The organism is Caenispirillum salinarum AK4, assembly GCF_000315795.1.
Taxonomy (GTDB): domain Bacteria; phylum Pseudomonadota; class Alphaproteobacteria; order Rhodospirillales; family Rhodospirillaceae; genus Caenispirillum; species Caenispirillum salinarum.
This window is the reverse complement of sequence record NZ_ANHY01000005.1, coordinates 55171-168901: the sequence shown is the minus strand read 5'-3', so window position 1 is coordinate 168901 and position 113731 is coordinate 55171. Positions and strand designations below refer to the sequence as shown.

At 68.9% G+C, this 113731-nt stretch carries 105 protein-coding genes (1 of these 105 cut by a window edge); 48 read left to right on the top strand and 57 right to left on the bottom strand.

The features are described 5' to 3' along the window. The first annotated feature begins 399 nt into the window (after nt 1–399). The 4 genes from C882_RS06005 to C882_RS05995 all read left to right on the top strand — a co-directional run bounded on the left by C882_RS06005 (nt 400) and on the right by C882_RS05995 (nt 2751). A complete protein-coding gene (locus tag C882_RS06005) occupies nt 400–1320 on the top strand; it encodes a bile acid:sodium symporter family protein (protein ID WP_009539677.1) in 921 nt (306 codons plus the stop codon). A gap of 75 nt (nt 1321–1395) precedes the next feature. Further along, nucleotides 1396–1866, top strand: a complete 471-nt coding sequence (locus C882_RS06000) for a c-type cytochrome (protein WP_052000015.1) — start codon at nt 1396–1398, stop codon at nt 1864–1866. A gap of 292 nt (nt 1867–2158) precedes the next feature. Further along, a complete protein-coding gene (locus tag C882_RS24565; protein ID WP_152415224.1) occupies nt 2159–2356 on the top strand; it encodes a hypothetical protein in 198 nt (65 codons plus the stop codon). Between the two features lie 185 nt (nt 2357–2541). Then, nucleotides 2542–2751, top strand: coding sequence for a hypothetical protein (locus C882_RS05995; RefSeq protein WP_009539674.1), 210 nt, complete (start codon nt 2542–2544; stop codon nt 2749–2751). A 102-nt stretch (nt 2752–2853) separates the two neighbouring features. Here the strand turns inward: C882_RS05995 and cydB are convergent, their stop codons facing one another. The 4 genes from cydB to C882_RS05975 form a co-directional block, all read right to left on the bottom strand. Continuing rightward, entirely contained in the window at nt 2854–3915 is a 1062-nt protein-coding gene (cydB, locus tag C882_RS05990; protein ID WP_009539673.1) for a cytochrome d ubiquinol oxidase subunit II, read from the bottom strand. Continuing rightward, nucleotides 3912–5354, bottom strand: a complete 1443-nt coding sequence (locus C882_RS05985; RefSeq protein ID WP_009539672.1) for a cytochrome ubiquinol oxidase subunit I — start codon at nt 5352–5354, stop codon at nt 3912–3914. Before C882_RS05985 ends, cydB begins: the two co-directional genes overlap by 4 nt. 96 nt (nt 5355–5450) lie before the next feature. After that, entirely contained in the window at nt 5451–6167 is a 717-nt protein-coding gene (locus C882_RS05980) for a potassium channel family protein (protein ID WP_009539671.1), read from the bottom strand. A gap of 4 nt (nt 6168–6171) precedes the next feature. Then, the gene (locus tag C882_RS05975) at nt 6172–7641 is read right to left on the bottom strand and encodes a TrkH family potassium uptake protein (RefSeq protein ID WP_009539670.1); all 1470 of its coding nucleotides are present in this window, start codon (nt 7639–7641) and stop codon (nt 6172–6174) included. Between the two features lie 118 nt (nt 7642–7759). On the opposite strand from C882_RS05975, the gene gmhB reads away from it, so the two are divergent. Next, complete coding sequence (gene gmhB / locus C882_RS05970) at nt 7760–8290, top strand: D-glycero-beta-D-manno-heptose 1,7-bisphosphate 7-phosphatase (protein ID WP_009539669.1); 531 nt, start codon at nt 7760–7762, stop codon at nt 8288–8290. A gap of 82 nt (nt 8291–8372) precedes the next feature. Here gmhB and C882_RS05965 read toward each other — a convergent pair whose 3' ends face one another. Next, on the bottom strand, nt 8373–9251 hold the full coding sequence (locus C882_RS05965; RefSeq protein WP_009539668.1) for a LysR substrate-binding domain-containing protein: 879 nt from the start codon (nt 9249–9251) through the stop codon (nt 8373–8375). Between the two features lie 245 nt (nt 9252–9496). Between C882_RS05965 and C882_RS05960 the strand changes: the two genes are divergently transcribed. Next, nucleotides 9497–10177 carry an FMN-dependent NADH-azoreductase gene (locus C882_RS05960; protein ID WP_009539667.1) on the top strand — a complete coding sequence of 227 codons (681 nt, stop codon included), beginning with the start codon at nt 9497–9499 and terminating at the stop codon, nt 10175–10177. Nucleotides 10178–10223: 46 nt separating this feature from the next. Next, complete coding sequence (locus tag C882_RS05955) at nt 10224–10721, top strand: nucleoside deaminase (protein WP_043643855.1); 498 nt, start codon at nt 10224–10226, stop codon at nt 10719–10721. On the opposite strand, the gene C882_RS05950 is transcribed toward C882_RS05955, so the two are convergent. The 3 genes from C882_RS05950 to C882_RS05940 form a co-directional block, all read right to left on the bottom strand. Then, complete coding sequence (locus tag C882_RS05950; protein ID WP_009539664.1) at nt 10705–11067, bottom strand: hypothetical protein; 363 nt, start codon at nt 11065–11067, stop codon at nt 10705–10707. The two genes, C882_RS05955 and C882_RS05950, sit on opposite strands and share 17 nt — an antisense overlap. A 263-nt stretch (nt 11068–11330) precedes the next feature. Continuing rightward, on the bottom strand, nt 11331–12884 hold the full coding sequence (gene guaA, locus C882_RS05945) for a glutamine-hydrolyzing GMP synthase (protein ID WP_009539663.1): 1554 nt from the start codon (nt 12882–12884) through the stop codon (nt 11331–11333). A gap of 116 nt (nt 12885–13000) precedes the next feature. Next, nucleotides 13001–14350, bottom strand: coding sequence for an RsmB/NOP family class I SAM-dependent RNA methyltransferase (locus C882_RS05940; RefSeq protein ID WP_009539662.1), 1350 nt, complete (start codon nt 14348–14350; stop codon nt 13001–13003). A gap of 273 nt (nt 14351–14623) precedes the next feature. On the opposite strand from C882_RS05940, the gene C882_RS05935 reads away from it, so the two are divergent. After that, nucleotides 14624–18277, top strand: a complete 3654-nt coding sequence (locus C882_RS05935) for an autotransporter outer membrane beta-barrel domain-containing protein (RefSeq protein ID WP_043643853.1) — start codon at nt 14624–14626, stop codon at nt 18275–18277. A 434-nt stretch (nt 18278–18711) separates the two neighbouring features. On the opposite strand, the gene C882_RS24955 is transcribed toward C882_RS05935, so the two are convergent. From C882_RS24955 to C882_RS05850, 17 genes are all read right to left on the bottom strand, one after another. Next, on the bottom strand, nt 18712–18921 hold the full coding sequence (locus C882_RS24955; RefSeq protein ID WP_160166770.1) for a hypothetical protein: 210 nt from the start codon (nt 18919–18921) through the stop codon (nt 18712–18714). Nucleotides 18922–19319: 398 nt separating this feature from the next. Further along, the gene (locus C882_RS05925; protein ID WP_043643846.1) at nt 19320–21107 is read right to left on the bottom strand and encodes a thiamine pyrophosphate-requiring protein; all 1788 of its coding nucleotides are present in this window, start codon (nt 21105–21107) and stop codon (nt 19320–19322) included. A 130-nt stretch (nt 21108–21237) separates the two neighbouring features. Then, nucleotides 21238–21525, bottom strand: a complete 288-nt coding sequence (locus tag C882_RS05920; RefSeq protein WP_009539658.1) for a cytochrome C oxidase subunit IV family protein — start codon at nt 21523–21525, stop codon at nt 21238–21240. Between the two features lie 4 nt (nt 21526–21529). Then, entirely contained in the window at nt 21530–22180 is a 651-nt protein-coding gene (locus tag C882_RS05915) for a cytochrome c oxidase subunit 3 (protein WP_009539657.1), read from the bottom strand. Beyond that, the gene (locus C882_RS05910; protein WP_009539656.1) at nt 22177–23838 is read right to left on the bottom strand and encodes a cytochrome c oxidase subunit I; all 1662 of its coding nucleotides are present in this window, start codon (nt 23836–23838) and stop codon (nt 22177–22179) included. The genes C882_RS05915 and C882_RS05910 overlap by 4 nt, the downstream gene beginning before the upstream one ends. Continuing rightward, complete coding sequence (gene coxB, locus C882_RS05905; RefSeq protein WP_009539655.1) at nt 23835–24836, bottom strand: cytochrome c oxidase subunit II; 1002 nt, start codon at nt 24834–24836, stop codon at nt 23835–23837. Before coxB ends, C882_RS05910 begins: the two co-directional genes overlap by 4 nt. Continuing rightward, the gene (locus C882_RS05900; RefSeq protein WP_009539654.1) at nt 24833–25648 is read right to left on the bottom strand and encodes an SCO family protein; all 816 of its coding nucleotides are present in this window, start codon (nt 25646–25648) and stop codon (nt 24833–24835) included. The genes coxB and C882_RS05900 overlap by 4 nt, the downstream gene beginning before the upstream one ends. Beyond that, nucleotides 25645–26094, bottom strand: a complete 450-nt coding sequence (locus tag C882_RS22985) for a hypothetical protein (RefSeq protein WP_009539653.1) — start codon at nt 26092–26094, stop codon at nt 25645–25647. The genes C882_RS05900 and C882_RS22985 overlap by 4 nt, the downstream gene beginning before the upstream one ends. After that, nucleotides 26087–27013, bottom strand: coding sequence for a hypothetical protein (locus tag C882_RS05890; RefSeq protein WP_009539652.1), 927 nt, complete (start codon nt 27011–27013; stop codon nt 26087–26089). Before C882_RS05890 ends, C882_RS22985 begins: the two co-directional genes overlap by 8 nt. Beyond that, complete coding sequence (locus C882_RS05885; protein ID WP_009539651.1) at nt 27010–27534, bottom strand: c-type cytochrome; 525 nt, start codon at nt 27532–27534, stop codon at nt 27010–27012. The genes C882_RS05890 and C882_RS05885 overlap by 4 nt, the downstream gene beginning before the upstream one ends. Next, nucleotides 27531–28058: a DUF3341 domain-containing protein gene (locus C882_RS05880; protein ID WP_009539650.1), complete on the bottom strand. Its 528-nt coding sequence runs from the start codon at nt 28056–28058 to the stop codon at nt 27531–27533. Before C882_RS05880 ends, C882_RS05885 begins: the two co-directional genes overlap by 4 nt. Next, a complete protein-coding gene (nrfD, locus tag C882_RS05875) occupies nt 28055–29470 on the bottom strand; it encodes an NrfD/PsrC family molybdoenzyme membrane anchor subunit (protein WP_009539649.1) in 1416 nt (471 codons plus the stop codon). The genes C882_RS05880 and nrfD overlap by 4 nt, the downstream gene beginning before the upstream one ends. Beyond that, the gene (locus C882_RS05870) at nt 29463–32378 is read right to left on the bottom strand and encodes a TAT-variant-translocated molybdopterin oxidoreductase (protein WP_009539648.1); all 2916 of its coding nucleotides are present in this window, start codon (nt 32376–32378) and stop codon (nt 29463–29465) included. The genes nrfD and C882_RS05870 overlap by 8 nt, the downstream gene beginning before the upstream one ends. Before the next feature lie 2 nt (nt 32379–32380). Then, on the bottom strand, nt 32381–33040 hold the full coding sequence (locus C882_RS05865) for a cytochrome c3 family protein (RefSeq protein WP_009539647.1): 660 nt from the start codon (nt 33038–33040) through the stop codon (nt 32381–32383). Nucleotides 33041–33124: 84 nt separating this feature from the next. Beyond that, the gene (locus C882_RS05860) at nt 33125–36142 is read right to left on the bottom strand and encodes an FAD-binding and (Fe-S)-binding domain-containing protein (RefSeq protein WP_009539646.1); all 3018 of its coding nucleotides are present in this window, start codon (nt 36140–36142) and stop codon (nt 33125–33127) included. A gap of 23 nt (nt 36143–36165) precedes the next feature. Next, nucleotides 36166–37284: an enolase C-terminal domain-like protein gene (locus C882_RS05855; RefSeq protein ID WP_009539645.1), complete on the bottom strand. Its 1119-nt coding sequence runs from the start codon at nt 37282–37284 to the stop codon at nt 36166–36168. Between the two features lie 77 nt (nt 37285–37361). Continuing rightward, entirely contained in the window at nt 37362–38609 is a 1248-nt protein-coding gene (locus C882_RS05850; protein WP_009539644.1) for a cation:proton antiporter domain-containing protein, read from the bottom strand. Between the two features lie 129 nt (nt 38610–38738). Between C882_RS05850 and C882_RS05845 the strand changes: the two genes are divergently transcribed. The 6 genes from C882_RS05845 (at nt 38739) to C882_RS25785 (ending at nt 43306) form a co-directional block, all read left to right on the top strand. Beyond that, a complete protein-coding gene (locus C882_RS05845) occupies nt 38739–40622 on the top strand; it encodes a glycoside hydrolase family 15 protein (protein WP_009539643.1) in 1884 nt (627 codons plus the stop codon). Further along, nucleotides 40619–41119, top strand: a complete 501-nt coding sequence (locus C882_RS05840) for a hypothetical protein (protein WP_009539642.1) — start codon at nt 40619–40621, stop codon at nt 41117–41119. The genes C882_RS05845 and C882_RS05840 overlap by 4 nt, the downstream gene beginning before the upstream one ends. A gap of 109 nt (nt 41120–41228) precedes the next feature. Further along, nucleotides 41229–41477 carry a hypothetical protein gene (locus tag C882_RS05835; RefSeq protein ID WP_009539641.1) on the top strand — a complete coding sequence of 83 codons (249 nt, stop codon included), beginning with the start codon at nt 41229–41231 and terminating at the stop codon, nt 41475–41477. A 150-nt stretch (nt 41478–41627) separates the two neighbouring features. Further along, complete coding sequence (locus tag C882_RS05830) at nt 41628–42317, top strand: DsbA family protein (RefSeq protein WP_009539640.1); 690 nt, start codon at nt 41628–41630, stop codon at nt 42315–42317. Nucleotides 42318–42459: 142 nt separating this feature from the next. Continuing rightward, nucleotides 42460–43032 (top strand): hypothetical protein, encoded by a 573-nt coding sequence (locus tag C882_RS05825; protein WP_009539639.1) that lies wholly within the window; start codon nt 42460–42462, stop codon nt 43030–43032. Beyond that, nucleotides 43019–43306, top strand: a complete 288-nt coding sequence (locus C882_RS25785) for an HGGxSTG domain-containing protein (protein ID WP_083875710.1) — start codon at nt 43019–43021, stop codon at nt 43304–43306. Before C882_RS05825 ends, C882_RS25785 begins: the two co-directional genes overlap by 14 nt. Before the next feature lie 424 nt (nt 43307–43730). On the opposite strand, the gene C882_RS24560 is transcribed toward C882_RS25785, so the two are convergent. Together C882_RS24560 and C882_RS05815 are read right to left on the bottom strand one after the other, a co-directional pair. Continuing rightward, nucleotides 43731–44675: a PEP-CTERM sorting domain-containing protein gene (locus C882_RS24560; RefSeq protein WP_152415222.1), complete on the bottom strand. Its 945-nt coding sequence runs from the start codon at nt 44673–44675 to the stop codon at nt 43731–43733. Between the two features lie 1546 nt (nt 44676–46221). Next, complete coding sequence (locus C882_RS05815) at nt 46222–46872, bottom strand: hypothetical protein (protein ID WP_009539638.1); 651 nt, start codon at nt 46870–46872, stop codon at nt 46222–46224. A gap of 216 nt (nt 46873–47088) precedes the next feature. On the opposite strand from C882_RS05815, the gene C882_RS05810 reads away from it, so the two are divergent. The 5 genes from C882_RS05810 (at nt 47089) to C882_RS05790 (ending at nt 50102) form a co-directional block, all read left to right on the top strand. Continuing rightward, complete coding sequence (locus tag C882_RS05810; protein ID WP_009539637.1) at nt 47089–47469, top strand: ArsR/SmtB family transcription factor; 381 nt, start codon at nt 47089–47091, stop codon at nt 47467–47469. Nucleotides 47470–47576: 107 nt separating this feature from the next. Beyond that, on the top strand, nt 47577–48206 hold the full coding sequence (locus C882_RS05805; protein WP_009539636.1) for a nucleotidyltransferase family protein: 630 nt from the start codon (nt 47577–47579) through the stop codon (nt 48204–48206). A gap of 103 nt (nt 48207–48309) precedes the next feature. Further along, nucleotides 48310–48627 carry a DUF1244 domain-containing protein gene (locus tag C882_RS05800; RefSeq protein ID WP_009539635.1) on the top strand — a complete coding sequence of 106 codons (318 nt, stop codon included), beginning with the start codon at nt 48310–48312 and terminating at the stop codon, nt 48625–48627. A 180-nt stretch (nt 48628–48807) separates the two neighbouring features. After that, entirely contained in the window at nt 48808–49800 is a 993-nt protein-coding gene (moaA, locus tag C882_RS05795; protein ID WP_009539634.1) for a GTP 3',8-cyclase MoaA, read from the top strand. A gap of 95 nt (nt 49801–49895) precedes the next feature. Continuing rightward, on the top strand, nt 49896–50102 hold the full coding sequence (locus C882_RS05790) for a lipoprotein (RefSeq protein WP_009539633.1): 207 nt from the start codon (nt 49896–49898) through the stop codon (nt 50100–50102). Between the two features lie 89 nt (nt 50103–50191). Here C882_RS05790 and C882_RS05785 read toward each other — a convergent pair whose 3' ends face one another. The 7 genes from C882_RS05785 to C882_RS05755 all read right to left on the bottom strand — a co-directional run bounded on the left by C882_RS05785 (nt 50192) and on the right by C882_RS05755 (nt 56332). Beyond that, nucleotides 50192–50635 carry an EF-hand domain-containing protein gene (locus tag C882_RS05785; RefSeq protein WP_009539632.1) on the bottom strand — a complete coding sequence of 148 codons (444 nt, stop codon included), beginning with the start codon at nt 50633–50635 and terminating at the stop codon, nt 50192–50194. Between the two features lie 370 nt (nt 50636–51005). Beyond that, nucleotides 51006–51815, bottom strand: a complete 810-nt coding sequence (locus tag C882_RS05780; protein WP_009539631.1) for a hypothetical protein — start codon at nt 51813–51815, stop codon at nt 51006–51008. 74 nt (nt 51816–51889) lie between these two features. Further along, nucleotides 51890–52297 (bottom strand): sigma factor-like helix-turn-helix DNA-binding protein, encoded by a 408-nt coding sequence (locus C882_RS05775; RefSeq protein ID WP_009539630.1) that lies wholly within the window; start codon nt 52295–52297, stop codon nt 51890–51892. Nucleotides 52298–52463: 166 nt separating this feature from the next. Beyond that, nucleotides 52464–53507: a molybdopterin-binding protein gene (locus C882_RS05770; protein WP_009539629.1), complete on the bottom strand. Its 1044-nt coding sequence runs from the start codon at nt 53505–53507 to the stop codon at nt 52464–52466. Continuing rightward, nucleotides 53504–54214, bottom strand: a complete 711-nt coding sequence (locus tag C882_RS05765) for an XdhC family protein (protein WP_009539628.1) — start codon at nt 54212–54214, stop codon at nt 53504–53506. The genes C882_RS05770 and C882_RS05765 overlap by 4 nt, the downstream gene beginning before the upstream one ends. Continuing rightward, a complete protein-coding gene (locus C882_RS05760; protein ID WP_009539627.1) occupies nt 54211–55389 on the bottom strand; it encodes a vWA domain-containing protein in 1179 nt (392 codons plus the stop codon). The genes C882_RS05765 and C882_RS05760 overlap by 4 nt, the downstream gene beginning before the upstream one ends. Before the next feature lie 7 nt (nt 55390–55396). Then, on the bottom strand, nt 55397–56332 hold the full coding sequence (locus tag C882_RS05755; RefSeq protein ID WP_009539626.1) for an AAA family ATPase: 936 nt from the start codon (nt 56330–56332) through the stop codon (nt 55397–55399). Nucleotides 56333–56362: 30 nt separating this feature from the next. Between C882_RS05755 and C882_RS05750 the strand changes: the two genes are divergently transcribed. Then, nucleotides 56363–56833: a hypothetical protein gene (locus C882_RS05750; protein WP_152415221.1), complete on the top strand. Its 471-nt coding sequence runs from the start codon at nt 56363–56365 to the stop codon at nt 56831–56833. 43 nt (nt 56834–56876) lie between these two features. Here the strand turns inward: C882_RS05750 and C882_RS05745 are convergent, their stop codons facing one another. The 11 genes from C882_RS05745 to C882_RS05695 form a co-directional block, all read right to left on the bottom strand. Next, entirely contained in the window at nt 56877–57674 is a 798-nt protein-coding gene (locus C882_RS05745; RefSeq protein WP_009539625.1) for an FAD binding domain-containing protein, read from the bottom strand. 13 nt (nt 57675–57687) lie between these two features. Then, nucleotides 57688–60081, bottom strand: a complete 2394-nt coding sequence (locus C882_RS05740; protein WP_009539624.1) for a xanthine dehydrogenase family protein molybdopterin-binding subunit — start codon at nt 60079–60081, stop codon at nt 57688–57690. A gap of 28 nt (nt 60082–60109) precedes the next feature. Further along, nucleotides 60110–60604 carry a (2Fe-2S)-binding protein gene (locus tag C882_RS05735; RefSeq protein ID WP_009539623.1) on the bottom strand — a complete coding sequence of 165 codons (495 nt, stop codon included), beginning with the start codon at nt 60602–60604 and terminating at the stop codon, nt 60110–60112. 83 nt (nt 60605–60687) lie between these two features. Next, nucleotides 60688–61470 (bottom strand): CoxG family protein, encoded by a 783-nt coding sequence (locus C882_RS05730; protein ID WP_009539622.1) that lies wholly within the window; start codon nt 61468–61470, stop codon nt 60688–60690. A gap of 38 nt (nt 61471–61508) precedes the next feature. Further along, nucleotides 61509–61847: an XdhC family protein gene (locus tag C882_RS05725; protein WP_009539621.1), complete on the bottom strand. Its 339-nt coding sequence runs from the start codon at nt 61845–61847 to the stop codon at nt 61509–61511. Next, nucleotides 61844–62350, bottom strand: a complete 507-nt coding sequence (sufU, locus tag C882_RS05720) for a Fe-S cluster assembly sulfur transfer protein SufU (protein WP_009539620.1) — start codon at nt 62348–62350, stop codon at nt 61844–61846. Before sufU ends, C882_RS05725 begins: the two co-directional genes overlap by 4 nt. Before the next feature lie 191 nt (nt 62351–62541). Next, nucleotides 62542–64725, bottom strand: coding sequence for a xanthine dehydrogenase family protein molybdopterin-binding subunit (locus C882_RS05715; RefSeq protein WP_009539619.1), 2184 nt, complete (start codon nt 64723–64725; stop codon nt 62542–62544). Nucleotides 64726–64744: 19 nt separating this feature from the next. Then, entirely contained in the window at nt 64745–65200 is a 456-nt protein-coding gene (locus C882_RS05710; RefSeq protein WP_009539618.1) for a (2Fe-2S)-binding protein, read from the bottom strand. A gap of 92 nt (nt 65201–65292) precedes the next feature. Further along, entirely contained in the window at nt 65293–65760 is a 468-nt protein-coding gene (locus C882_RS05705) for an EF-hand domain-containing protein (RefSeq protein ID WP_009539617.1), read from the bottom strand. Between the two features lie 22 nt (nt 65761–65782). Next, nucleotides 65783–66043 carry a hypothetical protein gene (locus tag C882_RS05700; RefSeq protein ID WP_009539616.1) on the bottom strand — a complete coding sequence of 87 codons (261 nt, stop codon included), beginning with the start codon at nt 66041–66043 and terminating at the stop codon, nt 65783–65785. 66 nt (nt 66044–66109) lie between these two features. Next, entirely contained in the window at nt 66110–66586 is a 477-nt protein-coding gene (locus C882_RS05695) for an Lrp/AsnC ligand binding domain-containing protein (protein ID WP_043643834.1), read from the bottom strand. A 223-nt stretch (nt 66587–66809) separates the two neighbouring features. Between C882_RS05695 and C882_RS25655 the strand changes: the two genes are divergently transcribed. The 6 genes from C882_RS25655 to C882_RS05670 all read left to right on the top strand — a co-directional run bounded on the left by C882_RS25655 (nt 66810) and on the right by C882_RS05670 (nt 76439). Then, the gene (locus C882_RS25655) at nt 66810–66935 is read left to right on the top strand and encodes a hypothetical protein (protein ID WP_009539614.1); all 126 of its coding nucleotides are present in this window, start codon (nt 66810–66812) and stop codon (nt 66933–66935) included. Next, nucleotides 66932–68401: a sodium/proline symporter PutP gene (gene putP / locus C882_RS05690; protein ID WP_009539613.1), complete on the top strand. Its 1470-nt coding sequence runs from the start codon at nt 66932–66934 to the stop codon at nt 68399–68401. The genes C882_RS25655 and putP overlap by 4 nt, the downstream gene beginning before the upstream one ends. A 132-nt stretch (nt 68402–68533) precedes the next feature. Continuing rightward, the gene (putA, locus tag C882_RS05685) at nt 68534–72469 is read left to right on the top strand and encodes a bifunctional proline dehydrogenase/L-glutamate gamma-semialdehyde dehydrogenase PutA (RefSeq protein ID WP_009539612.1); all 3936 of its coding nucleotides are present in this window, start codon (nt 68534–68536) and stop codon (nt 72467–72469) included. Nucleotides 72470–72877: 408 nt separating this feature from the next. Then, complete coding sequence (gene dctP / locus C882_RS05680; protein WP_009539610.1) at nt 72878–74041, top strand: TRAP transporter substrate-binding protein DctP; 1164 nt, start codon at nt 72878–72880, stop codon at nt 74039–74041. A 72-nt stretch (nt 74042–74113) separates the two neighbouring features. After that, nucleotides 74114–74875: a TRAP transporter small permease subunit gene (locus tag C882_RS05675; protein WP_043643833.1), complete on the top strand. Its 762-nt coding sequence runs from the start codon at nt 74114–74116 to the stop codon at nt 74873–74875. Beyond that, complete coding sequence (locus tag C882_RS05670) at nt 74868–76439, top strand: TRAP transporter large permease (protein ID WP_009539609.1); 1572 nt, start codon at nt 74868–74870, stop codon at nt 76437–76439. The genes C882_RS05675 and C882_RS05670 overlap by 8 nt, the downstream gene beginning before the upstream one ends. Nucleotides 76440–76481: 42 nt before the next feature. Here the strand turns inward: C882_RS05670 and C882_RS05665 are convergent, their stop codons facing one another. Then, on the bottom strand, nt 76482–77267 hold the full coding sequence (locus tag C882_RS05665) for an autoinducer binding domain-containing protein (RefSeq protein ID WP_009539608.1): 786 nt from the start codon (nt 77265–77267) through the stop codon (nt 76482–76484). 129 nt (nt 77268–77396) lie between these two features. Further along, nucleotides 77397–78149: a LuxR family transcriptional regulator gene (locus tag C882_RS05660; protein WP_009539607.1), complete on the bottom strand. Its 753-nt coding sequence runs from the start codon at nt 78147–78149 to the stop codon at nt 77397–77399. A 376-nt stretch (nt 78150–78525) separates the two neighbouring features. Here C882_RS05660 and C882_RS22980 point away from each other — a divergent pair, with 376 nt between their 5' ends. Together C882_RS22980 and C882_RS05645 are read left to right on the top strand one after the other, a co-directional pair. Continuing rightward, the gene (locus C882_RS22980; protein ID WP_152415220.1) at nt 78526–81375 is read left to right on the top strand and encodes a PAS domain S-box protein; all 2850 of its coding nucleotides are present in this window, start codon (nt 78526–78528) and stop codon (nt 81373–81375) included. Continuing rightward, nucleotides 81372–83477, top strand: coding sequence for a putative bifunctional diguanylate cyclase/phosphodiesterase (locus tag C882_RS05645; protein ID WP_009539604.1), 2106 nt, complete (start codon nt 81372–81374; stop codon nt 83475–83477). The genes C882_RS22980 and C882_RS05645 overlap by 4 nt, the downstream gene beginning before the upstream one ends. A 32-nt stretch (nt 83478–83509) precedes the next feature. Here the strand turns inward: C882_RS05645 and C882_RS05640 are convergent, their stop codons facing one another. Further along, on the bottom strand, nt 83510–83695 hold the full coding sequence (locus C882_RS05640) for a DUF1127 domain-containing protein (RefSeq protein ID WP_009539603.1): 186 nt from the start codon (nt 83693–83695) through the stop codon (nt 83510–83512). Between the two features lie 238 nt (nt 83696–83933). Next, the gene (locus tag C882_RS05635; RefSeq protein ID WP_009539602.1) at nt 83934–84401 is read right to left on the bottom strand and encodes a DUF1127 domain-containing protein; all 468 of its coding nucleotides are present in this window, start codon (nt 84399–84401) and stop codon (nt 83934–83936) included. Nucleotides 84402–84650: 249 nt separating this feature from the next. Here C882_RS05635 and C882_RS05630 point away from each other — a divergent pair, with 249 nt between their 5' ends. Both C882_RS05630 and C882_RS05625 read left to right on the top strand, forming a co-directional pair. Beyond that, nucleotides 84651–86489 carry an aminopeptidase P family protein gene (locus tag C882_RS05630; protein WP_009539601.1) on the top strand — a complete coding sequence of 613 codons (1839 nt, stop codon included), beginning with the start codon at nt 84651–84653 and terminating at the stop codon, nt 86487–86489. Between the two features lie 10 nt (nt 86490–86499). After that, nucleotides 86500–87261 carry a DUF1643 domain-containing protein gene (locus C882_RS05625; RefSeq protein ID WP_152415218.1) on the top strand — a complete coding sequence of 254 codons (762 nt, stop codon included), beginning with the start codon at nt 86500–86502 and terminating at the stop codon, nt 87259–87261. A gap of 13 nt (nt 87262–87274) precedes the next feature. Here the strand turns inward: C882_RS05625 and C882_RS05620 are convergent, their stop codons facing one another. Then, nucleotides 87275–87514: a hypothetical protein gene (locus tag C882_RS05620; RefSeq protein ID WP_043643832.1), complete on the bottom strand. Its 240-nt coding sequence runs from the start codon at nt 87512–87514 to the stop codon at nt 87275–87277. A gap of 161 nt (nt 87515–87675) precedes the next feature. Further along, nucleotides 87676–87807, bottom strand: a complete 132-nt coding sequence (locus C882_RS25650) for a hypothetical protein (protein ID WP_009539598.1) — start codon at nt 87805–87807, stop codon at nt 87676–87678. 98 nt (nt 87808–87905) lie between these two features. Between C882_RS25650 and gcvA the strand changes: the two genes are divergently transcribed. Further along, on the top strand, nt 87906–88865 hold the full coding sequence (gcvA, locus tag C882_RS05615; RefSeq protein ID WP_083875703.1) for a transcriptional regulator GcvA: 960 nt from the start codon (nt 87906–87908) through the stop codon (nt 88863–88865). Here gcvA and C882_RS05610 read toward each other — a convergent pair. Continuing rightward, nucleotides 88840–89412, bottom strand: coding sequence for a superoxide dismutase family protein (locus tag C882_RS05610; protein ID WP_009539596.1), 573 nt, complete (start codon nt 89410–89412; stop codon nt 88840–88842). The genes gcvA and C882_RS05610 overlap by 26 nt on opposite strands. Before the next feature lie 117 nt (nt 89413–89529). Here C882_RS05610 and hrpB point away from each other — a divergent pair, with 117 nt between their 5' ends. From hrpB to C882_RS05595, 3 genes are all read left to right on the top strand, one after another. Beyond that, nucleotides 89530–92034, top strand: coding sequence for an ATP-dependent helicase HrpB (gene hrpB, locus C882_RS05605; protein ID WP_009539595.1), 2505 nt, complete (start codon nt 89530–89532; stop codon nt 92032–92034). Between the two features lie 64 nt (nt 92035–92098). Continuing rightward, the gene (locus C882_RS05600; protein WP_009539594.1) at nt 92099–92941 is read left to right on the top strand and encodes a hypothetical protein; all 843 of its coding nucleotides are present in this window, start codon (nt 92099–92101) and stop codon (nt 92939–92941) included. A 324-nt stretch (nt 92942–93265) separates the two neighbouring features. Then, nucleotides 93266–93598 carry a monooxygenase gene (locus C882_RS05595; RefSeq protein ID WP_009539593.1) on the top strand — a complete coding sequence of 111 codons (333 nt, stop codon included), beginning with the start codon at nt 93266–93268 and terminating at the stop codon, nt 93596–93598. Here the strand turns inward: C882_RS05595 and C882_RS05590 are convergent. The 3 genes from C882_RS05590 to C882_RS05580 all read right to left on the bottom strand — a co-directional run bounded on the left by C882_RS05590 (nt 93576) and on the right by C882_RS05580 (nt 96291). Beyond that, entirely contained in the window at nt 93576–94580 is a 1005-nt protein-coding gene (locus tag C882_RS05590; protein ID WP_009539592.1) for a magnesium transporter CorA family protein, read from the bottom strand. The genes C882_RS05595 and C882_RS05590 overlap by 23 nt on opposite strands. Nucleotides 94581–94608: 28 nt before the next feature. After that, nucleotides 94609–95643 (bottom strand): sodium:calcium antiporter, encoded by a 1035-nt coding sequence (locus tag C882_RS05585; RefSeq protein WP_009539591.1) that lies wholly within the window; start codon nt 95641–95643, stop codon nt 94609–94611. Between the two features lie 87 nt (nt 95644–95730). Continuing rightward, entirely contained in the window at nt 95731–96291 is a 561-nt protein-coding gene (locus C882_RS05580; RefSeq protein WP_009539590.1) for a type 1 glutamine amidotransferase domain-containing protein, read from the bottom strand. 155 nt (nt 96292–96446) lie between these two features. Here C882_RS05580 and C882_RS05575 point away from each other — a divergent pair, with 155 nt between their 5' ends. Next, on the top strand, nt 96447–97292 hold the full coding sequence (locus C882_RS05575) for a creatininase family protein (protein WP_043643830.1): 846 nt from the start codon (nt 96447–96449) through the stop codon (nt 97290–97292). Nucleotides 97293–97365: 73 nt separating this feature from the next. Here C882_RS05575 and C882_RS05570 read toward each other — a convergent pair whose 3' ends face one another. Further along, nucleotides 97366–98457, bottom strand: coding sequence for a PA0069 family radical SAM protein (locus C882_RS05570; RefSeq protein WP_009539588.1), 1092 nt, complete (start codon nt 98455–98457; stop codon nt 97366–97368). A gap of 127 nt (nt 98458–98584) precedes the next feature. On the opposite strand from C882_RS05570, the gene C882_RS24950 reads away from it, so the two are divergent. The 8 genes from C882_RS24950 (at nt 98585) to phoB (ending at nt 107053) form a co-directional block, all read left to right on the top strand. After that, nucleotides 98585–98746, top strand: a complete 162-nt coding sequence (locus C882_RS24950; protein ID WP_009539587.1) for a hypothetical protein — start codon at nt 98585–98587, stop codon at nt 98744–98746. A gap of 52 nt (nt 98747–98798) precedes the next feature. Continuing rightward, nucleotides 98799–100175, top strand: a complete 1377-nt coding sequence (locus C882_RS22975; RefSeq protein ID WP_009539586.1) for a lipid kinase — start codon at nt 98799–98801, stop codon at nt 100173–100175. 368 nt (nt 100176–100543) lie between these two features. Beyond that, nucleotides 100544–101575 carry a PstS family phosphate ABC transporter substrate-binding protein gene (locus tag C882_RS05560; protein WP_009539585.1) on the top strand — a complete coding sequence of 344 codons (1032 nt, stop codon included), beginning with the start codon at nt 100544–100546 and terminating at the stop codon, nt 101573–101575. 211 nt (nt 101576–101786) lie between these two features. Continuing rightward, nucleotides 101787–103184 carry a phosphate ABC transporter permease subunit PstC gene (gene pstC, locus C882_RS05555; protein ID WP_009539584.1) on the top strand — a complete coding sequence of 466 codons (1398 nt, stop codon included), beginning with the start codon at nt 101787–101789 and terminating at the stop codon, nt 103182–103184. A gap of 15 nt (nt 103185–103199) precedes the next feature. Then, entirely contained in the window at nt 103200–104555 is a 1356-nt protein-coding gene (gene pstA, locus C882_RS05550) for a phosphate ABC transporter permease PstA (RefSeq protein WP_009539583.1), read from the top strand. 13 nt (nt 104556–104568) lie between these two features. Beyond that, on the top strand, nt 104569–105432 hold the full coding sequence (gene pstB / locus C882_RS05545; RefSeq protein ID WP_009539582.1) for a phosphate ABC transporter ATP-binding protein PstB: 864 nt from the start codon (nt 104569–104571) through the stop codon (nt 105430–105432). Nucleotides 105433–105593: 161 nt separating this feature from the next. Further along, nucleotides 105594–106343, top strand: a complete 750-nt coding sequence (gene phoU, locus C882_RS05540) for a phosphate signaling complex protein PhoU (RefSeq protein ID WP_009539581.1) — start codon at nt 105594–105596, stop codon at nt 106341–106343. An 8-nt stretch (nt 106344–106351) separates the two neighbouring features. Then, complete coding sequence (gene phoB / locus C882_RS05535; RefSeq protein WP_009539580.1) at nt 106352–107053, top strand: phosphate regulon transcriptional regulator PhoB; 702 nt, start codon at nt 106352–106354, stop codon at nt 107051–107053. A gap of 482 nt (nt 107054–107535) precedes the next feature. Here the strand turns inward: phoB and C882_RS05530 are convergent, their stop codons facing one another. After that, the gene (locus tag C882_RS05530) at nt 107536–108993 is read right to left on the bottom strand and encodes a hypothetical protein (protein WP_043643829.1); all 1458 of its coding nucleotides are present in this window, start codon (nt 108991–108993) and stop codon (nt 107536–107538) included. Between the two features lie 303 nt (nt 108994–109296). On the opposite strand from C882_RS05530, the gene C882_RS05525 reads away from it, so the two are divergent. The 5 genes from C882_RS05525 to C882_RS05505 form a co-directional block, all read left to right on the top strand. After that, nucleotides 109297–110469: an isovaleryl-CoA dehydrogenase gene (locus tag C882_RS05525; RefSeq protein ID WP_009539578.1), complete on the top strand. Its 1173-nt coding sequence runs from the start codon at nt 109297–109299 to the stop codon at nt 110467–110469. Nucleotides 110470–110695: 226 nt separating this feature from the next. Further along, a complete protein-coding gene (locus C882_RS05520) occupies nt 110696–111886 on the top strand; it encodes an acetyl-CoA C-acyltransferase (protein ID WP_009539577.1) in 1191 nt (396 codons plus the stop codon). A gap of 194 nt (nt 111887–112080) precedes the next feature. After that, nucleotides 112081–112761 carry an SDR family oxidoreductase gene (locus C882_RS05515; protein WP_009539576.1) on the top strand — a complete coding sequence of 227 codons (681 nt, stop codon included), beginning with the start codon at nt 112081–112083 and terminating at the stop codon, nt 112759–112761. Beyond that, on the top strand, nt 112758–113372 hold the full coding sequence (locus C882_RS05510) for a carbonic anhydrase (RefSeq protein WP_009539575.1): 615 nt from the start codon (nt 112758–112760) through the stop codon (nt 113370–113372). Before C882_RS05515 ends, C882_RS05510 begins: the two co-directional genes overlap by 4 nt. Nucleotides 113373–113453: 81 nt before the next feature. Beyond that, a protein-coding gene (locus tag C882_RS05505) for an acyl-CoA dehydrogenase family protein (protein ID WP_009539574.1) crosses the window boundary here: on the top strand, nt 113454–113731 show its beginning. 859 nt of this gene lie beyond the right edge of the window; only the first 278 of its 1137 coding nucleotides appear in the window; the start codon lies at nt 113454–113456; the stop codon falls past the right edge of the window.

Here is a 113731-nt window from a genome sequence, read left to right as displayed (position 1 = left end):
CCGTGCACGGGGGGCGGCCGCCCCCCGATCCCCCCGCTCGGGAAACACGGGTTCCCGAACCCTTCAGGTTCCTGTTCGTGTCGCGAATCGTCCGGCAGCGGATGGGGATTCCTGCTTTCGCAGGAATGGCGGTTATGTAGATGCTTGTTTAAAAAATAGAAAATCAACGTCATCCCTGCGAAAGCAGGGGGCCACCTCCGGCGTCCGCCACCGGGCTTCCAGGTCTCGGAAAACTGAAGGGTCCGGGAAGCTGCGCGTCCCGGCCGGGGTTTGGGGCGGGAGCCCCAAGCGCGCAGCGCTCGCTGTGCGGGGGCGGCAGACGGCGTTTGTGCATTCCTGCTTTCGCAGGAATGACGATCGTGGGCGCGAGGGTGGGCGGGCCTCGCGTGCCGTACTCCCATGACCGCCTTCCTCGTCCGCCATTCCCGCTGGTTCCTGTTCCTGAGCGTCTTCGCCGGGCTGATCCTGCCGGACCTGGCCCATGCGCTGCGGCCGTTGCTGCCGCCGGCGGTGGCGGTGCTGCTGATCCTGGCGATGCTGCGCATGGACTGGGCGGCGGTGCTGGGAACGTTCCGCCGGCCGGGCCGGGTGGCGCTGGTGCTGGCGTGGGTGCTGGTGGGGGCGCCGGTGGTCATGGCGGCCGCCGTTTCGGCCCTGGACCTGTCGGCGGGCCTGCGGGCGGCGTTGATCCTGATGGCGGCGTCGGCACCCATCATGTCGTCGCCGGCGCTGGCGATGCTGCTCGGGCTTGAGGGCTCGCTGGCGCTGGTCGTGGTGGTCGCGGCGACGCTGCTCACGCCCCTGTCGGCACCCTATGCGGCCGAGCTTCTGGCGCAGCTGCCGCTGGATATCGCGCCGTGGGAGCTGACGCTCAGGCTGGCCGGTCTGGTGGCGTTCAGCGTCGGCGGCGCCGTCCTGCTGCGCCACCTGCTGGGGCGGGCCCGGTTGGAGCAGCACGGGCAGGCCATCGACGCCGGGTCGGTGGTCTTCCTGGTGCTGTTCGCCATCGCCATCATGGACGGCGTGACGGCGGAGCTTCTGGCGAACCCGGTGCGGACGGTGCTGATCATCCTGGGCAGCTTCGCGGCCAACCTGGGGCTTCAGGCGGCGGGGGCGGCCCTGTTCTGGTGGATGGGCCGGCGCGCGGCGCTGACGGTGGGGTTGGTCAGCGGCAACTGCAACATGGCGCTGCTGCTGGCGGTTCTGCCCGCGGGCGTGCACCCGGACGTGCCGCTGTACTTTGCGCTGGGCCAGTTTCCCATCTACATCCTGCCGGCGGTGCTGACGCCCCTTTACCAGCGGCTGCGGGCCGCGGCTTGACCTTCCAGCCCGGGAAGGCTTCACCCATATGGTCCGTCAGACGCCACGCGCCCCCAGACACCCCGGAGACCTGCCATGCCCCCACGTTCCCCCGCCCGGCTCGTGAAGGCCGCCCTGATCGGAGCCGTTCTCGCGGGCGGTGCCGCCTATGGCGGGTGGATGCTCAGCGGCGGCAGCGGCGGTCCCCAGGCGGACCCGACCGACGCCGCGCTGGTGGCCGAGGGGCGCCAGGTTTATGCCGAGCATTGCGCCGCCTGCCACGGCCTGGCGCTGGAGGGGGAGCCGGACTGGCGCAGCCGCAATCCCGACGGCACCCTGCCGGCCCCGCCCCACGACGAGACCGGCCACACCTGGCACCATCCCGACCAGCAGCTGTTCGACATCACCAAATACGGCGTGGAGCCCTTCGCGCCCGAGGGGTACGTGAGCAACATGCCGGCTTATGAGGATGTTCTGACGGATCGGGAAATCTGGGCGTCGCTGGCCTACATCAAATCGCGCTGGCCGGAAGACGTACTCCAGAAGCAGCAGGCACGAAATCCTTGAGGTCCCGTGTGTATACGAGCGGTCTTCCGCCGATTCCTTTTTCCTGAATTTTTCTTCAACAGTGTTGGAACGATCCCGCCGCTTCCGTGTTTAGATGCCCGTACCGTGGATAGGGTCGCCCCCACGGTGCGCGCGCGGGCGTCACGCCGCCGGTCGGTTCTGGGAGGTGCCGGTGGTCCGCGCGTCACGAACAAACAACCAGGGCGTCATAAAAGGGTCCCGGTTCGTCGCTATTTTGGCGGCAATCGGCAAAGGGAAGGCCCCAAACCAAGTCTCGGGAGGACGCAACGCCGTGAGCGGGCTTTACAGGAAGGCGGGCGTGGAACCGCCGCTGCACGAATTGATGACCGACGAGGTTACCCTTGCGGTCATGCGTCGCGATCGCCTGTCGCCCGACGTGGTGTGGGCGCATGTGGAAAGGGCGCGGGCCGGCCTGCGTGACCGCGAGCTTCTGATCCAGGAGCTTCCGCCCCTGCGCAAATGCGCCTGACGTTCGACCTTGGTCCAAGAAAGGCCGGGCCGGCGCGCGATCGCCGGCCCGGTTTTCTTTTGCCGATGTGCCACGGGGTTGAGGATCAGTCTTGCTGTTGAACGTCAACGCCAAGCGGATGTACCATGCCTGCGTGCCCTGGCCGAAGGGGGTAGGGCCTTATCCGTCCTTGTGAGTGTCGACCGATGACCGAAACCTGGATGTTCATTGCGGGCATTGCGCTGATCCTGGTGCTGCTGCCCGCCGCCCTCATGGGCGCGCGCGAAAACCGCCGCCAGGCCCGCCAGAGCCGCCTGGACCAGGCGTACTCCCGCGCGCAGCGCGTGCGCTATGCCGGCACCGGAGAGCAGGGCCGGCCCTATTCGGTCTATACGGACCGGGTGAACCAGCTCTGATCCGCGCCCGAGGGCGCGGTGCCCGTGCCGCCGGGCCCGCCCCTTTGCCGCACGCTGGGCGCAATTTTCGCTAAAACCGGCGTTCCCCGAGTCGCTCGACGTCTAGTAGTGTGCGTCGCCGGAAACCTTGCCGCGGAACACCCAGTAGGACCACGCGGTATAGCCGATGGTCACCGGCACCAGGACGCCCAGCCCCACCAGCACGAACTTCTGCGCCGAGGGCGCGGCGGCGGCCGTGTAGATGCTGATGTCGGGCGGAATCACGTAGGGCCACAGCGTCAGCGCCAGCCCGGCGTAGGAGCACAGGAACAGCCCCATCGTCGCCAGGAAGGGCACCGACTCCCAGCTTTTCAGGAACAGCGGCCCGGGGCGGACGGGCGAGCGCCGGGCATGGATGCGCCGCTGCGCGTACCACAGGATACCCAGGCACAGAAGGCCCAGCAGGGGCCACGGCGCCACGAACAGGCTGCCGGGCCAGGAGAACCAGCGCGCCGTGATCCACGGGTGCAGGAACGGGGTCCAGACGCTGACCGCCACGGCGATCGTCAGCACGCCAAGCGCCAGCGGGCGCAGCAGGCTCCAGGCCCAGTCGTGGGTGACGCCTTCGGTCTTCATCAGCGTCCAGCCGGCGCCCAGCAGGGCGTAGCCGAGCACCAGCCCGACGCCGCAGAGCAGCGGGAAGGGCGCGGCCCAGGCCATGCCGTCGCCGGCGTACTGGCCGTTTTCCACCGGCACGCCGGCGATGAAGGTGCCCAGAACCACGCCCTGTGCAAACGTCGCGGCCAGCGATCCGCCGAAGAAGCCGGCCGACCACCAGCCCTTCGACGGCCCGCCCTGGGCGCGGAACTCGAAGCACACGCCCCGGAAGATGAGGCCGATCAGCATGACCATCAGCGGCACGTAGAAGGCGGCCAGCAGCACCGCATAGGCGATGGGAAAGGCCGCCAGCAGGGCCGTGCCGCCCAGCACCAGCCAAGTCTCGTTGCCGTCCCACACGGGTGCGACGCTGTCCATCATCAGGTCGCGGGAGTGTTCCGCCGGGGCGAACGGATACAGGATGCCGATGCCCAGGTCGAAGCCGTCCAGAAGCACGTACATGAACACGCCGATGGCGAGGATGCCGGCGGCGATGAGGGTGAGGTCCAGGCTGAGCGCGTCGGTCATTGCGCGGTGCTCCCCGTGGTGCCGGTGGCGTTGCGCGGGCGGGCGGAGGTCACCCCCTGGCCGGCGGCCTGGGGCACGCCCGGGCCGCTGACGAGCTGTCTTGGCGGCGGGCTGATCTCGGTCGGCGGGCCCTTGATGACCAGCTTGCGGATGAACCAGATGCCGACCGGGAAGATGATGGCGTAGGCCAGGATGAACAGCGTGAAGCTGTAGGCCACGTCGCCGCCGGTCAGGCTGGGCGTCACCCCGTCGGCGGTGCGCATCAGGTCCTGGACCACCCAGGGCTGGCGGCCGTGTTCGGTGGTCACCCAGCCGGCCAGGATGGCGATGAAGCCGATGGGCAGGCACCACGTCGCCGCCGTCAGGTAGGCGCGCGAGCGGTAGACCCGCCCGCCGGGCCGCATGACATTGCCGATCACCGCCATGGCGACCATCAGGAAGCCCAGGCCGACCATCAGGCGGAAGCTGTAGAAGACGTAGGGGACCGTCGGCCAGTCCTCGCGCGGGAACTGGTCCAGCCCCGCCACCGTGCCGTCCCAGCTGTGGGTGAGGATCAGGCTGCCGGCGTAGGGGATGTTGACCGCCCAGTCCATCTCGGCGTTCTCCATGTCCGGCCAGCCGAACAGGGTGAGCGGCATGGGCTCGTCCGTGTTCGTATGAAAGTGCCCCTCCATGGCCGCCAGCTTGGCGGGCTGGTGCTCCAGCGTGTTCAGCCCGTGCAGGTCGCCGATGAACACCTGAAGCGGGGCCAGGACCAGCAGCAGCCAGAGCGTCATGGACATCATGGTGCGGCTTTCCGCCACGGCCTCGGAGCGCCGGATCTTCCAGGCGGAGACCGCCAGCACGCAGAAGCCCGTCGTCAGTAGGGCGGCGGTGACCATGTGCGCCAGGCGGTAGGGGAAGCTGGGGTTGAACACCGCATCCCACCAGCTGGTCACCACGAAGGTGCCGTCGTCCAGAAGCTCGTACCCGTCGGGGGTGTGCATCCACGAATTGGCCGAGAGGATCCAGAAGCTGGACGCCAACGTCCCCAGCGCCACCATGACGGCCGCGAGGGTGAAGACCGTCGGCGGCACCTTGTTGCGGCCCAGCAGCAGCACGCCCAGGAACGTCGCCTCCAGGAAGAAGGCCGTCAGCACCTCGTATGTCAGAAGCGGCCCCAGCACGTTGCCGGTGGCGGCGGAAAAGGCGCTCCAGTTCATGCCGAACTGATAGGACATGACGATGCCCGACACGACGCCCATGCCGAACGAGACGCCGAAGATCTTGATCCAGAACCGCGACAGCCGTCCCCAGACGTCGTTCTTCGTCACCTGGTGCAGGATTTCCAGCAGCGCGATGTAGACGGAAAGCCCGATGGTGAAGGCCGGGAACAGGATGTGGAAGGACACCACGAACCCGAACTGGATGCGCGACAGCAAAAGCGGGTCTAGGTCCATGGGCCATGCTCCGGATGACGTGGATGAAGGCTCAGGCGGTGTACGCGGCGGATGTGCGGGCCGTTCCTCATGACCGGGTTGCGCGGCGAGCGGAGGTCAATCCGCGCCGTTGCGCTTGCTCTTGTCCCTGCCCTGACGCCCGTCCTGCTGCTCGCCCTCGCGGACATGGCGGGCGGGCCAGCGGTCGCGCAGTTCCGACAGGTGGTCGACGTGGGTGACCAGCAGCACGCGGTCGCCGGCCTGAACCTCCGAGGCCTCCTCGGCCAGTTCGAAGTCCTCGCCGCGCTGGATGAGGACGGGGCGGGTCTTTTCCGGCAGGTCCAGGTCGGTGCAGGGGCCGGCCTCGTCCTCGGTCACCTCGAAGCTGTAGAACCGCACGCCGCCGCCGATGAAGGCCGACAGGTCCGCGTCCGCCCCCGCCACCACCAGGTCGACGACATGGCGCGCCATGGTCTGGTCGGGGATGATGGTGTTCTCCAGGCCCAGTTCCTCGCAGATGCCCAGGAAGTCGGCGTCCTGGATCTTCGGGATCACCCGCGGAAACCCCAGTTGCCGGCCGACCAGGGCGGCGAGGATGTTGTCCTCGTCGTCGTCGGTGAGGCACAGCAGCGCGTCGGATTCCGCGGGCTTGGCCTCGCGCTGGATCATGGGCTTGGCGCCGTCGCCGTGCAGAAAGCCGACGTCCAGGTCTTCCGTCAGGTCCTCGATGCGGGCGCGGTCCTGCTCGATGATGACGATGTCGTGGCCCTTGTCCACCAGCATGCGCACGATGTTGAGCGTCAGCGGGCCGGCGCCGATGCAGACCAGTCGCATGAAATCATCCTCCCTTCCAGGTGCGGGGCGCGAGCGCGATCAGCAGCGCCAGGAACTCCACGCGCCCCAGCAGCATGCAGACGATGAGCGTCGCCTTGACGGCCCCCGGCGCCTCCAGCCCCGTCACACCCGCCGACAGCCCGACGGTGGAGGTGGCCGAAATCACCTCGAACAGGGCCGCCATGGGGGGCGCGTCCGCCGCCAGGCAGACGCCCCAGCCGACCAGGATCGTCGCGCCGTATAGCAGGGCGAGCAGCATGGCCGTCTGCGCCGCGCCCTCGTGCACCGGGCCGCCGTGGGTGCGCGGCTTGGCGACGGCGTGCCGGGGCAGGGCGGTGGACAGAAGCGCCGTGCGCACGATGGCCACCAGTACCAGAACGCGCGCCACCTTCAGCCCGCCGCCGGTGGAGCCCAGGTCGGCGCCGACCATCATCTGCGCCATCATCACAAGCTGTGCCGCCGGCGCCATCTGCCCGGGGTCGAGCGTGGAATAGCCGGTGGTCGTCTGGGCGCTGGCCGAGAGGAACAGCGCATGGCCGAACAGGCTCCAGTCCACCGCCCAGATGCCGCCCTCGCGCCAGGCGGCCTCCAGCAGGGCGATCAGGGCCGCGCCGCCGACGATGAGCACCACCAGCGCCTGGGCCTCGCGGTCGCGTAGCAGGTGGCGCGGCCCGTCCTCGCGCAGCCGCCACCAGAACAGCAGCGACACCGCCCCGGCCAGGGCGAACACCATGATGACGGCGCGCGCCGGCCAGTCCCACCCCGCCAGGCTGTCGCCGTGGCTGGAGAACCCGGCGGTCGAGACCGCCGTCAGCCCGTGCAGCAGCGCCTCCCACCCCGAGCCCGTCAGCGCCCACAGCGCGGCGATGCAGGCCGCCGTCAGCGCGCCGTAGACCCACAGCACGCGCTTGGCCCGTGCCCGGGTGCCGCCGATGAAGTCGCTTTCCGAGGCCTCCATCCGCCCCAGCCGCCGCGACAGCACGCCCGGCCGCACCGTCAGGCTCAGCGCCAGAACCAGGATCGCCAGGCCGCCGTACCACTGCCCCCAGGCGCGCACGAACAACAGCGCCGGCCCGTGGGCGGACGGGTCGGGGAACATGGTCAGGCCGGTCGAGGTGATGGCCGACACCGCCTCGAAGAACGCCGCGTCCCACGGCACTTCCTGCGGCTTCAGCGGCCACGCCAGGGCGGCGGCGCCGGCGATGAAGCTCAGGCCGGAGACCAGCAGGGCCTCGTTGCGTTGCACGTCGGACACCGTCAGCGCGCTCCACCGCCGCCCGAGCGCCCAGAAGCCCAGAAGCAGCACCACCGGCACGGCGCAGCGCACGGCCGTTTCCCAGTCGCGCAGCAGCAGGGCCACGGGCACCGGCACGCCCGGCGCCAGCGCCAGCGACGGCGCCAGCGCGGCGAAACAGGCCGCCACCATGCGCGGCCGCACGGGCCTTGCCAGAACCGCCGCGCCCTTGCCGGCCATGAGCCGTTCGCCTTTCCGTGGTGGAGCCTCCTGTTCCCGCAACGGAAGGGAGCCTTGCACGGTTGCCGCCCGCGCCGTAAGGAGAGGGGCGCGCACGCCAAGCCAGGAGACCGCCGCCATGTCCAGCCGCACCCTGCGCCCCGCCGCCTTCCTCGACCGCGACGGGGTGCTCAACGTCGACCACGGCTACGTCCATCGCTGGGCCGACTGGCAGTGGATGCCCGGCGCGCGGGAGGCGATAAAGCTGCTGAACGACGCCGGATGGTGGGTGTTCATCGTCACCAACCAGTCGGGCATCGCGCGCGGCATGTACGGCGAGGCCGAGATGCACGCCCTGCACGACGAAATGGCGCGCGATCTGGCAGAGGTGGGTGCGCACGTGGACGCAATCGCCTTCTGCCCCCACCACCCGGCCGGCGCGGTGGCGCCGTTTGCGACGGAGTGTGACTGCCGCAAGCCGAAGCCTGGAATGATCCTGCGGCTGCTGCGCGACTGGCCGGTGGAGGTGGGGCGCAGCTTCCTCATCGGCGACAAGCGCCGCGACCTGGAGGCGGCGGAGGCCGCCGGCATCCCCGGCCACCTCTACACCGCCGGCGACCTGGCGGGATACGTGCGGGGCGTGATGGACCGGATGAAGCGGGGCGGGTGAGGCCTTCCGGCCGAGCCGGGACGGGATGCGAGGGAGGCCCGGCCGGGGACGAAGGCCGCCGACGGCGCGGCGACGATCGTCGTCAGGTCTGCGTGAACGCCGCCTCAAGCCAGCGAATGAAGGTGGCGATCTTTCGCACGCGCGCGCGCTCGGGCAGGCAAAGCACGCCGTAGGAGAGCCCGCGCACCTGGATGTCCGGCCGGACGGGCTTCAGCAATCCGCGCGCCACCAGATCCCCCGCGAGGACATCGCTGAGAAGCGCCAGACCCTGACCGGCGATCGCACATTGCGCGACGTGATGCTCCTGCTTGAATTGGCGCACCTTGGGCCTGTCCTCGGCACTCGCGCCCACGGTCAAGGCTTCGGGCGAGATCGACGGCAGGCCCGGCTGTTCCCAATCGGTGGTCAGGATCGTCGCGCCGTTCAGCCGTCCGCCAAGCGCCACGGCCACATCCGGCGCGCCGTAGAGGCCGATCCGCTCGGGCGGGAGGGCGCGCGCCAGACAGGGACCCTCGTCGCCGCCGTACCGGATGGCCACGTCGATCCGCCGGTCCCGCGCAAGATCCACGGGCGCGGTGCCGGTTTCGAGCCTCAGGCGGATGTCGGGGTGCGCCGCCTGAAAAGCCTCCATCCGCGGCACCAGCCAGAGGGCGGCGAAGGCCGGGGTGGTGGTCACCGTCAGGTCATGTTCCGTGGCATGAACCTCGCTCAGCGCATCGCCGATTTCCGTGAAGGCGGAGGTCAACCGCTCGGACAAGCGGCGCCCGGTATCGGTCAGATGAACCGCGCGCGTCTCCCGCACGAACAGCTGCACGTCAAGGGCCTGTTCAAGCCCGCGGACGTGGTGCGACACGGCGGTCGGAGAAACGGAAAGCTCCTCCGCCGCGTCCTTGAAACTCCCGAGGCGCGCGGCGGCTTCGAAGGCGCGAAGCGATATGAGGGACGGCATGGCGTGCAGCATGCCTTCAGATACATGAGTTTGATGTCTTCGTAAAAGGGGATTTCGAGCGTGCCCGGCCACGCCTCATCCCGTGCCGTTCCCGATGTCGTTCCCTGGCGGCGCAGCGGTGTCGCGCGATCGGCCGGCGAGATGGATGAGTTTTGCTCATTAATTGAAGCGTCCTTTCGTTTTGTGGCCGCCAGGGCGGAGCGATTACAAAGACGGCATCCAAAACGGCGATCCGCCTTGGGAACAGGAGCACGCTCATGCCCAATATCCTGCACATCGACGCCAGCGCCCGGCCCGGCCGCTCGGACGAAACGCGTTTCGGGTCGCACAGCCGTCGCCTGAGCGCCAGGTTCGTAGACGCCTGGCGCGCCGCGCGCCCTCAAGACCCCATCGTCTACCGCGACGTGGGACAAGATCCGCCCGCCCCGGTGACCGGGCGCTGGATCCATGCCGCCTTCACGCCGCCGGATCAGCGCGAGGACTGGATGCCCGAGGCGCTGGCGGAGAGCGATGCCCTTGTCGATGAAGTGTTGTCGGCGGACGTGATTGTCGCCGGGGTCCCGATGTACAACTTCGGGGTGCCCGCTCAGTTCAAGGCCTATATCGACAACATCGTGCGCGTCGGCCGGACCTTCGGCTTCGACCGCAGCCGCGAAGGCAAACCCTATTGGCCGATGGTGCCGCCCGGCAAGCGGCTGGTCGTGACCACCGCGCGCGGCGACTTCGGGTACGGCCCCGGCGAGCGTCTTGAACACAGCAATCACGTCGAGCCCGGCATTCGGACGGCCTTCGCCTATATCGGGATTAGCGAAATGCATTCGGTCGCCGTGGAGTACGACGAGTTCGCCGACGAACGTCTGCAGGACTCGATCGCCAAGGCCGAGCAGTCGATCGACGCGCTCGTCGCGCGCTTCGTCACCGAACGGCATACGGCCTGACGCGCGGGCCGGCGCACGCCGGCCCGCCAACCTCGGAAGCAATGCCATGACGTCATGTGACGACTTTCCCAACCTGGACGCCCTGCTCTCACGGGTCGTCGAACAGGCGACCGACCGTGCGCTCGCGGGGGCCGCGCCCTTTGCCGCCCTCGTCGTCGACGAAACCGGGTCCGTTGTAGGAGAGGGGGTGAATCGCGTTGTCGACCATAGTGATCCGACGGCGCATGCGGAGATAGAGGCGCTTCGTGATGCCGCCGGCGGCCTCGGGCGGACAAGCCTGCGCGGTCACGCGGTGATCGCCTCGGGCGAGCCTTGCGCCATGTGCGCCATGGCGCTTCGCAGCGCGGGCGTGGAGCGTGTGTATTACGCGATGTCCCGCGATCAGGCGGCGCAGGCCGGCTACGACTACCGGTCGAGCTATGACGTAATCCGCGAAGACGCCCTTGGGCGGGACTTGCCGTGCCGCCATGCTCCGGCGCCGGAAGCCGAGGCCATGCTGGCGCGCTGGCCGGAAAGGGCCGCCACGCCTATTCCCCCGGATTGACCGCCATCCGCCGGCCGATCACCGAGAGCGGCGTGGCGTCCTCCTCCACCCGGTCGACAAGCTGGCCGTACCAGGTTTCGTCCCCGTTGGCGGGTTTCAGGGTGTGCTTGAGGAACAGCATGTCGGAAAAGTCGTCCAGCTCCGGCAGCGGGTCGCCGGCGAAGCGGACGGCGTCGATGGATATGCTGAGCGTTCGGTCCTCGGCTTCGGTGTAGGTGCCGAGATAGTAGTAGGTATCATCGCCGCCGGTGACGTAGCCGGCGGTGAGCGTGAGCGTCGCGCCGGTGGCCTCACCCAGTGCGGGGTTCTCCACCCTGACGACCCCGAACCCCTCCACGCCCGCCATGGCCCGCGCTCCCGGAGCGTTGTCCCGGCTTTCAGTGTGCACCGCAACCTTATGCATCTTCAACGCCTCTTTCCCCCTAAGGTGCCAAGGCATCCTAGCGGAAAGGGCAAAGGGTGTCGCGCGAGGCGGGAGCGGCGGAAGGGTTTCGGGCCCAGGGTGTGGCGCGGGGGCCATAGGGGAGGGCGAGAAGGGGCGGCCAACGGCCGGACGCTGACGCTGGTTGACGCGCGTCAGCACCCGGCCCTTGCCGGCGTGCCCGCCCCTCACTCCCACTCAATCGTCCCCGGCGGCTTCGAGGTCACGTCGTAGACCACCCGGTTCACGCCGCGCACCTCGTTGATGATGCGGTTGGCCGTGCGGCCCAGGAAGGCGTGGTCGAAGGGGTAGTAGTCGGCCGTCATGCCGTCCGTCGAGGTCACCGCGCGCAGGGCCAGAACGTGGTCGTAGGTGCGGGAATCACCCATCACGCCCACCGTCTTCACCGGCAGCAGCACGGCAAACGCCTGCCAGATGGCGTCATAGAGGCCGGCGTTGCGGATTTCCTCCAGATAGATCGCATCGGCCTTGCGCAGAACATCGCACTTCTCGCGCGTGATCTCCTGGCCGGGGATGCGGATCGCCAGGCCCGGGCCGGGGAAGGGGTGGCGGCCGACCATTTCGTGCGGCAGGCCAAGCTCCGCCCCCAGGATGCGCACCTCGTCCTTGAACAGCTCGCGCAGGGGCTCCACCAGCTTCATGTTCATGCGCTCGGGCAGGCCGCCCACGTTGTGGTGGCTCTTGATGGTGACCGAGGGGCCGCCGTGGAAGCTGACACTCTCGATCACGTCGGGGTAGAGCGTGCCCTGCGCCAGGAAGTCGGCGCCGCCGACCTTCTTGGCCTCTTCCTCGAACACGTCGATGAAGGTCGCGCCGATGATCTTGCGCTTTTCCTCGGGGTCCGTCTTGCCGGCCAGCTTGCCCAGGAACAGGTCGGAGGCATCACGGTGGACCAGGTTGATGTTGAAGCGGTCGCGGAAGACCTTCACCACCTGGTCGGCCTCGCCGGCGCGCAGCAGGCCGTGGTCGACGAAGACGCACACCAGCTGGTCGCCGATGGCCTCGTGGATCAGCGCCGCGACGACCGACGAATCCACGCCGCCCGACAGGCCGCAGATCACCTTGCCGTCGCCGACCTGGGCGCGGATCTTCTCGATCTCCTGCTCCTTGAAGGCGGCCATGGTCCAGTCGCCGGCGCAGCCGCAGACGCGCTTGGTGAAGGCCTCGATCAGCTGGTGGCCGTGCGGCGTGTGCACCACTTCCGGGTGGAACTGCACGCCGTAGAAGTGGCGGCTTTCGTCGGCGATGAAGGCGAACGGCGCGTTGGGCGAGGTGGCGTAGACCTCGAAGCCCTCGGGCAGGGCGGCGACGCGGTCGCCGTGGCTCATCCACACCTGTTCCTTGGCACCCACCTGCCAGACGCCCTCGAACAGGGCGCTGTCCTTCTGGATGTCGAGGAAGGCGCGGCCGAATTCCTGCATGTCGCTGGTTTCCACCCGGCCGCCCAGCTGCGCGACCATGGTCTGCTGGCCGTAGCAGATGCCCAGGATCGGCAGGCCCATGTCGAACAATTCCTGCGGGGCGCGCGGGCTGACGGCCAACGTCACCGAGGCCGGCCCGCCCGAGAGGATCACGCCCTTGGGGTCGAAGGCGCGGATGGTCTCTTCCGTCACCTTGTTGAAGGGCTGGATCTCGCAGTACACGCCGCTCTCGCGCACGCGGCGCGCGATGAGCTGGGTGACCTGGGAGCCGAAATCGATGATGAGAATGCGATCGGTCATGACGGCGGATGTCCGGCAGGCAAGGGGAGAAAACGCGGGGCGGAGTTGGCGCGGACGATAGCCCAAAGGAACGGCGGGCTCCACCGTTTTCGAGGCGTTGCAGCGGGGGTCGGGGCTCAGCCCTCGCCCCGCTCCAGCACCGCCGTGAAGAAGCCGTCCGTGCCGTGGCGGGCGGGGGTGAGGCGCAGCGCCGTGGCGTAATTGTTCATGGGGCAGTTGGTGCCGACGGCCGCCTCCCACACCTCGCAGACGGGCAGGACACGCCAGCCTTCGGCGTCTTCCCAGCGCTCCAGGAAGGCTTCCACCTGATCGGCGTTTTCCTCGGGCAGCAGAGAGCACGTGGCGTAGACCAGCCGGCCGCCGGGCTTCACCAGCCGGCGGGCGCTGTCGAGGATGCTCGCCTGGCGCCGGGTCAGGTCGTCGAGCTGCTCGGGCGAGAGCCGCCAACGGGCGTCGGGGTTGCGGCGCCAGGTGCCGGTGCCGGTGCACGGCGCGTCCACCAGCACCCGGTCGAAGCCCTTGGCGTGGCGCTTGACCCACTTGTCGGACTCGCTCGACAGCACGCGGCGGGTGACGTTGTGGGCGCCGGCCCGCTTCAGCCGCGCCGCCGAGCGATCAAGGCGGCCTTCCGAGACGTCGCAGGCGATCAGCCGGCCCTTGTTGCCCATGCCGGCCGCCAGCCCAAGCGTCTTGCCGCCGGCGCCGGCGCAGAAGTCCACCACCGCCATGCCGGGGCGGGCGTCGGTCAGGAGCGCGATGAGCTGCGAGCCCTCGTCCTGCACTTCCACCAGCCCGTCCTTGAAGGCCTGCGTGGTGGGCAGGTTCACGCGGCCGGCGGGCAGGCGCAGGCCGAGCGGGGACAGGTCGGTGGCCGAGGCCTCGACCCCGTCGGCGGCCAGCGCCGCCAGGGCGGCATCGCGGTCCTGCGCCTTCAGGGTGTTCACCCGCAGGTCCACCGGCGCCTCCGGCAGCATGGCGGCCAGTTCTGAGTCGGTGTCGGCGCCGAACAGTGCCTCGAAGCGCGGATAGATCCAGTCGGGCACCTCGAACCGCACGGCGGGCGGCATGTCGGGGTGCGTGGCGGAGCGGCCCTGGAGCAGGTCGGCCACGGCGGCCTCTGCCGCGCTCAGGCGGTCGGGCGCGTGGGTCTGGCCCGAGAACAGTCGGTCCAGCGGGTCCACCTTCAGGTGGTCGGTGATGAGCAGGTCGGCGATCACCCGCAGGCGCGGCGTCACGCTCATGCCCTCGCGCCCCGCACCTTGCGCGGCCCAGTGGCACCACCAGGTCAGCCGCGCCCAGCGCCGCAACACGCCCCACACCCGGTCGGCGATGGCGCGGCGGTCCTTGGAGCCGATGAAGCGGCGCGACCGGAAGAAGGCGGAGGCCGTGCCGTCGGCAGGGCGGGACACGGATTCGATCTCGCCCAGGAGGTCGATGGCGGCCTGGAGTCGGGCTGCGTCATGCATGGGAAACGGTGCTCTCGGATGCGGTGCGGCCGCGAGATATAGCGCGATGCCGGCCAACGTGAAAGCCGCCCGTGCGGCGCAGCGTGTCGCCGCGGGTCAGGGTCAACCCAGGCGGGTGTGACGGGTTGAATTCTCTAATATCCTGATAAATCAGGGGGCGCCTGTCTCGAAGATATCATGAACAAAGGTGTGCTCTTATAACGAATGACATATACCTAAGGCTTTTGGGGTTTTGTATTCCAGATTGGATGCATTTTGTCTTGGGGGGAGTCAATGGTGAGTCTGCGTGCCCGGGCCTTGGGTTCCGTGTCGGTCATCGCGCTGACGGTCTGTGTCTCCATACCGGCGCAGCCGGCGGCGGCGGCCTGCGTGGACCAGGCGAATGACGACGTCGTTTGCTCCGGCACGACCGCACCGGGGACGGACAAGCCGCTGCCCGCAGGTTCCGCTCTGTTCAACCAGGCCGGCGCGGCAACCACGTTCACCGGCGCCGGCATCAACAGCGGCGCCGACAACCAGGCCGTGGTCAACCTCGGCGATGGCATTCCCAAGCCCGACATTTATAGCGGCGAGCCCACCTATGCCGACCTGCTGTCCAATGCCCAGGCGGGGGCCACCGGCAACGGCGGCACCATCAACAGTGCCATCAGCCTGGGCGGCGACACCGATCACCTTGTCAACTTCGGCGCCATCACCGGCGCCGTGGACATGGGAAGCGGCAATGACGAGGTCTTCCTCGGCAAGGGCTCGACCCTGAACGGCGGGCTGTCCATGGGCGACGGCAACGATTTCGTCTATGCCGCGGGTACCGTGGACACCGTCGACCTGGGCAACGGCAGCGAGAACTGGCTGGTGGTCGGCGGCGCGGCGAGCGGCCTGACCGACGCGCTGGCGCAGGACATCCCGAACATCGGCCAGATGAACGACGATGCGCCGACCATGGCGCCGGTCCTGCTGGGCCTCACCGCGACGCCGACAGCCACCGGCCACGTCACCGGCGGGGTCACGGGCGGCAACGACCGCGACGAGGTCTACAACCTGGGCACCATCGACGGCGGCGTGAACCTGGGCGCGGGCGACGGCTTCGTCTACAACGCCGGCGCCCTCAACGGCACCGTGGACCTCAGCCAGGCGGGGACTTCCAACGACATCGCGGCGGAGGTGCTGAACTTCGGCACCATCACCGGCGATGTGCGGATGGCCGGCGGCGAATCGATCTTCTTCAATCTGGCCGCCGTGCCGGACCTGCTGGCGGGCATCACGGCCGACAACGTGCCGATGGACCAGGACCCGCTGGTCGACGTCATGCTTCTGAGCGAGCCGGCGGGCACGCTGTCGGGCACGGTCAATGGCTCGATCATCAGTGGCACCGGCCAGTTCGAGGTCTTCAACCTGGGCACCGTGACCGGCGTGGTGGACGGCCGCGTGGGCACCAAGGGAATGCTGGTGGTCAATCGCGGTCTCATCGATGCATCGGGCGCGGGCAACGTCGCGGTCCTGGGCCAGAGCAACGCCGTCGCCACCCAGTGGCACACCCCCGAGGACGAGGTCGTCAACGTCGGCACGATCACCGGCGACGTGCAGTTGGGCGACCAGGACAACATCTTTGTCAATGGCCAGCGCACCGCCACCTTCCGCGACGCCTATGTGGCGGTGGTCGGCAGCGACGGCAGCGGAGGCGACGACACGGCCATCCGGGCCATGTTCAACACGGCCCAGGACCTCAGCAAGGGCGGCGTGCTGACCGGCAGCTACACGGGCGGCACCGGCGAGGACACGGTCGCCAACTTCGGCCGCATCACCGGCACGGTCACCACGGGTGCGGGCAACGACCTGGTCGCCAACGCCGGCGAGATCGGCGGCGCCGTCGACCTGGGCGCCGGCGACGACGAATATGTCCACGGCTACGGCTCGTCGGTGCCGGGCGTCGACGGCAACACCGGCCGCGACACCCTGACCGTGGCCGGCCCCGGCGGCACCGTCGATCTGTCGCTGTTCAGCAACTTCGAGGTCTATAACGTGGGCGCCGGCTGGCAGACCGCCCAGGTGGACTTCTCCGGCACCAACGATGCCCGCACCGTCGACCTGTCCAGCACCGTGACGGGCGCCGTCACCATGGGCGGCGGGGACGACACGGTCGGGCTCAAGGACGGCGCCAGCATCGGCGGCCCCATCGACGGCGGCCACGGCACCAACACGCTGAACCTGCAGGGCGGCGGCGAGATCAACACCGAGATCAAGAACTTCGCCACCCTGAAGCTGGAGGACCCGGCGCCGCAGCCGTCCAAGCGCTGGAAGCTCAACGGCAAGGTCACGGTGGACAAGGCCGAGATCAATGCCGGCGGTCTGGCCGTCAACGGCACCATGACCACCACCGGCGGCGTCACCGTCGGCGGCAACGGCATTCTCGGCGGGTCGGGCACCATCGTCGGCGACATCACCGACCGCGGCCGCCTGGCGCCGGGCAACTCCATCGGCACCATCACGAACACCGGCAACTACACCAAGTCCGGCGTCTACGAGGTGGAGATCGACCCCAACGGCACGTCGGACAAGCTGAGCGTCACGGGCACGCTGACCATCGACCCGGCGGCCACCGTCTTCGTCACCGCCGAGACGCCAACCGGCGCCACGACCAAAAAGACGTGGACGGCCGCCGACTTCCAGGACACCACCACCTACACCATCGCCCAGGCGGGCGCGGTGACCGGCACCTTCGCCTCGGTGACCGACGACTTCCTGTTCCTGAATCCGGCGCTGTCGTACAACGGCACGACCGTCACCCTGACCATGGAGAAGATCGCCGACATCCGCGAGGTGGTGCCGGGCATCGCCTCCGACCGCGCCAATGCGGTCAACGAGCTGCTGCAATCCGGCGTCGCGCCGGGCTTCCTGGAGGCGCGCAGCGGCGATGAAAAGACCTGGAACGGCGAAAGCGCCGCGGTCGCCGTCTCCGCCTCGGGCCAGGCCACCGGCCAGTTCACCGGCGCGATGGGGGCGGCGTCTGCGTCGGGCCGCGCGGCTGGAGCCGGCGCGGGCGTCAATACCGGCGACGTCATGGCCGCCGAGGACGGCGGCATCTTCCGCAGCGGCAGCCTCTGGCTGGCCGGCCTGGGAAGCTGGGGCGAGGTCGACGGCGACGCCTCGGCCGCCGGCTACGGGTCGCGCACCTGGGGGCTGAGCGCCGGCGCCGACACGCCGGTCACCGACGACCTGCTGGTGGGCGTTGCCCTCGGCTACGCCGGGACCAATGTCGACAGCGACCTCGCCGGCACGGAAACGGACGTCGACAGCTACCAGCTGGGCATCTACGGCACCTGGACGCAGGGCCCGTGGTACGCCAACGGCACGGTGTTCTACGGCCGCCACGCCTATGACTCCGAGCGGCTGGTGGTCTCCGGCGGCAATGCCCAGACGGCCTCCGCCGATTACAACGCCAACGAATACGGCGCCGGGGTGGAGGTCGGCCGCACCTTCGCCGCCAGCGGGCTGGAGGTGCAGCCCTATGCCGGGCTCGATGTCTCGCTGCTCGACCGCGAAAGCTTTACCGAAAGCGGCCTGACCGGCGCTCTGGCCGGTGCCGACCTCGCCTTCGACAGCGAAACCTACACCACCGGCCGCGCCAGCGCCGGCCTGCGCGTCGCCTACCCCTATACCAGCCAGGGCGGCTGGCGGGTGGTGCCAACGGCCGAGGTCGGCGTGGCGCATCGTTTCGGCGATACCGACGGCAGCGCCACGGCGCGTTTCACCGGCGGAACCACCGATTTCACGGTGTCGGGCCCGGACGTGAACAACACGGTCGGCGTCCTGGGCCTCGGCCTGTCGACCAACTCCGACAGCATGGGCCTGTTCGTGGATTACGGCGGGGAGTTCAACGCCGAGCAGACCCAGCACACCGTCAACGGCGGCATCGTCTTCCGGTGGTGAGCCGGCGGACGGCGGCGCACGCCCGACGGCGGCGGCTTCTGGCTGCCGCCGTTGCCGTTTGCACCGCATTGACCGTCGCCGCCTGTGCCGGCGGCAGCGCCGCGCCGCCCGATCCGGCCGCGCGGCTGGAAACGGCGCGCGCCGTTGCGGCCACGGCCGGCCTGTCGCAAGAGGTGATTCCGGCGGGCTCCTTCAGCCTGACCGCGTTCCATCGCCTGACGCGGCCGGGGGCGCCTTTGCGGGTCTATGTGGAGGGGGACGGACTGGCGTGGCTGAGCCGCCGGCGCCTGTCCAGCGATCCGTCGCCGGTCGATCCGGTCGCGCTGCGGCTGGCAGCGGCGGACCCGGCGGCCAACGTCGCGTACCTGGCGCGGCCCTGCCAGTTCGGCGGGGTGGCGCGGGACGCGGCCTGCCGGGGCGACCGCCGCTACTGGTCATCCCACCGGCACGGAGCCGAGGTCGTGGCAGCGGTGGATGCGGCCGTCACCGCGCTCGCCCGACGCGCCGGCGCCGCCCGCGTGGAACTGGCCGGGTTTTCGGGAGGCGGCGCCGTCGCCGTTCTGGTCGCGGGCCGCCGCCATGACGTGGCGGCGCTGCGGACCGTGGCCGGGGCCCTGGACAACGCCATGATCGCCCGCCTGCACGACACGACGCCCCTGCGGGGGTCGCTCGACCCGGCGGACCGCGCCGCGGCCGTGGCGGCGGTGCCGCAGCTTCATGTGTCGGGCGGAAAGGATGCCATCGTCCCGCCGGCGGTGGCGGAGGCCTTCGTTGCGCGCCAGGGCGCGGCCTCCTGCGCGGCGCGGCGGGTGGTTCCGGGCGCGGCGCACACTACCGGATGGGCGGCATCCTGGCCCGGCCTGCTGGCGGTTCCGCTGCCCTGCGCCGGCGCGGAGAAAAGCCGGGCGACGCACGAAACTGTGCAGTCGTCGCCCGGCGAGGCCGACCGGCCGCCGCGCCTTGTGGCACGCAAGGCGCGCACGAAGAAGCCCCGCCGGCGGATCGGCCGGCGGGGCCTTCGCGTGTCGCGTCGTCGCCCGGATCAGCGCTTGCCGGGGAAGATGTCCACGACCAGATCCTTGACGGTCTGGCGCAGCATCTTGGCCTGGTCGGGATCGCCGGCCAGCAGGGTCGACATGAACGCCTTGGCGTTCTTCGGGCGGATGTGCGGCGGCAGGGGCGGCACGTTGGGGTCGGTCTTGACGTTCAGCACCACCGGCCGGTCCGCCGACAGCGCCTCGTCCCAGGCCGGGCCGATGCGCTCGGGATCGTCGACGAAGATGCCCTTCAGGCCCAGCAGCTCGCCGAACTTGTCGTAGGGCAGGTCGGGGATCTTCTGCGTGGTGTCGAACTTGGGATCGCCGTCCTGGGCGCGCATCTCCCAGGTGACCTGGTTCAGGTCCTCGTTGTTCAGCACCATGACCACCAGCCGCGGGTCCTTCCAGGTCTTCCAGCAGTTGGCGATGGTGATGAGGCCGTTGATGCCGTTCATCTGCATGGCACCGTCGCCGACGCAGGCGATCACGGCCCGCTCCTGATAGGCGTACTTGGCGGCGATGGCGTAGGGCACGCCCGGACCCATGGTCGCGAGGCCGCCGGACAACGAGCCCATCATGCCGTCGCGGAACACCAGGTCGCGGGCGTACCAGTTGGCGGCCGACCCGGAGTCCGCGGTGACGATGCAGTTGTCGGGCAGGCGGGGCGACAGCTCCCAGAACACGCGCTGCGGGTTGACCGGCTCGGCGCTGTTCATGGCGCGCTCCTCCAGCACCTTGCGCCAGCGCGAGATGCTGTCTTCGATGGTTTCGCGCCATTTGCGATCGGTCTTCTGGTGGATGAGCGGCAGCAGGGCCTGCAGCGTCGCCTTGGCGTCGCCGTGCAGGTTGCATTCCATAGGATAGCGGATCGACAGCATGGAGGCGTCGGCGTCGATCTGCACGCCGCGCGCCTGGCCTTCCTCGGGCAGCCACTCGGAATAGGGGAAGCTGGACCCGATCATCAGCAGCGTGTCGCAGTCCTTCATCAGGTCGTAGCTGGGCCGGGTGCCCAGAAGCCCGATGGAGCCCGTGACGAAGGGCAGGTCGTCGGGAATGGCGGTGCGGCCGAGCAGCGCCTTGGCGACGCCCGCGCCCAGCTTCTCGGCGATCTCGATCACCTCTTCCTTGGCGAACCGCGCGCCCTGGCCGATGAGGATGCCGACCTTCTTGCCCTCGTTCAGCACGTCGGCGGCGGCCTTCAGGTCCCTGTCTTCCGGCACCACCCGCGGGAAGGAATAGCCGACGCCGGAATGCACCGTGCCGTGGGCGTGCGGCGGCACGGGCACGGCGTCCATCTCCTGCACGTCCTTGGGCACGATGATGGTGCAGACCGTGCGCTCGGACTTTGCGATGCGGAAGGCGCGGTCGATGACGTGGCGCACCTGCGCCGGGCTGTTGACCTGGTGGACGTACTTGGACACGTCCTTGAACAGGGTGATGAGGTCCACTTCCTGCTGGTAATGCCCGCCCATGGCGGCGCGCGCCTGCTGGCCGACGATGGCGACCACCGGCGTGTGGTCCAGCCGCGCGTCATACAGGCCGTTGAGCAGGTGGATGGCGCCGGGGCCGCTGGTCGCCAGGCACACGCCGGTCTCGCCGGTGAACTTGGCGTGGCCGCAGGCCATGAAGGCCGACATTTCCTCGTGGCGCGACTTCACGAAGCTGAACTTCTCCTCCTGCTTGTCCAGCGCGCCGACGAGCGCGTTGATGCCGTCGCCCGGATAGCCGAAGATGCGCGTCACGCCCCAGTCGCCGACACGTTTCCAGAAATAGTCGCTGACGGTCTCGGCCATGTCTTCCACCCGTTGGTCTGGTCGTTGCGGATTTCCGGGCGCACTGTTGCGTCCGGTCTCTGCCGGTGAAACGGTTGCCGGGACGGGGTGGGTTGCCGCGCGCGTGCGTCCCTTTCGGCGGAGAACCTGCTCAGTTCCCCCGGAACAGCACGTCGACCATGGTCAGGTAGAACATCAGCGCCAGGAACAGCAGCGCCGCCAGGCCCGAGATGCGCGTCAGCGGCTGGCTTTCGTTCAGGTGCATGAAGATCCAGGCGATCAGGCCGGTCTTCAACGCCGCGAAGCCCAGGTTGGAGACGACGCTCAGGGTCGGGCTCAGCGGCAGCATGGCGGCGCCGTAGGTGGCGGCCAGGAAGGCGCTTAAGCCCGCCCACGTCAACACGCAGGTCTTGATGTGGTGCTTGAGGTCCGGTGCCATCGCGTCACCTCCCGGCTAGGTATATCAGCGGGTAGAGCCACACCCAGATGACGTCCACCAGGTGCCAGTACAGGCCGACCGCCTCCGTCCCCTCGGGCACGCGGTCGGTGGTGCCGCGCGTCCACAGCAGCATCATCCAGATCACCAGGCACAGCGCCACGGTCAGGTGAAAGGCGTGCAGGCCCGTCGCGGCGAAGTACAGGTTCCAGAAGAGCATGGTGCCCTCCTGCTCCAGCGGGAAGGCCTTGCCGGCGCCGGGGATCAGGCCCTCGGCGTATTCCTTGTAGTATTCATAGCCCTTGAGCATGAGGAACACCGCCCCAAGCGCCAGCGTCGCGCCCAGGGCGGCAAGGCCGGTGCGACGGTCGCGCAGGCGGGCGGCGGCGACGGCGATGGCGACCGTCAGCGAACTGGTCAGCAGCACGGCGGTGTTCACGGTTCCGATCAGCAGGTCTGTGTGGCTCGCGGCGGTCTCGAACCCGTGCGGGTGCATGACGCGGTAAGTCAGGAAGCCCAGGAAGATGCCGCCGAACAGCATCAGTTCGGTGCCCAGGAAGATCCACATGCCCATGCGGTTGGCGGCGCGCTGCTGGTCGGTGTCGGCGAAATGGTGTTGCAGCACGACGTCGTCGGACGCGCGGTCGTCGCCGGTCATCGCGGGCCTCCGTGGTGCTCGGGGGATTCCGGGTCGCGCTGGGCCACCTGCGGGGCGTAGGGACGGTAGCTGTAGGCCTCGTCGTCGACGATGGGCGTGCGGTCGAAGTTGTCCTCGGGCGGCGGCGAGGGCACCGACCACTCCAGCCCCGTCGCGCCCCACGGGTTTTCGCCGGCGCGCTCGCCGTACTTCAACGACCACAGCAGGTAGACCAGCGGCAGCGCGTAGCCGATCGCCAGGATCACCGCGCCGCCCGAGGACAGCACGTTGAAGATCTGGAACTCCTCCGGATATTCGTGATAGCGGCGCGGCATGCCCAGGTATCCGGCCCAGAACTGCGGCATGAAGGTCAGCACGAAGCCGATGCCCACCATCAGCGCCGCCACCAGCGCCGGGCCTTCCGGGTACAGGCGCCCGGTCATCTTGGGCCACCAGAAGTGGATGCCGCCCAGATAGGCCGAGACGCTGGCGCCGACCATGATGAAGTGGAAGTGGGCGATGACGAAGTACGTGTCGGTCACATGCACGTCCAGCGCCAGGCTGGCGAGGATCAGCCCGGTGATGCCGCCCAGCACGAACAGCAGAATGAAGCTCAGGGCGTAGAGCAGCGGCGTGCGGATGAGGATCTCGCCCTTGTACAGCGTCGCCGTCCAGGCATAGACCTTGATGGCCGAGGGCACGGCGATCAGGAAGCTCATGAACGAGAACACCACGGCGGCGACGACCGATTGCCCGGCGACGAACATATGGTGCCCCCAGACGCCGAAGCCGATGACGGCGATGGCGATGGCGGAAAAGGCCACGAACTTGTAGCCGAAGATGCGCCGCCGCGCGAAGCACGCGATGATCTCGGTCGTCACGCCCATGCCCGGCAAAATCATGATGTAGACGGCCGGATGGCTGTAGAACCAGAACAGGTGCTGGAACAGAAGCGGGTCGCCGCCCAGGGTCGGGTCGAAGATGCCGATGCCGAACAGCCGCTCCACCGCCACCAGGAACAGGCTGATCGCCAGCACGGGTGTGGCCAGCACCATGACCAGGGCGGTGGCGTAGAGGTTCCAGACCATGATGGGCATGCGGAACCACGTCATTCCCGGCGCGCGCATCTTGTGCACGGTGACGATGAAGTTCACCCCCGTGGCGATGGAGGAGAACCCCACGATGAACACTGCGGCGATGACGCCGGTGACGTGGGTGTTGGAGAACATGCTGGAATACGGCGTGTAGAACGTCCATCCCGTGTCCACGCCGCCCACCAGCATGAAGTACAGCGCCATGATGGCGGCGGCCATGAAGATGTACCAGCTTGCCAGGTTCAGGCGCGGGAAGGCCACGTCCTTGGCGCCGATCATCAGGGGCAGGACGAAGTTGCCCAGGACGGTCGGGATCGACGGCACCAGGAAGAACCACACCATGATGACGCCGTGGATGGTGAACGCCTTGTTGTAGCCGTCCGCCGACATGACGTCGCCGCCGGGCGTGATCAGCTCCACCCGGATCCATGTCGCGGCCAGCCCGCCCACGGCGAACAGCACGGTGATGGAGATCAGGTAGAGCATCCCGATGCGCTTGTGATCGGTGGTGGACAGCCACGACCACAGCGTCAGCGACGCGGTCAGGTAGCTCGGGCGCTTGGCGTCGGCGGCGATGGTGCTCATGGCCGGCTGGTTCCCTCCCCGGTGCCGAGAGCCTGGATGTAGGCGACCAGCTCGGCCAGGTCGCCTTCCGCGATCTGGCCCTCGAAGCTGGGCATGATGGCGGGATAGCCCGCCACGATGTGCTTGCGCGGCAGAAGGATGCTGTCGCGGATGTAATCGGCGTCGGCGGTGACCGTGCCGCCCGCCTTCAGCGGCACCGACTTGCCCCACAGCCCGGTCAGGTCCGGCGCCCGCACAACCTGGCTGCCGCCGTCGGCATGGCAGCCGGCGCAGCCGTAGGCGGTGAACAGCTTTTCGCCCCGCTCGACCAGGGTTTCCGACGGCACGCGGTCGTCCAGCCAGTCCTGATAGGCCTCGGGCTCCATCACCACGAAGGTGCCGCGCATGCGCGAATGCCCGGTGCCGCAGAACTCGGCGCACAGGATGTGATAGCGCCCGGTTTCCTCGGCCTGGAACCACATCTCGGTGTAGCGGTCGGGCAGGACGTCATGCTTGATGCGCAGGGCCGGCAGGAACAGGCTGTGGATGACGTCGGTGCTGATCATGCGCAGTTTCACGGGCTCGCCGCGCGGCACGTGCAGGGTGTCGATCTCGCGCTGGCCGCCGGGGTGCTGGAAGCGCCACATCCACTGCTTGCCCTGCACGTGGATGGTCAGGGCGTCGTCGGGCATGGTGCGCTGCTTCACGAACATGTCCGCCGCCTGCCAGAAGAAGATCAGCGACAGGAACAGCGGCCCCAGCGCCCATGTCAGCTCCAAAAGCCGGTTGCGCCTGGGAGCCTGGCCGCGTGGCACGTCGTTGCCCTGGCGGTACTTGATGACGAAGTACGGCAGCAGGATCGCCACCGGCGCGGTCAGCACCGCGAGCAGACCCAGGAACCCGAAGGTCAGCCAGTCCACCTGCTCGGCATAGGGCGAGATGCTGTCCAGCCAGAAGCGGAAGCCGGCGTCGGGCGCGGGGGCGGGAACAGGCGCGGGCGTGGCGGGCGTCTGACTCATGGCGCCCGCCTGTTGCGGTTGCGGTGCTCCCGCCACAGGGCGAGGCCGATGAAGCCGAACAGCACGGCCAGGGTGATGCCGGCGGCGGCCTTCATGGAAACGTCGATGATGGGGCCGTATTTCCCGGTGGTCGGGTCGTACTGGTAGCAGAGCATGAGCAGGAAGTCCGACACGTCGCCGACCGCGCCGTTTCCCGCCTCGACGATGGCGAGCCGCAGGTCGGTGGGCTCCACCGAAATGGCGTTGATCCAGCGCGAGACGCGGCCGTCGGGGGTCAGCACGGCGAAGGCGTTGGCGTGGCTGTACTGCTGGATCTCCTCGTCCCAGGCATAGCGGTAGCCGAGCGCGCGGGTCACCGCCTCGATGCTTTCGGGCGGGCCGGACAGGAAGCGCGCCTGGTCGAGCCCGGGATAGTCGAAGCGCCGCTCCTTCAGGCCGGCGAGCGCCTCGCGCGCCTTTCCGGGGCCCTCACGCGGGTCGAAGCTGAAGAACACCACGCGGTAGTCGGTCCCCGGCTCCAGCGCCGTCAGCAGGGAGAGGCTCTGCACCAGGCTGGCAGTGGAGACGGTGCAGATGTTGGGGCAGTCGTAATAGACCGGCGCCAGCACCACGGGCACATCTCCGGCGACCACCTCCGCCAGGTCCACGGGCGCGCCGGTGCGGTCGGTGAAGCGGGCGCCGCCCGGCACGCGGGCGTCCTCCGGCGTGTCCACGGCGACGGAGCCGAAGGGGTCGAACGGCACGCCGGCCGACGCCGGCAGGGCAGGCGCGGCGGCGGCGATCAGCACGAGAAGGGCGAGCAGCAGTCTCATTCGTCAGCCTCCCCGGTGTCGTCGGGCGTGTTGCGGCGGGTGGGCAGGGGCATCATGCGGCGCGGCGGGCTTTGCGGCGGCGGGGCCTGCCATCCCCGGTCGGCCAGGATGTCCATGGCGTCGGTCAGGGGAATGCGGGCGATGCCGGCGTCGCGGTCCACCCACGCAAAGCCGGTGAGCTGGTCGCGGGCCGCGCGCGCCCGTTCGTCCAGCCGCTCGGCCGGGTCCACCAGCAGCGGCGGGCCCTGGCGCTCCAGGATGCCCGGCACTCGGGGCACCGCCGGCGGCGGCTGCGTCAGCCAGGCGATGAACGGCCCTGCGGCGAAAGAGACGGCGACGACGGTGACCAGGAAGGCGACGCCGGCGACGATCACCCCGCGCGTTGGGGCGTCGCGGCGCTCCACGTCGCGGGTGCCCCCGGTCTCGCCCAGGCGGTGCTCAGCCATGGCGTGCCTCCCGCCGCTTGAGCCCGCCGACCAGCACCAGGCACAGGGCCACCGCCGCCAGCACGGCAGCGGCGGCCAGGAAGACGTCGGCCGAGACGCTGGGCAGGGTCCACAGCACGGTCTCCACCGCCCGCGCGGCCAGGATGGACAGGCTGGCGATCAGCAGGGCTACCGGTTTCGCCCGCACCCCCGGGTGGGCGAGGCAGAGGACGGGCACCAGGAAATGCAGCAGGCCGACCACCCACAGGAAGGGCCGCCACGGTGCGGTCGTGCGGGAGATCCACCACTCCGCCTGGGCCGGCAGGTTGGCGCCCCACATCACGATGTACTGCATGAACTCCAGGTACACCCACAGGGCCACGCCGACGAGCAGCACCGCGCCCCAGACGGCGCGGCTGGAGCGGTCCCAGGCCAGCGCCCCGGCGGCGGTGACCAGCGCCAGCGCCTGCACCGCCCAGCCCGTCAGCATCAGCAGGCCGAAGGTGGAGGATTTCATGTGCGGGGCCAGGCTGAGCGTCCAGTCCACCGAGGCCATGCTGACCAGCAGCACCACGGCGATCAGCAGCGGCACGCCGCCCGGGCGCTCCAGCCGGTCGGCGGCGAGCAGCGGGCCGGCCAGCGCGATCACGGCCACCGTCACGGCCAGCCGCACGCCCGTCCACAGCGGCGACAGGTAGCCGCCGAGCGCCGGGTCCTCCGCCCACGGATAGGCCGGCCATGCCAGCACGTAGGACCCGGCGAACAGCAGCCCCGTCAGCGGCGCCAGCCGCGCCAGCCACGCCAGGCCCGGCCAGACGGGCCCCATCCACCCGCGCCAGGTGACGGCGCGGATCAGCAGCAGCAGCACCGCCCCGGCCGACAGGCCGAACAGGAACAGGGTCAGCGAGAACAGGCTGAGCATGGCGTCCGCGGCGGTCATGGCAGACGCTCCCTCAACGGCTCGGGAAGCTCGGAAACTTGCGCGTGTTGGCTGAGCTGCAGGGCCCGGATGTAGGCGACGACGGCCCAGCGGTCGGCGGGCCGCACGCGGTCGCCGTAGGGATACATGACGCCGAAGCCGTTCTCGATGACCGACAGGAAGTGCCCCGGCGTGGCATCGCGCAGGCGGTCATTGTGGAAGGACGGCGGGGCGGGAAAGCCGCGCTCGACGATCAGGCCACTGCCGTGCCCGGCGACGCCGTGGCAGGGGGCGCAGTAGATGTTGAACCGCTCCCGCCCGCGCTCCAGCAGGGCCGGCGTCATCTCGGGCCGGTCCTTCAGCACGTCCCAGGCCGACCGCTCGCCGCGCGCCACCGTGCCCGGCACGGGCAGGCTGGAGGTGGGGCCGCGAAGAACGGGTTCCGGCTCCGCCATGTCGGGGCGCTTCTGGTCGGCCATGTCGGGGCAGGCCGCCAGCGGCAGCAGGCAGAGCAGAAGCGGAAGGAGGTGACGGCCCGTCATCGCGGCACCTCCCGCACCATATGGCCGCCGGCGCGAACAAGGCACTCCCGCACGGCCGCGGCGTCGAAATCCTCGCCCGTGTCCTCCACACAGACCACAAAGGCGTCCTGCCCCGCCCGGTCGTGCTCGGGATAGTTGAAGACGGGGTGGTGCAGGCGCGGCAGGCGGTTGCGCCAGAGCATGGCGGCAATGCCCCAGAAGACGCCGGACAGCACGGCCATCTCGAAGGCGGGCATGGTGAAGGGCACCCAGGCGATCAGGTCGCGGCCGCCGATGTTGTGGGGATAGCTGACGGCGACCGCGTAGACCTGCAGCGCCATGGCCGCCGCGAAACCCGCCGCCGCGCCGACGGTCAGGGCGCCGAAGGGCCAGGGGTCGCGGTGGCGCAGCGCCGCGGCCATGCCGGGCACCGGATAGGGCGTATAGGCGTCCACCCGCCAGCCGGCCTCCACCGCCCGGCGCACGGCGTCGAGCGCCGCGTGCTCGGTGTCGAAGCGGGCCGCCATGCCGAAGCGATCGCTCATCGCGGCGCCTCCTTCGCGGCGGCGGTCGCGCGCGGGCCGGCGGGGCCGACGGCCTCGCCGCGTTTGCGCGCCATTTCCGCCAGCGTCTCCTTGACCTCGAAGCCCGACAGCAGCGGCAGGAAGCGGATGAACAGCAGGTACAGCAGCCCGAACAGGCCCAGCGTCCCGGCGAAGATCAGCCACTCCACATAGGTCGGCGTATAAAAGCCGTCGGCCGCCGGGATGAAGGGGCGGTAGAGCGCCGTCACCACCAGCATGAAGCGCTCCAGCCACATGCCGACCGTGGCCACCAGCCCCATGAGGAACAGCAGCGCCGGGGTCACGCGAAAGGCCCGGAACCACAGAAGCTGGATCAGCACCAGATTGCAGGCGATCGTGCTCCACCACGCCCAGGCGTAGTCGCCGGTGAAGCGGTCCATCAGGGTGTTCATCTCGTACGGGTCGCCGCTCCACCACATGGTGAAGGCTTCCATGACATAGCCGTAGGACGTCATCAGGCCGGTCGCCAGCAGCACCTTGCCCAGAACGTCCAGGTGGCGCGTCGTGATCAGTGCATCCAGGCTGAAGATGCTGCGCAAGCCCACGGCCAGCATGGCGACGACGGCAAAGCCGGAGAACAGCGCGCCGATGACGAAGAAGGGCGGGAAGACGGTCGTGTGCCATCCCGCCTGCGGCCCCATGGCGAACAGCAGCGCGACGCCCGAATGGACCGAAATCACCAGCGGCACGGCCAGCAGCGCGCAGCCCTTGTAGGCGCTCCACCAGTTCAGCCAGTGCCGCGCGCTGTTGCGCCAGCCCAGCGCCAGCACGCCGTAGACCACCGCCCGCCGCCGGGTCGGCGCGCGGTCGCGCAGGCTGGCGAAGTCGGGGATCATGCCGACGTACCAGAACATGAGGCTGACCAGCAGGTAGACGAAGACCGCCGTCACATCCATGAACAGCGGCGAGCGGAACTGCGGCCACAGCCCCATGGTGTTGGGGTAGGGGAACATGTACAGCACGAACCCCGGCCGCCCCAGATGGATGATGGGGAAGATGCCGGCGCAGACGACGGCGAAGACGGTCATGGTCTCGGCCAGGCGGTTGAGCGAATTCCGCCACCCCTGGCCGAGCAGCAGCAGCAGGGCCGAGATCATGGTGCCGGCGTTGCCGATGCCGATCCACCAGACATAGTTCATGATCGCCATGCCCCAGTAGTTGGGGGCGTTGTTGCCCCACAACCCGATGCCCTCGGCGAAGGTCGCTCCCACCGTGCCCAGCAGCACCAGGGTCAGCAGGGCCGCCAGGCCAAGCGCGATCCACCACCGCTTGCGCAGGGGGAAGCGGTGGGGAATGTCGGCGATCTGTGCTTCCGCCGCCGTCAGGTCGCCGCCGTGCAGCGGATAGAGGCGCGGCTTGACGGTCTCAGCCATGGCCGCCGCCCCCCTCGCGCTTGCCCGCCGCGGTGTCCGGCGCGACCTTGGCGAGGTAGGTGGTGCGCGGGCGCGTCCCCAACTCGTGCAGCAGCGCGTAGTGCCGGGGGCCTTGCCGCAGGCGGGCGATGTCGCTGTCCGCCCGCGCCTTGTCGCCGAAGCGGATGGCGTCCGTCGGGCAGGCGCGCTGGCAGGCGGTGGCGACGTCGGCGTCGGTGACGGGGCGGTCCTCCAGATCGGCGGTGATCTTGGCGCGCTCGATGCGCTGGACGCAGAAGGTGCATTTCTCCATCACCCCGCGCGAGCGCACGGTGACCTCAGGGTTGCGCTGCGGGCGGCCGGCGGCGTTCACTTCGCCGCCCGAATAGTCGAAGAAGTTGAACCGCCGCACCTTGTAGGGGCAGAAGCTCGCGCAGGTGCGCGTGCCGATGCAGCGGTTGTAGACCATCTGGTTCAGCCCGCCGTCGCCGTGCAGGGTGGCGTTGACGGGGCAGCCCAGTTCGCAGGGGGCCTTCTCGCAGTGCATGCAGGGGCGTGGCTGGAAGTGGGCCAGCGGCGCCTCGGGTTTGTCCTCCCAGTAGCGGTCGACGCGCAGCCAGTGCATGGCGCGGCCCTTGCCGACCTCCTGCTTGCCGACGATCGGCGTGTTGTTCTCGGCCTGACAGGCGGTGACGCAGGCGCCGCAGCCGGTGCACAGGTCCAGGTCGATGACCATGGCCCACTCGTGCGGGTCCGGGCTGTCCCACTCGGGATAGAGGCTGGGGCGCTCCTCGCCGGTCTTCTGCTCGGGTGCTGCGTCGACTTCGGGGCGCGGCACCACGCGCACCGGCTCGGGGTCGCGCATCAGTCCTTCCAACTGGGTATGGGCGAGCGGATGGCGCGCGCCCGTCGGCTTGAAGCCGTCCAGCCGCGCCCGCCACGGGCCGCCGGCGGGCCGCAGGGCGAAACCGTCGAAGCCGACTCCCTCCGCCAGCCGGCCCATGGCGGCCCGCCCGCCGCCAAGCTCCACCGTGACGGTGCGCGCCGCCTGGCCGGGCTGGACGAGGACCGGCGCGGTGACCGTGGATGCCGCGGTGGACAGTGCCACCACGTCGCCGTCCGCCAGGCCCTTCTCGGCCGCCAGGGTGGGGGAGATCAGCGCCACCGTATCCCACGTCAGCTTGGTTATGGGCTTGGGCCACTCCAGCATCCAGCCGCAGTTGGCGAACGCGCCGTCCCACAGCGCATCGTCGGGCCGGAAGATCACCTCCAGCCTCCCGGCCCCGGCTTCGGCCTCGACCTCGGGCACGGGTGCGCCAACCTCCGGCCATTCGTCGGGCTCGGGGCGGCGGGGAAGGGTGGCGCCGGCGGCGAACCCCGCTTCCAGGGCGGCGCGGAAGGCCTCTTCGTCATCGCCGTCGCCGCCGTTGGCGCGCGCCACCCAGGTCTCGCGCACCACCGCCCGGTCGGCGGGCGCCTTGGTGGCGGGCTCCAGCAGGCGGGTCAGCACCTGAAGCTCGGACCAGCCGCCGAACAACGGGTTCACCAGCGGCTGGCGCAGGGTGTAGGTGCCCTCCACCGCGTAGCCGTCGCCCCAGCTTTCCAGGGGATGGGCGAGCGGGATGTGCCAGTGCGACCGCCGCGCCGTCTCGTCGCGGTAAAGGCCGGCGTGGACGATGCGCGGCACCCGCGTCATCCAGTCCGCCACCCCCAGGTCCGGCGAGGCATGAAAGGCGGGATTGCTGTCCAGCACCAGCAGCGTCGCCACGTCGTCGCGCGCCAGCAGGTCCTCCAGCCCGCCGGCCGCGCCCCGCGCGAAGGGGCTTTCGGCGAAATACTCCATCATGCCGCCGTTGCCGAAGCGGCGGTTGATGGCGGCGGCGAGGGCGTGCAGGCCGGGCGGCGCGTGGTTCCCGGCGCTCACCAGTCCCCGGCCCTCGGCGTCGGCCAGCGCGGCGGCGGCCTGTTCCGCCCACTGCCGGTCGCGGGCGCCCAGGTCTCCCGCCGAGCCGCCTTCGGCCAGCGCGAGCAGGGCGCGGGCCAGCGCGTCCAGGCGCGGCGCATCGGCGGGCAGCCGGTCGGCGCCGGCGCGGATGCCGGTCAGCGTCGTCGTCGGCTCCGCCACGAACAGCGCCTGCGGCCCCTCGGCCCTGCGGTGGGCGGCGAAGGCGGCGGACCACGGCACCTGCGCCGGCCCGGGGCCGAGGAAGTCGTGGGCGAAGGAAACGATGGCGCGCGCCTCGCGGAACCGGGGCACGCGCGGCGGCGCGGTTTCGGGCAGCGGGTCGTAGCTGTACCACCGCGCCTGCGGCCAGGCCTCCAGCACGCGCGCCAGCAGCCGTTCCTGACTGGGGGACGTGACGGGGCCGGTGAGGATGGCAAGCCGCGCCCCCTCCGTCTCGCCGGCCTCGCGGCGGATGGCGGCCAGTTCCGTCAGCACCTGCTTGCGCCCGGCCGGTTGCCCGTAGCGCCGGGCGGTGCGCGAACGGTCGGGATCGTAGAGCCGCAGCACCTCGGCCTGGGCGTGGTGGTCGGCGGCGGTGGTGGAAGCGGGGTGATCGGCGTTGCCGTCCAGGCGCAGCGGCCGGCCGCCCACCACTTCGGCCAGCACCGGCACGGCCCAGCCGCCGCGGGTGACGCTGGTGGCGTAGTGGGCGCGTTCGTCGGTCTGCGCCCAGGACGACCCGCGCCCGCGCATCTCCACCTCGCCCGGCGGCGTGAAGTCGCAGCCCGCCAGCCCCGCCAGCGAGAACGAGGCGGCCATGCATTTCAGGAACGTGCGGCGGTCGCTTTCCAGGGCGTGCCGGGCGCTCGGCCCGAATTCCTGCTCGACCCATGCGGCGGCGCCCTCCGGGTCGGCCCGGTGCTCCAGGCTGAGCCACAGGTCGCGGCCGGTCGCGCCGTTATGCATGGTGTCGCGGCTGGTCATGGTCACCTGTGGCACGTGTAGCAGTCGGTGAGGCGTTCGGGGTGGACGTCGCGGGCCTCCAGCAGCGCCTGGCGCTCGGTCTCGGACAGGCCGGTGCGCGGCCGCCAGTCGAAGGCGGTGACGGCGCCCTCCGGCCGCAGGTTGGGTGCGGGATCGCGGTGGCAGTCCAGGCACCAGCCCATGGTGTAGGCGTGGCTTTCATAGGTCAGCGCCATCTCCTGCACCGGGCCGTGGCAGGTGGTGCAGCCGACGCCGACGTCCAGGTGAGCGGCATGGTTGAAGTAGACGAAGTCGGGGCTGTCGACCACGCGCTGCCACCACAGCGGCCGGCCCTCGGTATAGGCCTGGCGCACGGGGCGCAGGGCCTCGGCCTCCGTCCACAGCTGCGAGTGGCAGGTCATGCAGGTCTCCGAGGTCGGCAGGCCGGCCTTGGCCGTTTCCTCGCCGGTGTAGTGGCAGTAGCGGCAGTCGATGTTCAGGTCGCCCGCGTGGTGGCGGTGGCTAAAGGGCACCGGCTGTTCCGGCGCCTCGGCCACGTCGGTCAGCCAGCCCGAATGCCAGTACAGCCAGCCCGACACGACGGTGACGATCACCGCGATCACGATGATCAGGATCACCGCGCGCAGGATGATGTCGGCCGACGGTTTGAAGACCTGCGCCATTCTCTCACCGGCTGTCATGACGGGCGGACGACGGAGCCCGCCGCCGGAGGGCGGCGTCTTCCGCTACTGCGGGGGAACGCCCCTTCAGGAAGGCGGGTTGCCGTTGCTGCGGCCCTGGTGCAGCCCGTCGCGCAGGACTTCTGCCACCGTGGGATAAAGCCGCCCGGTCGCCTGGCGCAGCTGTTCCCGGCAGGAGTAGCCGTCCACCACCAGGCGCGGTGCGCCATCGCCATCGCGGTCGGCGCCGGCCCCGCGGATCATGGGCATCAGCTTGTCGTTGAGGATGGCCTGGGAAACGTCGTACTTGTCGTGCTCGAAGCCGAACGACCCGGCCATGCCGCAGCAGCCGCTGTCCAGCACCTCTACCTCAAGCCCCGTGGCCGACAGCGCCTGCTTCTCTCCGCCCGTGCCGAAAATGGCGCGGTGGTTGCAGTGCGGATGCACCAGGGCCTTGCCCGACAGGCGCGGCGGGTTCCACCCGTCGGCATCGGCAACCCGCGCCAGGAAGTCGGGCAGCAGCCACGTGGCCTTAGCCAGACGTTCGGCGCGGGGGTCGCCCTCGAACAGGTTGCCCAATTCGTCCTTGAAGGTCGCCATGCAGGCCGGTTCCAGGCCGACCACGTAGGCGCCGTCGCGCACGGCCTCGTCCACGGAATCCATGACGTCGTTGAGCGTCTTCCGCGCCTGGTCCAGGAAGCCGAAGTCATAGAGCGGCCGGCCGCAGCACACCTTGCGCTTGGGCAGTTCCACGGCGAAGCCCGCATCCTCCAGCACCTCGGCGGCGGCGACCAGGGCCTCGGGCGTGAAATGGTCGTTGAAGGTGTCGGCGAACAGCACAACGCGCTGGCGCTTCGTGTCCGACGGCCGGCTGCCGTTGCCGTTGAATCGGGCGCGGAAGGTCTTCTGGAAGCGCGGCAGCGCGCGCGCCTGATGCACCCCGGCGATCCATTTGGCCGCCGCGTTCAGCCCCGGCGTCTGGGACAGGGCGTTGGCGAGCCAGGGCGCGGGCGCGGCCAGCTTCGCCCAGTCCTGGATGCGGCCCATGGACCACGCGGCGCGCGGGCGGCGGTTCTTCTTGAAGTAGTGGTAGGCGAATTCTGCCTTATAGGTGGCCATGTCCACGTCCACGGGGCATTCGCTCTTGCAGGCCTTGCAGGCAAGGCACAGGTCCAGCGACTCCCAGACCGCGTCCTCCTGCCAGCCGTGGGTCAGCGGATCGCCCTGGAGCATTTCCTGCAGCATGTGGGCGCGGCCGCGGGTGGAATGCTTTTCCTCCCGCGTTGCCCGATAGGACGGGCACATGGTGCCGTCGTGCAGGTTGCGACACTTGCCGACGCCGACACAGCGCATGGTCTCGCGCAGGAAGGAATGGTCGGAGTGCGGATAGGTGAACTGCGCGTCGATCTTCTCTTCCGGCGGCGGATGGAAGCGCGGGCCCAGGCGCAGGTCCATGTCCAGCGGACGGGCGTCGATCACCTTGCCGGGGTTCATCTTGCCGCGCGGGTCCCAGGCGTGCTTGAAGGCGCGGAAGGCATCGACCAGGTCCTGCCCGTACATGATGGGCAGAAGCTCGCCGCGCGCCTGGCCGTCGCCGTGTTCGCCCGACAGCGAGCCGTTGTGGCGGACGACCATGTGCGCCGCGTCTTCCATGAACCGGCGGAACGTCGCCGCATCCTCGGCGTCGTGCAGGCCGAAGTCGATGCGCGTATGGATCAGTCCCTCGCCGAAGTGGCCGTAGACGCTGGCGTAGTAGCCGTACTTGTCGAACAGCTTGAACAGGTCGCGCAGGTAATTCCCCAGGTCCTCGGGCGGGACCGCGCTGTCCTCCCACCCCGGCCAGGTGTCCCGCGCGGCGCCGGGCACGAAGGCGGTGGCGCCCAGGCCCGCCTCGCGCACCTTCCACAGGCGGCCCTGTTCGCCGCGGTCCTCTATCACCTTGCCGTCGGTGAAGGCGTCCTGGCCCTTGAGCCAGTCGTGAATGGCGTCCGCCTTCTCGCGCGCCTCGTCCTTGTCCGCGGCGCCGCAGGGGATGAGCAGCCACGCGCAGCCGTCGGGCAATAGCTCAAGGTCCTCGACGTGCAGGCACTTCAGGCGCATGAACTCGGTCAGGCGCTGGTCGATGCCCTCGCAGCCCAGCGGCTCGAACCGCGTGATGCCGGGCACCAGGTCGGCGGCCTGGAAGATGTCCTTGAAGCCTGCCGCCAGCACCACCCGGTGGGGCGGCTCGAACCGCAGGTTCAGGTGGGCGCGCAGGACGGTGACACAGGTGCTTTCCGTGCCCACCAGCGCGCGGGCGACGTTGAAACTGTTCTCGGGCAGCAGCTCGTTGAGGTTGAAGCCCGAGACACGCCGCGGGATGCCGGGATAGACGTGGCGGATGCGCTCGGCGTTGGCGTCGGCGATGTCCTTGAGCTGGCGGTAGATGTCGGCCTTGCGCCCGCCCTCGGCCTGGATGCGGTCGAACTCCTCGGCGCTGGTTTCGCCGACGGTCATGCGCAGCCCGTCGTAGGTCATGATCTCCAGCGCCTTGACGTTGTCCACCGTGCGCCCGTAGGCCAGCGAGTGCACCCCGCAAGAGTTGTTGCCGATCATGCCGCCCAGCGTGCAGCGCGAGTGCGTCGACGGATCAGGACCGAAGCGCAGGTTCTTCGGGTTCACCACCTGCTGCAACTCGTCCAGCACGATGCCGGGCTCGACGATGGCGGTTTCCGCGTCCCAGTCGATGTCGACGATGCGGTTGCAGTACTTGGAGGCATCGATGACCACGGCCGTGTTGCAGGTCTGCCCGGCCAGCGCCGTGCCGCCGCCCCGGTGGACGATGGGGGCGCCGTGCCGGGCGCAGACGGTGACGGCGGTGGCGATGGCGTCCACCGTTCTCGGCACCACCACGCCGATGGGCACCTGGCGGTAGTTGGAGGCATCGGTGGCATAAAGCGCCCGGTCGCCGTTGGTGAAGCGCACCTCGCCGTCCACCTCGGCCTCCAGGTCGCGCTTCAGCGCATCGACGTCCACCTCGGTGGCGCCGCCGCGCGCGTGGCGGCCTTCCGGCACCGGGTCGGCGCCGGGCTCGTGGGACACGTTGGGGGGCGAGAACTGGGACACGGGCGTCTCCTCTGGCGGTCGGCTCAGACGGCGTAGCGGGCGGCGTCGGCGTCCTTGAGCGCCAGCCCCAGGCCGGGACGCGAAGGATCGGGCGCCACAACGCCGTCGCGGGCGGTCAGGGCGCCGTCCAGCAGCGCCGTCTCAAGCCGCACATGGTCGTGGAAGTACTCCAGGTTCACCGCCCGGCCCGCCGCACAGCACAGCGCGGCGTGCAGGCTGGGCGCGCAGTGGGCGGACAGCGGCATGTCATAGGCCTCGCACAGCGCATCGGCCATGAGGAACCCGGTCACGCCGCCGCAGCGGGTGGCGTCGGCCTGCAGCACGTCGACGGCGCGGGCCTCCAGCAGGCGCCGCAGGTCGATGGGGCTCCAGGCGTATTCGCCGGCGGTGATGTCCAGGCCGGCGGGCCCGTGGTCGCGCAGCCAGGCCAGCGACGCGATGGCGTCCGACGACACGGGCTCCTCCAGCCACGTCACCCCCTCGGCGGCGAAGGCCTGGGCGAGCGCCAGGGCCTCCTTGCGGGAATAGGCGCCGTTGGCGTCGGTCATCAACTCGACGTCGGGGCCGACGGCCTCGCGGGCGGCGTGGACGCGCGCAAGGTCCTCCTGCGGGCGGCGGCCGACCTTCAGCTTGACCGCGCGCAGCCCGTCCTCCACCCAGCCCGCAAGCTGGCCGCGCAAGGCGTCCTCGTCAAAAGAGGTGAACCCGCCCGAGCCGTAGGCCCGGATGGCGGGGCGGGCCTGGCCCAGAAGCGTCGACAGCGAAACGTCCAGGACCTTCGCCTTGGCGTCCCACACGGCGGCGTCGATGGCCGACAGCGCGCAGGCGCCGAGCCCCGGCTGGCCAAGGTTCCGCATCCGCGCCCGCACCGCCGTCCACACCGCCTGCGGGTCGAGCACGCTGTGTCCCTTCACCGTCCCGGCCAGCGTGTCGGCGATCAGCCGGGCGGCGGAGGCGTCGGTGTAGGTGTAGCCGAAGCCGACCACGCCGCCGGCCTCCAGGTGCACGGTCACCATGGTGGTGGCGGACCACTCCATGGTGCCGTCGCTTTCCGGCTGGTCCTGGGTCGGGAATTTGTAGGCGGCGGCCTGCAGGGCGGTGATCTCCGCCTCCACGCGCGGCGCGCCGGGGGATTGGGGCATGGGCGGCCTCCCGTTCGCGGCTGGGGTCTTTCAGCGGTGAACGGTGCTTGTGGAACACCCGTTGCCCGGTCCCGCCGTCAGGAGGAGCCGCGCCCCGCCTCTTCCTGCCCCTTGCGGAAGCGGCGCGTCGCGGGCGTGGAGGTGATGCCGTGGACGACCGCCGAAGCCAGAATGACCGCGCTGGCGGCGTGCCAGACGATCTCCGCCGCGCCGTGCCGCAGCGACAGAAGCGCATAGAACAACGCGGCAATGCCGACGGGGCCGAACCAGCTGACGAAGGCGCGGTCGGCGGTGTCCTTTGTCTGCGGCATCACCCGGGTGAGCGCCAGGAAGGCCGGCGGACGGCGCAGCAGCAGCACGGCGACGGCCAGCCCGGTGAAGGCGTAGGGGTTCGCCGCCCAGGCCTCCACCGGCAGGATCATGCCGAACAGCACGAAGACCGGCAGTTCGAAAAAGCGTTTGGCGGCTTCCTGGAACTGCTCGTTTTCCTCGTCGGTGCGGTCATGGGTGACGACGCGGAAGGTCGCTCCGGCGCAGAAGGCGGCGAGGATGCCGTCGGAGCCCATCAGCTTCACCGCCGCGACGGAGGTGAAGGCCAGCGCCAGCGTGATGGTGACCATGGAGGTTTCGCCGGTCAGCCCCGCCTTGCGCGCCCCGCGCAGCAGCAGGCTCGCCAGCCAACCGGCGGCCAGACCCACGGCGGCGGCGGCCAGAACCTCCCAAAGCCAGGTCTCCAGCAGCCATTTCGACAGGGCCTCGCGCGTCGGGTGGTGGACCATGAGCAGCGGCAGCCACACGAAGGGATAGCCCAGCCCGTCGTTGGCCCCGGACTCGCCCGAGATCAGGCTGCGCAGCCCCTTGGGCAGGGTGCTTTCGGCCAGCCGGCCGCTGACGATGGCGCCCGCCAGCACCGGGTCGGTGGGCGTGACGACGGCGCCGATCAGCACCGCCGTCCAGGCATCCACCTCAAGGAACCCCCAGGCGAGCAGGCTGGACACGCCCCACATCGCCAGCATTCCCGGCCCCAGCGCAATGGCCGGGCCGATCACCTTGCGGCTGGTGAAGAAGCCCGGCGGCAGGCGAACGGCCGCGGTCACCACGGCGACGGTGATGGTCATGCGGGCGACCTGCTCGGTGATCGCGTGCGGGTCGCCCAGGGCCTCCAGCCGCAGCCAGTCCATGCCCAGCGGGCCGATGAGAATGCCGGCGGCGATGGCGATCATGGGCTCGGACACCGGCAGCCACGCCTTGGCAACGCCCGACGACAGCCCCAGCAGCAGGACGACGGCGGCGGCGGCGAAGACCAGGATGTTGAACTCGGTCATGGCGGGCATGTCCTGCGCAGTGGGAGAACGGCACCGGCAGCGTAACGGGCCGCTCGTCATCAGGGATCGTGCATCACTGCGCCGCCGCCGCGCGTGAGTAGCGCAGGACCGCCATACAAGGACCGATCCATGCCCGAGCCCGAGCCCGAGCCCGCCGCCGGCGACTGGCCGAACATCGACGACTACGCCATCATCGGCGACTGCCGGACCGCCGCCCTGGTCGACAGGCGCGGCGGCGTGGAGTGGATGTGCCTGCCGGCGATCTCCAGCCCCTCGGTCTTCGGCGCCATGCTCGACCGCGAGGCCGGCGGCGTGTTCTTCGTGCGGCCGGTCGCGGTGGAGCGGGTGGAGCGGGACTACATGCCCGGCACCAACATCCTGACCACCACCTTCCACACCGCCGGCGGCGGCTGCATGCGGCTGACCGACTGCATGCCGCTCATGCCCGACCCCCAGCGCCGCCTGCAACTGGAGCCGACGCGCGAGCTTCTGCGCAAGGCCGAGGGACTGGAGGGCCGGGTGGAGATGGAGGTCCTCTACCAGCCGCGACCGGCCTACGGACGGGTGGCGGCGCGGCTGAAGAAGCGCGGCGGCCTTGGCTGGGCCTTCCGGCACGGCGGGCACCTCTACAACCTGCTCAGCGACGTGGCGCTGGAGCCGTCGGACAGCCGCGACCGCCTGACCGGCCGTTTCACGCTGGAGGCCGGGCAGGTGCACTGGTTCTCCTTCACCTACGCCAACGAGATCGGCGTGGTCACGTCGCTCGGCCGGGCGGCGGAGAAGCGCATCGCGCAGACGGCCCGGTGGTGGCGCGAGTGGTCGGTGCGTTGCCGCTACGACGGTCCGCACGAAACGCTGGTCAAGCGCAGCATGCTGACGCTCAAGCTGATGACCTACGCGCCGTCCGGGGCGCTGATCGGCGCGCCCACCTGTTCCCTGCCCGAGACCATCGGGGGCAGGCGCAACTGGGACTACCGCTACTGCTGGCCGCGCGATGCGACGCTGACCCTGCGGGCGCTCATCAAGATGGGATACGACGGCGAGGCCCGGTCGTTCATCGCCTGGCTGCTGCACTCGACCCGCCTGACCCGGCCGAACCTCTTGCCCATGTACGACATCTACGGCCGCAAGGTGCCGGCGGAGAAGACGCTCGACCATCTGTCGGGCTTCCGGGGCTCGGCCCCGGTGCGCATCGGTAACGGGGCGCGCGATCAGTTGCAGCTCGACATCTACGGCGGCGTCATCCTGGCCGTCGCCGACTTCCTGCAAGGCGGGGGCGAACTGGCGAAGCAGGAATGGTCGCTGATCCTGGATTTCGCCGAGGTCATCCGCAAGCGCTGGCGCGAGCCCGACAACGGCATCTGGGAAATGCGCGGCGGGCGCAAGCACTACACCTATTCCAAGGTCATGTGCTGGGTGGGGCTCGACTGCCTGGTGCGCCTGTGCGAGGAGGACGGCCTGGACCTGGACGTCGGCCCCTACCGCCGCGAGCGCGACGCCATTCGCGCCGACATCGAGGAGCACGGCTGGAACGAGGAGGTGCAGTCCTACGTCGGCGTCTACGACAGCGATATCGCCGACGCCTCGCTGCTGCTCATGGGGCGGCTGGGCTACCAGGATCCCAACCATCCCCGCATCACCGGCACGCTGCGCTACATCGGCGATCAGCTTGCCGAGAACGGCTTCCTGCGCCGCTACAGGACCGGCGTCGACCATGATTCGTCGGAGGAGGGGGCGTTTGCCATGTGCAGCTTCTGGCGCGCCGACCTGCTGGCCCTGCGCGGCGAGGTCAACGCGGCCGAACGGCTGTTCGACCACCTGCTGGGCGCGACCAACGACGTCGGGCTGATGGCCGAGGAGATCGACCCCAAGACCGGCCGGCAGCTGGGCAACTTTCCCCAGGCCTTCACCCACATCGGGCTGATCACCGCCGCCATGGAACTGGCCCGCGCCGAGCGGGAGAAGGCCGGCGAGCACGAACACGAGAAGCGGGAAGAGGAGGAAACCGCATGACCACCGGCCTGCCGCTGACCGTCGAGGTCCTGCTGTGGGGCCTGATCGCCACCGCGGCCATGACCACCATCATGGAGGCGGCGCAGGGGCTGGGGTGGTCGCGGCTGTCCATCCCGTTCCTGTTCGGCACGTTCTGGACGGCGGAGCGCCATGCCGCCTATTTCCTGGGATTCATCCTGTTCGTGGCCGGCGGCTGGGGGTTTGCGCTGCTGTATTATGGCGTGTTCGTCAGCCTGGAGCGCACGTCGTGGTGGCTGGGCGCGGCGCTGGGCGGGCTTCACGGGGTGTTCCTGCTGGTCGCCTTCCTGCCGCTGCTGCCGCGGGTGCATCCGCGCATGGCCAGCGAGGACGACGGTCCGACTGTTTCACGACGGTTGGAACCTCCAGGCTTCCTGGGGCTTAACTACGGGTGGGGCACGCCGCTGAGCACGCTGGCCGGGATGATCGTCTACGGCGCCATCCTGGGCGCCTTCCTGCCCCTGCCGGGCGGCGGCTGAGTGCCCGCCGGCCCCGGATGCGCCCCGTGGCGGATGATGCGGCCTCTTGCTTTCGTGCCGCACCGCACCATATTTCAAACGAAGGCTCAACTTTCTGGAGAAAGACCGCATGACCGCTCTGCTGGATCGTTGTGTCCTCGAGATCGACGGCCGTCCTGTCGGTGTCCTGGTGCCCGACGGCGACGACGTGATCTTCACCGCGACCGATCCGGAGGCCGACCTGCTGACCGGCACCCGCCATTCCAGCCCCCAGGAGGCGCTGAGCGTGGTGCGGGCCCATCTGGGCACCGCGCCGCCGGCGCCGCCGCCGCTTCGCCCTGCCGCAGGCGGCAGGCTTCACGCCGGCACCGCGGCCTGACCGGCCGACACAAGGGCCCTTCCCCGGAAGGGCCCTTGATCTTTCGGGGCAGGGCTCACGCGGACGTGATCCCGCCGGGCGGCCGTTGATGGTTCGTCCCGGCGCTGCGGGCCGTTAGGGTATGTGTTCGCAGATCCTGATGGAGGTCCCATGACGCCCCGCGCCCGCCGTGCCGCCCTTGCCGCCGCCTGCCTTCTGCTTGCGGCCGTCGTCCTGCCGCTGGGCTGGGCCTGGACGCTGGGCACCGAACCCGCCCGCGCCGCCGGCGTGATCGTCGACGAACGCGACAAGCAGGTCCTGACCCCGCGCGCGGTTGCGGAATCGGGGACGGGCGTGGTCACCGGCAACCCGCAGGGCGACGTGACGCTGGTGGAATATTTCGACTACCAGTGCCCGGTCTGCCGCCGCGTGCATCCCGACGTGCGGGACCTGGTGGACGGGGACGGCAACATCCGCGTCATCCACAAGCACTGGCCGATTTTCGGCGATGCCTCGGTGGCGGCGGCGAAGCTGGCCCTGGCCGCCCGATGGCAGGGGGCGGAGGTCTACGATGCCGTCCACCACGCCCTCATGACGCTGCCCGGCCGCCTGACGTCCGAGCGGGCCCGCGCGGCGGCGGCGGAGGCGGGGCTCGACCTGGCGCGGGCCGACGCGGCGCTGGCCGAGCGCGCCGACGCGGTCGTGGCGCAGCTCCAGGGCGTGGCGAGCGAAGCGGCACAAATGGGCCTGCGCGGCACGCCCGTGTTCCTGGTGGGCAGCTACTTCCTGCCCGGCGGCCCCGACCGCGCGGCGCTGGAGACGCTGGTGGAGGGCGTGCGCAAGGGCGAGGACCGGCTTTAGGGCAGGTCCGAGAGACCGCCGTCGCGGCCGACCCACCGGCCAAGGCGCCGGGTCCAGTCGGCAGCCGCCTTGGCATCCCAGCCGCCCGAGCGTGGGTTCATGAAACCGTGGCGCCCACTTCAGCAATGCCGAGGCGGACGACATGGAGGCCCGCGCCGCTGAACTGCTGGCGCTGGACGCGCCGCAGGTTGGTATGGGGGGCGAGATAGTCCCGACCGGGGACGTTGCCCGCGACCTGCCGGGCATCGTGGAAACCGTGGAGTGCCCCGACGCGGTGACGGCGGAGGCAAGCCTGCAACGTCTAGACATGGCAGGTGATGCCCGTTGCATGACGCTTGCGGCCGACACGGCGGAGACCATCGGCGCCGGCAACAGCCTGGAAAAGATGCTCGCCCATCAAGCCGCGAGCGCCCATCAGCTTGCCATGCGCATGACCGCGACGGCGAACAAGTGGTTGGACGCGGGTACGCCGACGCTGGGCTCATTTGGCAAGGGCGAGGTGACGGCGATGCAGGAAGCGCAGCGCGCGGCCAACGCGGCGGCCCGCCTCATGCGGTCCTTTGACGACCACATGGAAACGCTGCGCAAGCTCCGGTCGGGCGGCGAGCAGCGCGTGACCGTCATTCACCAACACGTCCAGGTCGCCGGCGGAAATGTCGCTGTGGCTGGCAGCGTGAGCCGGGGGCAGGGAGGGGGCGAAAATGAAAAGCAATGAACGACCCCGCGCGCCCGCGCTTGCCGCACTCGACGAGGCGCAAGCCGCGCCCCGGTGCGGTGCTAAGACCCGATCCGGTGGGGCGTGTCGCGCGCCGGCCGTCACAGGCCGCCGCCGGTGCCGGATGCACGGCGGGGCGCCCGGAAGCGGGGCGCCTTTGGGGAACCAGAACGCCCGGAAGCATGGGCGCTATTCCGCCGCCGCCAAGGAAGAGCGGAGGCTTGTGCGCTCTTTGATCCGCGAAATGCGAGCTTTTAACGGAACCGTGAGGTAGGGGAGTGTCCCGTGATGAGCGACCCCGGCCCTGTTGGCTGATATGTTGGGCCGCACTGCCACAACGCCGCGCGCGCCCGCGTCGCGCGGCGCCGCACGGTGGGGTGCGCAGGCCGGGCAAGGCGCTTCGGGCGCATTTCTGCTGACGACCAACTTCGCCTCTCAGAACATGCGGCGGTTGCTCGAGCGGGTGAGGCCCCACGGCGCCGCAAGGTACAGGGGGCTTGCGGCCCGGCCGAGGCGGATGGACTGGCTTGGCCGGTGCGCCGTGGGCGGGAGGTACTTAATAAGCGTGGGCCGGTACCCACGCTTACAGACAACCTCCGAATCCGTATGCCTCTTCTGGAGTCATCGGAGGCCCGATGCTTGAAACTTGGAGGCAGCATCAGGCCTCCGGTCCGCTAACGAGAACCTGAGGAACCAGACTATGATGCTTTTCGCCGCGCCCAGCCAATCACAAACAGGCCACTGCCCAATAGAGCAAGTGCCGGCGGAGCAGGAACGACAATTGAATCAACAGGCGGCGCGGCTCCTGCTGGCAGGTCAACCGCAATGTTGATCAGGCTCAATGCATCGCTCACCGTGCCGTGCGTGATACTGAATGTATTGCTGCCCGGAGATAGCATTCCTGTCACGTCAAATGACCGGATGTCCCACAGGGCTCCATTCCCGACGGTCGTGTCCGGATTTTGCGGCACCGTATCTCCCTGAAAGACGTCGCCCGGACCGGCAATGGAGACACCGTTGACGTTTAGCGACGCGTCCGTAAACGTCTGACCGTCAGAAACCGTAAAGACCAGTTCCGCTGTTCCGCCGCTGTAATTGATACCGGCCAAAGTGACGTCCCATCCGACAGGATCATAAGGATTCTCAAAATTCGCGTCGTTTCCGTCGAACATAACGACATCTCTGTTGTTGGTATCATCTCCATCATCAAAGAACGCGAAGATAGAAGCGCCGTTTGCATGTTCAGCAGGCAGCCCGGAGATGTTGTAAACCCCGTCGTTTGTGACGATGTCTGTTACATCTGCTCGATAGGCTTGGCTGTTGGCCTGCCCCCAGAAGTTATCGTCTGAAAACCCGATGTTTTCTCCCGTCACAGCCGTTCCATTGAGAAGCACGTTTGCATTGAAGTTAGGATCGGTTGAGTTGGTAGGACCGTGCCAATACAAATAAGCTTGAGTGATTGAACCGGAGATTCCGCTTATCGTGATGTCTCCGGTACCCGTCCCTCTCAGGCCGCCGACGCCAGCTGTGGTCCAATCCGTATCGAACTGCGTTTCGAACGGATTTATTACGTTAGCCATTGCGTGCGCTGGGGCCAAGGCGACGAAAAGCGCGCCTATTTTAGCAAGTGTTGCCACTTTCATTTTCGACCTCCTGTTGATTGATGTGCGGAGGCAACGCATTCAACAGGTGTGCCAAAACTCCACCTTCAGGAAAATCAACAGCACTGAGGAGTTTCAATTGGCGAACGTGTAAAAGATCCATACGCTTCGTATGGCCCAAACAAGGGAGAATCAGCTGCGGTGGCAGCGCATTTCGTTGAAACTAGTAGGAAAATCTGCCGACAGACGTCGGCGCGCTCCCCATCGTTAGTGTAAGGAACAATTAACACCAGATGGACATATCATTCACCATGCGCACTTCTCTCTCAATAGCGCTCAGAGTCCGTTTGAGAACCGCTGGCCAACAGCTGATGCGGCGCAGCAGGAGGCTTCCGCGGGCGATCTGGCTCATGGCTTCGGAGGCATCTATCTGCGCCTCGTAGTTGCGGACTATGCGGCGTCAGCGGGTAAGCCAGGCAATTTTGCTCCCATGCGGGTCAACCGTTGGCGGCGGCCTGGGACGCATGACGCTCGGGTGGGCGTTATTTTCTGCAAAGGTCTCCTAGTGTTTGCTGTCGGCACGGTCTCTCCGATGCCGAAGGCCGGTCGGTCCCCGTATTCCCCTACGTCTCCGACGGGCCTCCCAATCAGGGAAATCAAGATGCCCAAGCCTTTGAGCATTGCATCTCTGTCCGCCCTGGCGGCCGAAGCGGAGTGCCACGTCATGCGCTACCGGCCTGAGACGGTGGCCGAGGCACGCGCCGGTGCAAACGGGTACGCTGCCGAACACTTGGCGCACTTGCCTGAGGACCAGCGGTTAGCCGTTACTGAGGCTGCGGTACGGCTCATGGTCGATAGCATGACCAGGGCCGTACGAGCGCGGGCACGACTGCATTAATCGTAAAGCTCCCTTCGGGCCTTCACCATGCGGGCGATCCGGTCAGCGCGGTGGAATTTCCGCCGGGTTTCGTTTTCAAGGCGCGCCATGACGACAAGGCGCCCATTATCATCAGGCGTCTGCGCGACAGCGGGCAGAACCGTGTTCGCAGCCGTAATAGCGGCATCCGCCGACGAGGAAGCATGCAAGCAATGGCGAGGGCGACCTTCCGGGTCGCCCTTCCAATTTGCGGTGTTGCTCCGCAGCGGGTGGCCCATGAGGGAGCGAAAAACAGGATTGGCCCATGTGTGGCCCATTGCAAGGCCGTGGCTCGCGCGAAGGCCAAAAAAAACCCCGGAAACCAACGGCTTCCGGGGCAAGTAGAACAGGGAGGCTTCACGTCTGGGAGACGTAGGATCCGAGGACCCTTGCATCGGGCACGCATGCCCGATCCGAGATGGCGGTGAAGATCACCGCCGAAACTCTCGCCGGCGAGGCGCCGTAGCACCGTGCCGCCGACGAAGAGAGATATAGGCGATCCCATCGGTGGTGGGTACACTCAAAAAAGTAGGGCACATATGCGATGGCCGCATGGCTTGAACCCTTGATTTCAAGCTTTGCTTATCTCTTGTGCACCGCATTCATGCAGGCCCCGCATAGCTCCCGCCGCGCCCGATTTTTGTGCACTGCGGCAGAAGCCTCAGCTGCTGCTTACGGTCGCCCGGTCCGACGATCCGACAGCGGCAGGTCGGACACCACCGCTCCATCGGCGCCGACCACCCGCACCGAGGCGTGTCCGGCTGCCGAAAGCACCCGTCGGAACTCGACACTGACGGGCACGCCCGCCGAATCGCGGGGGCCGGTCATGCGGTAGATCTGGTCCGGCGTGCCCAGCAGCGTGATCGCCGCCGTCGCCGCGTGCACCGCCACCGAGATGTAGCGCAGGTCGGCCGACGGGCCGCTGACCGCCACCACGTGCCGCAGTCGCGCCCGGTAGTGTTGCAGGCGCAAATAGGTGGTGGCGTGGGCCGGGGCGAATCGGCGGGCGTCGAAGGGCACGGCATGCTCGCCCACCAGCACCGTCGGACCGCCGGTCCCCGGTTCGGCGTCCTGCACCATGCCCAGCGTTCCGGCGGCAAGGTCCAGGTCCGGCACGTCGGAAACGGCGGCGACCGGCGTACCGGCCGGCGGCGGAAGGGTGCTTGTGTCCGTCAGCGCGGCGTTCACCTGATCGGCATCCAGGCCCGCGGGCACCACGATCATGTCCAGTCCCGGCAGCCAGGTTGGTCGGCGGGCCAGGACGAGGGCCTCCGACAGCGCGTCGTCAGTCGACACGATCTTGAGCGTCAACGGATCGGCCATGGCCGGGCAGCCTCCGGGTCGTTGCGGGTTCTCCGACCGGAATATGGGCGGCCTCAGCCGTATTGGCGACCCCATTAGACGAAGGAGGTGATGGATCGTTTCGACCTCCTGGTGAGTTTCCTGTGGACCCACGAACCCTGCATGACATTTGAAGCGTTAACCGACGGTTCCAGACACGCCGACAACTCAACCTCGGCCCGTAAAAATGGAAATGACATGAACGCGCACACGACTCCCGATCCCATCCTCGATACCGACGCCGCCGCCGCGGTGCTGGCGGAACTGGGCAACGGCACGCGGCTGACCATCTTCCGCCTGCTGGTGCATGCCGGTCCCGAGGGGCTGGCCGTGGGCGACATCCAGAGCCGGCTGGGCATTCCGTGGTCGACGCTGTCGCACCATATCTCCCGCCTTGTGCGTGTGGGGCTGCTGGAGCAGGTGCGCGACGGGCGCACGCTTCTCTGCCGGCCGCGGCACGACACGCTGAACGCCGTGATGGGTTGGCTGACGGAGGAATGCAACCTGCCGTTCGTCGCCGAGGCACACGCCGGAAACGGCGGCGCCTGGCGCGGCCAGGTCCCGCCGCCGGCCGAGTGAGCGGCGCATAGGATCATCGTGCGGCGCGCGGGGCTTCCCGGCTTGCGTCCATCGGCAGGAAGACGACATGATCGGAGTCTTGCCGGACCGAGCCAGGAGACCCCGCCATGGCCGCATCCCTGCGCCCGCCCGCCCTGCGCGTGGCGGCGCTCATTCCCGCCGCCGGCGCCTCGTCGCGCATGGGCCGGGACAAGCTGGCCGCCCAGGTCGCCGGGCGCCCCATGCTGGCGCGGGTGGCCGACTGCCTCATGGGCGCCGGGCTCGACCCGCTGGTGGTGGTTTGTCGCGGCGCCGATGATCCGCGCCGCGCCATCCTCGACGGGCGCCCCGTCCTGTGGGCCGACAATCCCGCCTGGGCCGATGGCATGGGCACCTCCATCGCTGCCGGAGTCGCGGCCCTGCCCGAGGGGCTGGACGGCGTGGCCGTCTGCCCCGGAGACATGCCGCTGCTGACGGCATCCGACGTGATGACGGTATTGGCGGCCTTCGACGGCCAGCGCATCACGGCGGCGCGGCACGAGGGGCGGCGCGGCCACCCCGTCATCTTCCCCACCCGCCTGTTCCCGCAACTCCTGGCGCTCACCGGCGATGCCGGTGCGCGTGCCGTGGTGGGGGCGGAGCACGACCGCCTCGCCCTGGTCGACGCCGGCCCCGGCTGCCTGGTGGACGTGGACACGCCGGCCGACCTGGCGGCGGTGTCCGATCCGCCGCCTCCGCCGCCGGCGCCGCCCGCCTGAGGCGGGAAAGCCCCAATCAGGCACTCGGGCTTTGCGGGCGCCCTCTTCGCGTTATATAGTGTCAGACATAACGCTAATATTCCAAAATCAGCGGGAGGACCACATGGACGACAAGACGCGGACCGAGATCGAGGCCGCCGCCTTTCGCGGGTTGGTGCAGCATCTTCAGAAGCGCACCGACGTGCAGAACATCGACCTGATGAACCTGGCTGGCTTCTGCCGCAACTGCCTGTCCAAGTGGTACCGGGCCGCCGCCGAGACGCGGGGCGAGGAAATGTCGTACGAGGAGGCCCGCGAGGTGGTCTACGGCATGCCCTACGCCGAGTGGAAGGACAAATACCAGCACGAGGCGAGCGAGGAGCAGAAGCGCCAGTTCGAGGAAACCAAGCCGCTGCACGCCGAGATCAGCGGCCACGTTTGATGCGCGCCGATGAATGAATTCATCGGCACTGCGTTCAGTCGGCACGCAGCCTCACGCGCCATAGGGCGCGGCGGCCGGTCGGCCTTGCCGGGCGACGTGTTTACGTGCTTTCGTGTCGCCCGATCTGATCCGTTCTCCGGCCTTCGCCGCCCTTTCGCGCCCCGATAACGGAGCCGCCCCATGCTCGTCGATCCCTTCGGCCGCCACGTCACCTATCTGCGGGTTTCGGTGACCGACCGCTGCGACCTCCGCTGCACCTATTGCATGGCGGAGAACATGACCTTCCTGCCCAAGCGCGAACTTCTGACGCTGGAGGAGCTTGACCGCCTGTGCACCGCCTTCGTGGAGCGCGGCGTGAAGAAGCTGCGCATCACCGGCGGCGAGCCGCTGGTCCGCCGCGACGTCATGAAGCTGATGCGGGCGCTGGGCCGGCATCTGGATTCCGGCGCGCTGGAGGAACTGACGCTCACCACCAACGCCAACCAACTGGCCAGGCACGCCGCCGAGTTGGCGGGTATCGGGGTCAAGCGCATCAACGTCTCGCTGGACAGCCTGGACCCCGACCGCTTCCGCGCCATCACCCGTACCGGTGACCTGAGCAAGGTGCTGGGCGGCATCAAGGCGGCCAAGGACGCGGGCATCGCGGTGAAGCTGAACGCGGTCGCGCTGTCAGGGCTGAACGAGGACGAGCTGCCGCGCATGGTGGAATGGGCCCACGGCGAGGGCCACGACATCACCTTCATCGAGACCATGCCCATGGGCGAGATCGAGGAAGACCGCACCATGCACTACCTGCCGCTGTCGGTCCTGCGGGAGCGATTCGAGGAGCGCTGGACGCTGGAGGACATTCCGCTGAACACTGGCGGCCCGGCGCGCTACGTGCGGTCGGTGGAGACGGGCGGGCGCATCGGCTTCATCACGCCGCTGACCCACAATTTCTGCGAAGGCTGCAACCGGGTGCGGCTGACCTGCACCGGCATGCTCTACATGTGCCTGGGACAGGAGGATTCGGCGGACCTGCGCAAGGTGGTGCGCGACAGCGAGTCGAACGAGGCCATCCACGCGGCCCTGGACGAGGCCATCGCACGCAAGCCCAAGGGCCACGACTTCGTCATCGACCGCGGCGCGCCGCGGGCCGCGGTGCCGCGCCACATGAGCGTTACCGGCGGCTGATGGCGCCACCGACCCGCCGTGCCTGAAGATCGGCGAACCGCGCAGGTCGGTTCCGTGTTGGTCTGGCAACCGCAGACAGGCACGGAGGAAGTCTCATGCGCAAGACGCTGCTGACGGCTGTTGCGGCGGTCGCTCTGTCCGGTGTGTCCGCCTGCGGTCTGCTGCGCAAGGACTGGGCGGAGGACGAGCCCGTGGGCCTGTCGCAGGAGGAATGGACCGACGAGGAGACGTTCCGGGACGGGCCTGAACACGGCGGCGCCGAGGTTGACGAGATCCTGGAGGACGACGACGGCGTGTTTTGACGGATGGTTCCTCTTCCGTCCGTCCATGACTGAAAACCGCCCGCGCGGCATCCGCACGGGCGGTTTTGACGTGACGGGGGAGGGGCGGCTTAGAACCAGCCTTCGTCCTCTTCCAGCGCCCCGCTCTGGTCCTCGTCCCATTCGATGAACTCTTCCTCGTCACCGAATTCGTCCTCGGTCAGCTGGGCGTCGGCATCGTCGTCCCATTCCTCGAACAGGCCGGCGGTCTGCTCCTCGTTGTATTCATCGCCCCAGGTCTCTTCGCCCCAGGCGGTGAACTCTTCCTCGTCCAGCGTGCCGCTCTGGTCGCGGTCGTAGTCGCCGAACGTGCCGCCGACGGCCGCGTACTCGTCGCGGTCGAGCATGCGGTCCTCGTTGGCGTCGAGGGTGCCGTAATCGGCCTCGGTGCGCACACCGATGGTGTCGACCTCGTTGTTCACTGCCTCTTCGTTGGCCGTGTCCTGGGCGGAGGCGGCAAGCGGCGTCAGGCCCACGGCCAGTGCGATGGCGGCGGCATAGGTAAAGGTCTTCATGGATCAAGTCTCCCGTTAGGTGAGCAGACGCCGTGGTAACGGGGGCGGGTCAAGAAGAGATGCCCTGATCTGAAATATTCGATCGTAAGGAGACGTGCTTTTCGCATATTCCACTGAAGCAACATATCCTAAATATCTTTCTGGCGTCCTGAATTTTTCGCATTGTCGAGACAAAAGCAAGAAAACGGCCGCGTCCCGGCGGACGCGGCCGTTTCACGCGCATCAGAAGAAGGTGCCTGTGCTTATACGCCTCGATGATTGAAATCATCGAGGCTGCGTTCATTCGCCACGCAGGCTCACGCGCCATAAGGCGCGGCGGCCGGTCGGCCTTGCTGGGCGACAAGTGTACGATTTCAAGTGTCGCCCGGTATTATTCGTACTCGGGCAGTTCCGCCGTCTGGCCCTGGCGATAGCTGTAGAAGTCTGGGCCGTCGCCGGCGCGGAACTGGTCCAGCGTGGTCACGGCGTCGGACGACAGGCGCAGGCTGCCGTCCTCGGCCACCGTCAGCGCGCCGAAGGGAACGGCGAGCGTGCGGCCGCCGACGATGATCGGTCGCTCCTCGCCGGCCATGGGGCTGTCGGCGGCGAAGGTGTAGCCCATCTGGCTGTGTTCCTCGTCCAGGCGCACAACCGCGTCGTTGTAGGTGTTCTCGCGGCCGATCAGGTCGACGACCGTGCCGATGCGCGCGCCGTCGAGAATGACCTCGCGGCCCGACAGGTCGGCAGCCTGCACCTGTGTGTCGCCGATGGTCACCGCCTGGTCCTCGCCGGCGGCGGGCGTCTGCTGTGCCTGGGTCTGCTGTTGCGCCTGGCCCTGCTGCTGGCCGCCTTGGCCCTGCTGGCCGGCGGCGGCCTGCTGCGAGCCGGCGGGGCGCTCGCCGTCAGGGCTCCAGCCGCCGCGCGTCAGCATGCCCTCGGCGGCATTGGCGAGCGTCATGCAGGTTTCGCTCTCGCCGGCCTGGTTGGCGAGCCGGGCGGCGTCGAGGGCCGACAGGGCGCCTTCCAGGTGTTCCTCGCTGATGTTCAGCCGTGCCGAGGCGTCGGTGTGGCTGATGTTGGGAATGGCCTGGGAAATCCAGGTGATCTGCTGGTCACAGGTGGGATTGCCCTGGGCCGAGGCGGTGCCGGCGGCGGCGATGACAATGGCGGCGGCGCCGGCGGCAAGCGTGGTGTGTCGCATGAACATCCTCCGTGTGCTGGGTGTCTGCCAGCGCAACGGACGCGGCGGGGCGCGGTTCCCCGACACTGCGGCGGCTACGCCTCCAGCGCCTCGAAGGCGGCCCGGGCGGCCGAAAGATGGTGAACGGCGGTGCTCAGGTCGAGGTCGAGGATAGCGGCGGCATCCTCGACCGCAAGGTGATCCAGGCTGACCAGAAGCAGCAGCTTGCGCTGAATGCGCGGAAGGGCGAGCAGGCCCCGCAGCCGGGGTGACACGGCCAGGTCGGCGCGCGAGTCCTGCAGTTCCGTAAGGATCTTGTGCAGGTGGCGGTGCAGCGTCGGCTCGTCGATGTCGTGCGCGTGGGGCGCGTCCGGCTGGCGCGGCAGCTCGCGCAGGCAGGTTTCCACGGCATCGTCGGCCAGCGACCGAGAGCCGGTGAACAGGTAGGCGTGCCGCCGCAAGGCCGGAACCTTGGCGGCGAGACGATGTGTTTCCTCCGGCATGACGCCTCCCAGCCCGTCCGTTTCGGCAGGGCTTCTTTCCCCTGATTGGCTTGGGAGTATGACAAAATTCGGGAGCCATTTCAGGCCGTCCAGATGGCGTAAGGGTCGTAATGGAAGGTCTTGTTGCAGTGCATCCGAAAGACGCTGGTGCCCGCGACCTAGGCCGTCAGCGGCCCGCGCCTTCCGTCTCGGACGGCGGCGGCACGGCGACGGCGCGGGCACGGGGAAGGGGCCGTTCGGGCACGTCGTTGACCAGGCCACCCACACCCATGCCCATGATGTCGCGCGCGGTCACCAGCACGTCGGCGATCAGCCGCCGCAGCACCCAGTCGGCGCCGTTCAGCTTGGGCGACCGGGCGCAGCCGGGCAGGCCGAGGACGGCTGCATCCTCCCACCACCCCAGCATGAGCAGATTGCCCGGGTCCACCGGCATCCCGAAGTGCTCCACCCGGCCGCCGACGGCTTCCAGGGCGGCCGGCAGCACGTCGCCCCGGTCGGTGATGGCCGAGGCGCCGATCATCAGCACCATGTCGCAGTCTTCCGCCTTCAGCGCGCGGAGCGAGGCGGCGACGGCCTGGACCGTATGGGCGCAGCGGCGTTCGGCGGCGAGCACGCTGTCGCAGCCGGCCAGGCGCTCGGCGGTGGTGGCGGCGGTCTTTTCCAGCACGCTTTCCTTTGTGCCGGCGACGCGCGTCTGCACCAGCCCGACCGCCCGCCCGCGCCATGGCGCGACGGACAGTGGCTCCGCCGGCGTCAGGAACTCGGCCAGCGCAAGCGTGTCCTCGGGGACGGCGAAGGGGATGATCTTCACCGTCGCCACCATCCGCCCCGGCTCCACCAGGTCCAGGTCGGGCAGGGTGGCGAGGGTCACGGCCTCGGAAACACTGTTGATGCGGTTCACGGCCTCGGCGTTGACGCGGAACAGCCCGCCGGCGGTGGCGTGCAGGTTGACGCGGCCGGTCGCCGCCCCGCGCGCCTCCACCCCCGGGCCGAGCACGGCCTGTGCGATGCGGACGGCGGCAGCGTCCTCCGACACGTCGCCCGGCTCCAGCCGCGCGGCGATGACGGTCGCAACGCCCTCTGCCCGCAGGTCGAACAGGTCGGCGGGGGAGAGCACCCGGCCCTTGGGCCATTTGCGGCCGGCGACGGTCATGGAGTGCGCCAGCACGCAGCCCTCGGCCTGGTCCACTGGCACGTCGCCGAACTTCATGGCGTCGTCCCCCGCCGCACCGCCGTCACCTGCGCGAGGATCGACAGCGCGATCTCCGCCGGGCTGCGGGCGCCGATGTTGAGCCCGACGGGCGCGTGGATGCGGCCGATCTCGGCGTCGGAGAAGCCATGGCGCTCCAGCCGCCCGACCCGCTGCCCGTGGGTCTTCCGGCTGCCCAGCGAGCCCACGTAGAACACCGGGCTGCGCAGGGCGACGTGAAGGGCCGGGTCGTCCAGCTTGGGGTCGTGGGTCAGCGTGACGACGGCGGTGCGGTCGTCGAGGTTCATGGCCTCCAGCGCCTCGTCGGGCCAGTCGTGGGTGAGCGTCACGCCGCTGAAGCGGCCGGGGCTCGCGAAGGCTTCGCGCGGGTCCACCACCACCACGTCATAGCCCGTCATCACCGCCATGGGGACAAGGTGCTGGGCGATGTGCACCGCGCCCACCACCACCAGCCGCGGCGGCGGGGCGTGGACATCGACGAACAGCGGCCGCGCGTCGGCCCCCGGCTCGGCCTCCAGCACGCCGCCGGCATCGCCGTTCATGCGGGCGCGGACGGCGGTGCGTTCGTCGGGCGAGAGGGTCAGGTCGCCCTCGTCGGCGTCGGGGGTGACCAGCACCTGCGCGCCGGTGGCGGTGTCGGTGACCAGCGCGGCGGGGGTGCGGGCGGCCTTGGCGGCCAGCAGGGCGTCGAGGATGTGGCGCTTCATCGGCGGCCTCCGGTACCGGTTCCGCCAAGCGCGTGAGCCAGCGCGTCCAGGCTGTCGAGGTTATGGACGGGGCGGAACTCGTCCACGAAGTCTATCATGGCCGCCGCCCCCTTGGCTTTCGGCGCATAGCCCTCCCACCGCAGCAGCGGGTTGAGCCAGATGAGCCGGCGGCAACTGCGGCGCAGGCGATCCATTTCATGCTCCAGTCCGTCGCCGGCGTCGCGGTCCAGCCCGTCGGTGATGAGCAGCACGACGGCGCCCTGCGCCAGCACGCGGCGCGACCACACGCGGTTGAAGCGGTGGAGGCAATGGCCGATGCGGGTGCCGCCCTCCCAGTCCGGCGCCTCGCGGCCGACGCGGTCCAGCGCCTCGTCCACGTCGCGGCGTTTGAGCGTGCGGGTGACGTTGGTCAGGCGCGTGCCGAACAGGAAGACGTGCACCCGGTCGCGGTCGTTGGTCAGCGCGTAGAGGAAGCGCAACAATATGCGCGCGTACTGTCCCATGCTGCCCGAGATGTCGCACAGCACCACCAGCGGCGGCGGACGCTCTCGCCGTTTGGCGCGGGCGAGCATGATGACATCGCCGCCGCGCCGGGCGGTCTCCCGCATGGAGCGCCGCAGGTCGATCTTCGCCCCCGTGGCGGCGGGGCGGAAGCGGCGGGTCGGGACGGCCATCTTCGCCAGACGCATTCCCGCGATCAGCCGCCGGGCCTCCGCCAGTTCGTCGGCGGTCATCTGCTCGAAATCCTTGGACCGCAGGATTTCCTCTTCGGAAAACACCAGCCGGCCGTCGATCTCGATCTGCTCCTTCTCCTCCTCCGGTTCGTCCAGCGGGCGGTCGGGCGCCTGGCCGAGCGCGTCCTGAAGGCGGCGGGAGAGGTCGGGCTTGTCCTTCTGAAGCTCGGTCCGCATGGCGGGCAGCAGCAGGCCCATGGCGCGCTTCAGAAGGTCCGGGTTGCGCCAGAACACGTGGAACGCCTGATCGAAGACATCGTGCTGTTCCCGCCGGTCGGTCAGCGTGGCGTGCAGGGCCCAATACAGGGCCGTGCGGTCCTCCACGCCGACGGCCTCCGCCGCTTCCAGCGCGCGCAGGGCCTTGGCGGGGCCGACGGGCAGGCCGGCGGCGCGCAGGGTGCGGGTGAAGGCCACCACGTTGGCGGCAAGGGCTCCGGCCATGGTCGGGTCAGTCCGCCCGCAGTTGCGACAGATCCGCCTTCACCTGGGTGAGCAGCCGCGCGGCCTCGTCGCCCTGGATGGCGGCGATGTCGTCCTGGTATTTCAACAGGATGCCCAGCGTGTCGTCGACCATGCCCTGCGACAGCTCCAGCTGGTCCAGCTCCACCAGCGTCGTCGCCCAGTCCAGGCTTTCCGCCACGCCCGGCGCCTTGAACAGGTCCTGCTTGCGCAGCCGCTGGACGAAGCCCACCACCTGCCGCGTCAGTTTCTCGGGCAGGTCGGGCAGGCGGCTTTTCAGGATCGCAAGCTCGCGGTCGAAGCTGGGGTAGTCCACCCAGTGGTAGAAGCAGCGGCGCTTGAGCGCGTCGTGAATTTCGCGCGTGCGGTTGGAGGTGATGATGACGATGGGCGGGCGCTCGGCCTTGATCGTGCCGATTTCGGGGATGGAGACCTGGAAGTCCGACAGCACCTCCAGCAGGTAGGCCTCGAAGGGTTCGTCGGTGCGGTCCAACTCGTCGATCAGCAGGACCGGCGGGCCATTGGTGTGCGGCTCCAGCGCCTGCAGCAGCGGCCGGCGGATGAGGAAGCGGTCGGAGAACAAGTCCTCGCCCAGCGTTTCCTTCGGCGTGTCGCCGGTGGCCTCGCCGAGGCGGATTTCCAGCATCTGGCGGGCGTAGTTCCACTCATAGACGGCGGCGGAGACGTCCAGCCCCTCGTAGCATTGCAGCCGCAGCAGGTCACGCCCGAGGGTCTGGGAGAGGACCTTGGCGATCTCGGTCTTGCCGACACCGGCCTCGCCCTCCAGGAACAACGGCCGCCCCAGCTTCAACGCCAGGAACAGCACCGTCGCCAGAGAGCGGTCGGCGACATAGGAGCCCTGGTTGAGCAGGGACAGGGTTTCGTCGACGGATGTGGGACCGTCATGGTAACCTTGCAGGGTCATAATTCTTATCTGCTCGCAAGGATTGCATGAATGGGTAGCATACTTTTAAACCTCCTCATTAGCGTTCTAGCAGGCCTAATTGCCTCATTTCTAAATGAAAGAGTCACAAAAATTTACCGAAGGAAGGTGGAGGCTGGAGAAATCCAAGACATATTCGACAAGAAGGTTTGGATGAGAAGGCTGCAGCGCGTTTTCGGCCCTTTCCCCTCAATAACTTTCTCCGTTTCCTTTATATTTTCATCCCTATTATCATTCGCCGTTCTTTTTTCTGACAAAGACAATGCGATCCCCAGCGAAGCAAGCACGGCTTTCTTGGTCGTCCTAGCCGCCTTCTGGTTTATGAGCATGATCAAGATAAGTAAGGTTGACCGAGCGCCTACCAGCCTTCAGCACTACGGTCGCCTCATCATGTTTTCAGTCAACACCGGCATGTTCGGCGCTTTCTCTCCTGCCGTGATTGCCTACGCATATTCATTCATGCTTCGCATTTTTTGGAGTTGAACGGGGCGGCACGCAGCGCGCACCGCCCCAGACTGACGCCCCGTCAGCCCATGGCCGCCTCCACGGCGCGTTTCGCCATCACCGTCACCAGATGGGCGCGGTATTCGGCGCTGGCGTGGATGTCGCTGTTCAGGTCGTCGGCCGGCACCTTGATGTTCGCCACCGCGTCGGGGCTGAAGTTGGAGGCAAGCGCCTGCTCCATCTCCGGCACGCGGAAGGCGTTGGGGCCGGCGCCCGTCACGCCGACGCGCACGCCGCTGTCCGTCTCCGCCACCATCACGCCGACGATGGCGTAGCGCGAGGCGGGGTGGCGGAACTTGGCGTAGCCCGCCCGCTTGGCGATGGGGAAGCGGACCTCGGTGATGATCTCGCCCTCGTTCAGCGCGGTCTCGAACAGGCCGGTGAACATGTCGTCGGCGGCGATCTCGCGGCTGTCGGTGACGATGGTCGCATTCAGCGCCAGCACCGCCGCCGGATAGTCCGCCGCCGGGTCGGCATTGGCGATGGAGCCGCCGATGGTGCCCCGGTTGCGCACCTGGGCGTCACCGATCTTGCCCGCCAGGTAGGACAGCGCCGGGAACTTGCTCTTCACCGTCGGGTCGGCCCACACCTCCGCGTGGGTGGTCATGGCTCCGACGACGATGGTGCCGCCTTCCTCGCGCACGCCCTTGAGTTCAGGGACCGAGCGCAGGTCGATGAGCGTGGTCGGCATGGCGAGGCGCTGTTTCAGCGTCGGGATCAGCGTCATGCCGCCCGCCACCACCTTGGCGTCCTCGTCGGCCTTGAGAGCGGCCACCACATCGGCGGCAGACTTCGGGGTTTGATACTCGAACTGGTACATAGGATACCCCTCCTTATTCCGCCGCCATGGGCTGCTGCTTGGACTGGAGCACGCGCCAGACGCGTTCCGGCGTCGCGGGCATGTCCATGTGGTCGACGTCCAGCGCGTCGCACACGGCGTTCATCACGCAGGCCGAGCCGCCGATGGTGCCGGCCTCACCGCAGCCCTTCACGCCCAGCGCATTGGTCTGGCAGAGCACTTCGTTGGTCTTGACCTCGAAAGCGGGCACGTCGTCGGCGCGCGGCATGGCGTAGTCCATGTACGACCCGGTGACGAGCTGGCCGCTCTCCTCGTCGTAGACGCAGTTCTCCAGCAGCGCCTGGCCGATGCCCTGGACGATGCCGCCGTGCACCTGGCCTTCCACGATCATCGGGTTGATGACGCGGCCGAAGTCGTCCACGGCCACGAAGCGGACGATCTTGGTGATGCCCGTTTCGGGGTCGACCTCGACTTCGCAGATCTGCGTGCCGTTGGGGAAGGTGAAGTTCTTGGGGTCGTAGAAGGCCTGTTCGTCCAGGCCGGGTTCCAGTTCCTCCAGTGGATAGTTGTGGGGGACGTAGGCCGCGCCCGCGATTTCCGCGATGCCGACGGACTTGTCGGTGCCGGCGACGGTGAAGACGCCGTTCTCGAACTCGATGTCGTCGGCGCTGGCTTCCAGCAGGTGGGCGGCGATCTTCTTGGATTTGGCGATGACCTTGTCGATGGCCTTCATCATCGCCATGCCGCCAACAGCCAAGGAGCGCGAGCCGTAGGTGCCCATGCCGAACGGCGTGCGGGCGGAATCACCATGGACGATCTCGATGTTCTCCATGGGCACGCCCAGGCGCTCGGACACGATCTGGGCGAAGGTGGTGGCGTGGCCCTGGCCGTGGCTGTGCACGCCGACCATGACCGACACCGTGCCCGTCGGGTGGAACCGCACCTCCGAGCTGTCATAGAGACCGGCGCGGGCACCCAGCGCCCCGGCGACGTTCGAGGGCGCAATGCCGCAGGCCTCGATGTAGCTGGCGAACCCGATGCCGCGCAGCTTGCCGCGCTTGGCCGCTTCCTCCTTGCGCACCGCGAAGCCGGCGTAGTCGATCATCTCCAGCGCGTCGGAGAGGTTCTTGGCGAAGTCGCCGCTGTCGTATTGCAGGCCGACCGGCGTGTCGTAGGGCATCATGTCCGGCGTGATGAAGTTGCGCCGGCGGATTTCCGCCCGGTCCATGCCAAGCTTGCGCGCGGCGGCGTCCACGATGCGCTCGATCAGGTAGCAGGCTTCCGGCCGCCCCGCGCCGCGATAGGCGTCCACCGGCACCGTGTTGGTGAAGACGGCCTTCACCTCGGCATAGATGGCCGGCGTCTTGTACTGGCCCGACAGCAGCGTCGCGTACAGGATCGTCGGGATGGACGACGCGAAGGTGGACAGGAAGGCGCCCATGTTGGCGATGGTGTTCACCCGCAGGCCCAGGAACGTACCCTGGTCGTCCAGCGCCAGTTCGGCGTGCGTGACGTGGTCGCGGCCGTGGGCGTCGGACATGAAGCTTTCCGACCGCTCCGCCGTCCACTTGACCGGGCGGGCCAGCTTGCGGGCGGCGAAGACGACCAGCACTTCCTCCGCATAATGGAAGATCTTCGACCCGAAGCCGCCGCCCACGTCGGGCGCCACCACGCGGACCTTGTGCTCGGGCAGGCCCATGGTGAAGCCGCACAGCAGCAGGCGGATGAGCTGCGGGTTCTGGCTGGTGGTGGTGAGCGTGTATTCCTCGGTGCCCGGATCGAACTCGCCGATGGCCGCGCGCGGCTCCATGGCGTTGGGCACCATGCGGTTGTTGATGAGGTCCAGCTTGACCGTGTGGGCGGCCTTCGCGAACGCATCCTCGGTCGCGGCCTTGTCGCCCCATTCCCAGTCGTAGCAGACGTTGTTGGGCGCCTCGTCATGCACGGCGACGCCGGCGCTCTCGGCGTTGGCGGGCGAGACGACGGCGGGCAGTTCCTCGTAGTCCACCACGATCAGCTCAGCGGCGTCCTTGGCGGCCTGGAGGCTGTCGGCCACCACCACGGCCACCTGATCGCCCACGTGGCGCACCTTGTCGACGGCCAGCGGCAGGTGGGCGGGCTCCTTCATGGGGGAGCCGTCCTTGTTCTTGATGAGCCAGCCGCAGGGCAGGCCGCCGATGCCGGCGTCCTTGACCTCCTGGCCGGTGATGATGGTCTCCACGCCCGGCGCGGCCTCGGCGTCCGTGGTGTCGATGGAGAGGATGCGGGCGTGGGCGTGGGGGCTGCGCAGGATGTAGGCGTAGAGCTGCCCCGGCTTGTTCATGTCGTCGGTGTAACGGCCCTTGCCGGTGAGGAACCGGCGGTCCTCTACGCGCTTGACGCTGGCGCCGATGCCGTTGGTCTTGGTCGGCTTGTCCTGAACGGTCATGTCGATGTCTCCCTGGCGTGGCGCCGGATCACTCGGCGGCGACCTTGCCGCCCGACTGCATGTCGGTCAGGCCGGTCTTCACGGCCTTCACGATGTTGTGGTAGCCGGTGCAGCGGCAGATGTTGCCCTCCAGCCACTCGCGGATCTGCTCCTCGCTGGCGTTGGGCTCGCAGCGGGCCAGGTCGACGGCGCTCATGACCATGCCGGGGGTGCAGAAGCCGCACTGCAGGCCGTGATGCTCCTTGAAGGCCGCCTGCATGGGGTGCAGCGTGCCGTCCGGGGCGGCCAGGCCCTCGATGGTGGTGATGGTCGCGCCGTCGGCCTGGGCTGCCAGCATGGTGCAGCTTTTCACCGAGACGCCGTCCACATGCACCGTGCAGGCGCCGCACTGGCTGGTGTCGCAGCCCACATGCGTGCCTGTCAGGCCCAGGTTGACGCGCAAAACGTCGGACAGAAGCGCGTTGGACTCGACGGTGACCTTCCGGGCCTTGCCGTTGACCGTCATGTTCAGCGTGAGTGCCATGAAGTTCCTCCCTGTTGCGCCGCGTTGTCGGGCGCGTCTTTCGTTATCTGTTTGCCATGGCGTGGTGGAGCGGCGGAAAGAGGTCAGCCCCCTCCGCCGCCGAGAAGCAGGATGATGAGGATGATGAGCACAGCACCCCCGATCCACCACATCCAGGTCTTCATGGGCGTGCCGGCGGCCTCGCCCTTGGTCTGGCCGCTTTTCGCCGCCGTGGTCGCCGCCGCCGCATGGGCGGCCATGGGCTGTTCCGGTGTGGACGCAGCCGCTTCTCCGCCGGCGCGGTCGGGCGAGCGTCCGGCGACGGTGCCGACGGCCGGCGATGGCGCACCCACGCCCGCCGGGGCGGGTTCCTCGGGACGGCCGGCGTCGCCGGTGGCGACCCCCATGCCGGTGGTCTCGGCCGGTTCGGCCTCCTGCGGGGCGATGCGGGCGGTCAGGTTGGCGAAGAAGTCGTCGGCGTACTTCTTGGCCGTGCCCTGGATGAGGCGCGAGCCCAACTGCGCGAGCTTGCCGCCCACCTGGGCGTCGGCCTTGTAGGTGAGCTTGGTGTTGGTCGCGTCCACTTCCTCCAGCCACACGTCGGCGCCGCCCTTGGCGAAGCCGGCGGCACCGCCCTTGCCCTCGCCGACGATGCGGTAGCTTTCGGGTTCGTTGACGTCTTCCAGCCGCACATGGCCGTTGAAGGTGGCCTTCACCGGCCCGACCTTCGCCTGCACCTTCGCCTCGTAGCCGCCGGCGGGGCCCTCGTCGGTCTCCGTCAGTTCCTGGCAGCCGGGAATGCAGGCCTTGAGCATTTCCGGGTCGTTGATGGCGTCCCAGACCGTCTTGCGGTCGGTGGGGATGAGGTATTCGCCGGTGATATCCACGGGGTCTTGCTCCTCCTGCGTCGTCTGCGGTGTTTTCGTCAGGTGATCGCTTCGACGAAAATTTCGATGGTGCCGCCGCAGGCGAGGCCCACGGCCCAGGCGTCTTCGTTGGCGACACCGAATTCCAGGGTTTCGGGGCGGCCGGAGGCCATGGCGCGCATGGCGGCATCAACCACGGCACCCTCCACGCAGCCGCCGGAGACGGAGCCCACCATCTCCCCGTCGTCGCGCACGGCCAGCTTCGACCCCACGGGCCGGGGCGATGAGCCCCAGGTGCGCATGACGGTGGCGACGGCGACCTGTTGCCCGTCGTCCAGCCAGGAACGGGCGGCCAGCAGCGGGTCCTGCGGCGGGGCGGGGGCGGTCGTCTCGGTCATGCGGAAGCCTCCCGCGCCGGGCCGACCTTCAGGTCGTGCTGTTTCTCGGTCGCACCCGTCAGCGCGGCGTGCAGCGTGTGCCAGGGCAGGGTGACGCACTTCACGCGCAGCGGGCTCGCGTGGATGATCGTCAGCGCCTCCAGCACCTCGCGTTCCTCGGCGTCCAGCATGGGCGTTTCGGCCAGCGGCTCGCCGGAGACGCAGGCATCGCGGAAGGCGGTGAACAGGGCGTCGGCCGCCGCTTTCTCCTTGCCGCGCACCAGGCCCGCGAGGATGGAGGCGGACGCGGTGCAGATGGCGCAGCCGCGCGTGCGGCAGGCGCAGTCGGCGATGGTGGTGGGGGCGGCCTCGGCATAGCGCAGCGTCAGCGCAACCCGATCGCCGCACATGGGATTGTGCCCGTCGGCGCGGGCGTCCGCCGGGTCCAGCGCCTGTGCGTGGCGCGGGTGCGCGCCGTGGTCTTCCACCAGCGCGCGGAACAATTCTTCAGGCGTCTCGAGCATGCTCGATCCGTGCCTCCCCTGGGTCGTGGTCATCCCGATGGGCGGGGCCCGACTCCCGACTTGTTTTCTCAAGTATCAGACCGGCCGGCGGCGGAAGTCAAACGCTCTCAACGGGATAGGACGAAAGTACGATTGCGGAAAAAGGCCCCGCCGCGATGTGCGACGGGGCCGGGAAAAGCCGGGCAGGGTGCTCAGCCGAAGGTGAACCCCTCGGCCGTCAGCGGCAGGGATCGGATCGGCTTGCCCGTCGCCCGCCGCAGCGCCGCCACCAGGGCGGGCGCGGCGGGCGGGGTGCCCGGTTCACCGATGCCGCCCATCTCGGCGTCGCCTTCCGCGATGATGCGCACCTCCACCGGCGGCATGTGGCGCAGGCGCATGACGTCGATCCGGTCGAAGTTGCCTTCCTGCACCTGACCGTTCTTGAGCGACACCCCGCCGAACATGGCCGCCGTCAGGCCGTAGACCAGCGCGCTTTCCATCTGCTGGCGGATGATGTTGGGGTTCACGGCCACCGCGCAGTCCACGCAGGCGGACGCGCGGTGCAGCGTGACCTTGTTGTCGCCGTCCACAGAGACCTCGATCGCCTCCGCCGCGATGGAGCCGAAGCTTTCATGCACGGCGATGCCGCGATGACGGCCCTCCGCCGGGGCCTCGCTCCAGCCGATGGCGTCGGCCGCCGCGTCCAGCACCCGGCGGTGGCGGCTGTCCTGGGGCAGCAGCTTGCGGCGGTACTCCAGCGGGTCCATGCCGGCGGCGTCGGCCAGTTCGTCGATCATCGCTTCCATGAAGAAGCCGTTCTGGCTGTGCCCGACGGACCGCCAGAAGCCCACGGGCACGGCCAATTCGGGCATGACGTAGGTGATGGAGCGGTCGGCCGGCAGGGCATAAGCGCGCTCCGTCAGGCCCTCCACGGCGAAGGGGTCGACGCCCTCCTTGATCATGCTCGGCAACATGCGCTGGGCGATGGAGGGGCAGCAGACGCGCGCCTTCCAGGCCATGGGCAGGCCGTCCTCGTCCAGCCCGACGGTGAACCGCACCTTCGACGCCGGGCGGTAGAAATCGTGGCGCACATCCTGCGGCCGCGACCACACCAGCTTCACCGGACGCCCGGCGGCCTTCGATGCCTGGGCGGCCTGAAGCGCGAAGTCCTGCTCCGCCCGCCGGCCGAAGCCGCCGCCGAGAAAGGTGGTGTGGATGGTCACCTGCTCGGGCTTGAGCCCGACGGCCTTGGCGACGGCGCCCGCCGTCCAGGTCTGCGCCTGGGTCGGCAGCCACAGTTCCGCCTTGTCGGCCCGCACGTCGGCGGTGGCGGTCATGGGCTCCATGGTCAGGTGGGCGAGGTAGGGCGCGGAATAGGTGGCCTCCACGGTTTTCGCCGCGCCGGAGAGCGCCCCGTCGGCATCGCCCTCGGAAACGGCCTGCGCCGCCTCGGCCGCGTCCAGCCCCTCGGTCAGCACGCGGTCCACCTTGGCGTCGTCCAGGTCCTCCGCGCCGCCGGTCCACTTGGGGGAGAGCTTGGACAGCGCCTGGTCCGCGGTCCACCAAGTGTCGGCCAGCACCATGATCGCGTCGTCCAGTTCCACCACCTGCGCCACGCCCTTCATGTCGGTGGCGGGTTTGGCGTCGACGCTTTCCAGCGTGGCGCCGAAGGTGGGTGCCTGGAGGATGGCGGCGTGCAGCATGTCGGGCACGACCACGTCGATGCCGAAGGTCGCCTGGCCGGTCGCCTTGGCGTGCGTGTCCAGGCGCTTGACGTCGGTGCCGATGAGCGTCCAGTCGGCGGGTTTCTTCAGGGCCACGTCCTTGGGCGCCTCCATCTCCGCCGCCGCGCCCGCAAGCTCCCCAAAGGTGGCGGAGTGGTGGGCGTGGCTGATGGTGCCGTTCTCCACCTTAAGCTCTGCGGCATCGACGCCCCATTTCTCGGCGGCGGCGGCCTTGAGCATCTCGCGCGCGGAGGCGCCGGCGCGGCGCATCTGCTCGAAGTCCGACTTCACTGACGTGGAGCCGCCGGTGATCATCGCCCCGAACAGGGTGTTGTTGTAGGCCGGATCGACGGGCGACATGGCGAACGTCACCCGATCCATGGGCACGCCCAGTTCCTCGGCCAGGGCCTGGGGCAGGGCGGTTGTCGGGCCCTGTCCCATTTCGGACCGGCCGGTGACGACGGTCACGCTACCGTCCGGGCCGATGCGCAGCCAGGCGTTGATCTGCGCCGCCTCGTCCGAGGTCTTCCAGACCGGCCCGTCATCGGCGGCGGCGAGTGCGCCCCGGCGGCCCGAGAGCGGCAGCGAAAAGCCGATGACCAGCGCACCGGCGCCGGCCAGCAGGCCGCGGCGGGTGACGGTGGTGTCGGGGGTATTGGCGTGGTCGGTCATGGTCTGAGCCTCCTTCCGATCACGCCTGGGCGGCGCGCTTGATGGCCGCGCGCACGCGGGTGTAGGTGCCGCAGCGGCAGATGTTGTCCATCTTTTCCGCGATGTCCTCGTCGCTGGGCACGCCGTCGGAAGCATCCACCAGGGCGGCGGCGGCCATGATCATGCCCGACTGGCAGTAGCCACACTGGGGCACGTCCTCCTCGATCCAGGCCTGCTGGACGCGGTGCAGGGCGTCGCCCTGGCCGAGCCCCTCGATGGTGGTCACGGACTTGCCCGCGACGGCCGAGATCGGCAGGACGCAGGTGCGCTGCGCCGCGCCGTCGATGTGCATGGTGCAGGCGCCGCACTGGGCGATGCCGCAGCCGAACTTGGAGCCGGTCAGCCCCTCGACGTCGCGGACGACCCAGAGCAAGGGCATGGCGGGGTCGACGTCGACCGTCTTCTCGGCGCCGTTCAGGGTGAAGGTGATGGCCATGGGAAAGGGGGCCTCCTGCCGGTGTTGCGCGTCTCCCGCGCATCAACGGCTTCAGCCCCCTCGGCGGTTCCAGAAGCTTTGGAGGGCGGGGCCTACTCCGGCTCGTCGAGGCCTTCCCCCGTCAGGGCGTCGTCGAACAGGAATTCGCCCTTGGACAGCCGGTCGTCGTTGTTCAGGTCCATGGCGTTGAAGTTCTCGCGGCTGACCCATTCCTCGCGCGTGATGGCCCCGCTGGCGTCGTGGTCGAAGGCGACGAAGGTGGCCGGCATGTCCAGCTTGCCCGTGCAGGCGTTGTATTCCAGCGGCGTCAGGGTCTCGTCGCCGTTCTCGTCCCAGGCCATGAACAGGGCGCCCATGACGTCCACGAAATCCTGCGGCCCGAGGAAGATGTCCTCCAGGTCGAACTCGCTGTTGATAAGGCAGGTTTCGTCCATGGGCAGGGTGGCGGCGGGAGCGCGCGCGCCTTCCATGACGTCGGGGGCGTCGGGGTCGGCGCTCTGGGCCAGGGCCGGCGCGGCGAACAGGGCGCTGAGGGCGGCGGCGGCGATGGCTGTGCGCATGGTCAGGAGCCTCCGGGATGGATCAGTCGAACAGGGTCTCGTCGTAGGGACCGAGCACCGGGTCGGTCATCTCGGTCTCGTCCTCGGGCGTCGCCTGTCCGGGGTCGAAGCTGGGGGGCAGGCCGCCGTTGTCGACGCCCGGCGTCTCGTAGGCCTCGGCGTTGACATCGACGTTGCCGGCGCTGATCTCGCCGTCCTCCAGCGGCGCATTGCCGGTTTCGCAGGCGGCGAGCACGGCGGCGGCGGACAGGACGGCGGCGGCAGGCAGAAGGCGGCGGTGCATGGCGGACTCCCTGTGGTCGAACACCCGTAATCCTTGCCCATCCAACAGGCGAGCCGCCACGCCGGTTCACGCCGGTTCGTCGACCGGGATCAGGTTGGCGGCCTTCACTTCCTCCATCACGACATACGTGTGCGTGGCTTTCACGCCCGGCAGGCTGACCAGCCCGTCGCCCAGGAAGCGGCGGTAGTCGGCCATGTCGGCCAGCCGCACCTTGATGAGGTAGTCGAGCCCGCCGGTGATCATGTGGCACTCCATGACCTCCGGCATGGCCAGGATGCGGTCGCGGAAGGTGTCGAAGACGTCCGGCGTCGTGCGGTCCAGCGCCACCTCGATGAAGCAGATGACGCCATAGCCCAGCAGGTCCGGGTCCAGCTCCGCCCGGTAGCCGCGGATGAAGCCCTCGCGCTCCAGCCGGCGCACCCGTTCCAGGCAGGGCGTGGGCGAAAGATTCACCCTTCGCGATAGTTCAGCGTTGGTAAGACGACCGTCCGCTTGCAGTTCGCGAAGGATCTTGCGGTCGGTCTTGTCGATATCTCTACGCAAGGCAGGGTCTTTCAGTTGAATCCACCAATTTGCGGCCAGCCCGTAGCATGAACCACCGTGAAGGGGCCGTACATAAGCAAAATCGGCTGTTGCCGTTCTGTTACCGTGAAGCCAATGCCGCGACGCATGGCAGGCATGCCCCGGACGCTTGGGAGAGGGCGCGACGGCATGCCGCCGGCACGGCGCGGCACTGCGGTTCAACCAGCGTATAGAGGGAAGCCCCATGGAATCCGGACTGACGACCGCGACGTGGCTGTGGCTGTTCGTGCCCATGCCGCTCGTGGTGATCGTTTCCCTGGTGTCGTGGCTGCGCCATTCCGGCGCCTCCGGCAAGGAGGGGGCCCGATGACCGGCACCACCGCCATCACCTTCATCGTCTATCTGGTGGCCATGCTGGCCATCGGCGTCGCGGCCTACCGTCTGACGTCCAACCTGTCGGACTACATTCTCGGCGGCCGGCGCCTGGGTCCCGGCGTCGCGGCCCTGTCGGCCGGGGCCTCGGACATGAGCGGCTGGCTGCTGCTGGGCCTGCCGGGCGCAGTCTTCGCCGCCGGCATGAACCAGATCTGGATCGCCATCGGCCTGACCTTCGGCGCCTTCCTGAACTGGTGGTACGTCGCCGGGCGGCTGCGCATCTACACCGAGGTCGCCGCCGACAGCCTGACGCTGCCCGACTTCCTGGAAAACCGCTTCCGCGACCGGTCGCGCCTGCTGCGCGTCATTTCGGCCATCGTGATCCTGCTGTTCTTCACCTTCTACACCAGCTCGGGCATGGTGGCGGGTGCCAAGCTGTTCGAGGCCAGCTTCGACATGAGCTACACCTCGGCGCTGTGGGTCGGTGCGGCCGTCATCATCTCGTACACCTTCCTGGGCGGCTTCCTGGCCGTGTCGTGGACGGACTTCGTGCAGGGCATCCTGATGTTCCTGGCCCTGTGCGCCGTGCCCATCGTGACGATCATGGAGGTGGGCGGCTGGAACGCCACCGTGTCCGAGGTCGCGGCTTTCGATCCCGGCTACCTGGACGCCTTCCACGAAATGACGCTGCTGGGCATCGTGTCGCTGATGGCCTGGGGGCTCGGCTATTTCGGCCAGCCGCACATCCTGGCCCGCTTCATGGCCCTGCGGTCGGCCGCCGACGTGCCCAAGGCGCGGTTCATCGGCATGGGCTGGATGGTGGTGTCGCTGTTCGGCGCCATCTTCACCGGCTTCGTCGGCGTAGCCTACCTGTCGCGCGGTGAACTGGGCGATGCCGAGCAGGTGTTCATCCTGCTGACCGACGTGCTGTTCCACCCGGTGATCTCGGGCATCCTGCTGGCCGCCATCCTGGCCGCCGTCATGTCCACCATCGACAGCCAGCTTCTGGTGTCGTCGTCGGCGATCACGGAGGACTTCTACAAGCAGCTGTTCCGCCGCGACGCCAGCGAGAAGGAACTGGTGTGGATCGGCCGCATCTCGGTCGCCGTGATCGCGCTGATCGCCATCTGGATGGCGTCCGACCCCGAGCGGTCCGTGCTGGACCTGGTGTCCTACGCCTGGGCCGGCTTCGGCGGCGCCTTCGGGCCCATCGTGATCCTGTCGCTGACGTGGGAGCGCCTGTCGCGCAACGGTGCGCTGCTGGGCATCATCGTCGGGGCGCTGACGGTGGTGATCTGGGGCGAGCTGTCGGGCGGCCTGTTCGACGTCTACGAGATCCTGCCGGCCTTCATCCTGTGCGGCGCCACGGCCATCATGGTGAGCCTGCTGGGCAAGGAGGCCTCGCCCGAGGTGCGCGAGGAATTCGCCCACGTCCGCAGCGAGTTCGACCGCGCCAAGTAAGGTGCGGGGGCAGGGCGGGGCGGCGGCCGGTTCCAACCGCCGCCCCGCGCCCCCACCTGTAGAAGACGAAACGGAACGCGCGCCCGGCCCGAACGCCCGCGCCGGGCCCCGCTGCTTCGGAGTTGGTGACCCATGATCTTCCGTGACGATGCGCCCCCCGCCCCGGCCTGGCGCGAGCACCTGCAGGCCAATTACCGCGCCGACGAGGACGCCCTGGTGGCCGAGCTTCTTGGCAAGGCCCGCCTGCCCGAGGACGCCCGCGAGCGCATCGGCGCCACCGCCCGGTCCCTGGTGGAGGCCGTGCGCGCCAACCGGTCGCTGCGCTCGGGCATCGACGCCTTCATGAACACCTACGACCTGTCGACGGAGGAAGGCCTGGTGCTCATGTGCCTGGCGGAAGCGCTGCTGCGCGTGCCCGACCCGGACACCGCCGACAAGCTGATCCACGACAAGCTGGGCGGCACGGACTGGGAAAAGTACCTGGGCTCGTCGAAGTCCATCTTCGTCAACGCCTCCACCATGGGGCTGATGATGACCGGCCGCGTGCTGGGCCCCGCCGACCTGCCGGACGACGCGCCGCGCGGCACGCTCCAGCGCATGGTCTCGCGCCTGGGCGAGCCGGTGATCCGCCAGGCCCTGCGTCAGGCCATGCGGGTGATGGGCCGGCAGTTCGTGCTGGGCCGCACCATCGACGAGGCGCAGGAGCGCGGCCAGGAGCAGGAGAAGAAGGGCTACCGCTATTCCTTCGACATGCTGGGCGAAGCCGCCCGCACGGAGGCCGACGCGGCCAAGTACTTCGACAGCTACACCCGCGCCATCGACTCCATCGGCAAGGCGGCCAAGGGCAAGGGGCCGATCCAGGGCAACGGCATCTCGGTCAAGCTGTCGGCGCTGCATCCGCGCTACGAGCCCGGCCACCGCACCGCCATGCTCGACATCCTGTCGGAGCGGCTGCTCAAGCTCGCCCGGCAGGCCAAGAGCTACGACATCGGGTTCTGCGTCGATGCCGAGGAATCCGAGCGCCTGGAACTGTCGCTGGAACTGATCGAGAAGGTCTATTCCGACCCGTCGCTGGACGGCTGGGAAGGCTTCGGCCTGGCGGTGCAGGCCTACCAGAAGCGCGGGCTGGCGACGCTGGAGGTGCTGGCGCAGATGATCGGCCGCGTCGGCCGCAAGATGAACGTGCGGCTGGTCAAGGGCGCGTACTGGGATACCGAGATCAAGCGCAGCCAGGAACTGGGCCTGGAGGACTACCCGGTCTGGACGCGCAAGGTGACGTCGGACGTCAGCTACATCGTCTGCTCCAGATTCCTGCTGGACAACACCGACAAGTTCTTCCCGCAGTTCGCCACGCACAACGCCCATACGGTCGCGACCATCCTGGAGATCGGCGGCGACAAGCCCTACGAGTTCCAGCGCCTGCACGGCATGGGCGAGGAGCTGTATGACGAGATCGTCGGCCACAACAAGCGCGACAAGCCCTGCCGCATCTATGCCCCCGTCGGCGGCCATGCGGAACTTTTGAGCTATCTGGTGCGCCGCCTGCTGGAGAACGGGGCGAATTCCAGCTTCGTCAACCGGCTGGTGGACGACCAGACGCCCATCGACGCCATCATCGCCGACCCGGTGGAGCGGCTGGCGGCCATTCGGGACGGCAAGCGCCATCCGCACATCCCCATGCCGCGCGACCTGTACCCCGAGGGTCGCAAGAACTCGGCCGGTCTGGACCTGTCGGACGTCACCAAGCTTCTGCCGGTGGCGGCGCGCATGGCCAAGGCCGGCTGCGGCAGCTGGGAGGGCGGGCCCATCATCGGCGGGGAGATGCGCACCGGCAACGGCCAGCCCGTCACCGACCCGTCCGACCGCAAGCGCGTGGTGGGCCATGTGACAGAGGCGACCTCCGACGACGTGCAGGACGCCCTGTCCAAGGCCCGCGAGGCGCAACCGCGATGGGACAAGACGCCCACCGCCGACCGCGCCGCCATCTTCGAGAAGGTCGCCGACCTGATGGAAGAGCGGATGCCGGACCTGATGGCCGTGTGCTCGCGCGAGGCCGGCAAGACGCTGACTGACGGCGTGGCGGAAGTGCGCGAGGCGGTGGACTTCCTGCGCTACTACGCCCGCCGCTGCCAGGAGCACATCAATGTGCCGGTGGACATGCCGTCCGCCGACGGCAAGGCCGCGCGGGTGGAAATGCGCGGGCGCGGCACCTTCGTGTGCATCAGCCCGTGGAACTTCCCGCTGGCGATCTTCACCGGCCAGGTTACCGCCGCGCTGGCCGCCGGCAACGCCGTCCTCGCCAAGCCGGCGGAACAGACCAGCCTGATCGCAACCGCCTGCGTCAAGCTGTTCCACGAGGCCGGCGTCCCCGGCGACGTGCTGGCCCTGCTGCCCGGCCGGGGCGAGACCGTGGGCGCGACCCTCATCGCGGACCCGCGCGTCGACGGCGTGGCGTTCACCGGATCGGTGGAGGTGGCGCACATCATCTCCAAGGCCCTGGCGGAGCGCGCCGGCGGCGCCGCGCCGCTGATCGCCGAGACGGGCGGGCAGAACGCCATGTTCGTCGACAGCTCCGCCCTGCCGGAGCAGGTGATCCGCGATGCCGTCATCTCCGCCTTCGGCTCGGCGGGTCAGCGCTGTTCGGCGCTCCGCGTGATGTACGTGCAGGAGGACGTGGCGGACACCGTCATCGACATGCTGAAGGGCGCCATGGACGAACTGTCCGTCGGCGACCCGGCATACCTGGATACCGACGTCGGCCCGGTGATCGACGAGGAGGCTCGCTCCGGCCTCCAGGCTCACGCCGACCGCATGGCGAGCAAGGCGAAGCTGATCCACCAGGTGCCGGTGCCGGAAACCTGCAACGACGGCACCTTCTTCGCCCCGCGCGCCTACGAGATCGACAGCATCGACGTTCTGGAGCGCGAGGTGTTCGGCCCGGTAATGCACGTCATCCGCTACAAGGCCAAAGACCTCGACAAGATCATCGCCGGCGTGCGGGCCACGCGCTACGGCCTGACCATGGGCATCCACACCCGCATCGACCGCAAGGCGCGGGCCATCCAGGCGGCGTCGAAGATCGGCAACACCTACGTCAACCGCAACATGGTGGGCGCGGTGGTCGGCGTGCAGCCGTTCGGCGGCGAGGGCCTGTCGGGCACCGGACCCAAGGCCGGCGGCCCGCACTACGTCGCCCGCTTCGCCAAGCCGGTGGTGGTCGGCGAGAGCGACCCCAGGGCCGATGCCCGCCGCGAGGTCGAGCGCGAGGCGGCCAAGCTGCGTCCCGGCGACCTGCCGGTGGCCTCCGGCGCGCCGGGGGTGGACCTGGGCAAGGCGCTGGATGCCGCCCATGCCGCCGTACCCAAGTGGGACAGGGCGGGCGGTGCCGGCCGCGCGGCCAGCCTGGAAACGGCGGCGGCGGCGCTGCAGCGCGAGGCGCCCGTCCTGGCGGGGCTGCTGGCCCGAGACACCGGCCGCCCGCTGGCCGAAACGGCCGGCGAGGTGGTCGCGGCGGCGGACATCCTGAAGGCGCTGGCCACCCAGGCCCGCAAGGAGTTCGTCAAGGCCCACAAGCTGCCCGGCCCGACGGGCGAGCACAACGAGCTGCAGCTTCACGGCCGCGGCGTGTTGGGCTGTGCCAGCGGCGCGGGGGCATCCTTCGCCGATGTGGCGGCGCAGCTTGGCGCCTGCGTCGCCTCGGGCTGCGCGGCGGTGGTGCTGCCGGACACCGGCCTGGCCACGGCGTCCGCCCGTCTGGTGCAGACCCTGCGCACCGCCGGTGTGCTCGAGGCGGTGCTGGCCCTGGTCGATGCCGCGAGGCTGGAGGACGCCGCGCGCGACGAGCGGCTGGAAGGTCTCGCCTGGGCCGGCCCGGAGGACACCCAGCGTTCTCTGGCGGTGACGCTGGCCGGCCGCAAGGGCCCCATCGTGCCCTTGATCGCCGAGCCCTTCGGCCCGCACTACCTGGACCGCTTCACGGCGGAGCGCACGCTCACCATCGACATGACGGCGGCGGGCGGCAACGCTTCCCTGCTGACGCTCAACGAGGACGAGCCGCGCGCGGCGTGATCACGCGGCGAGCCGGGGCCGGGGCCGGGGGCGCGGGACGCGCTCTCCGGCCCCGGCGCTTCCGGGTGCGAACAGCCGAGGGCGGCGTCGGCATCGCCGCCCTTTCTTGCAAGGTGGGCCCGCCTCAGGGCGCCGCCGAAACTGCCGTACACGACATTGATGCCCGCCGAACGTGACCGAGGACGAGGCCGCTGCGGCCGGTGGTTCTTCCGGCGTAGCGGCTCGCTCAGGGGGCGAGGGGGGCTTGGCGGCGGCGTTTTGAGATTTCAAACATGTTGAAGGGGTGATGGACCCTTTGCCGCCAGGGCGCGGCAAGGGGCGGGAAAGACGCTGTCAGGACCGATAAGACCAACCAAAGACAAGGCGGCCCGCCTCAGAAGGACCGCCGACACGGGAGGATCATCCGACATGGTAGACAGCAAGCAGACCCGAGAGACCCGCGCCGCCGTCCCTGCCGCCCAATCCCGGGGGCGCCGCGACTTCCTGAAGACCGCCGCCACCGGAACCGCCGCCGGCGTCGCCGCCGCGGCCACGGGCCTGGGCTTCAACATCAGGACGGCGAAGGCGCAGGGCATGCGCTGGAAGATGCAGTCCTCGTGGGCGCCGGGCACCACGGGCTACAAGATCTTCGAGGAGTGGACGAAAAAGGTCGGCGAGACCACCGGCGGCGAGCTTCAGATCCAGCCGTTCCCGGCCGGTGCCGTCTCGGGCGACTTCGAACTGGTGGACGCCGTGCGCAACGGTGTGCTGGACGGCATGAACCTGTTCACCGTCTACTGGGCCGGACGCATGCCGGCGGGCGTGTTCTTTTCCAGCTTCCCCATGGGCCTCAACCATCCCCACCAGTGGGACATGCTGTACGGCTCCTACGGCGGCAAGGACCTGGTGCGGGAGCTGTACGAGAAGAACGGCCTGTACTTCGTGGGCCACGTCCACCACGACATGAACCTGATCCACTCCAAGACGCCCATCCGCTCGCTGGACGATTTCGAGGGCGTGAAGCTGCGCATGCCGGGCGGCATCGTGGCCGAGACCTTCTCGGCGCTGGGCGCGCGCACCACGCTGCTGCCGGGCTCCGACGTCTATCCGGCGCTGGAAAAGGGCACCATCGACGCCGCCGACTACACCGGCCCGGCGGTGAACTACGACCTCGGGTTCCAGCAGGTGACCGACTACATCATCATGGGGCCGCCGTCGACGCCGTGCCTGCACCAGCCGGTCGACCTGATGGACATCTCTGTCGGCCTGCGGCCGTGGAACCAGCTCGACGACCGCATGAAGACGCTGTTCGAGGAACTGGTCCACGCCTATTCCTACGACCACTACACCCGCATCCAGGAGGCCAACAAGGCGGCCTGGGGCAAGTTCCGGGACGCGGGGACCGAGATCATCCACCTGAGCGAGGACGACGCAGCGCGCTTCCGCCAGGTCGCCATGCCGCTGTGGTACAAGTGGGCGAACAAGGACCCCGACGCCGCACGCATGTTCAAGCTGCACCTGGACGTGATGATGAGCCCGGCTGTGGCCTACCTGACCCCCGACGACGTCAAGGACTACAGCCTCAACCTCTGACGGCTCTTTCGCGAGAAACGGGGCCCGGCGCGCATGGGCCGGGCCCCTGGCCGCCATCGTGAGGGATCGTCCATGTTCGATGTGCAGATCACCTTCGTCATGCCCCATTGGCTGTACTGGGGCGGGCTGCTGCTGTTTCCCCTGGTCATGATGCTGTTCGTCCGCCGCGACGCCAGGCGGCGCGAGGCCCTGCCCGAGGCCGACGAGGGGCCGCTGACGTCCGAGGAACTGGAGGAGCGCATCTTCCACGACCGGGCGCTCAGCTACGAGGACCTGAAGGCCGAAAACGGCTTCACGCGCCTGATCGACCGCATTTCGGGCTTCACCGGCGTTTTCGTCGCCTATTGGACCGTCATCGCCGTGGTCACCTACTTCTACGAGGTGGCGGTGCGGTACTTCTTCGACAGCCCGACGAACTGGGCGCACGAGTCCATGTTCCTGATGTTCGGGATGCAGTACCTGATCGCCGGCGCCTATGCCTACCTGCACGATGCGCACGTGCGGGTGGACCTGTTCTATTCCAAGGCCGGGCCACGCGGGAAGGCGGCGCTGGACATCTTCACGTCCGTCTTCTTCCTGGTCTTCACGCTGGCGCTTCTGTGGACCGGCTGGACCTTCTTCACGAATTCGGTTTCCGCCGATTTCCTGCCCTTCGGCACCGGATACGCCAACGAGCGGTCCTTCACCGAATGGCAGGTCGCCTACTGGCCGGTGAAGGGGACCATCTTCCTGGGCGCCGTCTTCCTGCTGCTGCAGGGGCTGGGGCGGCTGGTCAAGGACATCCTGGTCATGCGCCGCGTCGATGCGCTGGAAGAGGAGGGGCGCCATGTCTGAGACCCGCACTCACGGCGGCGGGGCCCAGCGGCCCGGCGCCGCCACCGGCTCCGGCGCCGGCAAGCCGCGCCTGCCGCTGGGCTGGCTGACGGGCATCGCCACCGTCGCGCTGGGGCTGCTGGTGCTGGTGGAGGCGATCAACATCGCCCTCTACGACCCGTGGACTGACGAGGTGTTCCTGTTCTCGCTGGTCGGCGTGCTGGCGGATGTGGAGATCGGCACGCTGTCGGTGCTGATGTTCGGGTCGCTGCTGGTGCTGCTGGCGTTCGGGCTGCCGCTGGCCTTCGTGACGGGCAGCCTGGGCGCGGTGTTCATGGTCCTGGTCGGTGACGAGGCCATGCTGAACATCATCCCGACGCGCATCTTTCCGCTGATGACCAACTATCAGCTTTCGGCCATTCCGCTGTTCATCTTCATGGCGTCCATGCTGGAGAAGGCGGGCCTGATCGACGAGATGTTCGATGTGGTCTACAAGTGGATGGGCGGCTTTCACGGCGGACTGGCGGCGGCGACCATCATCGCCTCGACCGTGCTGGCGGCCATGGTGGGCGTCATCGGCGCGGCCGTGGTGACCATGGGCATCATCGCCCTGCCGGCCATGCTCAAGCGGAAATACGATCCCAAGATCGCCATGGGCTCCATCATGGCGGGCGGCACGCTCGGCATCCTGATCCCGCCGTCGATCCTGGCGATCATCTACGCCGTGGTCGCCCAGCAGTCGGTGGGGGAACTGTACGTCGGCTCCGTCCTGCCGGGCCTGTTGCTGTCGGGCATGTATATCGCCTACGTCGCCATCCGCTGCGCCATCGACCCGAAGAAGGGCCCGGCGCTGCCGGTGGAGGAACGCGCCAGCTTCGGCGAGAAGCTGCGCCTGCTGCGGCGGATGCTGGCGCCGATCATCCTGGTGGTGCTGGTGCTGGGCGTGATCTTCTCGGGCGCCGCCACACCTGTCGAGGCCGCCGCCATCGGCAGCTTCGGCGCCATGGTGGTCGCCGCCCTGCACGGGCGCCTGACGTGGCTGAGCCTGCGCGACGCCACCATCGGCACCATGAAGGCCACCGCCATGGTGCTGTGGATCATCTTCGGCGCCACGGTGTTCGTGGGCTTCTACATCCTGCGCGGGGGCCAGGATTTCGTCACCGACCTGATCATGGGCATGGGGCTCGACCCCTACGGCGTTCTGATCCTGATGAACATCATCCTGGTGTTCCTGGGCATGTTCCTGGATTGGGTGGGAATCCTGCTGCTGGCGGTGCCGATCTTCATCCCCATCATCCAGGCGCTGACCTTCGGCGGCGTGATGGGCCTTCCCGGCGTGGCGCCCGAGGACGTCATGCTGTGGTTCGGGGTCATCTATCTGGTGAACATGCAGATGAGCTTCCTGTCGCCGCCCTTCGGCTATGCGCTGTTCTACCTGCGCGGCGTGGCGCCGAGGGAAATTCCGACGTCCAGCATCTTCAAGGCCTCGCTGGCCTTCCTGGCGCTGCAGGTGGTGGGTCTGGCCGTGATCATCCTGTTCCCGGGAATCGCGCTCTGGCTGCCCAGGCTGGTGTACGGGAACTGACGCGGGACGGTCCCGCTGCGGACGGGGATCAGCCGGCGGCGGTCACATGGGCCGCTGCCGGCCCAGGCCCGACAGGCCGAGCATCAGCGCCCGCGCCCGCAGCCCCGACGGACGCGGCAGCTTGAGGTGCCGCATCAGGTCCTCCAGCAGCCGGTCCACCGCCTGTTCCGACATGTTGAGCATTGCGGCGGCCTCGGGCGTGTCGGCGCCGGCGGCCAACAGCTCCAGCGCCCGCAAGGCCTCGGGGTCGAGGTCCGAGAGTACCGCACCGCCGGCGCGCAGCATCAGGTGGCGGGCGCGTTCGTGCACCACAAGGCCCAGCGCCGTCAGCGACTCGGTGCCGTGGGTGAGCGCGGCGCGGCGGTCGTCCTCGCTGCCGTCGGCAAGGGCGTTGAACAGACCCAGCGTGCCGGCGGCGCGGGCGGGCACGCAGAAGCCGTCGTGAATGCCGTAGGTCCGAGCGTCCGCCATCATCGCCCGCTGGGCGGCGCTGAGCGACTCGTCGGCGATGTCGTTCCAGCGAAAGGCGCGTCCCTGCCCGGCGGCGCGCACCACAGGATCAATGCGGCCGTAGTCGCTGCCCGTGTAGCGGGCGATCCAGGGCTCGGGGTAATAGGTGAAGAAGGCCAGCGGGTCCGCCCGTTCGGGCGACCAGGCGCTCGTCATGTTGTGAAAGCTGTAGGTCACGCCGCCAAAGCCGATGCGCGCGGCCAGGTCGCGGGCGACGGTGCTCAGGCTTTCCATGTCCTCTGCGGCGGCGACGCGGGTCACCCATCCCGAAGGAAGCGTGAAGGCGTCCACGCGGCCGTCGCGTTCGCTGCGCGACATCGCGGTCCTCTCGTCCCCCCGTCCGGCGATGCCGGACACCCCGCCGGTCCCCATGAGCCGGCCAAAAAAGGATACAACTTTACGGAACGGAAAACCAGAGATTGTATGTTGGGCCGATTGCCGCCAGCCTCAGCCCGGTTCCGCCAGTCCCAGCGCGACGGCGCGCACGGCCAGTTGCGCGCGGGTGGCGCACTGCAGCTTCCGCATGGCGGACTTCAGGTGCTGGGTGACGGTCAGGTCGCTGATGTGGAGGATGCCGGCAATCTCGATCCCGGTCTTGCCGGCCGCCAGCCAGCGCACGCATTCGCGCTCGCGCGGGGTCAGCATCCCCGCGCCGATGTCGCGGCGGTAGAGCACCCGGCCGCGCTCGTGCACCAGCAGCGAGAGAATGGTGAACGGCGCCATCGCCGCCCGCAGGATCTCGGCCCGCCCGCGCGGCGTGGCGGAGTCGGGCAGGGCGACGCTCAGCGCGGCCAGGGACCCGCCCCGCAGGGGTACGGTCAGGCCGTCGATGATGCCCCAGTCGGCGGCTTCCGCCATGATCCGCCGGGCACGCGGCGAGCCGGGTGGCGGGATGTCGCGCCACGCAAAGCTCTGGCACGACCGCAGCCCGGTGACGACGGTGGGGTCGTCCAGGAAGTAGCCCTGCTGCAGGTAGTGCTGGGACCATTCCGCGGGATAGGTGATCAGCGCCGCTTCCTCCACAAGGCGCCGCTCGGGCAGCATGACCAGGGCATAGGACGGCAGCCGCAGGCCGATCTCGGCCGTCAGCTCGCGCAAGGTGCCGTGCAGCGCCGGCAGGTCCGGCGCCGAGAGCACCCGGTCGGCCCACCGGATGGGGGCGGCGGCAAGAGACGGCGACCCGACGTCAAGGGATTCCATGGTGGAGTGCTCCTCGAGTCCTATCCTCGATCCGGGGGATATGGAGTATCCGAAAGAGGAGGTACTGTCGAGGTGTCGCGTGATCCGCCTTCCTGGCAACCGGCGGTTCGTGCGCGGCAAAGCCCACATCGGCCGCCATGGCGCCCCATGCCCTTGCCGCGGCGGCCTGGACCTCTCCGGTTTTCCGAACCGGGGAGGTCGGGGCCTTTTTGCCTGTGCGGCGAATATTTCCGGCCCCTATATGCCGAAAGATTGATTTTCCCTGGAACAGTTCTGGATTAATGTCCGTTGAGCCAAAAGGATTAATCGACTTGGCATAAGTCTTGCGGCAAGGCGTGGAGAACCGCGGCCTTGGGTGGGGAAGGACAGTGCAGTGGTGGATACGATCGATCCCCGGCCGACGACGCCGGTGACCGAGAAAGACAGGCTCGCGCGGCTCAAGGCCCTGGATATCCTTGATACGCCGCCGGAAGAAAGCTTCGAGCGGCTGACGCGGATGGCATCGACCCTGCTGGAGGTTCCCATCAGCGCGGTGTCGCTGATCGACGAGAATCGCCAGTGGTTCAAGTCGGTGGTCGGTCTGGACACGCGGGAGACCACGCGCGAGGTGGCCTTCTGCGCCCACGCCATGCGGGGCGATACGGTGATGGAGGTGCGCGACGCCACCGTCGATCCGCGCTTCGCCGACAACCCGCTGGTCACCGGCGACCCCGGCATCCGCTTCTATGCCGGTGCCCCGCTCAAGACCCGCGACGGCGTGCCGCTGGGCTCGCTCTGCGTCATCGACCGCAAGCCGCGCACCCTGACGGCGACGCAGCTTCAGGTCCTTCAGGACCTGGCGGCCATGGCGGTGGATGCCATCGACTTGCGGACCGCGTTGCGCGATGCAACGGACCGCGAAGAGGCGGCGAAGATTGCGACGGCGGCCCTGGCCGCCAGCGAGGCGGCGCAGCGCGCGGTGCTGGACACGGCCGTGGACGCCATCATCACCATCGACGAGCGCGGCATCATCCGCACGGTCAACCCGGCCACCGTGCGCCTGTTCGGCTATCGGGAAGAGGAAATGGTCGGGCGCAACGTCAGCATGCTGATGCCCGAGCCGCACGCCGCCGCCCACGATGCCTACATGGCGCGCTATCATCGCACCGACGATCCGCACATCATCGGCGTCGGCCGCGAGGTCCCGGCCCGGCGCAAGGACGGCACCCTCTTCCAGGCGGAACTGGCCGTCAGCGAGATGCGCGTCAACGGCGTGCGGGGCTATACCGGCATCCTGCGCGACATCACCCGCCGCTGCGAGATCGAGGACGAGGTGCGCGAGAAGAACCGCCTGCTCGGCATGGCCGAGGAGGTGGGGCAGGTGGGCCATTGGCGGGTGGAGGAGGAGACGCGGGCCGTCGAGTGGTCCGACGGCATGTACCGCATCTACGGGCTCGACCGCGACAGCTTCACGCCCACCGTCGACACGGTCATGACGCGGATGCCCGAGCGCGACCGCGAGCGCGTGGCCACGGCCGTCGCCGCGACCCGGACGGACGGCGTGCCCTTCACCCTGGACCACGCCATCATCCTGCCCGACGGGACGGAGCGCGTCGTGTCCTCCAGCGGCCGCCAGGAACGGGACGAGGCCGGCAATCCCGTCGCCCTGTTCGGCATCATGCAGGACATTACGGACCGCGTGCGCGCGCAGGAGCGCCTTCAGGTCGCCATCGACCATATCAGCGACGGCTTCGTGCTGATGGACGAGCAGGACCGGATCGTCGTCTGGAACGACAAGATGCTGTTCCTCTACCCGCGAGCAGCACCGCTGGTGCGCATGGGGATCAAATTCGAGGACCTTGTCCGCCGCGGCGTCGACGAGGGGCAGTATCCCAACGCCATCGGGCGCGAGGAGGAGTTCATTGCCGAGCGCATGGCCCGCCACCGCCTGCGGGAAGAGGACTACGAGGAACGGCTGGTGGATGCCGACGGGCGCGAGCGCTATGTCCGCGTCACCGAGCGCAACCTGCCCGACGGCGGGCGCGTGGGCATCCGCACCGACGTCACCGACCTGCGCGTCGCCCAGCGCGAGGCCGACGCCGCCAACCAGGCCAAGTCCGCCTTCCTGTCCAGCATGAGCCACGAACTGCGCACGCCGCTGAACGCCGTGCTGGGCTTCGCGCAATTGCTGGAGGTCAGCCGCAAGGACCCGCTGTCGGAAAAGCAGCAGAGTCACGTCAAGCAGATCCTCAAGGGCGGGCAGCACCTGCTGGACCTCATCAACGAGGTGCTGGACCTGGCGCGCATCGAGGCGGGCAAGATGACGCTCTCCATCGAGGACATCGACGCCGCCGACGTCCTGGGCGAATGCCTGCCGCTGGCCGAGACACTGGCCGACAAGCGCGCCATCACAATCCGTGTGGACGTGACCGATCCGGCGCCGCGCGTGCGGGCGGACTTCACCCGCTTCAAGCAGGTGCTGTTGAACCTGCTGTCCAACGCGGTGAAGTACAATCGCGAGTCCGGGCGGATCATCGTGACGGTGGCGGTCGACCTGGCGAAAAAGACCGCCCGCTTCTCCGTCGCCGACACCGGCCAGGGCATTCCTCCCGAACACATGGACGGCCTGTTCGAGCCCTTCAACCGCCTGGGCGCCGAGGCGACGGAGGTGGAGGGCACCGGCATCGGCCTGACGCTGACGCGCGAACTGGTGGAGCGCATGGACGGCGCCATCGGCGTCGAGAGCACCGTCGGCAAGGGCTCGACCTTCTGGGTGGAGGTGCCGCTGGCCGAGAACTGCCCGGCCGGTGCCGCCGCCGCGCGCGAGGCGCAGCGCGCCGCACAGGCGTTGGAAGCAGGCGAGGGCGCGCTTCTCGATGTGCTCTACGTCGAGGACAACCCGGCCAACATGCGCCTCATGGAAGAGGTGATGGAGGACTTCGGCACCGTGCAACTGCAAACGGCGCACACGGCGGAACTCGGCCTTGAAATGATCGCCTGCGACCGGCCCGACCTGGTGATCATGGACATCAACCTGCCGGGCATCGACGGCATCGAGGCCGTGCGCCGCCTGCGGGCCGATCCCGCCACGGCCGAACTGCCGGTGATCGGCTTGAGCGCGAACGCCACGGCGGCTAGCATTCAGAAGGGTCTGGACGCAGGCTTCAACGCCTACCTGACCAAGCCGGTCGTCATCCCCGAGCTGATGGGCGCCATCGACCGGGCGCTCAAGGAGACGTCCCGATGAATGCACTGCCGGATGCGGTGCGCGCCGCGCGTATCCTGATCGTCGACGACAACCCGGTGAACGTCGCCCTGCTCGAGGACATGCTCGAGATCGAAGGCTACGACGACGTCACCGGCATGACGAATCCCGTGGCCGCCGTGGCGGCCTTCGAGGCGCAACCCTTCGACCTGGTCCTGCTGGACATCCGCATGCCCGTTCTGGACGGCCACGCCGTCATCCAGCGCCTGCGCGGCATCCTGGGCGGCGAGGGGCCGCTGCCGGTCATCGTGCTGACGGCCCAGACCGACGAGGAAACGCGGATGCGGGCGCTGGAGGCGGGCGTGCGCGACTTCATCACCAAGCCCTTCGACCGCGCCGAGGCCATGCACCGCATCCGCAACACGCTGGAGGTCCAGGCCCTGTGGCGGGAGCGCCGCGATCAGGCCAAGGTGCTGGAACGGGTGGTGGAGACCCGCACCGAGGAACTTCGCGTGCGCGAGGCGCACCTGTCGAGCGTCCTCAACAACGCCCCCGACATCATCCTGACCGTCGATCCCCAGGGCCGCGTCAGCGAGGTCAATCCCGCCGCCGAGGCCGCCTTCCAGGCGCCCGCCGGCGACCTGCACGGACGGCCGCTGGTGGAGTTGCTGGCCCTGCCGGCGCGCGCCACGGACGGCACCGTTGAATGTTCGGCCCGGCGGCTGCGCGGCGACGAATTCCCCATGGAGTGCTCCATCTCGCACATGGAGCTTGAGGGGGAAACGTGGCTGGTGCTGATCGGCCGCGACGTCACCAAGCGCAAGATGGCCGAGCAGGAGATGGCCTTCCTGGCCCGCCACGACCCCATCACCGAACTGCCCAACCGGACCGCCGTGCTGTCGCACCTGCGGGGCCTGCTGGAGACGGACGTGCCGGGCGTGGTGTTCTACGTCGCCATCCAGGGCCTGCGCCGCATCGGCGATACCCTGGGCCATGCGGTGTCGGAAAAGCTTTTGCGCGTCGCCGGCGAGCGGCTGGAGGGTGCGCGCGGCGGCGCCCGCATGGTCGGCGCCTGGGGCGGGGCCGACTTCGTGGTCGTCTGCGGCGAGGAAAGCGGCAGTCCCTGCTGCCGGGGCGACGCCGCCGCCATCGCCCAGTCCCTGCGCGCGGCCATCGAGGACCCTTTCCGCATCGACGGCAACGAACTGGCGCTGGACTGTCGGGTCGGCATGGCGCGCTTCCCCGCCGACGGCGCGGTGGCCGCGCGGGTGGTGCAGCGTGCCGGGCTGGCCGTGTTCGCGGGCCGGGCGCGGGCCGATGCCGGCGTCACCCTGTTCGACCCGGAGATGGAGGAGGCCGTCGGCCGCCGCCATGTGCTGGAGCGCGAGCTGCGCCATGCGGTGGAGCGCGAGGAACTGCGGCTGCTCTACCAGCCCAAGATCGACCTGGGCACGGGCTGCGTCATCGGCATGGAGGCGCTGGTGCGCTGGCAGCATCCCGAGCTTGGCCTGGTCTCGCCGGCGCAGTTCATTCCGGTGGCCGAGGAAACCGGCGTCATCGTCGCCATCGGCGACTGGGTCCTGCGCGAGGCCTGCCGCCAGGCCCGCGTCTGGCACGACGCCGGACACAAGGAACTGGTGGTGGCCGTCAACGTTTCGGGCCGGCAGTTCCGCGTCCACGACCTGACGGACCGCATCCGCGCCGCGCTGGCCGACGCCGGCCTGCCGCCGCAGGCGCTGGAGGTGGAGATCACCGAGACGGCGGTGATGGGGGACGTCTCCGATGCCGTGCGCATGTTGAACGAATGGCACGACATGGGCGTCTCGGTCGCCATCGACGACTTCGGCACGGGGTATTCCTCGCTGGGCTACCTGCGCCAGTTGCCGCTGACCACGCTGAAGATCGACCAGAGCTTCGTGCGCGACCTGCCCGAAGGCGACACAGACCGGGCGGTGGCGCGCACCATCCTGCAACTGGCCGAGGTGCTGGACCTGAAGGTGGTGGCCGAGGGCATCGAGACGCCGGCCCATGTGGACGTGCTGAAAGGCCTGGGCTGCCACCTGGGCCAGGGCTACCACTACGCCCGGCCCCTGCCGCCGGCGGACTTCCTCGCGTTTCTGGAGGCCCACACGGTCGAGGCTTAAGGCTGACGGCGGCGCGTCGCCGCCTCGCCGCGTCAGTGCACTCGCGCCGGTCCGCGCTGATAGGTGCCTCGGGCGACGGCCTCGATGTCGTCGCGGGTCAGGCCGATGTCCGCCGGTTCGCGGTCGGACAGCGCGGACAACTCGTCGCGGACCTCGTGGCGGTCGTGCCAGATGTGCCAGGTTTCCGCGATGCGGTCGAGCAGGGGCAGCGTTCTCATCTCTCAATCTCCGGGGGCGGGGCGCGCCGGCCGTCTTGGCGCGGGCGGGCGCCGGTGTCTTCCGGTAAGATAGAGCGGCCGCGTCCGGCTCACATGCGCCGAGGCGGCGGGCCAGCCCTGCGCGCCCCGCATCGTTGCCCGTGACGGCCGTCACTGCCGCCGGCCAGCCACGAAAAAGGACCCGGAGGCGGCGGCGTGCCGCGTCCGGGCCCTTTCTTGTTTCAGCCGGGGGCGCCGGTCAGGCGGCGTGATCCCAGCCGGTGGCGCCGCGGGTCAGGCCCATAAGGGCGTTGCCCATGACGCCGGCGCCCATGGCCGTGCCGGACACCGGACGGGTGGCGACGGCGGCGGGCATCGCCGGGGTGCGGCGGGCGGTGACGGACAGGATGTCGTCGCGGCTCAGGCCGATGTCGCGCAACTCGCGGTCGGACATGCCGTACAGCGTCTCGCGCGCATCCTGGCGGGCACGCCAGGCGCGCAGGCGGCCGAACAGGCGTCCCACCATGCCGCCGCGCGCGGCCGGCGCGTTGCAGTTGGCCGGCGCCGGAAGCGAGGAGGTGGCGGACGCGGTGCGGGTCGTGTTGGTCATGGCGGTCACGGTCGCCGTTTCGGCGGCCGCCTTCTGATCTTCGCGGGGGGTGCTGTCGTTTGAAGACGGGGTGCCGGCGGCCAGCCAGCTGGCCTCGGCGTTATCGTACGGCCACATGGACCTTGTCCTTCGGTTCGTCTTTTTGAAAAGGAAAGCGCCGGCGTTCAAACCGGCGGTTGGGCGGAATATCGATCCGCCGTCGGTTCGCGACCAGTGGATTTGTTGCATCGCAGCAATGCCGGCATCGCATGGATGGATACGCCCGGCCACAATGGCCCCATCGCTTGTCTCGGGGCGCGTCCTTGCCCCGGCGCCCGCCACGGCTTAGCTTCAGCGCAGAGCCTGCTCGCCGATAAAGGATTCCCCATGACCGCACCCGCCCCCGACCCGGCCGACCGGCTTCGCCTTCTGCGCGGTGAACTGACGCGCCTGGGGCTGGACGGCTTCATCGTGCCGCGCGCCGACGAGCACCAGGGCGAATACGTCCCGCCCCGCGCCGAGCGCCTGGCGTGGCTGACCGGCTTCACCGGATCGGCGGGCGTGGCGGTGGTGCTGGCGGACAAGGCGGCGCTGTTCGTCGACGGGCGCTACACCCTGCAGGCGGCGCAGGAGGTGGACACCGAAGCGTTCGAGATCCTGCATGTCACCGAGACGCCGCCGCACGAATGGCTGGCCGACCAGGTGAGGCCCGGCGCCCGCATCGGCTTTGATGCCTGGCTGCACACGCCCGACGGTGTGGCGCGCGTCGGCAAGGCGCTGGAGGCGGTGGACGCGCGCCTGCTGGCGGTGGCGGACGGCTCCAACCCGGTGGATGCGGTGTGGTCCGACCAGCCGGACGTGCCGCTTGCGCCGGTGGTGCCGCACGCCCCGGAGGTCTCCGGCAAGCCCGCCGCCGAGAAGCTGGATGAGGTGGCCGCGACCCTGCGCAGGCAGCGCGCCGACGCCGCCGTCATCACCACGCCCGACAGCCTGGCATGGCTTCTGAACATCCGGGGCGGCGACGTTCCCTATGCGCCGTTTCCGCTGGGGTTCGCCATCGTGCATGCCGGCGCGGCGGGCGGGGCGGCGCCGTCCGTCGACCTGTTCATGGATGAGCGCAAGCTGTCCGACGCCACGCGGGCGCACCTGGGCGAGGCGGTGACGGTCATGCCGCCCGCCGACCTGCCGCGCATGCTCGACCGCCTGGGCGGCGACGGGGCGCGGGTGGTGCTCGACCATGCCGTGGCCCCGGCGGCGGTGCGCGAGCGTCTGGCGGCGGCCGGCGCCAAGGTGCTTCGCGACGACGACCCCTGTGCCCTGCCCAAGGCCTGCAAGAACCCGGTCGAACTGGAGGGGGCGCGCGCCGCGCACCGCCGCGACGGGGCGGCGCTGGCGCGGTTCCTCTGCTGGTTCTCCGAGGAGGCGCCGGGCGGCCGGCTGGACGAACTGACAGTGTCCGACAAGCTGGAGGAATACCGCAAGAGCGGCGACCGGTTCCGGGGGCTGAGCTTCCCCACCATCGCCGGTGCCGGGCCCAACGGCGCCATCGTGCACTATCGGGTGACGCCGGAGACCACGCGCACCATCGAGCCCGGCGGCCTGTTCCTGCTCGACAGCGGCGCGCAGTACCTGGACGGCACCACCGACGTCACCCGTACCCTGTCGGTGGGCGCGGCGGGGCCAGAGGAGCGCAAGCGCTTCACCCAGGTGCTGAAGGGCCACATCGCGCTGGCCTCGGCGGTGTTCCCCGAGGGCACCACGGGGAGCCAGCTCGACGTCCTGGCGCGCCATGCCCTGTGGCAGGACGGCGTGGACTACGACCACGGCACCGGCCACGGCGTCGGCAGCTATCTGTCGGTGCACGAAGGCCCGCAGCGCATCAGCAAGATGGGCAACCGCATCGCCCTGCGGCCGGGCATGATCCTGTCCAACGAGCCCGGCTACTACAAGACGGGCGCCTACGGCATCCGCATTGAGAACCTGGTGGCGGTGCGCGAGGCGCAGGTCGAGGGAGCGGAGCGCGCCATGCTGGGCTTCGAGACCCTGACGCTGGCCCCCATCGACCGCATGCTCATCGAACCCGCCCTTCTGACACCGGAAGAGGTCGCGTGGGTGGATGCCTATCACCAGCGCGTCCATGACGAGATCGCGCCGCAACTGGCCGACAGCCCGGCGGTGCAGCGCTGGCTGGTGGAGGCCACCCGGCCGCTGGCGGTGATGGGGTGACAGGGGAGACATGATGGAAGGTGGTCTGTTTCCGGCGCCGGTGCTGGACGTGGCTGGCGCGCAGGCCTTGCGCGCGGCTGACTGCAAGCGGATGTTCGCGGTCCACGGGCTGTTCTACGACGTGCCCATCGGCGGCGCGACGTGGTCCTGCCGGTCGGTGCTGGAACTGATCGCACACGACCTGGTGCCGGCGGGTGATCCCTCGCCGGTGCTGAGCCGCCGGCCGGACCTGCTGGTGGTGATGATGAACCCGGGGTCGTCGCGCTCCGTCGAGCCGTCGTTCACGCCGCCGCGCGTCGACGGGCCGCGCGCCATCAAGGCCGTGCGGACGCTGGTGGAAACCGTTCCAGACACGACGCAATACCAGGTGATGAAGGTCATGGCGGCGCGCGGCTGGCGGCATGCGCGCGTGCTGAACCTGTCGGACCTGCGCGAGACCAAGAGCCCCAACCTGTTCCGCCATGTCCAGGCGCTGGCGGGGCTGCCCGACGGCGATGCGCATTCCATCTTCAGCGATGCCCGCCGCGACGAACTGCTGGGCCACATCGGCCCGGCGCAGGGCTCGCCGCCGGTGATCCTGGGCTGGGGCCGCCACAAGACGCTGTTCCCGCTGGCCGAAAAGTGCCTGGCGGCGCTCAAGGGCCGGGTGACGGTGGGCGTCCGGGCGCCGGAAGGGCCGCTCGCCTACGCCCACCCCAGCCCGATGATGCAGAAGGCCAAGGATGCGTGGATCGAACGCATCCTCGGCCTTCTGGATGAGGCGGGGCTTTAGCGGCAGCGGCGGCTCACACCGCCTGATGAGAGCGGATCGCGCGCTCCACCGCCGCGCCGTCGGCCGCGCGGGCCATGGCGACGGGGGATATCCGCGCCCGCTCGGCCATGTAGGCCAGCGCGTTCATGTCGTCGAAGGTGATTTCCGTCACCATCCCGTCGGGCCACATGATGCGGCCCGGCTGGTTGGGGGCGGGGGTCTGAATGATTTCCACCGTATCGCGGCGGGCTCCCAAAGCAATCGTCTTGCGCATCGTCCTCTATCCCCAGTCCGTGGCCGAACGTCCCCCAACGGGAAACGCTAGCAGAAGCGTCGAAAGCGTCATATCTGACTTAAGGGCTGAGGGGCGCACCGGGTTCCCGATGAAGGTCGCCTCGGATGGCTTAGGCATCATCCTTTGGGTGGGAGTTGGGATTAGTAAGGAAGGCCTAGCTCCCGCCGTTCCTTTGCCGCCAGCCGCGCCAGTTCGGGCGACATTCCGACACCCAGGAACAGCCGGCCGACGTCGCGGGTCATGAGCGAGATGGCGTAGAAAAGATGCGTCATGGATCGTCTCCGTGTCTTGTGCCATGTACGGATTTCAGCCGATCCCGCCGGCCGCGACAAACGGGATTGCCTGCGGTATGGTTTAGGAAACCTAATCCATGAAAGGGTGCAGCATGGGACGGAACCTGCCGCCGCTCAATGGCCTGCGCGCGTTCGAGGCCGCAGCCCGGCATCTCTCCTTCGCCAAGGCCGCCGACGAACTGTCGGTGACCCCCGCCGCCATCAGTCAGCAGGTGAAGGGACTGGAGGATCGTTTGGGGCTGGAACTGTTCAAGCGGGTGACGCGGGGCCTGCGCCTTACGCCGGCCGGCCGCATCCTGCTGCCCGGCCTGACCGAGGGGTTCGACCGGCTGGCGGAGGCCGTGACCACGGTGGCCGCTCCCGCCGACGACGGCACGCTGGCGGTGTCCGCCCTGCCCAGCTTTTCGGCCTCGTGGCTGGTGCCGCGCCTGCCGGCCTTTTCGGATGCGCACCCGGACGTGCGCCTGACACTGCTGGCGACGACGGCGGTGACCGACTTCAACGACGGTGCCGACCTTGCCATCCGCCACGCCCGCAACGCACCCGCGGGGGTGGAGTGCGAGAAGATCATCAGCGAAAGCATCTTTCCGGTCTGCGCGCCGTCAGTGGCCGAGAAGTACCGGCTGACGCGGCCCGAGGACCTGCGCGATGTGCCGCTGTTCCGCACCGTCTATCCCGACGGCACGCCCGACGACAGTTGGGAACTGTGGCTGAAGGAAGCTGGGGTCGACGGCCTGGACTGGAACCGCGTGACGGCGGCCTCGTATTCGGAATCGACCGTGGCCGTGCAGGCGGCCATTGCGGGGCAGGGGGTGCTCATGGGGCGCAGCCTGATCGCTGCGGACGCCTTGAGCCGGGGGCTGCTCGTCGCGCCCTTCGACCTGCGGCTGCCGTCGCCCTATGCCTACTGGCTGGTATGGCCGCGCCGCACCGCCCGGCGGAAGGCCTTCCGGGCCTTCCGCGCGTGGCTGCGCGACGCGGTTGAGGACTGCTGCGGACGTGTGCCGGCCTCTACTGCTCCTGCTGGGCCGGAATGAGCGCGCAGGCCACCCGGGCGCCGCCGCCACCCAGGCTGGGCTCGTCACTGTAGGTGTCGCCGCCGGCGTGGACGATCAGGGCGTGTTCTGCGAGGCGGCTCATGTCGTCGATGCGCGGGGCCGTCACCACCTGGTCGATAGAGCCGTCTTCATCGGCCTCCAGCGCCGGCAGATCGCCCAGGTGCCCGTCGCCGGTGGGGCCGCGGTGGGTGCCGGTGCCTTCGGGGTCCCAGTGGCTGCCGGCGGCACCGCCGGGCACCACCTCGCCCTGGTCGTTCTGTGACGGCTGGCAGCTCGCGTTCTCGTGAACGTGGAATCCGTGCTCGCCGGGTTCGAACCCTTCGGCGCGCACCGTGAAGGACGTGCCGCCGCCCTCGGCGGCCATGATGGTGACCGTGCCCATCTTGTCGCCGACGCCGTCGTCGGTGACCTCGTTCAGGTCGACGGTCCAGCCCTTCATGTGCTGGTCGGCCTGCGCGGGCAGGGCGAGGACGCCGGCGGACAGGGCAAGGGCGGCGGCGGAGGCGGCAAGGGTGAAGCGGCGCATGGTGACGTATCCTCCCGTTCCGTTGATTTCGGTGGCTGACGGCACAACGGGCGCGGGTGGCCGCCGGTTTCCGCCGGAGCCGTTGACGCGCGCGCGCTTCCGGCTTAAGGACCGCCCATGCGACCGGACCAGGCCCTGCCCATAGACCCTCTTCTGCCCGACCTGCGGCACGCGCTGTCGGCCTCCACCAACGTGGTGCTCCAGGCGCCGCCGGGCGCGGGCAAGACCACCCGCGTGCCGCTGGCGCTGCTGGAGGCCGACTGGCTGGCCGGGCGCCGGATCGTCATGCTGGAGCCCCGCCGCCTGGCCGCCCGCGCCGCCGCACACCGCATGGCCGCGACGCTGGGGGAGGCCGTGGGGGAGACGGTGGGCTACCGCATCCGGCTCGACACCAAGGTCGGTCCCAAGACCCGCATCGAGGTGGTGACGGAGGGCATCCTCACCCGCATGATCCAGGCCGACCCGGAGCTGTCCGGGTACGCCTGCGTCATCTTCGACGAATTCCACGAGCGCAGCCTGAACGCCGACCTGGGCCTCGCCCTGGCCCTGGAGGCGCAAGGGGCGCTGCGCGACGACCTGCGGGTGCTGGTCATGTCGGCGACGCTGGACGCCGCGCCCGTGGCGGACCTGATGGGCGGCTGCCCGGTCCTGACCAGCGAAGGCCGGGCCTATCCGGTGGAGGTCCGCTATGACCCGCCGCCGCCAAGCCGCGGGCCGCGCCACCGCCTGGAGGATCACGTGGCGGGCGTCGTGCGCCGGGCGCTGGAGGACGAGCCGGGATCGGTGCTGGTGTTCCTGCCCGGACAGGCGGAAATCCGCCGCGTGGCCTCGGCGCTGTCGGGGGCGGTGGCGAAGGACGTGGACGTGCACCCGCTGTTCGGCGACCTGCCGCAGGCGAAACAGGATGCTGCCATCGAGCCCCCGCCGCCGGGCCGCCGCAAGGTGGTACTGGCGACCACCATCGCCGAGACCAGTCTGACCATCGAGGGCATCCGCGTGGTGGTGGACGCGGGCCTCGTCCGCGTGCCCCGGTTCGAGCCCCGCAGCGGCATGTCCCGTCTTGCCACCGTTCCCGTCTCGCAGGCCGCCGCCGAACAGCGCCGGGGTCGCGCCGGACGCCTGGAGCCGGGAGCGTGCTACCGCTGCTGGGCCGAGGCCGGGCACAAGGCACTGCCCGCCTTCGGCCGGCCGGAGATCATGGAAGCCGACCTGGCGCCGCTGGCCCTGGAACTGGCCCGCTGGGGCGCCAGCGATCCCGACGCGCTGCCCTGGCTCGACCCGCCGCCGGCGGCCCACTTCGCCCAGGCCCGCGACCTGCTGCAGGATCTGGGCGCGCTGGACGAGGGCGGCCGCATCACCCCGCACGGGCAGGCGGTGGCGGCGCTGCCGGTGCATCCGCGCCTCGCCCACATGATCCTGCGGGCCAAGGCCCTGGGGGAGGGGCCGCTCGCCTGCCTGCTGGCCGCCGTGGTGTCGGAGCGCGATGTGCTGCGCGGCGGACGCTCCAACCGCGACCTGCGGGCGCGCATGGCGGTGCTGCTGAAGGAGGGGGACGCGCCGGCCGACGTGGACCCGGGTGCCGTGCGCCGGGTGCGGGAGGTGGCGCGGCAGATCGCCCGCGCCGCCGATGTGAAGGGGCAGGCCGACAGTGCATCCGCGACCGGGCTTCTGGTGGCGCTGGCGTGGCCCGACCGCGTGGCGCAGCGGCGCGGCGGCCAGTACCGGCTCGCCCAGGGACGCGGGGCGGCGCTGCCCGAGGACGATCCGCTGGCGGCGGAGGACTGGCTGGCGATCGCGGACGTGGACGCCGGCACCGGTCCGCGCGCAAAAATCTGGCTCGCCGCGCCCGTCACGCCGGCGGATATCGAGGCCGCCTTCCCGGACGGGATCACCGAGGGCGCCTTCGTGGTCTGGGACCGCCCGGCCGAACAGGTCGCCGCCCGCCACCAGCGGCGGTTCCGGGCGCTGGTGCTGGACGACCGGGCGCTGTCGGACGCCGGCGGGGCCGATGCGGTGGGGGCGGTGTGCGACGGCATCCGCCAGATCGGCCTGCACGCGCTGCCCTGGACGAAGGAGACGGAGTCCTTGCGCGCCCGCCTCCGCTTCCTGCGCGAAGTGGAAGGGGCGGACGAGGGCTGGCCGGATGTGTCCGACGACGCCCTGCTGGCGGGGCTGGAGGATTGGCTGGCGCCGTTCCTCTCCGGTATCGCCAGGCGGTCTCAGTTCAAGACGATCGACCTGAAATCGGCGCTGGAAGGCCTGCTGCCGTGGGACATGCGCCAGCGCCTGGACGCCGAGGCCCCGACGCATCTGCGCGTGCCCTCGGGCAACCGCCACCGGCTCGACTATTCCGGCGAGCGTCCGGTCCTGCCGGTGAAGCTGCAGGAGATGTTCGGGGCCCGGGACACCCCGCGCATCGCCGGCGGCCGGGTGCCGGTGGTCATCCACCTGCTGTCGCCGGCGGGACGTCCGCTGGCGGTGACGCAGGATCTGCCGTTCTTCTGGCGCGAGGTCTATCCCGGCGTGAAGGCCGAGAACCGCGGCCGCTACATCCGCCACCCCTGGCCCGACGACCCGCTGACCGCCGACCCGACGGCGCGCCTCAAGAAGAAGGGCGGCTGAAGCTTTCCTTGCCTCCGGCGCGCGCCCTGCTAGAATTCAGCTTCAGGTTGCGCGGGAGGGGCGGTTGGTCGAGGGGGAGCGGCGGGACTTTGATGGCTCGTTGAAGGGGCTGGCGCTGGAGAGCGACGTGCTGGCGCGCCTGTTTGCCGGCGCCGATTTCGGGGCGTTGCTGCCGAGCGAGTTCAACGAGGTGGAGAACCGCCGGGCGGACATGGTCGCGCGGCTGTCCGACGGCGGCGTGCTGCACGTGGAAATCCAGGTGGACCTGCCGCCGGCGCTCGGCTGGCGCATGGTCAACTATCGGCGGCTGATCCGCCGCCACGTGGATGGCTCTGCCGATCTTCACCAGGGCGTGCTATATGTTGGGGATGCGCCGGCCCGTGCCGAGCGCCTGGTGCTGGAGGACGGCCAGTTGTCCTACGCCGTGCCGCTGCTGGACATCGGGGCGCTGTCGCCCGATATTTTTCTGGCGAGCCCGCGCTTCGACGACGCCGTGCTGGCGGTGCTCACCCGCGCCGGCGGCCGCGATCCGTCGGTGGTCCTGAACCTGGCGGAGCGGATCATGCCGCTGGAGGGCAAGGCCCGCGCCGACGCCGTGAGCAAGCTGGCCGTGACGGCGGACCTCCGCCGCTTGAGTGACTGGATACTGGGAGCCCTGCCAATGCCCATCGCCGTGGATTTCGAGAGGAACGCCTTCTTCCGGCAGGCCGTGGAATATGGGCGCGTTCAGATGCTGCGAGAAGTGGTTCGCGACAGCCTGTCGGCGCGTGGCCTTGGCAAATCGCCGGCCCTTCAGGACGCGATCGAAGCGGCGGACGAAGGCGCTTTGAAGCATCTAATGAACGGAGCGGCGACCGCTGATAGCGATGAAGCCTTGCTCGCGCTTCTGACGCAATCGCGGAGATAGCTTTGAGGGACGACCGCAGTGCCGTTTTACCTTGACCCTCAGGAACAGCGGAAGTGGCGCGAGTTTCAGGACCGCTGTTTCAAGGAAAGCTATCGGCTATTTTACCTTCTTGGGTTTCTTGAGGGAACTCTTCAAAGTTCCAGAGATGTTGTGATCAGCGTCCTGCGTAGCCGAGGATTGGGAACAGACCCGTCTCTGGTGTCGGCCCTCGACAGGTGCAATAAGGCGACTCTCGATCGCCTCGCAGAGGCCGCCCTCACCGCCAGCTCCGACGCCGCCCTGCTCGCCCTCATCGACCACCCCAGCCGCTGAAGGCCCGCCGCCATGCCTGAAACCGCTCCCGTCATCCTTCAGATGGATTTCCCCTTTTCCGGCCCCTGGGGCGAGGAGATGGCCGCCCAGCTTGAGGGGCTGGCCCGCGATATCGCCGCCGAACCCGGCCTGATCTGGAAGGTCTGGACGGAGAACGCCGAAGCCGGCCGCGCCGGCGGCGTCTATGCCTTCGAGACCGAGGAACAGGCCCACGCCTACCTGACCAAGCACACCAACCGGCTGGCGGAATTCGGCATCACGGGCATCGAGGCCAAGGTCTTCCGCGCGAACACGGCGCTCTCGGCCATCACGCACATGCCGTTTACAGCCAGCCCCGGCGCTTGAAATAGAGCAGCGGCAGCCCGCCCGAGGCCAGCATCACGCCGATGGCCAGCGGGTAGCCGAAGGGCCAGGACAGTTCCGGCATGTATTCGAAGTTCATGCCGTAGATGCTCGCGATCAGCGTCGGCGGGATGAAGGCCGACGACACGATCGAGAAGATCTTCACGATGTTGTTCTGCTCGATGTTGATGGCGCCCAGCGTCGCGTCCAGCAGGAAGCTGACGCGCTGGGCCTGGAAATCGGCATGCTCGGTCAGCGACTGGATGTCGCGCTGAACGGTTTTCAGCGTGCGCTTCTGGTCGTTGGTGAGCGTCAGGTTGACGGCGTGAACATAGGCCACGACACGCCCCAGTCCCGCCAGGCTGTCGCGCACCTTCCCCGCCAGGTCGCCGGCCTTGCCGATGCCGCGGAGCACTTCCTGCAGGTCTCGCTCCGCCGGTGGGCGCTTGCGCTCGGCGGCGGGGCCGCGGGTTTCCTGCGGCCAGGAGCGGTCGAAGACGTCCGCCGACAGGCGTTCCAGGCGGCTCGCGATGACCTCCAGCACGTCGGCGGTGCGGTCCACCATGGTGTCCAGCAGTCCCACCAGCGCGGCCATGTTGCTGGAGGCCAGGTGCGCGTTGCGGCTCAGGCGGTCGGCGAAGATGCCGATGGACTTGGGCTCGATATAGCGCAGCGTGACGAGCGTCGTCGGCGTCAGCACCAGCGTCAGGGCATTGGCCTCGGGCGTGGCCGTCTCGGCGTTGGCGACGACCGGCGCAGTCATGTAGGCGCAGGACTCTTCTGTGTAGAGGCGGCTTGACGCCTCGATCTCCATCATGTCTTCGAAGCTGGGCAGGTCGACGTTCAGCGCGCCGGTCAGCGCGGCGCGTTCCTCCTCCGTCGGCTTGAGGGCATCGATCCAGGTGCAGCCCTCGGGCAGCGGGTCGCCGGGGCCGATGACGCGGCGGTGAATGCCGCCGGCGCGGTAGCAGTACGCGGTAATCACGGGACGATAAGACTCCGACAGCGGGACCTTAACTCAGGATGACGGGCAGTCCGGCGATGTACAGCGCCAGGATGGCCATGCTCTCGAAGCCGATGCCCATGGGGCCCTGCTTCTCCCGTCGCAGCATGCCGAACAACAGCGCGCCCGTCATCATGATCGTCAGCGCGGTGACGAACTGCGTGCGGTCGCCCATGGCGTGGTACAGCGACCCGTCCAGATAGGCCACGTCGGCCATGCCCAGGAACAGCACGTCGAAGGCATTGCCGCCGATGATGCCCGCCACCGCCAGTGTCAGGGCCTTGTTGCGGATGGCGGTGATGGTGGTGACCAATTCCGGGAAGCTGGTGGCGACGCCGGTCATGAGGGCGCCGACGGCGGTTTCCCCCAGGCCCGTGCGCTGGCTGATGGACACACCGGATTCAGCCAGGAAATAGCCCGCCGTGCCCGATGTCACGGCCAGAAGACCAAACTTGATCCACAGCCAGCGCATGCTGCGGCCGGAGTCCTCCTCCGGCTGGTCTTCCTCGGCCACGGTGTCGGAGGTCTTGGCGGGACGCCACATGGGTTCATCCTGCATGCCGCGGATGACCTTCATGACGTAGATCCACACGCCGAACATCACGGGCGTGGCGGGGTGGACGCCGAACAGGGTGAACTCGGGCGCCGAGGCCGCGGCCAGCGGCAGGGCGAGCAGGCTGAGCAGGAGCGTGCCCTGGGTCAGGTTCGACAGGGACGCCGCCGCATGCTCCAGGTTGGCACGGCGGAAGAAGAAGTCGCCGACGGCCAGGAACACCGTCTGCGCGGCGATGCCGCCCAGGGCGTTGGACGCCGCCAGTTCCGACATGCCGAAGCCGGCGGTGGTCACCGACGTGATGATGCCGGGAAGGCTGGTGGAGGCGCCCAGGAAGACGGCGCCTGTGATGGCCTCGCCCAGGCCGGTGCGGTCGGCCAGTTCGTCGGCGGTCAGGGCAAGCCGCGAGCCGGCGACGAGGATCACCACCGCGCAGCCGGCGAACATCGCCCATACCCAGACGAGCGCGAGCCCGGAGAGGTCCAGGATCATGTCCCCTTACCTCCCCGGGCCCGGGTCCGGCGGCGGTGGGCCTCAGGCCCGGCCGCTGTTCGACCGCCTCGCATCGGCACGCCGTGCTCAGGCGGCCCGCTGGTAGGTCTTGCCCGAGGCCACCTCGGCCGCCACCGCGTTGGCGAAGGCCCCGATGTCCCTGGGATTGCGGCTGGTGACGATGCCCTCGTCGACCACGGCCGCCTCGTCCTTCACGTCCGCGCCGGCATTGGCCAGGTCGGTGCGGATGGAGTGGTAGGACGTCATCCTGCGGCCCTTGACGATGCCCGCCTCGATCAGCAGCCACGGCGCGTGGCAGATGGCGCCGATGGGCTTGCCGGCGTCGTGGAAGGCCTTGATGAAGGCGATGGCCTTGGGCTCGACGCGCAGAAGGTCGGGATTGATCTGCCCGCCCGGCAGCACGACGGCGTCGTAGTCGGCGGCGCTTGCCTCGTCCAGGGTCTTGTCGACGGGGACGCTGCCGCCCCAGTCGGTGTGGTCCCAGCCCCGGATCTCGCCGGGCTGGGGCGAGACGACATGGACCGTCGCCCCGGCGTCCTTGAGCATCTTGCGGGGTTCGGTCAGTTCGGTCTGCTCGAAACCGTCGGTCGCGAGAATGGCGATGGTCTTGCCGTTCAGGTTCTCCACGGCGGACCTCCTTGGTGTTTGAAAAGGGTGCGGGGCGCCGGGCGCCCGTTCTGCCCTCGCAAACGCCGCGGTGGGGCGGGCCGTTCCGGGCGGCTTCTTCGGTGACAACACGCGACTTTGCCGCCAAAACGCGGTAATCATGGGCGAAAGCCCCGATGCCACGAACAGACGAGGCTGGTGTGAACGGATTGCAGAGCGGCTTCTGGCAGGACCTCACCACCGAGGACTTCGCGACGGTCGATCCCGAGCGCGTCATCGCGCTGCTGCCCGTCGCGGCAATCGAGCAGCACGGGCCGCACCTGCCGCTCTACACCGACGCCTGCCTGAACGAGGGCATCGTCGAGCGCACCCTGGAACTGCTGCCCGACGAGCGCACGGTGCTGGTGCTGCCGACCCTGCCGGTGGGTCATTCCATCGAGCACACCGGCTTCGCGGGCACGCTGTCGCTGTCGGCTGAAACGCTGATCCGCATGTGGGAGGAAGTGGGCGCCTGCGTGGCGCGCGCGGGCATCCGCAAGCTGGTGATCTTCAACACCCACGGCGGCCAGGGGCAGATCGTCGACATCGTCGCCAGCCGCCTGCGCCGCGATCACGGGATGCTGGTGGCGCGGGTCAATTCCTATCGCCTGGGCGTGCCCGACGGCCTGTTCCCGGAGGACGAACTGGCCAACGGCATTCACGGCGGCGCGGTGGAGACCAGCATGATGCTGCACCTGCGCGCCGACCTGGTGCGCACCGAGGCCATCGAGCGCTTCCACAGCCTGGGCGAGGAGCTGGCGACCGACTGCGCCGTCCTGCGCACCGACCGCCCGGCGGGCTTCGCCTGGGCCGCGCAGGACCTCAACCCCGAGGGCGCGGTGGGCGACGCCGAGGACGCCGACGCCGAGCGCGGGGCGGAGATCGTCGACCACATCGCCCGCCAGCTTGTGGAGCTGATCGGCGACGTCGAGGCCTTTCCCCTGCACCAGCTTCGTGCCGCTCCGGTCGACGAAGGCGGCTGACCGCGGCAGCGCCAGGAGTACCGGGCCTCCCTCCCTCGGGCATTCACCGCCGCGCAGCGTCGACGGCCTTTCCCTAGAACAGCGCCATCTGATCCCCCTTGCGCGGCGGCCGGCGGAACTGGCTGACGTCCAGGGCCGCGTCGCGCGGGGTCAGGTTCAGGCGGCGGGCGGCGATGCGGAAGCGCTGGCCGATCAACTCCGCCACCGGGCCCGATCCTCGCATGCGGCTGGCGAACGCGGACTGGTAGAGCTGCCCGTCACGCGCCTGGCGGACCAGCGACAGCACCCGCTCGGCCCGGGCCGGATGGTGTTCGCGCAGCCATTCCCCGAACAGGTCGCGGACCTCCAGCGGCAGGCGCAGGAAGATCCATCCGGCGGCCTCCGCCCCCGCCTCGGCCGCCTTGGTCAGCAGTGCCTCGATCTCGTGGTCGGTCAGCGCCGGAATGACGGGCGCCACCATGACCGCCGTCGGAATGCCGGCCTCCGACAGCGCCTTGACCGTCGCCAGCCGGGCGCCGGGCGTGGCGGCGCGGGGTTCCAGCGTCGATTGCAGGGTGCGGTCCAGGCTGGTGATGGAGACCGCCACCCGCGCCAGGTTAGCCGCCGCCATGGGCGCCAGGATGTCGATGTCACGGGTCACCAGGGCCGACTTGGTGACGATGGTCACCGGGTGGCGGTAGTCCCACAGCACCTCCAGGATGTCGCGCATGATGCGCCGCGTGCGCTCGATGGGCTGGTAGGGGTCGGTGTTGGTGCCGATCGCGATGGGCGCCGGACGGTAGGCGGGCTTGCGCAACTCCGCCTCCAGCAGGGCCGGAGCGTCGGGTTTCTCGAACAGGTGTGTCTCGAAGTCCAGCCCCGGCGACAGCCCCAGATAGGCATGGGTCGGCCGCGCGAAGCAGTAGACGCAGCCGTGCTCGCAGCCCCGGTAGGGGTTGATGGAGCGGTCGAAGGGAATGTCCGGCGACGTGTTGCGCACAAGGATCGACCGCGAGGCGTCCCGCTGCACGTGCGTGCGCAGGGGCGGCGGTTCCTCCCAGTCCTCGGCGGCGGGCGGGCGGTTCCAGCCGTCGTCCTCGCGGTGGCGCGCGTGGCGCTCGAACCGGCCGACGGCATTGCTGACCGCCCCGCGGCGGGGCGTGGGAGAGTCGGGGCGCGTATCCATGGCCCGCATCATGCCACGGTGCTGCGAACAAAAAAAGAACAAAAGCGCGCGACCGGCAACGTGCGGGCGCGCTTCCCCGTTTCTTGCGACAAGAAGCCCCCGTGACAGCAGTGAGGGAGACGCCGCCGTGAACGAAGCCGAATATCACGCCGCCCGGGGCGAGCTGCAGCGCCTTGAGGCCATGCCCGACCGCAGTCAGGCCCAGCAGGAACGCCTGGACACCCTGCGCAAGGAGGTCAAGGTGTTCGAGGAGGGCGTGCGCTCCAAGGGCAAGCCGGGCCAGGAGTGACGCCGCCCATGCCAGCCGTTCCGTCATACCGGCGGCGGAGCGCGACCAGACGATGACCACCGCCCGCCGCCGCGCCCTTCTCATCATCAACGGCAATGCCTCGCGCGCCTTCGCCGAGCTGGACGACTGCCTCGCCGTGCTGCGCGACGAGGGCGATCTGGATGTCCAGGTGCTGGAAAGCCGGTCCCCCGACCACGTCCGCGACCTTATCGCCGAGCACGGCCAGGATGCCGCCATGGTCATCATGGCCGGCGGCGACGGCACCATGAATGCCGCGGTCGATCACGTTCATGCCCAGGGCCTCGTGTTCGGGGTGATGCCGCTGGGCACCGCGAACGACCTGGCGCGCACGCTGGAGATCCCGCCCGATCCGGTGGAGGCGGCACGGGTGATCGCGCGCGGCCGGCGCCATCGCATCGACCTGGGGCGGGTCAACGGCAAGCTGTTCTTCAACGTCGCGTCCATCGGCGCCGCGGCGCAACTGTCCAAGAACCTGGACGGCGCGCTGAAGCGGCGCTGGGGGGTGCTCAGCTACCCCATCCGGGTGCGCGAGGTGCTGGACGAAAGCCACGCCTTCGACGCGCACATCGAAGACGACGAGGGCAACACGGCCGATGTGCAATCGATCCAGGTGGCGGTGGGCAATGGCCGCTGCTACGGTGGGGGAATGCGGGTGGCGCCGGAAGCCGCCATCGACGACGGGCGCCTGGACCTCTACAGCCTGGAACCGCAGAGCCTGTGGCGGCTGGTGCTGACGGCGCCGCTCATCCGGGCCGGCCGGCACGACCAACTGGAAAGCTCGGTGAAGATGTCCGGGCGGCGGTTCACGATTTCCACCGATCCGCCGATGGACGTCAGCACCGACGGCGAGGTCACCACCTGCACGCCGGCCGTCTTCGAGGTGCTGCCCGAGGCATTGGAGATCATGGTGCCGGTGGAGTACGAGGCGGGCCGGCTGATGGACGCGGGGGAGGATGAAGACATGCTGCGGGATGCGCGCGTGGTGGCCGTCGACGACGTGATCGTCGCCCTGAAACGGTCGCTGGAGGACATGGCGGAGGAAATCCACGCCGACCATCACCAGCCCAAGCTGGCCAATCTGCTGCGCGAGGCCTCCGCCCGGCGGGAACCCGTTCTGGAGAGGCTGGAGGACGCGGTGCGCGCCATGGGCGACCTGCCGTCCACGCCTGATGCCGACCGCCAGGCGTGGTCGCATCTGGCGACGCGCCTGATGTCGGGGCTTCTGGGGACCGAGGCGCGCACGCTGACGGAGGCCGCCATCGATGACGAGATCGAACTGATCAAGGCCGTCGACGACGCCTTGGCGCTTGAGGACCTGCCGGGGGACGTGCGCAAGGACCTGGAAGGGCTGCGCGCCGACGCCGAGTCCACCCGCACCGCCCTGCGCACCCTCGCCAGGGAGGCATGAGGCGGCGGCCGTTGCGGTGCCGCCAGGGCCAGCTGCGTCCGCCGCACCGGTTCCGCTTTGGGTCGCGCGCTGCACTGCGGGAAGCCGCTGCGGGCGAGTCTGTTACAGAATCGCGACCGGCGGGCGGAAAGGCGCGTCCCGCCTCATCCGAAAGGCGCATCAGACAAGGCGCCGATGAGGTCTAAGCCGTTGGAAATTCTCAAGTTTTTTCAACGGCCGCCGTTGTCACATAACTTTAAAGCTTCTGTCACAAAGGGGTCTCCGTTCCTGACTAAAGTCAGCGCGTGCCGAGGCCGGGGCCTGTTTCCCGTCGCCGGCTCTGTATTCGTTAGAGCCCATTACCGCTCGACTGACTCTTGGAGGTCCACGTGATCAAGAAGACCATCGCCCTGGCCGCTCTGGCCACCGTCGCCGCTGCCGGCGCCGCCGAGGCCCGCGACCAGATCCGCATCGTCGGTTCGTCGACGGTCTATCCGTTCGCCACCGTGGTGGCCGAGAACTTCGGCAAGACCACCGAGTTCCCGACCCCGGTCATCGAGTCCACGGGCTCGGGCGGCGGTCTGAAGCTGTTCTGCGCCGGCGTCGGCACCGAGCACCCCGACATCACCAACGCCTCGCGCCGCATCAAGGCCAGCGAGCTGGAGATGTGCAAGAACAACGGCGTCGAGGGCGTGACCGAGGTCCGCGTCGGCTACGACGGCATCGTGCTGGCCAGCGACAAGAGCGCGCCGGAATTCTCCGTGAGCCGCGAGCAGCTGTGGCAGGCCCTGGCCGCCCAGGTGCCGGTGGACGGCAAGCTGGTCGACAACCCCAACACCAAGTGGTCGGACATCTCCAGCGACCTGCCGAACGCCGAGATCGAGGTGCTGGGCCCGCCGCCGACCTCCGGCACCCGCGACGCCTTCGTCGAGCTGGTGATGGAAGAGGGTTGCGAGGCTCCGCTGGAAGGCATCGAGCTGTCCGAGGACGCCCACGAGGCCGCCTGCGCCACCATGCGTGAAGACGGTGCCTTCATCGAGGCCGGCGAGAACGACAACCTGATCGTCCAGAAGCTGCAGGCCAACCCGAACGCCCTGGGCATCTTCGGCTACTCCTTCCTGGAGCAGAACAGCGACGCCATCAAGGGTGCCTCGATCGACGGCGAGAAGCCGACCTTCGAGAACATCGCCTCGGGCGCCTACCCGGTTTCCCGTCCGCTGTTCTTCTACGTCAAGAACGCCCACGTCGGCACCATCCCCGGCATGGACGCCTACCTGGACGAGTTCACCAGCCCCCGCGCCTGGGGTCCGGACGGGTACCTGGCCGACAAGGGCCTGATCCCGATGGACGAGGCCGAGCGCGAGAAGTTCCGTGACCAGGCCACGAACCTGAAGGGCCTGACCATGGACGACCTGAAGTAATCGCTTCGGTCCACGGCTCTGGTGGCCGGCCCTTCGGGGCCGGCCATCACGGCTTGCCGGCGGCCCCTCATTCCAGGGGCGGAACCTTGGCGGCGCCGGTCATTTCAGACTCGACAAATCCTTCGTTGATCCATAGTCACGACGCAGCGTCCACAGGTTGACGCCGCCCTTTGCGGGCACCCTTTCCCCATCGTCGGTTTAGCGAGAGCCCATGCAATCGTTCACGCTCATCCTCGTCCTGCTGGTGCTGACCGTCGTCGGCTTCCGGCTGGGGCGCGGTCGCGCCGTCTCCGTGGTCGGTGGCGAGACGCGCAAGCTCCACTCGCTGCCCAGCTATTACGGCATGTACGTCGCGCTGTGGTGCGGCATTCCCGCCTTCCTCATGCTGGGCCTGTGGCTGGCCTTCCAGGACACCATCCTGACCCAGATGACCCTGGCGTCCCTGCCTGACACCGCGCTGGTGGGGCCGGACGGCGAGCGCATGTCCGACTCCCGCATCGGGCTGCTGCTCAACGACATCCGCAACACCGCCCAGGGCAACATTGCGTCGGCCAGCACCGAAATCGTGCGCGAGGCCGCGGCCTACTACAACAGCCTGAAGGCCACGGGCGGCTGGCTGCTCACGGTCGTCGTCCTCGCCCTTGCGGTCGGCGGCGCCGGTTGGGCGTGGAAGCGCGTGTCGCCGGACCTGCGCGCCCGCAACGGCGTGGAGCTGGCGGTCAAGGTGTTCATGGTCATCTGCTCGACCATCGCCATCTTCACCACCATCGGCATCATCCTGTCGCTGCTGTTCGAAAGCCTGCGGTTCTTCTCGAAGGTTCCGGTGACCGAATTCCTGTTCGGCACGCACTGGAGCCCGCAGATTTCCCTGCGCGCCGACCAGGTGGGCAGCTCGGGCAGCTTCGGCGCCATTCCGCTGTTCGCCGGCACCTTCCTGATCTCGGCCATCGCCATGGCCGTCGCCGTGCCCATCGGCCTGCTGTCGGCCATCTACATGGCGGAATACGCGCCCCGCAAGGTGCGCGGCATCGTCAAGCCGATGCTGGAAATCCTGGCCGGCATCCCGACGGTGGTCTACGGCTTCTTCGCCGCCCTGACGGTCGCGCCCTTCTTCCGCGACTCCGGCCAGCTGTTCGGCCTGTCCATCAGCTCGGAAAGCGCGCTGGCCGCCGGCCTGGTCATGGGCATCATGATCATTCCCTTCGTCAGCTCGCTGTCCGACGACGTCATCACCGCCGTGCCCAACGCCATGCGCGAAGGCTCCTACGGTCTGGGCGCGACCCATTCCGAGACCATCAAGCGCGTGGTCCTGCCGGCGGCGCTGCCCGGCATCGTCGGCGGCATCCTGCTGGCCGTTTCCCGCGCCATCGGCGAAACCATGATCGTGGTGATGGCCGCCGGCCTGGCCGCGAACCTGACGGCCAACCCGTTCGAGGCGGTCACGACCGTCACCGTGCAGATCGTCACCCTGCTGGTCGGCGACCAGGAGTTCGACAGCCCCAAGACGCTGGCCGCCTTCGCGCTGGGCCTGGTGCTGTTCACCATCACGCTGGTCCTCAACGTCATCGCCCTGCGCGTGGTACGGAAGTACCGCGAGCAGTACGAGTAAGGGAGGGATCGGACCATGGCATCGCCGAACCCGAACGCCTATGATCCGGCCGCCGCCGCCGCAGCCGAAGGAACCGCCGTGAGCACCCGTACCAGGACCACCGCCGATATCGTCAACGCCGGCCTGAAGGGCCGCTACCGGGCCGAGAAGCGCTTCCGCATGTATGGCGTCATTGCCATCGCGGCGGCCCTGATGATGGTGACGACGCTGTTCGTCAGCATCGTCTCCAAGGGCTATACGGCGTTTGCCATCACCTCCATCAGCCTGCCGGTGACGGTGGAGCGCGATCTGGTGGCCAACGCCGAGGGCGAGATCACCGACCGCAGCATCGCCTTCGCCAACTACGCGGCGCCGCTGCGGGCCGCCCTTGAGGCCCAGTTCCCCGAGGTCGAGAGCCGCTCGGAGCGCCGTGCCCTGTACGAGATCCTCTCGGACGGCGCCAGCTTCCAGCTTCAGCGCATGATCGAGGAGAACCCCGACCTGATCGGCCGCGAGTTCACCATGACCTCGCCGGTCTCCTCGGACTTCGACGTGCTGAACAAGGGCCAGATCGACCTGACGGTGCCCGAGAACATGCGCCGCGTGTCCGACGCCCAGGCGGGCTGGTTCGAGGCGCTGCAGGAACGCGGCCTGATCGAGACCACGTTCAACACCAACCTGTTCACCAACGGCGACAGCCGCCAGCCCGAGCTGGCCGGCATCTGGGGTGCCGTGGTCGGCAGCTTCTACACCCTGATGGTGACGCTGCTGCTGTCCTTCCCCATCGGTGTCGCCGCGGCGGTCTACCTGGAAGAGTTCGCGCCCAAGAACAAGTGGACCGACCTGATCGAGGTGAACATCAACAACCTCGCGGCCGTGCCGTCGATCGTGTTCGGTCTGCTGGGCCTCGCGGTGTTCCTCCAGGTCTTCGGGCTGCCGCGCTCGGCACCGGTGGTGGGCGGCCTGGTGCTGACGCTGATGACCCTGCCGACGATCATCATCGCCAGCCGCGCGGCGTTGAAGTCGGTGCCGCCCTCCATTCGCGAGGCCGCTCTTGGCGTCGGCGCCTCCAAACTCCAGATGATTACCCACCACGTGCTGCCGCTGGCCATGCCCGGCATGCTGACCGGCACCATCATCGGCATGGCGCAGGCCCTTGGCGAAACCGCGCCGCTTCTGATGATCGGCATGGTCGCCTTCGTCGTGGACATTCCCGGCGGCCCCATGGACCCGGCCACCGTGCTGCCCGTGCAGATCTACCTGTGGGCGGACAGTCCCGAGCGTGCCTTCGTCGCCAAGACCTCGGCCGCGATCATGGTGCTGCTGGCCTTCCTGGTCTTCATGAATGCCGCCGCCGTGCTTCTCCGCAAAAAGTTCGAACGTCGCTGGTAGGACCCGACTCGACATGAACACGCAAGCCCCCGCCGCCGCCCAGTCCGCGCCGCAGGCCGACGCCCAACAGCCGCCCGCCCCGCAGGAGACTGCCGGTGCGCCGCTGCTGGGTCCGGGCGAGACGCCGAAGATCGCGAGCCGCGACGTGCATGTGCACTACGGCGAGAAACACGCGATCAAGGGCGTCAACCTGGACATCAAGGAGAACGAGGTGACCGCCTTCATCGGTCCCTCGGGCTGCGGCAAGTCCACGTTCCTGCGCTGTCTGAACCGCATGAACGACACCATCGACATCGCCCGCGTCACCGGCCGGATCACGCTGGACGGGCAGGACGTCTATGACAAGCGCGTGGACGTCGTGCAGTTGCGTGCCCGCGTCGGCATGGTGTTCCAGAAGCCCAACCCCTTCCCGAAGTCCATCTTCGAGAACGTCGCCTATGGCCCGCGCATCCACGGCATCGCCCGCGGCAAGGACGAGATCGAGGACATCGTCATGTCGTCGCTGGACCGCGCCGGCCTGCTGAACGAGGTCAAGGACTACCTCGACCAGCCCGGCACCGGCCTGTCCGGCGGCCAGCAGCAGCGTCTGTGCATCGCGCGCGCCATCGCCGTCAGCCCCGAGGTCATCCTGATGGACGAGCCCTGTTCGGCGCTCGACCCCATCGCGACGGCCAAGATCGAGGAGCTGATCGACGAGCTGCGCGAGAACTACACCATCGTCATCGTCACCCACTCCATGCAGCAGGCCGCCCGCGTCTCGCAGCGCACGGCCTTCTTCCACCTGGGCAACCTGGTGGAGTGCGGCGACACCGAGCAGATCTTCACCAACCCGCAGCACCGCCTCACGCAGGGCTACATCACCGGCCGCTTCGGCTGACGGGCAAGCCCGCGCGGGGGCGTGGGGGAGAGACGGCGCAGGCCGGCGGCGGCGCGGGACCAAGGGGATCGGTCCCAGACGCCGGCCAGGGCGCCGACGGCAGGCACAGCGGGCGGCACCGCGGCGTAATCGGCCGTGATCCCGCCGCGGGAGTAGCAGTCGTGACCGACGAGTCGATCAAGAAAGCCGAGCACACCGTCAGCGCCTTCGGCGAGGACCTTCAGAAGCTGACCGACATGATCGTCCGCATGGGCGGCTTGGCGGAGGCGCAACTGGCCTCGGCGCTGCAGGCGCTGGCGCGCCGGGACAGCGAACTGGCGGGGCGGGTCATCACGTCCGACCAGCGCATCGACGAGATGGAGCAGGAGGTGCACGCCTTCGTCGTGCGCCTCATCGCCCTGCGCCAGCCGGTGGCCGACGACCTGCGCAACTGCGTCAGCGCGCTGAAGATCGCCGCCGACATCGAGCGCATCGGCGACTATGCGGCCAACGTTGCCAAGCGGGCCATGGTGCTCAACCAGTTGGCCCCGGTGCGCCACATTGCCGCCATGCCCAGCATGGGCCGGATCGTGCAGGAACTCATCAACGACATCCTCGATTCCTATGTGGAACGCGACGTGCGCAAGGCCATCGACGTCTGGCAGCGCGACGAGGAAGTGGACGAGCTTCACACCAGCCTGTTCCGCGAACTGGTGACCTACATGATGGAGGACCCGCGCAACATCACCGCGGCGACCCATCTGATGTTCATCGCCAAGAACATCGAACGCATCGGCGACCACGCCACCAACGTGGCCGAGACCATTCACTTCCTGGTCCAGGGGACGCCCCTGCGCGGCCGCCGCCCCAAGGGCAACGACCAGGATTACAGCCTGACGACCCGGCAGCCGGCCGGGGAAGGGACGGAGTAGCACAACCGATGAAGCCGCTCGTGATGATCGTCGAGGACGAAATCGCCCTCGTCACCATGCTTCGGTACAACCTGGAGAAGGAAGGCTATCGCGTGGTCGAGGCCACCGACGGCGAGGAAGCCCTCACCGTCGCCGCCGAGAACACGCCGCAGCTTATCCTGCTGGACTGGATGCTGCCCATGATGTCGGGCATCGAGGTCTGCCGCCAGCTGCGCCGCAAGCCTGCCACCAAGGACACGCCGGTCATCATGCTGACGGCGCGCGGCGAGGAAAGCGACAAGGTGCGCGGCCTGAACACCGGCGCCGACGACTACCTGACCAAGCCGTTTTCCATGCCCGAGCTGATGGCCCGCATCTCGGCCCTGCTGCGCCGCTCGCAGCCGGTGCAGCAGAGCAAGGGCGTGCTGGCCTACGAGGACATCACCATGGACCTGTCGGCCCACCGCGTCACCCGCGGCGGCCGCTACGTCCACCTCGGCCCGACGGAATTCCGCCTGCTCCAGTTCCTCATGGAGCATCCGGGCTGCGTGTTCTCGCGCGAGGAACTGCTGAACGCCGTCTGGGGGCCGGACATCTATGTCGAGCCCCGCACCGTCGACGTCCACATCCGCCGCCTGCGCAAGGCGCTGAACGGCGAAAAGGAGCAGGACGTCATCCGCACCGTCCGCGCCGCCGGCTACGCGCTGGACGCCAACGCGGTGGTGGCTTAGCAAGGCGTCGAGATGCCAGCGTGCGAGGGGACCCGCCAAGACCCCCTCGCGCTCCCGCCGCGATGAGCAGGGCGGATGGCGGACGGCGACTGCTGATTCCTGCTTCCGAGGGGGTCAAGACTTTGGCTGGCTGCCACCAGAGGTGTCGCAAGGGCGGCTAACACAGTGTGTGGGGCCCCTGCGTTCGCTGGGGCAACGGGGTTTTGTAAGACACTGTTTTACGTCACGAAAAAGACCGTCACTCCTGCGAAAGCAGGAATCCGCATACGGTGCCTGACGTCTTGCCGTGCTCCCGTCGGATAGGTCCACCGGCTTCCTTGCAGCCGCATTCGCAGGACTGACGGGTCGTCCCGGAGAGGGTTCGGAGCCGCGCGCCTCGCTGCCTTCGGACGAACCGGGAGCGCGAGGGCGCGTCGTCCTCGCACAGCGGGTGCGGGCGGCAGCCCGCGCGGCATCCGCCGCTCAAGCGTTTCCGCCAGTCTCTATTTCAGCTTCATGAATGGCCGCAGCGGGCCGTCGAGCAGGTCGCTGTGGGCGACGATCTGGACGATCTCGCCTTCGCCCTTGATGGAGCCGCGCTGTTTCATCTCGGCGAACTGCTTCACCAGCACGGCGATGGCACCGGCGCCCTTGGGCTCCTGCAAGGGGCCTTCGAAGAACTTGCGGCCCAGGCGGTCCTTGTTCCACAGGCCTTCCAGCAGGTTCAGCGCCTCGCCGAAGGTGGGGTCGGTGGGCTGGCGGTCGGTGACGCGGGTGTTGTTGGGCCCGACGATCTTCAGCGCCACCAGCACCTGCGGCGTCATGTATTCGACATAGCGTTCGGTGAAGACGCGCATCTGGTCGATGCGGTCGGGCCGCTTCTCGGGGGGCAGGGCGCGCAGGTCGTCCATGATCTGCGCATAGGCCGCCAGCAGCGCCGGTCCGCGCTGCACCAGTTCCGAGAACGACCCGCCCAGGATGCGGCGGAGCGCGCCGATGTCGGTCTCGAAGCGGCGGCCCTTCAGGCGCGACTGGCCGCGGGCGCGGCGTTCCTCGTTCACCTTGTCGGTGATGTCGATGATGGTCCACGCGCCCAGGACGCGGATGGCCTCCGGGTCCTCGATGTCGAGGATGCTGTCGTCCAGGTCGCGGATCTGCTCGACGCAGGTGAAGCTTTCGGCCACCGCCGTCAGGAACTCCGGCGTCCATTGCAGCACCTTGTGGAAGTCCCGCGCCAGGATCATGCGCAGCGGCCGGATGTGATAGGGCTTGAGCTTCACCACCGCGGCCAGCTGGTCGCCGGGCAGCCGTGCCAGCTGGGGCATGAAGTTCTGGCCAAGGCCCTTGGAGAACTCCTCCACCGTCAGCGCGTCGAGGTTGGCGATCAGGCGCACCTTGCGCAGGCCCTCCAGGTCGCCGACGGCGCCCTTGAGCTTGGCGCCCATGGTGGGGTTTTCGCGGAAGGCGGCGTCGACGGCGCGGTCGATGAACAGCCGTTCGGCCTCGGCCACCGTCAGACCGCAGGCGGCGGCGGTGCGCTTGCGGTTGCCGGGGGCGATGGGCTTGCCGTCGGCGGCCCGCACGGCGATGAGGCGGGCCGCCCAGGCGCCGTCGAACATGCGCAGGCCGCGTTCCACCGCGCTGGCGTCTTCCACGGCGTCGTCGAATGTCATGTCCTCGAGCAGGCGCTGCTGTTCGGGGTAGAGCTTCTGCTCGATGCGCTGGAGAATGGGATAGAGCCGCGCCGCCGTGTGCATCAGGCGCGCCTTGCGTCCGACCGACAGCAGAGTGCCGAGCGAGCGGAAGGGCTGGCGCAGCGAGCCGGGCAGGGGAGCGATCGCCTTGCCGTCGCCCATGGCCGCGTTGACGGTGAAGCGGGCGCGGCGCTTTGGTGCCGGCGGTGCAGGTTTCTCTGCCGCCGGTTCGTCCTCTGCCGCGCGCTGCTGCACGTCCGTTGCCATCCCGCCCTTGCACGCAGCCGAGTCGCGGCCGCGCGTTCCCTGTTCGTCTTTCCGTCGAAAGTCTGACCGACTCGGAAGGATAAATCAACCGAAAGGCGTTACTCGAAACAAGGTTTTCCCGCCTTCCTTTGTCGGAAACGCCGCCTATGCCCATCGGACGGCCCGAAACCGACGTCCCACGCCCATCGCGCTGTTGACGTTTACGTTAACGTAAACTATGGTCCTTTCCCAACGCCGGATCACACGGCCACGCATGACCACAGGGCGCCAAGACAAGGCACGACGGAAGGACCGAGATACGCCATGACCGCCATCAGCTTTCCCAGCCTGACCTTCGACCTCGGTGAAGACATCGAGATGCTGCGCGACAGCGTGCGCAACTTCGCGCAGGCGGAAATCGCCCCGCGCGCCGCCGAGATCGACCAGAAGAACGAGTTCCCCAACGACCTGTGGCGCAAGTTCGGCGACATGGGTCTGCTCGGCATCACGGTCGGCGAGGAATACGGCGGGTCCGACATGGGCTACGTCGCCCATATCGTCGCCATGGAGGAAATCTCGCGGGCGTCCGCCTCGGTGGGCCTGTCCTACGGCGCGCACTCCAACCTCTGCGTCAACCAGATCAAGCGCAACGGCACTGCCGCCCAGAAGGAAAAGTACCTGCCCAAGCTGATCTCGGGCGAGCACGTCGGCGCGCTGGCCATGTCCGAGCCGGGTGCCGGGTCGGACGTGGTGGGGATGCGCACCCGCGCGGTGAAGCAGGGCGACCGCTACATCCTGAACGGCAACAAGATGTGGATCACCAACGGCCCCGACGCCGACACCCTGGTGGTCTACGCCAAGACCGACCCGGACGCCGGCCCCAAGGGCATCACGGCCTTCCTGATCGAGAAGGGCATGAAGGGCTTCTCCACCGCGCAGAAGCTGGACAAGCTGGGCATGCGCGGCTCCAACACCTGCGAGCTGGTGTTCGAGGACTGCGAGGTGCCGGAAGAGAACGTGCTGGGCGAGGTCAACAAGGGCGTGCGCGTCCTGATGAGCGGCCTGGACTACGAGCGCGCGGTGCTGGCCGGTGGCCCGCTGGGCATCATGGTGGCCTGCCTGGACGTGGTGGTGCCCTACATCCACGAGCGCAAGCAGTTCGGCCAGGCCATCGGCGAGTTCCAGCTGATGCAGGGCAAGGTCGCCGACATGTACGTGACGACCAACGCCTGCAAGGCCTACGTCTACGCCGTCGGCCAGGCTTGCGACCGTGACCAGACCACCCGCAAGGACGCCGCCGGCGCCATCCTGTACTCGGCGGAGAAGGCGACCCAGATGGCCCTGGACGCCATCCAGGCGCTGGGCGGCAACGGCTACATCAACGAGTACCCGACGGGCCGCCTGCTGCGCGACGCCAAGCTGTATGAGATCGGCGCCGGCACCAGCGAGATCCGCCGCATGCTGATCGGCCGCGAACTGTTCAACGAGACCGCCTGAGGGCCGACACGACCGACTTTTCGAACCACCAAGGCACAAAGACACCAAGAGGATGTGCTGACGGAGACGCCTTGCACCAGCGGGAAAACGGAGAGGATGGCGGCGGAGCCGCATTCACATTCTCCGGCGGCGGACGATGATCCGCATTTACCCGCTCCCTTGGTGCCTTGGTGTCTTGGTGGTTCCATGCATCTGTTGACGCCGTCACTCACGAGAGAGACCAGCCATGACCGCTTCCGATCCCGTCGTCATCGTTTCCGCCGCCCGCACGCCCATGGGCGGGTTCCAGGGTGACCTGAAGGACATGAGCGCCCCGGACCTGGGCGCCGTCGCCATCAAGGCCGCGCTGGCCGACTCCGGCGTGCCGGCCGAAGACATCGACGAGGTCATCATGGGCCTCGTGCTGCCCGCCGGCCTGGGGCAGGCCCCGGCGCGGCAGGCGTCGCGCTTCGCCGGCATTCCGGATGCCGCCGGCTGCACCACCATCAACAAGATGTGCGGCTCGGGCATGAAGGCGGCCATGTTCGCCCACGATGTCCTCATGGCCGGCACCAACACGGTGATGGTCGCGGGCGGCATGGAGAGCATGACCAACAGCCCCTACATCCTGCCCAAGGCCCGCGGCGGCATGCGCATGGGCCACGGCGAGGTGAAGGACCACATGTTCCTCGACGGCCTGGAAGACGCCTACGACAAGGGCCGCCTGATGGGCACCTTCGCCGAGGACACAGCGCAGCACTACCAGTTCACCCGCGAGAGCATGGACGATTTCGCCATCCGCTCGCTGGAGCGCGCCAAGAAGGCCAACGAGGACGGCACCTTCAAGGCCGAGATCACGCCGGTCACCGTCAAGACCCGCAAGGGCGAGACGGTGGTGGATACCGACGAGCAGCCCTTCAAGGCCAACATCGAGAAGATCCCGAGCCTCAAGCCCGCCTTCCGCAAGGACGGCACGGTGACGGCCGCCAACTCGTCCTCCATCTCCGACGGCGCCGCCGCGCTGGTGCTGATGCGCCGCAGCGAGGCCGAGAAGCGCGGCCTGACGCCGCTGGCGACCATCATCGGCCACGCCACCGACGCGCGTGAGCCCAACTGGTTCACCACCGCCCCCATCGGCTCCATCGAGAAGCTGATGGAGAAGGTGGGCTGGTCCACCAAGGACGTGGACCTGTGGGAAATCAACGAGGCCTTCGCCGTCGTCGCCATGGCCGCCATGCGCGACCTGGACCTGCCGGCGGACAAGGTGAACATCCACGGCGGCGCCTGCGCGCTGGGTCATCCCATCGGCGCGTCGGGTGCGCGAATCCTGGTCACGCTCATCAACGCGCTGAAGAAGACCGGCGGCAGGAAGGGCGTCGCCAGCCTTTGCATCGGCGGCGGCGAAGCCACCGCCGTGGCGCTGGAGCTGGCCTCCTAAGCGCATCGTCAAGTCCCCTTGGCGCCTCTGATTCCGCCGGATCGGCGGCGCCGTGAAGCTCCCCCAGCGCGCGTGCGCGCCTTTCCGCCCGTCTCTCCCTGTGGCGGACACCTTGGGGACCGGCTTGCCAGCGGCGGGCCGGTCCCCCATTCTCCCCGCCGGGAAATGTGGACTAAAAGGAAAGGAGGAGGACCATGCCGACCGTCGTCATAACCGGCGCCAACCGCGGCATCGGACTTGAATTCGCGCGGCAGTACGCCGCCGACGGCTGGCGCGTCATCGCCACCTGCCGGTCGCCGGAGAAGGCTCCGGCCGAACTGACAGGTGCCGATGGCGTGGAGGTGCGCGGGCTGGACGTGGCCGATTTCGCGGGTGTCGAGGCCTTCGGCAAGGCCGTGGCCGACACGCCCGTCGACCTGTTCATCAACAACGCGGGCGTCTACGGCAAGCGCGGCGCGCAAGCGTTCGGCGCCATCGACGCCGACGCCTGGATGGAGGTTCTGAAGGTCAACACCATCGCGCCGGTGAAGATGGTGGAGGCCCTGCTGCCGGCCCTGCAGAAGGCCGACGGCGCCAAGATCGCGATCCTGTCGAGCAAGGTGGGATCGGTGGCCGACAACGGCTCGGGCGGCAACTATGCCTACCGCACCTCCAAGGCGGCGGTGAACATGGTGGGCAAGAACCTGGCGCTGGAGTTGGGCGACATTCCGGTGCTGCTGCTGCACCCCGGCTGGGTGCGCACCGACATGGGCGGGCCCAACGGCCTGATCGACACGGCCGAGAGCGTCAGCGGCCTGCGCAAGGTCATCGGCGACGCGGGCCCCGACCAGTCGGGCCACTTCTACGACTACGCCGGCAAGGAGATACCGTGGTGAGCAGCCAGACACCGATCGATCGTCTCGTGGCCGGCTTCCGCGGTTTCCACGCCCTGTACTACGAACAGCGCCCCGAGCGCATTCGCGACCTGGTGGAGGTGGGGCAGAAGCCCAAGATCCTGATGATCGCGTGCTCCGACAGCCGCGTCGACCCGGCCATCGTCACCAATGCCGAGCCCGGCGAGCTGTTCATCGTGCGCAACGTCGCCAACCTGGTGCCGCCCTACATGCCCGACGGCAACTACCACAGCACCAGTGCGGCGCTGGAGTTCGCGGTGCGCGACCTGAAGGTGGAGCACATCGTGGTGCTGGGGCATTCGCGCTGCGGCGGCATTCGCGCCTTTATGGATGCCAGCTCCGGGCGCTCCAGCGAGCGGGAATTCATCGGGCCCTGGGTGTCCATCTGCCACTGCGCCGGCGGCAAGACCGACAGCGACGAGGTGGAGCGCGGCGCCATCAAGGGCTCCATCAACAACCTCATGACCTTCCCGTGGGTGCGGGAGCGGGTCGAGGCCGGGACCCTGTCCCTGCACGGCTGGTGGTTCAAGATCGAGACCGGCAACCTGTGGGAACTCGACGAGGAAACCGGCGAGTACGAACAGCGCGTGTAAGCCCCGCAGGCTTGCGCACGCCACCTGAACCAACAAGTCCCGCCAACGGGGCACGGCTCAAGTCTTTGGAGGACGGCCACCATGGAACATGATGCGCAGCGGCTGATCGTCGACACGGCCCGCAACTTCGCCCGCAACGAACTGGCCCCCCATTCCGAGGAGTGGGACCGCAAGCACCAGTTCCCCGCCGATGCGGTCAAGCAGATGGGCGAGCTGGGCTTCATGGGCATGCTCGTGCCGGAAGAGTGGGGCGGGGTCGGCGCCGACAACGTCACCTACGCCATGGCCCTGGAGGAAATCGCCGTCGGCAACGGCGCGGTCTCCACCATCATGAGCGTGCACAACTCCGTCGGCTGCAT

Bases quoted from the DNA above. Each gene is read 5' to 3' on its own strand.
- C882_RS06005 (WP_009539677.1), top strand. From the start codon at position 400: ATGACCGCCTTCCTCGTCCGCCATTCCCGCTGGTTCCTGTTCCTGAGC.
- C882_RS06000 (WP_052000015.1), top strand. From the start codon at position 1,396: ATGCCCCCACGTTCCCCCGCCCGGCTCGTGAAGGCCGCCCTGATCGGA.
- C882_RS05995 (WP_009539674.1), top strand. From the start codon at position 2,542: ATGACCGAAACCTGGATGTTCATTGCGGGCATTGCGCTGATCCTGGTG.
- cydB (WP_009539673.1), bottom strand. From the start codon at position 3,915: ATGACCGACGCGCTCAGCCTGGACCTCACCCTCATCGCCGCCGGCATC.
- C882_RS05985 (WP_009539672.1), bottom strand. From the start codon at position 5,354: ATGGACCTAGACCCGCTTTTGCTGTCGCGCATCCAGTTCGGGTTCGTG.
- C882_RS05980 (WP_009539671.1), bottom strand. From the start codon at position 6,167: ATGCGACTGGTCTGCATCGGCGCCGGCCCGCTGACGCTCAACATCGTG.
- C882_RS05975 (WP_009539670.1), bottom strand. From the start codon at position 7,641: ATGGCCGGCAAGGGCGCGGCGGTTCTGGCAAGGCCCGTGCGGCCGCGC.
- gmhB (WP_009539669.1), top strand. From the start codon at position 7,760: ATGTCCAGCCGCACCCTGCGCCCCGCCGCCTTCCTCGACCGCGACGGG.
- C882_RS05965 (WP_009539668.1), bottom strand. From the start codon at position 9,251: ATGCTGCACGCCATGCCGTCCCTCATATCGCTTCGCGCCTTCGAAGCC.
- C882_RS05960 (WP_009539667.1), top strand. From the start codon at position 9,497: ATGCCCAATATCCTGCACATCGACGCCAGCGCCCGGCCCGGCCGCTCG.
- C882_RS05955 (WP_043643855.1), top strand. From the start codon at position 10,224: ATGACGTCATGTGACGACTTTCCCAACCTGGACGCCCTGCTCTCACGG.
- C882_RS05950 (WP_009539664.1), bottom strand. From the start codon at position 11,067: ATGGCGGGCGTGGAGGGGTTCGGGGTCGTCAGGGTGGAGAACCCCGCA.
- guaA (WP_009539663.1), bottom strand. From the start codon at position 12,884: ATGACCGATCGCATTCTCATCATCGATTTCGGCTCCCAGGTCACCCAG.
- C882_RS05940 (WP_009539662.1), bottom strand. From the start codon at position 14,350: ATGCATGACGCAGCCCGACTCCAGGCCGCCATCGACCTCCTGGGCGAG.
- C882_RS05935 (WP_043643853.1), top strand. From the start codon at position 14,624: ATGGTGAGTCTGCGTGCCCGGGCCTTGGGTTCCGTGTCGGTCATCGCG.
- C882_RS05925 (WP_043643846.1), bottom strand. From the start codon at position 21,107: ATGGCCGAGACCGTCAGCGACTATTTCTGGAAACGTGTCGGCGACTGG.
- C882_RS05920 (WP_009539658.1), bottom strand. From the start codon at position 21,525: ATGGCACCGGACCTCAAGCACCACATCAAGACCTGCGTGTTGACGTGG.
- C882_RS05915 (WP_009539657.1), bottom strand. From the start codon at position 22,180: ATGACCGGCGACGACCGCGCGTCCGACGACGTCGTGCTGCAACACCAT.
- C882_RS05910 (WP_009539656.1), bottom strand. From the start codon at position 23,838: ATGAGCACCATCGCCGCCGACGCCAAGCGCCCGAGCTACCTGACCGCG.
- coxB (WP_009539655.1), bottom strand. From the start codon at position 24,836: ATGAGTCAGACGCCCGCCACGCCCGCGCCTGTTCCCGCCCCCGCGCCC.
- C882_RS05900 (WP_009539654.1), bottom strand. From the start codon at position 25,648: ATGAGACTGCTGCTCGCCCTTCTCGTGCTGATCGCCGCCGCCGCGCCT.
- C882_RS22985 (WP_009539653.1), bottom strand. From the start codon at position 26,094: ATGGCTGAGCACCGCCTGGGCGAGACCGGGGGCACCCGCGACGTGGAG.
- C882_RS05890 (WP_009539652.1), bottom strand. From the start codon at position 27,013: ATGACCGCCGCGGACGCCATGCTCAGCCTGTTCTCGCTGACCCTGTTC.
- C882_RS05885 (WP_009539651.1), bottom strand. From the start codon at position 27,534: ATGACGGGCCGTCACCTCCTTCCGCTTCTGCTCTGCCTGCTGCCGCTG.
- C882_RS05880 (WP_009539650.1), bottom strand. From the start codon at position 28,058: ATGAGCGATCGCTTCGGCATGGCGGCCCGCTTCGACACCGAGCACGCG.
- nrfD (WP_009539649.1), bottom strand. From the start codon at position 29,470: ATGGCTGAGACCGTCAAGCCGCGCCTCTATCCGCTGCACGGCGGCGAC.
- C882_RS05870 (WP_009539648.1), bottom strand. From the start codon at position 32,378: ATGACCAGCCGCGACACCATGCATAACGGCGCGACCGGCCGCGACCTG.
- C882_RS05865 (WP_009539647.1), bottom strand. From the start codon at position 33,040: ATGGCGCAGGTCTTCAAACCGTCGGCCGACATCATCCTGCGCGCGGTG.
- C882_RS05855 (WP_009539645.1), bottom strand. From the start codon at position 37,284: ATGCCCCAATCCCCCGGCGCGCCGCGCGTGGAGGCGGAGATCACCGCC.
- C882_RS05850 (WP_009539644.1), bottom strand. From the start codon at position 38,609: ATGACCGAGTTCAACATCCTGGTCTTCGCCGCCGCCGCCGTCGTCCTG.
- C882_RS05845 (WP_009539643.1), top strand. From the start codon at position 38,739: ATGCCCGAGCCCGAGCCCGAGCCCGCCGCCGGCGACTGGCCGAACATC.
- C882_RS05840 (WP_009539642.1), top strand. From the start codon at position 40,619: ATGACCACCGGCCTGCCGCTGACCGTCGAGGTCCTGCTGTGGGGCCTG.
- C882_RS05835 (WP_009539641.1), top strand. From the start codon at position 41,229: ATGACCGCTCTGCTGGATCGTTGTGTCCTCGAGATCGACGGCCGTCCT.
- C882_RS05830 (WP_009539640.1), top strand. From the start codon at position 41,628: ATGACGCCCCGCGCCCGCCGTGCCGCCCTTGCCGCCGCCTGCCTTCTG.
- C882_RS05825 (WP_009539639.1), top strand. From the start codon at position 42,460: ATGGAGGCCCGCGCCGCTGAACTGCTGGCGCTGGACGCGCCGCAGGTT.
- C882_RS25785 (WP_083875710.1), top strand. From the start codon at position 43,019: ATGAAAAGCAATGAACGACCCCGCGCGCCCGCGCTTGCCGCACTCGAC.
- C882_RS24560 (WP_152415222.1), bottom strand. From the start codon at position 44,675: ATGAAAGTGGCAACACTTGCTAAAATAGGCGCGCTTTTCGTCGCCTTG.
- C882_RS05815 (WP_009539638.1), bottom strand. From the start codon at position 46,872: ATGGCCGATCCGTTGACGCTCAAGATCGTGTCGACTGACGACGCGCTG.
- C882_RS05810 (WP_009539637.1), top strand. From the start codon at position 47,089: ATGAACGCGCACACGACTCCCGATCCCATCCTCGATACCGACGCCGCC.
- C882_RS05805 (WP_009539636.1), top strand. From the start codon at position 47,577: ATGGCCGCATCCCTGCGCCCGCCCGCCCTGCGCGTGGCGGCGCTCATT.
- C882_RS05800 (WP_009539635.1), top strand. From the start codon at position 48,310: ATGGACGACAAGACGCGGACCGAGATCGAGGCCGCCGCCTTTCGCGGG.
- moaA (WP_009539634.1), top strand. From the start codon at position 48,808: ATGCTCGTCGATCCCTTCGGCCGCCACGTCACCTATCTGCGGGTTTCG.
- C882_RS05790 (WP_009539633.1), top strand. From the start codon at position 49,896: ATGCGCAAGACGCTGCTGACGGCTGTTGCGGCGGTCGCTCTGTCCGGT.
- C882_RS05785 (WP_009539632.1), bottom strand. From the start codon at position 50,635: ATGAAGACCTTTACCTATGCCGCCGCCATCGCACTGGCCGTGGGCCTG.
- C882_RS05780 (WP_009539631.1), bottom strand. From the start codon at position 51,815: ATGCGACACACCACGCTTGCCGCCGGCGCCGCCGCCATTGTCATCGCC.
- C882_RS05775 (WP_009539630.1), bottom strand. From the start codon at position 52,297: ATGCCGGAGGAAACACATCGTCTCGCCGCCAAGGTTCCGGCCTTGCGG.
- C882_RS05770 (WP_009539629.1), bottom strand. From the start codon at position 53,507: ATGAAGTTCGGCGACGTGCCAGTGGACCAGGCCGAGGGCTGCGTGCTG.
- C882_RS05765 (WP_009539628.1), bottom strand. From the start codon at position 54,214: ATGAAGCGCCACATCCTCGACGCCCTGCTGGCCGCCAAGGCCGCCCGC.
- C882_RS05760 (WP_009539627.1), bottom strand. From the start codon at position 55,389: ATGGCCGGAGCCCTTGCCGCCAACGTGGTGGCCTTCACCCGCACCCTG.
- C882_RS05755 (WP_009539626.1), bottom strand. From the start codon at position 56,332: ATGACCCTGCAAGGTTACCATGACGGTCCCACATCCGTCGACGAAACC.
- C882_RS05750 (WP_152415221.1), top strand. From the start codon at position 56,363: ATGGGTAGCATACTTTTAAACCTCCTCATTAGCGTTCTAGCAGGCCTA.
- C882_RS05745 (WP_009539625.1), bottom strand. From the start codon at position 57,674: ATGTACCAGTTCGAGTATCAAACCCCGAAGTCTGCCGCCGATGTGGTG.
- C882_RS05740 (WP_009539624.1), bottom strand. From the start codon at position 60,081: ATGACCGTTCAGGACAAGCCGACCAAGACCAACGGCATCGGCGCCAGC.
- C882_RS05735 (WP_009539623.1), bottom strand. From the start codon at position 60,604: ATGGCACTCACGCTGAACATGACGGTCAACGGCAAGGCCCGGAAGGTC.
- C882_RS05725 (WP_009539621.1), bottom strand. From the start codon at position 61,847: ATGACCGAGACGACCGCCCCCGCCCCGCCGCAGGACCCGCTGCTGGCC.
- sufU (WP_009539620.1), bottom strand. From the start codon at position 62,350: ATGCTCGAGACGCCTGAAGAATTGTTCCGCGCGCTGGTGGAAGACCAC.
- C882_RS05715 (WP_009539619.1), bottom strand. From the start codon at position 64,725: ATGACCGACCACGCCAATACCCCCGACACCACCGTCACCCGCCGCGGC.
- C882_RS05710 (WP_009539618.1), bottom strand. From the start codon at position 65,200: ATGGCCATCACCTTCACCCTGAACGGCGCCGAGAAGACGGTCGACGTC.
- C882_RS05705 (WP_009539617.1), bottom strand. From the start codon at position 65,760: ATGCGCACAGCCATCGCCGCCGCCGCCCTCAGCGCCCTGTTCGCCGCG.
- C882_RS05700 (WP_009539616.1), bottom strand. From the start codon at position 66,043: ATGCACCGCCGCCTTCTGCCTGCCGCCGCCGTCCTGTCCGCCGCCGCC.
- C882_RS25655 (WP_009539614.1), top strand. From the start codon at position 66,810: ATGGAATCCGGACTGACGACCGCGACGTGGCTGTGGCTGTTCGTGCCC.
- putP (WP_009539613.1), top strand. From the start codon at position 66,932: ATGACCGGCACCACCGCCATCACCTTCATCGTCTATCTGGTGGCCATG.
- putA (WP_009539612.1), top strand. From the start codon at position 68,534: ATGATCTTCCGTGACGATGCGCCCCCCGCCCCGGCCTGGCGCGAGCAC.
- dctP (WP_009539610.1), top strand. From the start codon at position 72,878: ATGGTAGACAGCAAGCAGACCCGAGAGACCCGCGCCGCCGTCCCTGCC.
- C882_RS05675 (WP_043643833.1), top strand. From the start codon at position 74,114: ATGTTCGATGTGCAGATCACCTTCGTCATGCCCCATTGGCTGTACTGG.
- C882_RS05670 (WP_009539609.1), top strand. From the start codon at position 74,868: ATGTCTGAGACCCGCACTCACGGCGGCGGGGCCCAGCGGCCCGGCGCC.
- C882_RS05665 (WP_009539608.1), bottom strand. From the start codon at position 77,267: ATGTCGCGCAGCGAACGCGACGGCCGCGTGGACGCCTTCACGCTTCCT.
- C882_RS05660 (WP_009539607.1), bottom strand. From the start codon at position 78,149: ATGGAATCCCTTGACGTCGGGTCGCCGTCTCTTGCCGCCGCCCCCATC.
- C882_RS05645 (WP_009539604.1), top strand. From the start codon at position 81,372: ATGAATGCACTGCCGGATGCGGTGCGCGCCGCGCGTATCCTGATCGTC.
- C882_RS05640 (WP_009539603.1), bottom strand. From the start codon at position 83,695: ATGAGAACGCTGCCCCTGCTCGACCGCATCGCGGAAACCTGGCACATC.
- C882_RS05635 (WP_009539602.1), bottom strand. From the start codon at position 84,401: ATGTGGCCGTACGATAACGCCGAGGCCAGCTGGCTGGCCGCCGGCACC.
- C882_RS05630 (WP_009539601.1), top strand. From the start codon at position 84,651: ATGACCGCACCCGCCCCCGACCCGGCCGACCGGCTTCGCCTTCTGCGC.
- C882_RS05625 (WP_152415218.1), top strand. From the start codon at position 86,500: ATGATGGAAGGTGGTCTGTTTCCGGCGCCGGTGCTGGACGTGGCTGGC.
- C882_RS05620 (WP_043643832.1), bottom strand. From the start codon at position 87,514: ATGCGCAAGACGATTGCTTTGGGAGCCCGCCGCGATACGGTGGAAATC.
- C882_RS25650 (WP_009539598.1), bottom strand. From the start codon at position 87,807: ATGACGCATCTTTTCTACGCCATCTCGCTCATGACCCGCGACGTCGGC.
- gcvA (WP_083875703.1), top strand. From the start codon at position 87,906: ATGAAAGGGTGCAGCATGGGACGGAACCTGCCGCCGCTCAATGGCCTG.
- C882_RS05610 (WP_009539596.1), bottom strand. From the start codon at position 89,412: ATGCGCCGCTTCACCCTTGCCGCCTCCGCCGCCGCCCTTGCCCTGTCC.
- hrpB (WP_009539595.1), top strand. From the start codon at position 89,530: ATGCGACCGGACCAGGCCCTGCCCATAGACCCTCTTCTGCCCGACCTG.
- C882_RS05595 (WP_009539593.1), top strand. From the start codon at position 93,266: ATGCCTGAAACCGCTCCCGTCATCCTTCAGATGGATTTCCCCTTTTCC.
- C882_RS05585 (WP_009539591.1), bottom strand. From the start codon at position 95,643: ATGATCCTGGACCTCTCCGGGCTCGCGCTCGTCTGGGTATGGGCGATG.
- C882_RS05575 (WP_043643830.1), top strand. From the start codon at position 96,447: ATGCCACGAACAGACGAGGCTGGTGTGAACGGATTGCAGAGCGGCTTC.
- C882_RS05570 (WP_009539588.1), bottom strand. From the start codon at position 98,457: ATGGATACGCGCCCCGACTCTCCCACGCCCCGCCGCGGGGCGGTCAGC.
- C882_RS22975 (WP_009539586.1), top strand. From the start codon at position 98,799: ATGACCACCGCCCGCCGCCGCGCCCTTCTCATCATCAACGGCAATGCC.
- pstC (WP_009539584.1), top strand. From the start codon at position 101,787: ATGCAATCGTTCACGCTCATCCTCGTCCTGCTGGTGCTGACCGTCGTC.
- pstA (WP_009539583.1), top strand. From the start codon at position 103,200: ATGGCATCGCCGAACCCGAACGCCTATGATCCGGCCGCCGCCGCCGCA.
- pstB (WP_009539582.1), top strand. From the start codon at position 104,569: ATGAACACGCAAGCCCCCGCCGCCGCCCAGTCCGCGCCGCAGGCCGAC.
- phoB (WP_009539580.1), top strand. From the start codon at position 106,352: ATGAAGCCGCTCGTGATGATCGTCGAGGACGAAATCGCCCTCGTCACC.
- C882_RS05530 (WP_043643829.1), bottom strand. From the start codon at position 108,993: ATGGCAACGGACGTGCAGCAGCGCGCGGCAGAGGACGAACCGGCGGCA.
- C882_RS05525 (WP_009539578.1), top strand. From the start codon at position 109,297: ATGACCGCCATCAGCTTTCCCAGCCTGACCTTCGACCTCGGTGAAGAC.
- C882_RS05520 (WP_009539577.1), top strand. From the start codon at position 110,696: ATGACCGCTTCCGATCCCGTCGTCATCGTTTCCGCCGCCCGCACGCCC.
- C882_RS05515 (WP_009539576.1), top strand. From the start codon at position 112,081: ATGCCGACCGTCGTCATAACCGGCGCCAACCGCGGCATCGGACTTGAA.